The organism is Carboxylicivirga fragile, from assembly GCF_050589805.1.
Lineage (GTDB): Bacteria > Bacteroidota > Bacteroidia > Bacteroidales > Marinilabiliaceae > Carboxylicivirga > Carboxylicivirga fragile.
Genome location: NZ_JBNGOY010000011.1, coordinates 1 through 115,343, shown reverse-complemented (window position 1 = coordinate 115,343; position 115,343 = coordinate 1). Strand labels below are relative to the sequence as shown.

The following is a 115,343-nucleotide window of genomic DNA, read 5'->3' as shown; positions in this document are numbered from 1 at the left end:
TTATCTGATTTTAAAGAAAAAGGTGTAGTTATTACCAAGAACAATTTAGAAGCTTCGCAGAATGCTGACATCATTCTTCTTGCTGTTAAACCCTATCAGTTAGAAGCCATTGTACAAGAAATCAAACCAGCTTTAAAAGCAGATACGATTGTTGTTTCGCTCGCTACAGGTGTTGATTCAGAACAAATTCATTCATTCTGTGGAATTCAACTGCCTATATTCAGAGCAATGCCAAATACAGCTGTTGAAATTGGCGAATCAATGACATGTATTTCTTCATATAATGCCAAAGAAGAGCAAGACGAAATTGTATTGGAACTATTTCGTCAAATGGGGCAGGCACTCATTGTTCCTGAAGAATTAATGGCAGCCTCAACGGTACTAGCTGCTTGTGGAATAGCCTATGCCATGCGTTTCATTCGCGCGGCTACCCAAGGAGGTATCGAAATTGGCTTTGGCTCTAGATTAGCTCTTCAAATTGCGGCACAAACAGTTAAAGGTGCCGCCGATCTACTCATCCAGAAAGGCAATCATCCCGAAGATGAAATTGACAAAGTAACTACTCCACGAGGCGTTACCATTTCTGGATTAAATGAAATGGAGCACCAAGGTTTTAGTTCGTCCTTGATCAAAGGTTTATTAACCTCATTTAATAAAATAGAAAACGGCAAATAATACTATGTACAACAAATTGACCATAAAAATTGGTTCAAATGTGTTGGCTAACTCCGAAGGCGGATTAAATCGTCAACGGGTAAACCAGCTTGTTGAACAAATCGCTCAGTTGCATAACTCGGGTAAGAAAGTAGTATTGGTTTCATCCGGAGCTGTTGCTTCAGCGCGTGGATTAATATCTATTGATAAAAAGCTGGATCGCGTTTCGCAACGTCAACTATTAAGTTCCATTGGCCAGGTAAAACTTATTAACCTTTATGCCGAACTCTTTGCAAAACACAATATTCAAGTGGCGCAGGTGCTTGTAACAAAGGAAGATTTTAGAACGCGTGAGCATTACTTAAACATGAAGAATTGTGTAAATGCGCTGTGGCAGAACAATGTCATCCCAATTGTTAATGAAAACGATGCTGTTTCGGTTACCGCACTCATGTTCACCGATAATGATGAATTGAGTGGCATGATGGCTTCGATGATGGCCTGTCAGGGGCTAATTATTCTATCTAATATTAACGGCATTTACAATGGACATCCTGATTTAGCTGAATCAAAGGTCATTGAAAATATAAACCATAAGGATACAGATTTAGCCAAATATATCTCAACCAATAAATCAGACTTTGGGCGAGGTGGTATGCTAACCAAGTGCAACATAGCTAAGAAAACAGCCGCATCAGGAATTAATGTGCACATTGCCAATGGCACCATTGACAATATTCTATTGAGCCTATTGGATCAATCTGAAAAGGTTGTCCATACCCACTTCGAAGCAAGTGAGCCAAGCCCGGCCATAAAACAATGGATTGCCTATTCCGAAGGTTTTACCAAAGCTGAAATCACAATTAATGAGGGCGCACTACAAGCTCTGTATTCGCCCAAAGCTACCAGCCTACTTTTAGCAGGAATCACAGCCATTAATGGCGGTTTCAAAAAAGGTGATTTGGTACGCATATTAAATACAGAAAAACAAACCATTGGCATTGGAAAAGCTGCATACGACATCGACAAAGCAGAAAAACATAAACACGATAAAAAGTATAAACCCCTCGTTCATTACGACTACCTATACCTCTATCCTGAACTAATTACTGAGCCTTAATACAAACAATATGTACGACAATTATTTTCAAAAAGTAAAACAGGCTTCACGTAGCATGCCAAAACTTGACGCAGAGCAAACCGAAATGATTCTTAAATCGTTGAGTAAGGCTATCCTGGTTGAGAAGTCCAAAATACTTGAGGCTAATCTGCTTGATTTAAATAAAATGGATAAAAGCGATCCACGATATGATCGTTTAAAGCTATCGCGCGAGCGCTTGGAATTAATATCACACGACCTAGTTTCTATTTCAGAATTGCCCGTACCTGTTGGCGAGAGCCTTGAAAAAAGAACTCTCGCAAATGGTCTCAATCTCGAAAAAGTACGCGTACCTCTTGGCGTAATTGGTATCATATACGAAGCTCGCCCTAATGTTACCATTGATGTATTTGCCTTGTGCCTGCGCTCAGGTAATGCCTGTGTACTAAAGGGTGGAAGCGATGCAGAAAACAGTAACACAGAACTGGTTCGAATCATCAAAAACGTTCTTAAAAGCCTTGGCGTTGATCCTGATATCATTCAACTTCTACCAAGCGATCGACTTGCAAGCACAGAGTTGATGAATGCAGTTGGCAAAGTTGATGTACTCATTCCAAGAGGTTCACAAAGTCTAATTAATTCAGTTCGCGATAACGCGAAAATTCCTGTAATTGAAACTGGTGCAGGGATTGTGCACACTTATTTCGATAAATCTGCCGATCTGGATACGGGAAAAAAAATCGTACTCAATGCCAAGACAAGGCGCGTGAGCGTTTGTAATGCGCTTGACTGTTTACTTATACACAGCAACAGAATTAACGATCTGCCAATTTTGGTTCACGAGTTGGCAAAAAAACAAGTCCAAATCTATGCAGACGAGAGAGCCTATAATAAACTTGATTCTCTGTACCCGAAAAATCTCTTAGAAAAAGCTAAACCTGAAGATTTTGGCACTGAATTTTTGGATTACAAAATGTCGATTAAAACCATTGATACCTTAACCGAAGCTCTCGATCATATATACAAATATAGCTCAAAACATAGCGAGGCTATTATTGCCACTGACGCAGATAGAATTGAACGCTACTTAAATGAAGTAGATGCAGCGGCCTTGTATGTCAACTCCAGCACAGCCTTTACCGATGGGGCTCAGTTTGGTCTTGGGGCTGAAATAGGCATTAGCACCCAAAAATTGCACGCTCGCGGTCCAATGGGATTAAACGAACTTTGCAGTTATAAATGGATCGTTCGTGGAGAGGGACAAATTAGAGATTAAACCACAAAAGTAAAACATACCATCATGAAGAGATATTTAACCGTTGACGATATAGGCGATTTAAGTCAAGCTTTACAAGAGGCCAAAGAAGTTAAACGCACACCATATGCCTGGGACACTCTTGGTAAGAATAAAACCATTATTCTGATCTTTTTTAATTCAAGCCTGCGTACCAGATTAAGCACTCAAAAAGCAGCTATGAACCTTGGCATGAATGTCATCGTTCTGGATGTCAATAAGGATGGTTGGAAGTTGGAAAGTGAGTTCGGCGTGATAATGGATGGCGACAAACCTGAGCATTTGCGTGAAGCTGTACCAGTCATTGGTCGTTATTGCGATATCATTGCGGTTCGCTCATTTGCAACATTCGAAGATAAAAAAGCTGATTATGAAGAAAACATTCTAAACCAGTTTATCGAATTTGCAGGTGTACCGGTTATCAGCATGGAAAGTGCTACACGCCATCCTTTGCAAGCCTTTGCCGATTTATTTACCATTGAAGAATACAAAACCAAGGCACGCCCAAAAGTCGTACTAACCTGGGCACCACACCCACGAGCACTGCCACAGGCTGTACCAAATTCATTTGCTGAGTGGATGAAGAAAGCCGATGTTGAGTTCGTAATTACGCACCCCAAGGGTTATGAGTTGGCTCCTGAATTTAGCAATGGTGCTACAATCGAGTATGATCAGAATAAAGCTTTTGAAAATGCAGACTTCATCTATGCTAAAAACTGGGCATCCTATTCCGAATATGGACAGATTTTAAGCAAAGATCGCTCCTGGACAGTTGATGAAGAAAAAATGAAATTAACAAACAATGCCAAATTCATGCACTGCCTGCCTGTTCGACGAAACATGATTGTAAGCGACGAAGTGATTGATAGTGAAAACAGCATTGTAATTGATGAAGCAGCTAACAGAGAAGTATCAGCTCAGGTTGTGATTAAACGAATGCTCGAAAATTTAAATCAAGACTAATGCAAGAACGTCTTACGATAATCAAAGTTGGAGGTAAAGTGGTTGAAAACGCCGAAAGCCTCGAAACCTTCATCCAGGACTTTTCAAAAATAGCCGGGCACAAAATTCTTGTACATGGAGGTGGGCGCTCAGCAACCGCCATAGCCGAAAAATTAGGCATTGAGACTAAGATGGTAGATGGCCGACGCATTACAGATACCGACACTCTTAACGTAGTGGTAATGGTTTATGGCGGCTTAGTAAATAAAAATATTGTGGCTCAACTACAGACCCTTAACAAATCGGCCATTGGCCTTTGCGGAGCTGATCTTGATTTAATTAGAGCCAAGAAACGCGAAGTTAAAGATGTGGATTATGGTTATGTGGGTGATGTTACATCAGTTAACACAGAACAGCTTAACGACTTAATCAAAAATGAGGTAATTCCAGTAATTGCACCACTCACCCATGATGGCAAGGGCCAACTATTAAATACCAATGCTGACACCATAGCCGCCGAATTGGCAAAAGCATTTGCCATGGACTTTAGTGTTCAGTTGGCCTATTGTTTTGAGAAAAGTGGCGTACTAACTGATCCGAACAATGATAACTCAGTCATTACAAATTTGAATACAGAACTTTACCAAACTTATAAAGATGACGGCACTATTTCTGATGGCATGATTCCGAAACTCGACAATGGGTTTTCAGCTTTGAAACATGGTGTTAAGCAAGTTCTGATTTCCAATTCTGAAGGCCTCAAGAATGGCTTTTCTAAAGGCACACAACTCGAATTATAATTACCACAACCAATAAGAATGCTAAATATAGAGCAATATACAGATGAAGCCATTGAGCTTCTAAAGCAACTCATCACAACCGAATCATTCAGTAGAAATGAAGATAAGGTGCTTGAATTAATGTCAAGGTATTTAAGCTCTAAAGGCCTAAATGTAAATCGCAGCAATAATAACATCTGGTGCTGGGCTAAAAAACCAAACCCTGAATTACCAAGCATACTACTCAATTCTCACCTCGATACAGTTAAACCCTCTTCAAAGTGGACCTACGACCCTTTTGCTGCAACTCTTGAAGGTGATAAACTTACAGGACTTGGGAGCAATGATGCAGGTGGGCCATTAGTTGCATTAATGGCTACTTTTTTGTGCCTCAAAGACACTGAACAGGATTACAATCTGGTTTTTGCAGCAACTGCTGAGGAAGAAATTTCAGGTGTCAACGGCGTAGCTTCCATTCTTGACCAACTAGGCAAAATTGACCTGGGCATTGTAGGCGAACCCACACAAATGGAAATGGCTGTTGCCGAAAAGGGCTTACTCGTACTTGATTGTGAAGCACATGGCAAAACTGGCCATGCCGCTCGCGATGAAGGTGAAAACGCGCTTTACAAAGCAATGTCAGATATCGCTTGGTTTCAAACCTATGAATTCCCAAAAGTATCGCCTCATCTTGGTAAAGTAAAAATGACCGTCACCCAAATATCGGCTGGTAATCAACACAATGTTGTACCTGATAGCTGCAAATTTGTCGTAGATGTTCGCCTAAACGAATGTTACTCCAACAAGGAGTTACATCAATTAATAGCTAAGGAAGTTGATTGTGATGTTAAAGCTCGTTCCTATCGTATCAATAGTTCGTCCATTCCCATTGACCACCCTCTTGTAGAAAGAGGTATTGAGCTTGGGCGTAATCATTACGGATCTCCTACCACATCCGATCAGGCAGTGATGGACTTCACAACTTTAAAAATGGGTCCCGGCGACTCGGCTCGTTCGCACACGCCTGATGAATACATTTATTTAAATGAGATAAGAGAAGGCGTGGCTATCTATGTAAAAATGTTAGACAAACTAGAAATAAAGTAGTTTATAAACATTACAAATTAATGACATAAGTCATAAATATACATCAGTAAATTTTAATTTATTACTAAAAGTGAATATATTTGTCGAATTGAAATAAATACCCTTTAAATATTTACAATTAGGAATATTTATTCAATCATCTTCACTTTTTATCTACTCTATAAAGTAATTCGTTATGAAATTATGGGATAAAGGAACATCGGTAAATAAAAAGATTGAAGAATTCACGGTGGGACGCGATCGTGAATTGGATGTTTATCTGGCACCCTTCGATATTATGGGTACCATGGCACACATCACAATGCTTGAAAATGTTGGCCTCTTAAATAAAGCAGATTTAGATGCTCTATTAAAAGAACTAAAGGATTTATATAAAAAAGCACAGGCTGGCGATTTCACCATTGAGGATGGAGTGGAAGATGTGCATTCGCAAGTTGAACTTTTATTGACACAAAAACTTGGTGACACTGGTAAAAAGGTACACAGTGGGCGATCACGAAACGATCAGGTATTACTCGATTTAAAACTTTTTTCTCGCCATCGCATTCATGATGTGGTTGAAGCAGTAAACAAGTTGTTTAAGGTATTGCAACAAAAGAGCGAACAACACAAAGATGTGCTCATTCCGGGCTATACGCATTTGCAAGTTGCTATGCCATCGTCCTTTGGTTTGTGGTTTGGTGCTTTTGCTGAAAGTTTGGTTGATGACTTACACATGGTATTGGCAGCCTGGAAAACGGCTAATCAAAATCCTTTGGGAGCTGCGGCTGGTTATGGATCATCCTTTCCGCTTGATCGTACGCTAACTACAAAGTTGCTTGGTTTCGACGATTTAAACTACAATGTGGTTTATGCCCAAATGGGTCGTGGGAAAATGGAACGAACTATTGCCTATGCTTTATCATCCATTGCACAAACGGTTGGAAAACTAGCCATTGATGGATGCTTGTACACGAGTCAGAATTTTGCTTTTCTGAAGTTACCAGATGAGTTAACAACTGGTTCGAGCATAATGCCGCACAAAAAGAATCCGGATGTATTTGAATTGCTACGCGCACGATGCAACCGAATTCAGGCTTTGCCCGAAAGCATTAGCATGATTACTGCCAACTTGCCAACTGGCTACTTTCGTGATTTGCAATTGATAAAGGAGCAGTTTATACCAGCTTTTGAAGAAATCATTAGTTGTTTGGAGATTGCCACCTTTGCCATCGAAAACATCGAAGTGAAGGATGAGATAATGAACGATGAACGCTATCGCCTGGCATTTAGTGTAGAGGAAGTGAATAAATTAGTTTTACAAGGTGTACCATTCAGAGATGCCTATAAACAGATTGGTGAACAGATTAATAATGATCTCTTCAAGACGGATTGCCAGGTAAAGCATACACACGAAGGATCGATAGGTAATTTGTGCACCAAAGAGATTAGTAAAAAGAAAGACAAAGTAATTAACGAATTCAGTTTTAACCAAGTGGCCGATGCCATTGACAAACTAATTCGATAACCATAAAACTTAAATTGAATGACATTATTTGAAAAATTAGCACAAAACGCAGAAACATCAAGCAACATCGATAAAACCTTATTTGACACCTATAGTGTAAAACGAGGCTTGCGTAATGCCGATTTTTCAGGAGTGCTTGTTGGTTTAACCACCATTGGCGACGTTGAAGGTTACGATAAAGCAGATGGAAAGATAACTCCAAAAGAAGGAAAACTATTCTACAGAGGAGTTGAGCTAAAGGATTTAGTACAAGGTTTTCAAGACAATAAGCGTCATGGTTTCGAAGAAACAGCTTACCTCTTACTATCGGGACAACTTCCTGACGATACAGAGCTAAAAGAATTTGATGACATATTATCAGCAGAGCGCGAACTACCACCATTCTTTTCCAAAAACATGATTCTATCCTTACGAGGTCGCGATATCATGAATATGCTGGCTCGTTCTGTTCTTGGTTTATACACAGCCGACGATAAAGCGGAGGATCTTTCTCCTGAAAACCTCATTAAGCAGTCAATCAGTTTAATTGCGAAATTCCCAGTAATTGTAGCCTACTCCTATTTTGGAATGCGTCACTCCTACCAACGTAAGTCATTGGTAATACGCCACCCACAACCGGGATTAAGTGCAGCAGAGAACTTTCTTTACATGCTTAAGGGCGATAACTACACCAAGTTAGAAGCTGATTTACTTGATTTATCATTGGTAATACATGCCGAACATGGTGGTGGGAATAACTCATCCTTTACAACAAGGGTTGTAAGCTCAGCACAAACCGACACTTATTCAGCTATTGCGGCTGCATTGGGTTCACTAAAAGGTGGCCTACACGGTGGCGCCAATCTAAAGGTAATGGACATGATTGAAAACATTAAAACAAATGTTTCCGATTGGTCTGACGAGAAAGAAGTAAGTGACTATTTATTGAAGATATTGAATAAAAAGGCTTTTGATAATACCGGTAAGATATACGGTATTGGCCATGCCATCTACACATACTCCGATCCTCGCGCTGTATTATTAAAGGAAAAAGCGAAGGCATTGGCCATCGAAAAGGGGCGATTGGATGAGTTTAATCTTTATGCTTCCATTGAGAAGTTGGCACCAGAAGTATTTTATCAATTTAAGGGTGAAAATGCCAAGGTAATTTGTCCGAATGTCGATTTCTACAGCGGCTTTGTTTACGATTGTTTACAAATACCTAAGGAGATTTACACACCAATTTTTGCAGTTTCACGCATTGCGGGATGGTGTGCTCACCGCATCGAAGAAGTGTGTGGTTCGAGCAAACGAATTATCAGACCAGCATATAAAAACGTACACGACCATATTCCATACATGGAAATGGAGAATAGATAAGAATTTTGTTGATTGGGTATGAGGGGCTGTTTCAAGGGGGAGATTGAACGGCCCCTCATTTTTTATTGCATATATATTCATAAATATTTCATTTAAATTATAAATATGCGCTTATTCATGAAAAATTAGCCAATTAAGCAAATAATTATTACCTTTGAAGCGCATAATAAAAGTCGATATGCATGCATTTATCCGCAAATTAGATAAATGCATTTTTTCTGTTTAATTGAATACGAAAGACTTAATTATCAGTAGGTATGCCAGATTTACAAAAGATTAAATTAGTGTTGGAAGACGGTACGGTCTTCGAGGGAAAATCATTCGGATATCACAAATCCATTGCAGGTGAAGTTGTTTTCAATACAGCCATGACGGGATATCCTGAGAGTTTAACAGATCCATCGTACGAAGGACAAATATTGGTAGCTACCTATCCTTTGATTGGAAACTACGGTGTTCCAAAAGATGAAAAGGAGAATGGCATCCCTAAGTTTTATGAATCAGATCGCATTCATATTTCAGGATTAATTATATCGGATTATTCTTTTGAATACAGCCATTGGAATGCAGAAAACAGCCTTCGCGAATGGTTAATTCAAAATAAAGTTCCAGGTATTTTTGACATCGACACACGCGCCCTAACCAAAGTACTTCGTGAGAAAGGTTCGATGTTAGGCAAGATCGAGATTGAAGGAGAAAGTATTGACTTTGATGATCCTAATAAGGAAAACCTTGTTGCTAAGGTAAGTGTGAAAGAAAAGCAAGTTTATGGCAATGGGAAACACAAAGTCGTTTTAGTGGATACAGGTGCCAAGAACAACATCCTACGCTGCTTACTTAAGCGCGATACAACCGTTATTCGTGTACCTTGGGATTACGACTTCACTCAGGAAGATTACGATGGCATCATGCTTTCGAATGGCCCTGGCGATCCGCAAATGTGTGCTGCTACAGTTAAACACATTCAGAAAGCAATGGAGATTGGCAAACCAATATTTGGTATTTGCCTGGGTAATCAACTTTTAGGTATTGCATCAGGTGCGAGCACGTACAAACTAAAGTATGGTCACAGAGCTCACAATCACCCTGTAATAAAAGTTGGTACTGACACTTGCTATATTACGAGCCAGAATCATGGTTTTGCCATTGATAATGATAGCCTAAGTGATGATTGGGAACCATTGTACCTCAATGTGAATGACAAAACCAACGAAGGTATAAAACACAAGAGCAAACCATTTTTCTCAACACAATTTCACCCCGAAGCCTCTAGTGGACCAACGGACACTGAATTCTTGTTCGATGAATTTATTGGCTTGATCGAAAAAAGTAAGTAATTAACTCAACATATTTTTTTTTCAAGGAGCAATCATAACTGGTTGCTCCTTTTTAATTACAAACAATACGGGGGCGCGACTTGTAATACCGCTTACAAACCAAAACGATTGATAAAAAAATCAACCTGTGCTTTTGTATCGGCATTAACTCCCGATAATTATCGGGATAATTAGCAAAATGATTTATCAATCATTTTGGAATACAATTGGTATAACCTGATGTCAATTGTCGCATCCCGAATTATTTCTTTCTCGGTTAATTTGACTATATTGTAAGAACACAAACCTTTTAATCTATATAGTTATGAACGACAATAGCAGCATATTACATGTATTCTCAGGGACAGAAATAACGGTTAATCACCTCAAAAACATTCTTGAAGAAAACAATGTTCCTTCCTTGATCAAAAACGATTATGCAGCCGGACAATCAGCAGGTTTTATGGGCGGAACACCTTTTGCAATTGATTTATATATTCAGGAAGTTGATAAGGATAAGGCTGAACCTATCATCGAAAAATTTAAAGCAACCATTCAAGATTAACACATGCTGAAATTACCATGTGCACAAGATATTATCGAAGCACACAATCGAATTAATACGCAGATTCATAAAACACCTGTTTTAACATCTGAGTCAATCAATTCAATTTGTGGGACTAATATCTTCTTCAAGTGTGAAAATTTTCAGAAAGTGGGCGCCTTTAAATACAGAGGTGCTTGCAATGCTATCCTATCTCTTTCTGATGCAGAAAAGCAAATTGGCGTTGCCACACACTCATCCGGAAATCATGCAGCGGCATTGGCTTTGGCCGCTGCTAAAAACGGTGTTAAGGCGCACATTGTAATGCCTGAGAATGCACCAGAAATTAAAAAGAAAGCAGTAGCTGGTTACGGCGCCGAAATTACGTTTTGCGAGGGAACGTTATCAGCCAGAGAAAGCACATTGGAACAAGTCATTTCAAAAACCGGTGCTAAACTCATACATCCCTACAATCAATTTGAAGTCATCTGCGGACAAGGTACAGCAAGCCTCGAATTGGTAAAACAAGTGCCACAGTTATCCACCATAATGACTCCTGTTGGCGGTGGTGGTTTATTGAGTGGTACAGCAAGCTACACTAAGGAAATACACCCTCATATCAAAGTAATTGCAGGCGAACCAGCCATGGCCGATGATGCCTATCGCTCATTCAAGAGTGGTCATCTTATTCCGGTTTCGAATCCACAAACCATTGCCGATGGACTACGAACCTCACTTGGTGAATTAACCTATAGTATCATCAGAGATAAAGTTGACGACATTATTTGTGTATCGGAAAAATCAATAATAGATGCAATGCGCCTGATTTGGGAACGCATGAAAATTATAATTGAACCATCGTCAGCCGTTCCATTGGCTGCCATATTAGAAAATCCAACTTTATTTAAAGATCAAAATATTGGCATTATTCTGTCCGGTGGAAATGTAGATTTAGGGAAATTACCGTTTTAATAAATAAAATGGTTTGCCTAGCGACAAACCATTTCTTGGGGGGGGGGATAATAAGCAAAGTAATTAGATTGCTTTGCATACTTTATCTAAAAAAGATTTCACTGAATAAAAGCAATACGCATGCCACATGCTCCTTTGGATCTATTACTTAAGGAAATTTAAAAATCATGAACAACTTTTAAGCATTAAAAAAAAGAACAAACTAGATAGCTCTATTACATAGACTTATTGCGATAGAGTCTTTCCCTTATCTATTAAGTATTTCAAGTGCTTTCTCCAATTGCGGATCTTCTCCCGTCTGCCAATGTTCATTTTTCCAAAACTCATACGGACGCGTTACTTCTATATCAGGCTCTATGCCATCTTCAATCCATTTCTTATTAACATCTAAACTTCTTGAAAAGGTATAATTTAATACCCAACCTCCTGTTAAATGCACAGCCAAAACAGAACCACCCCCACCGCCTGTATTTTCACCTAATAGCTGACAGTCTCTTAAATCATTTAAAGCTGAGACTATATGATTACCCATGCTATAGGCATTACGATTTATAATAACGACCATCTTAATATCTTCATTCACTATTTGATCTCCTATTGAATATACGGGATAGAAGTCTGTAAAGTCACAATGACCAGTACCATTTTTAAATTGTCTATAACACAATACTTTTTTACCCTTATGAAAATACTTGCAAAACTCTAATCCATCAAAACTTCCACCCATACAATCGCGCATATCAACTATAAGCCCTTTGCTCATATTGTATTCGCTCATTACTGACTTAAAATAATCAGCATTAACAAAGTCAGTTGAAATTCTAAGATAAGTAATCTCATCTGTTGCCTGAGCAAAAGTAATGTTGGGTTCAAATCGTATATCCGCAAATTGATAATGAAATTGCATTAAATTATAATGCAGTGTAATAATGCTTGTATCAGAAAAGTTAGAAATTACTTCTTTACCTTTATAACTTAACCATACATGTCCATCATTGATCTTATAAATCAATTCTTGAAATAAAGTAGCAACTTCATTGTGACTCTGAGCAGATGCAAATTTAGGACTGTACTCTTTTCGAATTTGACTCCAATCAAGCTCTTTCAATTCAAAGTACACATAATTCTTGTCCATTATATCCCAGAAAGCTTCAAATACACCAAGGTTTGAATCATCTTCATTTACCAACTTAGTGCAACTACTAATTAGTACAGCCAAACTAAAAATCAGAAAAATTAAGTTGCCAAGAAAGTGTCTTTTTGTCATAATATAAGGCCTAGATGAAAGGTATTTTGAATATACTGCTGTTTATAATGGATCACATTCTGTTTCTGATATTGTATACCATAGGATAGTAAAAATGGCACTTTCTTTATTTTTAAAAAAACACTAAACCTGTTATTAAGATGAACAATATTAAAAAGATGTGAAACAGTATTGGGTTTAGTGTAATAACTATTGGACGTATCAGATAAATCAAGTGAATAGTATGGTGGTTTAGGGTAATAGCCAAAACCAATGAGGTGGTAACTAAACACATTGGCTAACTTGATTTTGCCTATTTGAGAATTAAAAGAAATAAAATTACGAATACCAATATCGTACCTCCCATACATAGACGGATTGATAGCAACTGATATATTATAAGTACTTGGGTCAATGTATTCACCTGTTAACAGCCCTTCAAAACCAATGGACAAATCGGTTTTAGCTTTATCCAGCACATACCACCTATAACCCCCACCCAGTTCAGCTTGCCAAAATCGATATAGCGTTTGATTGTTAAACCAAGAAGAATAGAGATTGGACTGTCTGGCTTCTATGCGATAATGTGTTCTGATCTTATCGTTTTTGCCTCTTTGATATTGAAAGCCAAACAAAATAGTTTTACCCTTCATCCCCATGGGGATGATCATGTCATTTTTCAATTGGAGAACACCAGTTCCAATGTATGGTATATATTCATGCTTTTGGGCAGTCAGCTTCTGTGAAATAAATATGAACAAAAACTGAAATAGGCCTATGTAAAATATAAGGCGCCATGATTTTATAATTGTTAGGAACATGGTAACGGATAAGGTTAAATTGGCATTATCGCTAAACTAGCGGTTTGCACTTTCCACAATCAGCTTACAGTTGTTAAGCTCAAAATCTTTTTTTGTGGGATTATGTTGGTTGTTGTAAATGATAACCTTATCATAGTCAATAGTGCTGATAGCTTGATATAGGCCACATAAATCACTTAAAGTAACATTATTTACCACCATTAATCGATTCTTGATTTCAATTATACTAGCAAGACCGTCAAGAGAAGTGAGAAGAGGATTATTGTTTATACTAAGACCTTCCATATTCTTCAATGCAGCATTGATGATTATTTCTTCCAAATGATTCAAATCAGCAATCGCTAAGTGTTGTATTCGATTAATAGACGACGGAACACTCAATGTTTTAAAAGATTTAAGAGAGGTTAAACTTAAATAATTCAAATGTGATGTTTTACCAAGATCAGGTAGGTCGGTCTGTTTATCATTATGAGATAGGCTAATACTGCTTCGATCCAATATTCCATTGAAAGATATAGATTCAAGTTCAGGATTTAAGAAAATTATAATATCCCCTTCATATGTAAAATTAGTACTGCTAAAATTAATCTCAACAAGGTTATCATTATGACTTATATGAATTGACTTATCGATAAAACATAGAGCGTCAAGATCATCAACACTTTGCAAAGCATAGTTTTCATATATTAGCAAACTACTATCAATTTTTCCCAGGTTTTTTAACCCCTCAAGCTTAGTTAATTGGTAGGTATTTCGAATATAAAAATGTCCTTTAATGTGTTTTAAGCTTTTTAGCGCATCAAGGTTGGTAATTTCAGGTCCGGTAATGGTTAAATCGCCATCAACAGTTGATGCAGTAAATTGATCAACTTGCTCCTGGGTTGACAAGGTGATATCAGTTGGAAGAATTTCATCTTCAGAGCAAGCTACCACACAAAGTAGCATTAGAAAGGTTCCAATAATTTTCATACAGTTAGGTTTAGTAATGCAAATATAAACCTAAAGTTTACAACTATAACACTTCATCCTAACTATTTATAATAATTTCTATGAAACCTAGAAACGCCAACCTTAAACAGCTCGCTTACTGCAACAAAACACCAGATACTTCCTAACTAACTTGAATAAATACTCATATATAGTAATATTCTATTCAATACTCAAATGCTCCAACTTAGCCCTAACATTATCTTTATATAAACGACCAAGGGGAATAATTTGCTTGTTAATTTTAAAACTTCCTGAAGTGTAACTATCGATTTTATCAATAGCAATAACAAACGATCGGTGCACCCTCAAAAACTGGGTTTCAGGTAACTTTTCTTCAATATTAGTAATGGTATTCATGGTCTTGATAACCTTACCATCTTTCAAGAATATGGATACATAATTTCGAAGGCTCTCGATGTAGCATATTTCACTCAAGACAACTTTCACCATCATCTTTTCTGATTTCACAAAAATGAAGGCATCGCTTGTCGATTTATTGGTTTCCGCTTCGGGTAATTGAATTTGCGATTGTCGTATCTTAAAAAAACGATTAATAGCTTTAATGAAACGTTCAAAAGAAATTGGTTTAATTAAATAATCCAGAGCCTGCAGTTCGTATCCTTCCAGTGCATACTCTGAATAGGCCGTTGTTAAGATCACTTCAGGGCGATCGCTTAGGTTTCGCAACATTTGTAAACCGGTTAATCCGGGCATTTGTATATCTAAAAAAAGAAGATCAACCTTATGCTGATTCAACAATGCCATCGCATCTACAGCATTATTACTTGAACCTACCAATTCAAGATAATCTATTCGTTTCACATATTCGGCTATCACATCAATGGCCAACTCCTCATCATCTACTATCAAACATTTTATCTTCATCATAAAATTCTATTGATCGTTTCCGTCCTTTAAATTGATCTTTAATATAACTAAAAACGAATCATCATTTGATTCAATTTTCAACTGATGCTCATTCGCATACAAAAGATCCAAGCGTCGTTTCACATTCTGAAGGCCTAAACCACCAACAATATCCACATCATTAGGCAAGGATAATGGAATACTATTCTCCACTTTCAAAATTAGCTTATCTTCCTTAGCTCCCATTTCAATCGAAATCATAGCAGTTTCATTTAAGCCCTTGGTACTGTGCTTAAAACTATTTTCGATAAAGGGAAGTATTAACATTGGAGCAATTCGTTTGCCCTCAAAATCGCCCCATGCATTAAAACTAAGCTCTACCCGGCTACCATAACGTATCTTCTCTAAATCCAGATAACTCCGAATACTTCCAAGCTCCTTGCTTAAATCCACTTGTGGCGCATTGGTTTCATAGAGCATGTAGCGTAACAAGTCCGATAATTTCAGAATTACTTCTAGAGATCTTTCTGATTTAGTTAATATGAGCGAATACAAGCTATTTAAGGTATTAAATAAAAAATGAGGCTGCACCTGATTCTTTAAAAACATCAACTCAGCTTCCAACTTATCTTTAGCCAAATTTTGCTGGCGCTGTTTCACATCATTCAGATGCTCCATTATTTTAACGGTCATAGGAACGGCCAAGACAGCGCCAAAATTAACACTGGCTCGAACCAATTGAACAATGCTTAAACTGGATTCCTTATTCCACTCAGGAAAGAAATTATCAATTATTAAATAGTTATCCGTCAGTCGTTGAAGGATAGAAGCAAAGAGCAAACTATGAAGGAGTAAAAAAATAAACAACCATACGTTTCCCTTATACAAAAACCTCGGAAATAATAAATAGATAACCGTGTAAACCAAAATGATTTTGGCAGGTAAGTTAATTAACTCTATCCAAATGGTTTTTTTATAATTATCATCGTGCGTGCCCCACGCAAATGCAAAGAAAAACACAAAAACCACCCAGTAAGTCAGATGCTGGAATAAGCGGTTATTAAGAATCCTGTTGAGAAATGTCTTATCCGTTTTAAAAATCTGCATGGCATTATCAATAGTAAGAAGGCAAATTACAAAGATAAAAGTAATCCCCCATTTAATAGGGGACGAAAGTTTAATTCATCAGGACAAAAAGCATAAAGCCATAAGGTATCGGTCTTTAGCCAACATTTTGCTGTTGATGCATCAATATTGGTCATTTGTCCTACTAACTTGCAATCAAGTAAATACTTCATTTTATTTGACTTTATCAAATATCAGTCAGAAATTAAACTTAGCAAATCAAATATTAGTGCTATGAAAAACCTAAGCCTATTAATTTTCAGCCTCATCGCATTCAACTCAATAAATGCACAACTTCCACAAGTAGCAAGCGGGGAACTTATACGTCATGCTAATTTTGAATCAACATTTGTTGATAACCGAAACATTGATGTCTGGCTTCCAAACAATTACTCTGACGAGAAGCAATACGCAGTCGTCTACATGCACGATGGACAAATGCTTTTTGACGCCAATACCACCTGGAATAAACAAGAATGGGGTGTTGACGAAGTATTTGGTAAATTAATTAGTGAAAATAGAATCAAAGATTGCATCGTTATAGGCATCTGGAATAACGATCAATATCGATTTGCGGAATATTTCCCTCAACGAGCATGGGATAATATCAGTCCTCAAAAACAGAAAGAAATTATTAATGGTGATGCTTATACCAAGCAATCGTTCTCATCTAAAGAACTGCTTGCCGATAATTATCTACGTTTTATTGTTCAAGAACTCAAGCCTTTTATTGATAAAACATACAGTACCCTACCGTGTAAGGCAAATACATTCATTATGGGTTCAAGCATGGGCGGACTGATCAGTTATTATGCCATATCGGAATATCCTGGAGTTTTCGGAGGGGCGGCTTGCCTTTCAACCCATTGGCCAGCTGCATCGGGTATTACGCTTAGCTATGTGGATAAGAACTATCCGAATCCTGAAACACACAAAATTTACTTTGACTACGGAACAGCAACACTCGATTCCTTGTACGAACCATATCAATTAAAAGTAGATGCCATGATGATTCGTAACGAATTTATAAAAGGTAAACATTTCGAAACTCACAAGTTTGAAGGAGAAGCACACACTGAGATTGCGTGGAATAAAAGACTCCACATCCCTATAGAATTTCTACTAAAAAAATAAACATACAAACACATTCAATATGAAGAAGATAATAAGTATTCTCATTATGACACTGGCATTAAATGCAACGATTGATGCCAAATACAAAATTGATCGATTGGAACCCGCTTTTTGGTGGGCAGGAATGGAGAATTCAGAACTTCAAATCATGGCTTATGGCCCAAATATCTCTGACCTTCGCCCGAGCATAGATTACCCAGGTGTTAGTATCGAAAGAAGCACTCTGGTTGAATCGCCAAACTACCTTTTCCTTTATTTAAACATTGATAAATCTGTAAAACCTGGCACTTTCGACATTACTTTTAACAGAAAAGGAAAAAAGGTACTTTCATACACCTATGAACTAAAAGCACGTAAAGAAGGATCGGCGGCCCGTCAAGGTTATGATGCTTCGGATGTGATGTGCCTTATTACACCTGATCGTTTTGCCAATGGCAACCCTGATAACGACAACGTAGCTGGCATGACCGAGCAGTCTAATAGAGCTGATCTTAATGGGCGACACGGTGGCGATTTAGATGGAATTATCAACAATCTGGATTATTTGGATGACATGGGCTACACAGCACTTTGGCTCAATCCTGTTATGGAAAATAACATGACAAGCACATCGTATCACGGATATGCCATTACTGACTTTTACGAAACTGATGCTCGCTACGGGAGCAACGAAGATTATCTGAGATTATCAGAAAAAGCAGAGGAACGAGGCATCAAATTAATCATCGACATGATTTTGAATCATTGTGGTTCAGAACATTGGTGGATGGAAGATTTGCCTTGCAACGACTGGTTGAATTTTCAGGATGGATGGCAGCCCACAACACATGTTCGTGAAACAAATATGGATCCTTACGCATCTGACTACGATAAAAAAATGCACAGCGATGGTTGGTTCGTCGAAACCATGCCTGACTTAAATCAACGCAATCCATTATTAGCCGACTATTTAATTTACAATACTATTTGGTGGGTTGAATACGCCAATCTGGGCGGAATAAGAATGGATACCTATCCTTATCCTGATAAAGAATTTATGTCGGAATGGACGCGTCGTGTAATGAAGGAGTATCCTAATTTCAATATTGTTGGAGAAGAGTGGTCAACAAATCCATCCATCGTATCATATTGGCAAAAAGGGAAAATTAACCATGATGGATACATCTCGTACATGCCAGGCATTTTTGATTTCCCACTTCAGGAAGCATTGATTAAAGGGCTTAATGAAGATGATAGTCATTGGGGACAAGGTCTTATAAAACTATACGGAACTCTGGCCAACGATCATTTGTATGCTGACCCGATGCAACTGGTTACCTTTCCCGACAATCACGACATGAGTCGCTTCTATACTCAAATAAATGAGGATTTTGACTTATTTAAAATGGGAATGGCCTACCTAACAGTTACCCGTGGAATACCTCAAATATACTATGGTACCGAGATTCTAATGACTAACCCTAATAGTGATTCTCATGGTGAAATACGTGGTGATTTTCCTGGAGGCTGGGAAGGTGATGAAATAAATGCCTTTACTGGTGAGGGCTTAAGTGCTGATCAAAAAGAAGCACAAGCTTTGCTTAAGAAGTTATTCAACTGGCGCAAAAGCAATACAGCCATTCACAATGGTGAACTAAAACATTTTGCACCAGCAAAACAATCAGGCATCTACACTTTGTTTAGATATAACGACGACAGCATTGTAATGTTGGTAATGAATAAGAATTCTGAGGCAAAAAATCTGTCATTAAGCAATTTTAAAAATGAAGTACTTGGTGATGCTACAGAAGCCATAAATGTAATGACCGACAAAACTATTAATCTTAAACAAGATGAACTTAGCATTGATGCACGTTCATTCCTTTTACTTGAGATAAAGAAATAATAGTATGATATCGATACACAACCATTGTAATTAATAAAATGATTTAACAATCATTTGGGAATACAATTGGTATTATATGGTATTAATGGTGAAGTAGTATGCAGTGTTGACAGAGCTGTATGTTTCAATGTCGGTTCGCAATGTAAGGTAGGAAGCTAAGTATGTAAGGCGGATAGAAGGGTATGTAAAGGTGTGTGCGGTGTATGTTTCAATGTCAGCCGACTAAGTAAGGCAGTCAGCATGGTATGTAATCGTAACAGAGGAGTATGCAAAAGTGCCAGCATTGTATGTATTAATACCAGCAGGCTATGTAAGTCAGGCAGCATTATATGTAAGTCTGACAGACGCGTTTGTAAGATGGTTGCCGTTGTATGTAATTAGCAAAATACTTTATCAATCATTTTGGAATACAAATGGTATAAACACAAAAATCCCGATTGGATACTTGCCCTCGATCCAATCGGGATTTCTTCATTCAAATATAAGAATTACTAACTTTTTAATACCTACTAACTAACCAAACAACTGAAATTAACAAGACGATCAACTGATAGGTAAGTATAATCAATGGAAATTCAACTCGTCTTATCCGGTTCCAGATAAAAGTCATTCGCTTACTTTCCATTAAATACTTTCTCATTACAATTTAGTTTTAGGTAGTTGGTATAAAGCAAAAGTGATGCCAAAATAAAAGTCAAGCACAAAAAAACAGACATCTAAATCCTTTCAGGATTCCTTCATAAAAAACCACGAATGTGGTTTAATTTGAATAGCCTCGAATGAAATTCGGGGTTCATTAATGATGTGGATAATGAATCCTAAAGGGATTCAACTTTTTATTAAAAACCAATTTCCCCGGCCATTCACTATCTAATTGGTATTACTTACTCCTTTTTCCTATTTTTGTTGAAAATTAAAAGGTGAAGGTTCATTCAGATTTATCAACATTCAAAGCTCATAACCCTGCTGTAACAATAGGCATGTTTGATGGTGTGCATTCAGGTCATCGCGAATTGTTAAAACAACTTATTGGTAAAGCTCAGCAACTCAATGGCGAATCTGTTGTCATCACCTTTTGGCCACATCCTCGCATGGTGCTGAATCAAGATAAGGAAGCACTACGTTTTCTGACGTCACCCGAAGAACGCACCATTTTGTTCAGCCAATTGGGCATCGACCATTTACTACTCATTCCTTTCACTAAAGAATTAGCCAACCTTACATCCGAAGAGTTTATCACTGACTTCTTGGTCAAACAAATAAATATCAAACACCTACTAGTCGGATTTAATCATCGCTTTGGGAAAGGTCGTCAACACAGTTTCAGCGAATATGAAGATTTCGCAAAAACATACAACTTTTCCATTTCACAAGTTGAAGCAGTTCTAACCAATGGGCTTAAAACTAGTTCTTCCGACATCCGTAATTATTTAAGTAATGGAGATATTACAAACGCAAACACCATTCTTGGTTATCATTTTTTGGTAAGCGGAAGAGTTGTAGGCGGGCAGCAATTGGGGAGGCGAATAGGTTACCCAACAGCTAATATCGAAGTAAATGAATCGCATAAATTAATCCCTCCTGATGGTGTATATGCCTGTTTAGTTCGGGTTGAAGGCAAACTTTTTGGAGGCATGTTAAACATTGGTTATCGCCCCACTGTTAATCACAATGTAGATCACCGCTCACTCGAAGTGCATATTTTTGACTTCAACCGCGATATATACTCCGAAGAAGTACAAGTGGAATTCATTGAGAGAGTGAGAGAAGAAATGAAATTTGAAAACGTAGACGCTTTAATGCAACAATTGCAAAAAGATGAGCGTATGATACGGTCGGTTGTTTGTAATTATTTGCCTAAGGGTGAATAGTTTCATCCTTCATAATAATTAACTATTTTTGCAGTCCAAAATAAAAAATAACAATGGCAGATTTATTGAATAATACAGCAGACTACAAGGTTGCAGACCTTAGTCAGGCCGATTACGGTAGAAAAGAGATTGATATTGCGGAAAAAGAGATGCCAGGTTTAATGGCGCTTCGTGAAAAGCATGGACAGAATAAGCCATTGAAAGGTGCTCGCGTTATGGGATCGCTTCACATGACTATTCAAACCGCTGTTTTGATCGAGACATTAGTTGACCTGGGCGCTGATGTGCGTTGGTGTAGTTGTAATATTTACAGTACGCAAGATCATGCTGCTGCTGCCATTGCAAAAGCCGGAGTTCCTGTATTTGCATGGAAAGGTGAAACACTGGCTGAATACTGGTGGTGTACCGAACGCGCACTTGACTTTGGTAATGGTTTAGGACCTGATTTGATTGTAGATGATGGTGGCGACGCTACCTTAATGATACATAAAGGAGCAGAGGCTCTAAAAGATGCATCTTTTCTGGATGATGATTACAGTGCTGAGGGCGAAGATTTCCGCGAATTAATTGCTTTGGTTAAGCGTACTTTCGAAGCAGACCCAAACCGCTGGGCAAATGTTGCCAAAGGAATTAAAGGGGTTAGTGAAGAGACGACAACCGGTGTTCACCGTTTATACCAAATGATGGAAAAGGGTGAATTATTATTCCCTGCTATCAATGTTAACGACTCCGTAACAAAATCGAAATTTGATAACTTATACGGATGCCGCGAAAGTTTGGCCGATGGTATCAAGCGTGGCACTGACGTAATGGTTGCTGGTAAAACAGCGCTTATCTGTGGTTATGGTGATGTGGGTAAAGGATGTGCGCAAAGTATGCGTGGTTTTGGTGCTCGTGTTATCGTTACCGAAATTGATCCTATCTGTGCACTTCAAGCGGCTATGGAAGGTTATGAAGTTAGCACCGTGGAAGATGCTTTGTGTGAAGCTGATATTGTGGTTACCACTACAGGTAATAAAGATGTGATCACTATTGAACACATGGAAGCCATGAAAGATCAAACCATTGTTTGTAACATTGGTCATTTCGACAATGAAATTCAAGTTGAGAAACTAGAAACATTCCCTGGCATACAGGAAATCAACATTAAACCACAAGTTGATCAATTCCGTTTTCCTAATGGCAACAGCATTATTTTATTATCAAGAGGTCGTTTAGTTAACCTTGGAAATGCAACTGGTCACCCAAGTTTTGTAATGAGTAACTCATTTACTAACCAAACTTTGGCTCAACTTGAGTTATGGAACAACGATTACAAAGTTGGGGTATATACACTTCCTAAGCATTTAGATGAAGAAGTAGCTCGCTTGCATTTGGGTAAGCTAGGTGTGAAATTGACACGCTTAACTGACGAACAAGCTGAATACATTGGCATTAATGCCGATGGTCCATATAAGCCAGAACATTATAGGTACTAACAGTAAAAATAAATAAGAAAGAGCCGTTCAAAAAAAATGAACGGCTCTTATTTTTTGTATCAAATTGATTCTTTTAAAAACACCAACCAACTCTTACCCCCCCTGAAATGGCCAGAGGAAAATCATCTACTCCACCCAGAAAGGCTTTATGGGAAGTAAAGTCATCATTACTATTTCCAAAACCATAACCCACACCAACGAAAGTATCAACAACAAATCCATTATCAATCACCCATTGCTTACCAAAGTTTAACAGGATACCAAACATTGCATTGGTCTTTCGTTCCTTTGAATAGGAGTAGCTATAGTAATAATAAGATTCGTAATCATATGAATAATACGAAAATGCAAGCTCTGGCCTAATATAAGCACCTTTAAGAATGTGTGCGTAACGTTGACCACGCAAATAATAATCAGGACTCTTGATGAACTTGTAGCCAAGCTTAATAAAAGCTCCTTGTTCGTCCGCATCATAAGCGTCATTACCTACACCTATTATTCCTACAGTTGCTTCTATACTTCCCCCAGGTTTAATACTCCGTTCATAGGTAAACTTCACGCTATTAAATAACGGCGATAAGAAATTGGTTTTAATAATGTTTTTGTGATTATCCACATAATTCTCCGGATTAAGTATGGCCTTTGAAAATGTCAATATATTTCCATTGGCAAGTATTACCTCAGAAACATCAGCCTTATCAATGCCGAAAATAATGGTATCACTAATCTTTGGGTCACTGTACTTAATCTCTAAATCGCCAATCTCTTTAATTAAACACTGAATAGTGTCATTATTACTTTTTATTAATTTGTCTTGTGCTGAGACAATAGAAGTAAAGAATGATAATGCTATAACGGTGAATAGACAAAAATTAAAATATTTCATAAGTTAGGTTTGTGTTGGTTAATCTACAACACTAAGACAATTAAATATATATTAACACTTACAAGTGTAATGTTTTTTCAATGAATCAAATAATCTTATGAAAAGAATTTTAGTTTTTCCACCTATAGTCTTTCTAACAAAGATACGCTCCTTACTAGCACTCTAAGCTTAAACTGTAACCGTTCTAATTCCAGATTCGCAAAGTAGATCCTCGCACATCCGTCTGATAACGTTTCAAAGCCCATTTAGCTGGCCCTTGTATCACACTTCCATATTCAGCTGCAACACTAAATTCCGATTCGCACTCAGGACATTTCATAACGATACTACCAGGTTCAGTCATCTCAACATAAAAAAATCCAGCTTTTTCATGTTCATGAGTACATAGAAGGTCAAAAGCATAAAATTCAGAGTTTGTTACACCAAAAACAACAACGCCATTGATTCCAACAATTCTGTTCAAACCACCCGGTCGAACAATAAAGGGATTTTTGCCATTGTATTGCGGATTATCCAAATCAACTTCCGCACTAAAACGAACCTCAGGAATAATCTCATCATTATCCTTATTGCACGCAAAGCTAATAAACACAAGGAAAGCAAACCCTATTATTCTTCTCATACCTACTCCTATTTATCTTTACCTAATGGATATATAACGGCCAAAGATATTTTTTATGCGCATAATGAAGAAATAATTACTGTTAATCCTCAAAAAAACCGCAATTAATTTTGAGTTTCATTTCTCCTCCACTAAATTTAGAAACTGAAATAAAAACACCATGGAAGACATAGGAGATATTATATACGTTGTGGCAATGATAATCGCAGTTGCATATAGTGCTTTTCGAAAAGCGCAAAAGAACAAGCGTACATCACCATTGCCAAACGAAAATATGCACCCTTTGGATGATCCAATGGATGAAGAAGAGCCCTTTATTGATGACTTGAGGGAACTTTTTAAACCACAGGCTCCAAAACCTGTACCAGAGCCAGTTAAAGAAAAACCCAAGACTCAGCCTCTATTTCAACAGGCTCAACGAGAAAAAGTGGTTCGTCAACCAATTAAAGTGGTTGACATAGAAACAAAGGAAGAAGAAGAACAGGAATTCGATCAAGATCAAATAGACTTACGACAAGCGGTTATTTATTCAGAAATTCTAAATCGACCGTACCAATAAGTAATAGACTTAATAACAAACACTTAAAATCATTTCACGATTAACGTAGTTTGCAGTTGATGTAATCTTTCGTATATTTGCACGAAAGAGTTCTGAGTTAATCGGGATTCTTTTATTTTTTTAGGTGATACTAGAAATATAAAATTAGGAGGAAAAATAAAATGTCAGACATTCAATATATAACCGAATCAGGTTTAAAGAAATTAAAAGAAGAAATTCACCAGTTGGAAACTTTCGAACGTCCATCAATTTCAAAACAAATTGCGGAGGCAAGAGACAAAGGTGATTTATCGGAAAATGCAGAATATGATGCTGCAAAAGAAGCACAGGGATTGTTAGAGATGCGTATTTCTAAACTTAAAAACACCCTTGCCAATAGTCGAATCCTTGACGAGTCAAAAATTGACACATCTAAGGTACAGTTATTAAACAAGGTGCAAATCAAAAACCTCAACAATGGAGCTTCAATGACTTACACCATTGTACCTGAAAGCGAAGCTAACTTAAAAGAAATGAAGCTTTCGGTATCAACGCCTATTGCCAAAGGTTTACTTGGCAAGAAAGTTGGTGAAAAGGTTGAGATTAATGTACCAAATGGTGTAATGACATTTGAAATAATCGATATTTCAATTTAATACATTCAATTATGCCTAGCATTTTTACACGTATCATCAATGGTGAAATCCCTTGTTACAAAATAGCCGAAGACGATCGTTTTTTCGCTTTTTTGGATATCAATCCATTGTCAGAAGGCCATACATTGGTTATTCCTAAATTAGAAGAAGATTATCTTTTTGATTTAGAAGATACATTATTGGCTGATATGATGGTTTTTTCTAAGAAAATTGCGGTAGCTCAAAAAAAGGTAATTGATTGCAAAAGAGTAGGCATAGCAGTATTAGGACTTGAAGTACCTCATGCACACATTCATTTAATCCCGCTTCAAAACGAAACCGACATCAACTTTTCAAAACCGAAGTTGAAGTTTTCGCAAGAGGAATTTATTGCAATTGCGGATAAGATTAAGGTTCAGCTATAAGTTGGTGATTACATAATATACAAAAGGCAAACTCACTTGAGTTTGCCTTTTTTGCTTTATAAATTTCAATATTAGTAATCCTTTGAGTATGGCATTGACTTAACATCAATAGCCCATTTTTTATTCGGACGACTACTCATTATAAATACTAATTCGCCTCCTTCAGCAATATCCTTGTGATTGATAAAGTTCTTATCCCAAGGCTGCCCGTTTAAGGTTACAGACTTGATGTAGATATTTTTCTTAGAAGCATTTTTAGCTAGGATAGAAAATTTCTTGCCATTTTCAAGATTGATTACAGCTTGATTTACTGATGGTGACCCTATTACATATTGGCCCGACCCAGGACAAACAGGATAAAATCCCATCGATGAGAAAATATACCATGCCGACATTTGCCCACAATCGTCATTTCCACAAAGTCCATCAGGTTTATTCAAATATTTAGTTTCCATAATCTCATGGATTCGTTCAGCCGTTTTCCATGGTTTACCAGCCCAATTATACATGTACGCTACATGATGACTTGGCTCATTTCCATGAACATATCCACCCATAATACCTTCACGGGTAATATCCTCGGTATGTGCAAAATATTCATCCGGTATGTGCATCGTAAATAGTGAATCTAAATGCATGGAAAAACGTTCTTTTCCTCCCATCTCAGAAATTAATCCGCCAACATTTTGAGGTACATACAAGGAGTAATTCCATGAGTTCCCTTCAATAAAACCAGCTCCATGCGTATCTAAAGGATCAAAATTTGCAAGCATCTTGCCATCCTTTGTCTTCGCTCGAACATAAGCTGTGTTGGCATCAAACAAATTTCGCCAGTTTTCAGAACGTGATAAATATAGATTAACTAAGGACTCCTTACCCATAGCCCTTGCTAGCTGAGCAATGGTATAATCATCATAGGCATATTCCAATGTGATGGATGCACCATAATGACTCGTTTCATGGGGAACGTAACCGTACTTTTTGTACTCACCAATACCTTCGTAACGGTCATAATTAGCACTTGCTACACAAGCTTCCAAAGCTTTATCCGCATCAAAACCTCTGACTCCATTTACGTAGGCATCTGCAATAACTGGTACCGCATGATAGCCAATCATACACCAATTTTCATTTCCAAAATGACTCCAAATTGGCAAGATATTGTGAACACTCTGCTCGTAATGTGCCAACATTGAATTAATCATATCAGACGAACGCGTGGGCTGAACCAATGTCAAAAAAGGATGTTGCGCACGATAAGTATCCCATAAGGAAAACACCGTATAATTGGTAAAGCCATCGGCCTGATGAATATTGTGATCTATGCCGCGATACTTTCCATCCACATCCATGTATTCGCTCGGATGAATAAACGAATGGTACATAGAAGTATAGAAAGTCACCTTTTTTTCTTCAGGTGCATCAATCCGAATTCGACTTAGTTCTTTTTGCCATTCAGCCTTAACTTCTTTTCGTGTACGTTCAAAATCAAAATGTGGCACTTCTGCCTCCAGATTCTTAAGAGCGCCTTCTGTACTAACCGCCGACAAAGCAAATTTAACCTTAATCTCCTCGCCTTCTTCTGTTGAAAAGTCAAAGTTGGCCGTTAAGGCTTTCCCTGCCATCTCCGGGAAATTATCCCCTTGGTCGAACTTGCGCCAAAAACCATTGTATTTCACTTCTTCATCATTACTACAACCGTAGTTTTTGATGGGCTTAGAAAAACTCATGGCAAAATACTGATAGTTGGTACGTGCCCAACCTCGAGTAATTCGATAACCTGTTACCAATGTGTCATTCTCAACACGAATAGTTGACCAAAGCACCTTACCATTGTAATTATAGATTCCATGTGTTAAGTCTAGAATTATATGGGCATCATCCGCTTCAGGAAAAGTATACTGATGAAAACCAACTCGTTGGGTAGCTGTTAACTCAGCCTTAATTTTATAATCGTCGAGCTCAACTGAGTAATAACCTGGTTCGGCATGCTCTGTCTCTTTCCGGAATAATGATCGATACCCCAAAGATGTATCATCGATAGTTCCAGGATTATGCTGTACTTGACCCACAGTCGGCATCACCAAAAAATCGCCTAAATCAGAATGACCGGTACCACTTAAATGGGTATGACTAAAACCAACAATCGACTTGTCGGTATATTGATAGCCGGCACAATAACGGTAAACATCCTTATTATATTTGCCATCGTTAAAAAACAGAACACTATCGGTATCCGGGCTTAACTGTACCATACCAAATGGTGAACAAGCTCCGGGAAACACATGTCCCATCTCTTGAGTACCAATAAAGGGATCGACATACTCTGTTAGATCTTCAGTTTGAGCAAGTGCTAAATGGAAATTCAGTAATATTAGACAGCTAATAAAAACGCCTTTGACTTTCATAAAATTGGGTTTAAGTTTAAATCTCACCCAAAAGCTAAGCCTATTTCAACTTTTCACAAAATCATCAAGTATTTAATATTAACAAATTGATAAGAATCAATATTTACGGTCTGCCTATATTAAGTATTGAAACAAATCAGGTCGTTCATTGAGGTACTCAACCACAAAACCATTCGCTTCCATTCGCTCAATAAGGCCATCGAAATCTTCTTTCTTCTGCAATTCAACGCCAATTAAAGCGGGTCCTTTTTCGCGACTTGTTTTTTTACGGTATTCAAAGTGGGTTATGTCATCCCCAGGCCCGAGTACTTGATCCACAAAATCGCGCAAAGCACCGGCACGTTGCGGAAATCGTACTATGAAATAATGTTTTAAACCTTCATAAAGAAGCGAGCGCTCCTTAATTTCTTCGGTTCGCGTAATGTCATTATTACTACCGCTAAGGATGCAAACTACATTCTTACCTTTTATCTCATCAGCATATAAATCCAAAGCTGCTATACTGAGTGCTCCGGCTGGCTCCACAACGATAGCGTCAAAATTATATAACTCTAATATTTTGGTACAAACCTTACCTTCTGGTACCAATAGCATTTTATCAATCACCTTTTGGCAAATATCAAAGGTATAAGAGCCAACTTTTTGCACCGAAGCACCATCCACAAATTTATCAATCTCTTCCAGTTCTATAACTTCACCAGCACGTAAAGACCAATCCATGGCCGGAGCTCCTTCCGGCTCTACTCCTATTATTTTTGTATCGGGGCTCATGTTTTTGAAATAACTTCCCAAACCTGAGATCAGTCCCCCACCTCCAATAGGTGCAAATATATAATCTATTTTTTCCTTACTCTGTTCTAATATTTCTAAACCTACTGTGGCTTGTCCCTCAATAATTTTGGGATCGTCAAAGGGATGAATAAAGGTACGTCCACGTTGCTGACAATCTTCCATTGCCGCATCATAGGCATCATCATAGGTATCGCCAATTAACACCACCTGAACATTATCCTGCCCGAACATCTTAACCTGATTCACCTTCTGTTTAGGCGTTGTACTGGGCATGTAAATAATACCATCAATTCCTAAGGTCTGACATGAATAAGCCACACCTTGAGCATGATTACCTGCACTTGCACACACAATACCTACATTCAACTCAGCCTCACTCAAGCTTTTAATTTTGTTGTAAGCTCCACGAATTTTATACGATCGTACATTCTGTAAATCTTCGCGCTTAAGCATAATATTAGCATTGTACTTATTCGAAAGATTTAAATTTCGATTGAGCGGAGTTGTCTCCAATATTTTATTGAGCGTTTGTTTTGCTGCAATAATATCTTCAACCTTGGGATAATACGATTGGGCATTATCTGCTTTTGTGGTCTTTGAGCGTGGTTTCATTAATTTGTTTTGTTGTTGGGATAAAAAACGCCGATCATCAGGAAGACTAATCGGCGTTACAATTCTTTATTTTATAGCATTAGCGAGCCAATCACCTACTTCCGATGTTTTGTAAGCTTTGCCATCTTTAACAATATCTTCGGTAACAATGCCTGCTTCAAGTGATTTATTAACCGCATCTCTTACCGCCTGAGCTTCGTCTAATAAATCTAATGATTCTAAAAGCATTGCTGCAGAAAGAACTGTTGCAATAGGGTTTGCAATATCTTTACCTGCTGCCTGTGGATACGATCCATGAATAGGCTCAAATACTGAAGTATGTACACCAACCGACGCGGAAGGCAATAAACCTAATGAACCTGTAATTACAGAAGCCTCATCGCTAATGATATCACCAAACATATTCTCGGTCACCATCACATCAAATTTCTTAGGCCATTGAATCAACTGCATTGCTGCATTATCCACAAACATATAGTCTACTTCAATATCCTTATGATCGGCTTCCATTGCCTGAGCAGTTTCTCTCCAAAGACGAGACGTTGCCAATACATTAGCTTTATCAATTACTGTTAATCGCTTATCGCGTTTACCTGCGTATGAGAATGCTAATTTCAGGATACGCTCAATTTCTTCCGTTGTATAAGTACAGGTATCAAAGGCCTTTTTCAGATCTTCCGAACGTCCTTTTTCACCAAAATAAATACCACCAGTTAACTCTCGTACTACAACAAAATCGGCACCTTCAACAATATCCAAACGCAATGGACTCTTGTCTAACAAAGATGGGAAAGTTGTAACCGGACGAATATTCGCATACAAGCCCAATTTTTTACGCATACCTAACAATCCTTGCTCAGGTCGCACCTTTGCTTTTGGATCATTATCGTACTTCGGATCTCCGATAGCACCAAATAAAACAGCATCAGAATTCATACATACTTCGTGCGTTTCGTCCGGATAAGGATTCCCAACCTGATCAATCGCTGTGGCTCCAACCAATGCATTTGTATAAACTACTTCGTGGTTAAACTTTACAGCAACTGCATCAATTACTTTCTGCGCTTGTTCAACTATTTCCGGTCCAATGCCATCTCCTGGCAAAACTCCAATATTCAATTTCATATAAAAAGCTTCTAGCTTCTAGCTGCTAGAGGCTAGCAGCTATTGACTTGTTTATAATTTTAAATTTCCGTTCTCAATCAAGTTAAGCATTTTTACGGTCGCTTTAATGGCAGCTTCCGTTTGATCGGCATCCAGCCCTCTGGTCTTAAATAACTTCCCATTGTAATCCCAGGATATAACCGTTTCTACCAAGGCATCTGTTTTTCCTCCAGGGGGAATGGTTACCCAGTAATCGGCCAATAATGGATGAGGCTTTTTCAACTCATCATATATTTTCCAAAGCGCCTTCATAAAAGCGTCGTACTGACCATCTCCCGTGGAAGACGCCTGATAGTCTATATCTTCAATCCGAATACTTACCGATGCTGTTGGTTTCATCCCACGAGTTAAGGATAAGCTATAGTTATTCATCTTAATATACTCGCCTATGGAAGCACTTTTTAGCACATCAGAAATAATATAAGGCAGATCTTCGGTCGTAACCATCTCCTTTTTATCACCTAACTCAATTACCTCTTGCGTTACGCGCTTCATTTCTTCTGGACTTAGACTAATACCCAGCTCTTCAAGGTTCTTTAGAATATTCGCCTTTCCTGATGTCTTACCTAATGCATATTTACGTACACGTCCAAAACGCTCAGGCATCAAATTATTGAAATACAAATTATCCTTGTTATCACCATCAGCGTGCACACCACTGCATTGGGTAAACACATATTCACCTGTCAATGGTTTATTTCCAGGAATACGAATTCCACTAAAACTCTCAACCATCTGACTCATGCGTGTTAGTTTTGACTCATCCAAGTTGGTGCTAACATTTAAGTGATCATTCAATATACCAGTAATACTTGCCAACGGTGCATTGCCTGCTCGTTCGCCTAATCCATTAATGGTGGTGTGTATTCCTTGTACACCAGCTTTCACTGCAGCAAATACGTTGGCAACCGCCAAATCGTAATCGTTATGCGCATGAAAATCGAAATGCAAATCTGGATAACGTGTTATGGTTGATGAGCAAAAGTCCAGCACCTGTTCAGGATTAAGCACCCCAAGCGTATCAGGCAACATATAGCGTTTTATCGATTCATCTTTTAACTGATCCAATAAATAGAATACATAATCAGGAGAATCCAACATGCCATTTGACCAATCTTCGAGATAGATATTAACATCAATATCCATAGAATCAGCCTGTGCTATTAGCTCTTTAATATCATTAACGTGTTGTTCAGGAGTTTTTCGCAACTGACTTGTGACATGCTTCAACGATCCTTTAGTTAATAAATTGACAACACGTCCTCCAGCATCTTTTATCCACTGTAAGGAAATGCCCTTATCAACAAAACCAAGCACTTCAACCTTATCGTGATAACCATTCTGAGAGGCCCATTCACATATTTTTTGTGCCGCCTTGAATTCACCTTCACTCACACGAGCGGATGCAACTTCAATTCGATCTACTTTTAATTCTTCGAGTAAAATACGCGCCATAGCGAGCTTTTCGGCGTCGTTGAACGACACGCCTGTGGTCTGCTCGCCATCCCTAAGGGTTGTATCCATTAGCTCAACTGTCATTCCTTTGTAATTTTAGGTTAATGTTAAAATACTTACATCATAAAGTGGTGCGATGTAAGTATTTTTTAAAACCTTACCAGCAATGAACTAAAACACCACTGGTAAGACACTATTAAAATTTTACAGCTTGCTTTTCGTAGGCTGCAATTTCTTTTTCAAGACTCAACAAATAATCAATATCATCGTAGCCATTCATCAAACAACTTTTCTTGTAGGAATTGATTTCAAAACCTTCTGATGCACTAGTAGCAACATTAGTGATTGTCTGATTCGCTAAATCAATTTTAACTTCAGTCTTATTATCTGCATCAACAGATGCAAACAAACCAGCTAAAAACTCCTCCGACACTTGCACCGGTAATACACCATTGTTCAACGAGTTTCCGCGAAATATATCGGCAAAGAAACTTGACACAACAGCTTTGAATCCATATCCTGCAATGGCCCAAGCAGCATGCTCGCGGCTTGATCCACTTCCAAAGTTTTTACCGGCAACTAAAACCGTTCCATCGTAAGATGGCTTATTCAATACAAAATCAGCCTTAGGCTGACCAGCCTTATCATATCTCCAGTCGAAGAATAAGTTATCTCCAAAACCTTCTTTAGTTGTGGCTTTTAAAAATCGAGCAGGAATAATTTGATCAGTATCCACATTTTCGATTGGCATTGGTACAAAGCTTGTTTGCACCGTTACAAATTTTTCTATTGGCATATTCTTTCCTCCTGATTTCTAATTAAAAATGGTACGTGGATCTGTAACAACACCAGTTACTGCAGCAGCAGCAGCCGTTAAGGGACTAGCTAGCAGCGTACGCGAACCTGGTCCCTGACGACCTTCGAAGTTTCGGTTTGATGTAGAAACAGCATACATGCCTTCAGGAATTTTATCATCATTCATTGCTAAACAAGCCGAACAACCCGGTTGACGCAACTCAAAACCTGCAGCTTCTAATTGCTCTTTCAAACCTTCTTCAATAGCCTGTTTTTCAACTTGCTTACTTCCGGGAACAATCCAGGCAGTCACACTATCTGCTTTCTTCCTTCCTTTTACAGCCTCGCAGAAAGAACGTAAGTCTTCGATACGTCCATTGGTACAACTACCAACAAAAACGTAATCTACTTTTTTACCTTCCAGCTTATCGCCAGCAGCAAAACCCATATACTCCATCGATTTCTGGAAAGAATTTTTTGAGCTATCTTCGATAGAATCAAGCGTTGGAATATTACCACAAACCTTAGCCCCCATACCTGGGTTAGTTCCATAAGTAATCATTGGCTCAATGTCAGCAGCCTCATAGTTTAATTCCTTATGAAACACAGCATCGGCATCGGTACAAAGTGATTTCCAATAAGCAACAGCCTCGTCCCATTTAGCACCTTTAGGTGCTTGCTCACGCCCTTTGATGTATTCAAAAGTTGTTTCGTCAGGTGCAATCATACCGCCACGAGCACCCATTTCGATACTCATGTTACAAATGGTCATACGTGCTTCCATTGACAAACTGCGGATAGCAGATCCTGCAAATTCAACAAAGTAACCAGTTCCTCCACCAGTTGTCAACTTCGAAATGATATAAAGGATAATATCTTTTGATGTCACTCCTTTATGAAGCTCACCCTCGATATTAATGCGCATGCTTTTAGGTTTTGGCTGCATAATACACTGTGTTGCCAAAGCCATTTCAACCTCACTGGTGCCAATTCCAAAGGCAATGCTACCAAAGGCTCCGTGTGTTGAAGTATGACTATCACCACAAACAATGGTCATTCCTGGCTGCGTTATTCCAAGCTCAGGCCCAACCACGTGAACAATACCATTGTAGGGATGATTTAAACCATACATGGTAATGCCATTTTCTTCACAATTTTGCTTTAAAGTCTCAACCTGTACGCGCGACAATTCGTCTTGTATGGTCAGGTGTTGATTTATTGTCGGAATATTGTGATCGGGTGTTGCAATAACCTGATCTGGTCGTGCTACTTTACCCCCACGTGCTTTTATTCCTCCGAATGCTTGCGGACTTGTCACCTCATGTATAAAATGACGATCGATATAAAGAACGTTTGGCCCGTCATCAATTGTCTTGACGACGTGGCTGTCCCATATTTTATCAAATAATGTTTTTCCCATTTTTAAAGCTATTAGCTGCTAGCCCCGATAGCTATCGGGGTTGCTAGCGTATTTTAAGGTTTCGGAGATATTTTCTGCCTACTGCCTTTTTTCTACTGACTACTATCTATTTATCCTATTTTCGAAATTGCATCTAAGAAAGCTTCCACTGATGCAGTTATAATATCTACGTTAGCAGCAAATCCATAATAAGTTTGCCCCTTATGTTCTACCTGAACATGCACCTTACCAAGATCATCGCTTCCGCGTGTGATTGCCTGAATCAAGAACTCTTCCAAATGAACCTTACGTTTTACCAAATTCTTAACAGCAGAAAAAGCAGCATCAATAGGGCCATTACCTGAAGCAGTGTCGGTAAACACATCACCATCGAAGCTTACAGCTACAGTAGCGGTTGGAATAGTTGAACTACCAGATATTACCTGTAAAGATTCTAACTTGATGGAGCGATCTTGCTTTTCTTTTTCAGTACCAGCTAATGCTTCCAAATCTTCATCAGCCACATCTTTTTTCTTATCGGCCAAATCAAGGAACTGATTGTAGATTTCATCCAACTCAGGCCCTTCAAATTCGTAACCCAATACATGTAAGCGGTGTTTCAAGGCAGCTCGTCCACTACGAGCTGTTAATACGATGCTTGATTCTTTTACACCAACATCAGCCGGGTCAATAATTTCATAATTCTCACGGTTCTTCAACACACCATCCTGATGAATTCCAGAAGAGTGAGCAAAGGCATTACGTCCAACAATGGCTTTATTAGCCTGAACTGGCATACGCATCAAGGTAGAAACCAACTTACTTGACTTCATTAACTGCTTTGAATCGATTCCGGTTTGGTAATCCAAATCGTGGTGCGATTTCATTGCCATTACTACCTCTTCTAATGAAGTATTACCAGCACGTTCGCCTAAACCATTAATAGTAACCTCAACCTGACGAGCTCCATTTACAACACCTGCTAAAGTATTGGCAGTTGCCATACCCAAATCGTTATGACAGTGTGTTGATAAGATAGCCTTATCTACATTCGGCACATTATTTACCAAATAGGCTATTTTCTCACCATACTCTTTTGGTAAACAATAGCCAGTAGTATCCGGTATATTAATAACTGTTGCACCAGCCTTAATAACCGCTTCGACTACACGAGCCAGGTACTCATTATCTGAACGACCTGCATCTTCAGCATAAAACTCCACATCTTCAACAAATCGTTTGGCGTATTTTACTGCTTCAACAGCACGCTCAACAATCTCGTCTTCGTTAGAGTTTAATTTATATTTTATATGGTATGGTGAAGTACCAATACCTGTATGTATACGACCGCGTTTTGCAAATTTCAAGGCATCGGCAGCTACTTCAATATCTTTTTTTACCGCACGCGTTAAAGCACAGATGGTTGGGTTCTGAACTGCTTTCGAAATTTCAACCACCGAATTAAAATCTCCGGGACTTGAAATAGGAAATCCAGCTTCGATCACATCCACGCCGAGCTTCTCGAGCTGACGGGCTACTTCTATCTTTTCAATAGTGTTTAACTGGCATCCCGGTACTTGCTCACCGTCTCTTAATGTTGTATCGAATATATGAACTTTGTTATCCATGGTTAATGTTTTAAGAATGAATATTCCGAATTTCAATCCCTTTAAAAAAGCTAATAGCTGATAGCTGTCAGCCAATAGCTAATTCATCGGATGACTTAATATTTCTTTCTAGTCATCCGATGAATTGTCAATTATTATTGGTTTTCTGGTCTCAATTTGCGAACAGCAGCACCTGCTTGCCACATTTCTGAATCATTCAGTTCCTTAAGCTCGGCATCTAACTTTACACGGTAATCGCTCTGACTGTTAGAGTCAATTGAACGTTGTGCTTCGTTTCCGGCAGCAACTTCTTTATAAAGCTTTTCAAAGACCGGTTTGGTAGCATCGCGGAAAGGCTTCCACCAATCTAATGCACCACGCTGAGCTGTAGTAGAGGTATTGGCATACATCCAATCCATACCGTTTTCAGCAACTAAAGGCATCAAACTCTGAGTTAATTCTTCAACTGTTTCGTTAAATGCTTCTGATGGTGAGTGACCATTTGCACGCAATACATCGTACTGAGCAGCAAATATTCCCTGGATACATCCCATAAGCGTTCCGCGCTCACCAGTTAAATCAGAGTATACTTCGCGTTTGAAGTCTGTTTCGAAAAGGTAACCCGAACCTACGCCAATACCCAAGGCAACAACACGATCAAATGCTTTTCCTGTTGCATCCTGGAAGATAGCGTATGAAGAATTCAATCCACGTCCTTCAAGAAACATACGACGAAGACTTGTACCTGAACCTTTTGGAGCCACCAAAATTACATCAACATCAGCTGGAGGTACAATACCTGTGCGCTCTTTGTAAGTAATTCCAAATCCGTGTGAGAAATAAAGTGCTTTCCCAGGAGTTAAGTGCTTCTTAACCGTATCCCACATTTGAATTTGTCCTGCATCTGACAATAAGTATTGAATAACAGTTGCTCTTTCAAGTGCTTCTTCAATTTCAAATAATGTTTCACCAGGAACCCATCCATCAGCAATAGCTTTGTCCCAAGTCTTTGACTCCTTACGCTGACCAATGATCACGTTGAATCCGTTGTCTTTAAGGTTGAGTGATTGTCCCGGACCTTGCACACCATAACCAATTACAGCAATGGTTTCATCTTTTAATACTTCGCGTGCTTTCTCCAATGGGAACTCTTCCCTTGTAACAACACTTTCTTCGGTTCCTCCGAAATTAATTCTAGCCATGATTTATTTAATTAATGTTTGTTTTTTAGCTTCTGGCTATTAGCCGATAGCTACTAGCTTTTTGTACTTCTTAATTATATTCTCATCTTCTGATTAATCCAGAAGCGACTTTTGTTTTTCGAGTTTCTTCAAATAATTAGAGAGCAACTCTTCTTTAAGTTTGGTTACCGCAATTCTACCAGAGCGAACAAACTGAGATACGCCAAAATTATCGAGCTTATCAAATAGTTCTTGGGTATCTGCCTTATGACCAGTCTTCTCTATAACTGTATAGTCCGATGTTACTTCCAAAATGCGAGCACCATACTGACGCACCAAACGCTCAATCTCGTTACTGTTTAACAACGATTCGGTTTTTACCTTATATAAAGCAACTTCTTCATGAATGATTTCATCTGTTGTAAAAACATAAGCTTTAATCACGTCGATGATCTTTTCAATTTGCCCCAACAATTTATTTACCTGATCGCGTGATGTGAACACCACAATGGTAAATTTATGAATACCCGGGATGGCCGACTCAGAAGTATTTAAACTTTCGATGTTAATGTGTCGACGAGTGAAAACCGTTGTGATTTGATTTAACAAACCAACATGGTTCTCGGAATATATTGATAATGTGAATTCTTGTTTCATGTGTTGTTTTTTAGATGTTGAGATTTGTAGACAATAGACTTTTAGAAATTCCTCTTTTCTTATAGTCTATCGTCTCTAAGTCTAGGTTTCTAATATTTTACTCAAGTCGAATTTCAGATACCGAAGCGCCAGTTGGTACCATAGGAAATACATTACCTTCTTTCTCAACTTTCACTTCTAATAAGAATGGCCCGTCGTGACTCACCATTTGTTGAACAGCAGCATCTAAGTTATCACGGTCATCAACTATTGCGCCTGCAACTCCATATCCTTTTGCTATCATTTGGAAATCAGGATTAACCAATTCAGTTGATGCATAGCGCTTATCGAAAAACATTTCTTGCCATTGGCGAACCATACCCAAGAAATTATTATTTAACAAGATAATTTTAACAGGTGCATTGGTTTGGAAAATGGTTCCTAACTCTTGTATTGTCATCTGAAAACCACCATCACCAACAAATAAACATACCGGACGCTCTGGCTGCCCCATTTGAGCTCCTAAAGCGGCAGGTAAACCGAACCCCATGGTTCCCAATCCACCAGAAGTTACAACGCTTCGTGTATTCTTAAACTTAAAATAACGCGAAGCCATCATCTGATGCTGTCCTACATCGGTTACCATAATCGCATCATCACCATATGAATCTGTTACTCTTCGAATCACCTCACCCATGGTCATTCCTTTTTTAGAAGGAAATAACTCTTCGTTGATTATTTTTTGATTCTCAACCTTATCACACACTCTGAATTCGTTCAACCAATCGGTATGCTCATTCTCCGAAACCATTGCTGTTAGCATTGGTAAAGATTCTTTCACATTACCAACCACTGGCACATCAGCGTATATAATTTTATTTATCTCAGCCGGATCAATCTCTAAATGAACCACCTTGGCATTAGTCGCATATTTCTGAACATTACCCGTTACACGATCATCGAAACGCATACCGATGGCAATGATCAAATCACTCTCATTTGTCTTAACGTTAGGTCCATAATTTCCATGCATACCTAACATACCAACGTTCAACTCATGTTCAGTTGGTAAAGCGGATAATCCTAACAAAGTCCAAGCAGCTGGTATTCCTGATTTCTCAAGAAACGTTTTTAACTCCTTTTCAGCATTACCTAGTACTACACCTTGCCCAACTAAAGCTAAAGGTTTCTTAGCCAAATTTATTAATCGTGCAGCTTCTGCTACCTTATCCTTCTTGGTTGGTGTTGCCGGTGTATAGGACCTAACCTTTTCTACTGGTTTATATTCATAATCAATCTGAGCGAACTGAGCATCTTTAGTTATATCGATTAACACAGGCCCAGGACGACCGCTACGTGCAATATAAAATGCTTTTGCTATGGCTTCAGGAATTTCCTCAGCACGTTTCACCTGATAATTCCACTTTGTTATTGGTTGCGTAATACCTACTACATCCGTTTCCTGAAAGGCATCGGTACCTAATAATGGAGAAGCCACCTGACCGCTTATTACAACCATTGGCGTGGAATCAACCATGGCATCAGCAATACCGGTAACAGCATTGGTGGCACCTGGTCCGCTTGTCACCATACATACACCTACTTTACCCGTAACACGTGCAAAACCTTGAGCTGCATGAACAGCCCCCTGCTCGTGACGAACCAAAACATGATTCAATTTATCTTGATAATGGTAAAGCGCATCATAAATCGGCATAATGGCGCCACCCGGATAGCCAAATAATAAATCAACACCTTCGTGTAATAATGATTGCATTACAGCCTCGGAGCCTGTCATTCTTTGCTTTTTCATCGGATTAGCCTCCTTTGTTTGTGGTTGTGTTTTTGTTTCCATGTTAATGGACTTTTTATAGTTGTTTAGATATTAGACTAATAGATTATAGATTTTTTCAGCTTGTTACAGATAAATTGCATAAACCTCTATTATCTTATTGTCTATTATCTATATATCTCATGTTTAATCAATTAATCTAACTGCGCCTTTATCAGCTGAACTTACAATGCTGGCGTAGGCTTTTAATGCTTTGGACACATTCCTGACTCGATCACCAGGTTGAAAAGCAAATTTACCCTTGGCTACTTCTGCACTTCGTCTTTCAGCTAGCTCATCTGCAGATATCTGAAGTTCTATTTTACGATTTGGAATATCAATTAAGATCGGGTCGCCATTCTGAACCAAAGCAATATTACCTCCTGCTCCTGCTTCGGGTGAGGCATGACCAATGGATAAGCCAGAAGTTCCTCCAGAGAAACGGCCATCGGTTAACAAGGCACATTCTTTACCCAAATGTTTCGACTTAAGATAAGAGGTTGGGTATAACATTTCTTGCATACCTGGTCCGCCTTTAGGTCCTTCGTAACGAATAATAACCACATCACCAGCTTTTACCTCATCGGACAAAATACCATCACAAGCATCATCTTGCGATTCGTAAACACGGGCTGTTCCATTAAACACCCAGATAGATTCGTCAACACCAGCCGTTTTTACAATGCAACCTTTCTCGGCCAAATTGCCAAACAACACAGCCAATCCACCATCCTTCGAATAAGCGCCTTCAATGCTACGAACACATCCCTTTTCACGATCCAAATCCAACTCAGCATAAGTGGTTTTCTGCGAACCCATTGTCAAATTGAATAAACCTGCAGGTGCACTTTTATATATCTCTTTTGCAGCATCAATGGCCGTTCCGCCAGCTACATCATAATCTTTCAAGGCCGCTTCCAAAGTTGAATAGTCAACACGACTTACATCGGCATGCAACAAACCACCTCGGTTTAATTCTGCCAAAATACCCATGATACCTCCGGCACGATTTACATCTTCGATGTGATAATGTGAGTTTGGTGCTACTTTTGATAAAACAGGCGTACGTCGCGAAATCTGATCGATGTCATCCATAGTGAAATCAACACCAGCCTCGTGGGCAATTGCCAAAATATGCAATACTGTGTTGGTAGAACCTCCCATAGCCACATCTAAAGTCATGGCATTTTCAAAAGCTTTTTTACTGGCTATTGAACGTGGTAAAACCGACGCATCACCATCGCGGTAATACCTCTCGGTCATTTCAACAATCAAATCGGCCGCTCTTTCAAACAACTTAAAACGATTTTGATGTGTTGCTACAATCGTTCCATTACCCGGCAAAGCCAAACCGATAGCTTCATTCAAACAGTTCATTGAGTTAGCCGTGAACATACCCGAACACGATCCACATGTAGGGCAGGCATTACGTTCCACCTCATTTACTTCTTCATCCGATACGGTATCATCAGCAGCCATTACCATGGCATCAACTAAGTCTAACGCTTTGCCTCCGGCCTTTCCAGCTTCCATTGGTCCACCTGACACAAACACTGCAGGAATATTCAAACGCATGGCAGCCATCAACATACCTGGGGTAATTTTATCACAATTGCTAATGCAAACTAAAGCATCAACCTTGTGTGCATTAGCCATATACTCAACACTATCAGCGATTATATCGCGCGATGGCAAGGAATATAACATACCATCGTGCCCCATGGCTATTCCATCATCGATGGCAATGGTGTTGAATTCGGCAGCAAAACAGCCATTAGCTTCAATCTGCTTCTTTACCTTTTGACCTATGTCGTGTAAATGAACATGACCAGGAACAAATTGTGTAAATGAATTGACCACTGCAATAACAGGTTTGCCAAAATGATTCTCCTTCATTCCATTGGCGCGCCAAAGACTTCTGGCTCCTGCCATTCGTCTCCCTTCTGTTGTTGTTGCACTTCTTAATTTAAATTTCATCGAATATGGTTGTTTTGCTAAAAAAAAAGCCTTTCTCATGTTTGTGAGAAAGGCTCTATATATTTTGTTAGTATCTTAACTATACAGCATTCTCACTTCCCTCAGGTAATAATGACCACGAGAATAATAATAATATCGAGAATGAGTGATAGATTGAATTTCATCTTTTATCTGCTTTTTACGTGAGCAAATGTAGGATTGATTTTTAAAACACCAAAGGAATAGTCAAAAAAATATTGAAAAAATTTACCATTTGTTAGTTTAGAGCCTTTATATCTTACTATTTAAACCCGCTTTTACACTTATATAGTATATTCGAAATACACAGAGCTTATTTAAGATATCAGCATCCGAATAATCAAGGCTGATTTATAACACATTATAGTAGTCATGTTAAAATTATAACAACAAGCTCTGTCGCGTTAAAACTGTAAGTTCAGAAATTTTTCTTTAATGGTGCTTCTCTGGAAATATTGAGCTATGCAATTAAACTCATAAAACAGCTCATTTAAACACTCGGGAAACTATAGTAATTCAAATCTAAAAAACTGTTAAACTTTAATTTACACAAGCATCACCCCCATTCGCATGAGGCACAAAACCATTAGCGAATAAATTCTCTAATTGAATATTATTAACCGAATTTAAAAAAATATTAACAAGCCTGCTAATTTGCTATGGTATCAGTCTGAAGAGCGAGAAATTCCTCATAAACTAAATTAATGGCTTCCATCATTTCGTAATCAGGCAACTTAGGATCAATATTATGTTTCGATCGCAAAAAGACGATGAACGAATCTAACTTACCACCTTGGAACTTTGTAAAAACCTGAAGGTTTTCACGGCTAGCCAAACGGTTGAAATTACTGTACAAACTTTCGTAAGCTAATAATTTGGCATATTGTTTTTCTTCTTTCGTTCTATAAGTTCCCATTGAAATTCCTCCGCCAAACATACCACTTTCGGCCTTCGCAATTGCATTCAACTCCTTCATATCAATATGAATGGGCATATGCATTTTTGTGGGCATCATATCCATATTGGCAATTTTATGTCGGAAGGTAGCATACGATCTGAACCACAATACATCAACTGCCTCAAGCGCATATTGCTTGGGCTGAACTTCTAAGATGATGATGGTTTGATCTAAATCCAATTCAGCCACAGGCCAAACGCCATCTTCATAACCCATACATCGAAACAGAATGGTATCACTTAAACAAACCTGTATTTTAAAAAGGCCTTTATCGTTCGTCTCTTTTCCTATTCCTGTTGCACTATTGGCTATAAATGCAAAGGGTACCTCCTCTTCAGTATTACTAACTTCGACCTTACCGTAAATATGAATGGTTTCGTTCTCCTGAGCTTGAACGTTTCCAAACATCAAAATTAATAACACTACACTGTATATCTTTTTCTTCATAGAATTTCCTCTTGCAGCCTACAAGCTAACTATTCATTTATATATTGCGCAAATAAATCCATTACTTTAACCCTTACGGTCTCAGTTGTATCGTATTTGTTGAGCTCAACGTTTACATTACAATAGACGATAAAACTTTCCAATTCCTTCCCTTCTAAACTAGAAACTTCACGCATCATTTCAACCGTCAACAATTCTCTAATAATGGTTTCTTCCATTAATTTCAGCACCTTAATTTTTGACTTTTCGAGCTTACTTGTATGATAATAAATGTAATTAATGGGCTGAAAAAAAGCGGCTAAAACTGGAGGTTTACTTCGATACAATGGTCGCAAATCGGGCGGAACATCACTGCCTTTTCCCAGCTTAATTTCGGGAGGCAAAAACAAGTCTAATTCAGCTTGTTTGGCTCGCATCTTTTTTAAATAATCCTGGTACTCGCTAAATTTTTTATAATAATTAATATCAACCTGACCAATCATGTATGACGTTCTCCTAAGAGCTATGGTTGTTTTACCCGCAATGCTATCGATTAAGTCATCAACCAACACACTTTTTGCCTCGAAGCCCAATGCCATAAATTTTAGACTATCACCCTTTGGCACTTGAATAAAAAATTCACCTAAGGAATCGGCTGCAAAAATCTGAACCAACTTATAACTCGCAATCTGAGTCAGAGGCAGACGTGAGCTATCGGCTTGATTAATCACTAGACCATCAAGCCATACGTGATCCACACCTTGTGCCACAGTTCGCTTAGACACAGAGCACAAACTAACAATTAGTAAAACTGAAAAATATATACGCATGCAAGCCAGGCTTAAGTATGATCAAGATAGTTTCTTTTCAATCTGATAACTATATTTTTAACATCATTTAATACAATTAACAGGAATTAACGGAATCAATCACTGCAATGAGACAAAGCACGTGCCATTACTATTATTTAAATAAATGATCTTTCTTGGTAAAAGGTTGCCTGGGGCGAGTAAAAAATCTAGTCTTTGAATAGCGGCATAACACTTTAAAAATTTAACACCACTGAACTAAATAGTTAAAATAAGAGTAAGTCGTCTTTTTAATGCTTGAAAACTTATTAATTACATATATTTTTGCAGCAAACAAAAAAATCATCACAAATGAGCGATTTAAAAATTCAAATTGAAAAAGCTTGGGACGATAGAAGCTTATTAAAAAATGCCGACACGGTTGAGGCCATTAAAACAGTAGTTAAAAAACTGGATAAAGGCGAATTACGAGTAGCAGAACCACAGGGTGACGAATGGATTGTCAACGAATGGGTAAAAAAAGCTGTTATCATGTATTTCCCTACTCAAAAAATGGAAACCATTGAGGTAGGCCCTTTTGAATTTCATGATAAAATTGCTTTGAAAACCAATTACAAAGAATTGGGTGTACGTGTTGTTCCGCACGCTGTTGCTCGCTATGGCGCCTTCATCGAAAGTGGTGTTGTTATGATGCCATCATACGTTAATATTGGTGCGTATGTTGAAAGTGGAACCATGGTAGACACATGGGCTACAGTGGGAAGCTGTGCACAAATTGGTAAAAACGTTCACTTAAGTGGTGGTGTTGGTATTGGTGGCGTATTGGAACCAATTCAGGCTGCTCCGGTAATTATTGAAGACGATGCTTTTATCGGTTCACGTTGCATTGTTGTAGAAGGGTGTCGCGTTGGTAAAGAAGCTGTTCTGGGTGCTAATGTGGTATTAACCGGATCAACTAAAATTATTGATGTGACCGGTTTTGAACCAGTAATTTACAATGGTTATGTACCTCCTCGTTCAGTTGTAATTCCAGGGTCTTATACTAAATCGTTCCCTGCCGGAGAATATCAGGTACCTGCTGCCTTAATTATAGGTAAACGTAAAGAATCGACAGATAAGAAAACATCGCTTAACGATGCTTTGCGTGAAAATAATGTGGCTGTTTAATGAGATAAGAGATTATTAGATATTAGACTGTGAGACTACTTGCAGAATAAATAAACGAAAGCCCTTGAATTAATTTTCAAGGGCTTTTATTGTATGTCGAGTTTATTTATTAAAAGCATAACCCAAAGTAAAATTAACCGAGCTAACATTAATATACTCTAAAATATACCGAGTATTAACAAGTGGTTGACGATACTCATACTCGCAATTCAGATAAAAGTAGTTTTTATTAGCCAGGGCTTTCCGAACTCCTCCTCCAATTACAATTCCACCATGATATGGTTGAAATTTTGTTTCCATGGCTGGCCCAACCATTGGTGGTTCATTCCAAACTTTCCTAGCTTCATATTCAGAACCTAGTAAAAAAGTATTGGTATATCCTATCGACAAGTACGGTTGAAATGACTCTATCGGTAAATAATACTCTACTTTTAATGGAATACTAATAACTGCATATTTTGCATCTATGCGATAGGTCGTTAGCTTTTCGTTATAGATTGCAGCCTTGAAATCCCCACTAAAATTGTTGGTTGACAATTTTAAACCGGTTACAAAATTCCACAAATAATGTACTCTTGATGAAGCAAATCTGAAGTTAACTCCAACCAGCGGATCAACACTTTGTGCTTTATCACTTGAATTCTCCAGACCTAACCACGATAAGGAAACGCCACCATAAGGCTCAATGAACCAATTTGATTTCATCGACTTTGTGTAATCATAACACTCTTCCCCTTCACAAACCTCATAGTGATACTTTTTTGCAACCTCAATCAAAGGTTTATGATCCAGTTTAATGGTCTGAACATCCTTTACCAAATCCGGATATTCCTTAAATAAATAGGCAAGCACATTCCGATGCCTGTTAGAATCGTAAGCATACTTTCCTCCATATTCATCGTAACCTATAATCTCCTCATTGCTTAATGCAATCATCCTACCATCCGTTTCCAAAAAGTAGCGATCAACATTAGGTTCCTTTAAATAATATAGGTTAATAATACCACTCAAGAGAAACTCCAAAAAAACAGTTTGCTTTATACTGTCAATGCTAACTTCCTTACTTATATAAAGCTTAGAGTTCTCAATACGAAAAGCTGTAATTTCTCCAGGATGAAAAACCTCTGCTGATCCATCCGCTGATTGATAAAACCGACACGCTTTTGAATTTTTGAAGTTTGACCCCAAATCAATAAAACCATTTATGGTATCAACATGATTCTTAATAATAAAACCAGGCTTTAAATCTTTTTGGGCCATAGAAGGTAAAGCACCCAAATACAATAACGACATTGCAAGCAGCAATCGAAATTTAATCATACTAATAAGGTTATCACAAACGCCACAGAGCAACATTTGCTTCGGTTAAAGTTATTTCTCAGTGATACAAAGATATTATTTAACAAGAAACCTCCAAAGTGACATAAATATCTAATTGATTAAAAAGGAGCTTCTTCATCAGTTGTGAAATCACTATCTTGCAGGCGCAAATTATAGAATACAATTACCATGCACGACGATTTAAAGAAAGCACTTGAAGTACTGCGCGATGGCGGTATTATATTATACCCTACCGATACCATATGGGGACTTGGCTGCGACGCCACTAATGCGGATGCTGTAAAACGCATTTATGATTTGAAACAACGTGCTGACTCGAAAAGCATGTTGGTACTACTAGATAACACAGCTAAGTTGGCTGGTTATGTCAATGATATTCCTGAAGTAGCTTTTGACATGGCTGAATTGACTAACAAACCGCTAACAATTATATACGATGATGCCAAAAACATAGCTTCAAACCTAATTGCAGAGGATGGCAGTGTGGGCATTCGTATTACAGAAGAAGAATTCTCGAATCAATTATGCGCTCGCTTTAAAAAAGCCATTGTTTCAACATCAGCGAATGTGAGTGGCCAACCATCGCCCCAGCACTTTGGCGAAATTAGTGATGTTATAAAAGAAGGGGTTGATTACATTGTTGGACACCGACAAGAAGAAACCAAAAATCCCGCCCCATCGAGCATTGTAAAAATTGGCAAAGGTGGCGAAGTGGTTATTATTAGGGAATAGATCAGAGATTATTAGATAAGAGACAAATAGACTATTAGATCATAGACCTAGCAAATAATGGAAATTCAAGATATATTATTTCATAACGAGAGTCCTGTTCAGATACGTTTTAACGACATAGACTTACTGGGGCACGTTAACAATGCCACGTTGCAAGAATACTTCGACCTTGGCCGAATGCATTACATTCAAAAAGCCTTTGGAGATGATTTATTCAAAGGCACTAAGGCATTGATCATCGCTTCGGTTCATACCGATTTTATGATGCCCACCTTCTTACAAGAAGATATTGTTGTGAAAACGGCTATTTTAAGTATTGGTGGTAAAAGTCTTCAGATGGAACAACACATTATTGAAACCAATAAAAATCAAGTGAAGGTTGTCTGTAAATCAGTAATGGTAGGCATAGATACATCTTTGCACCAAAGTATTGAGATACCACAAGAATGGCGAGATATAATTGGTAAAATGGAAAACAGAGAATTCTAATCCAAATCAACCAAACCTTCAGGCAGTTTAAAGACAATTATTTGCTTTTCATCATCAATCTTCACAATAAAATCTTCTACTATTGGGATTAATAATTCACGCCCTTGATAGTCTATTTCGAAAAGTGGATTTTTGGCGATGTCTTTAATGGCAACTATTTCACCTAACTGCCCCAAGCCAACAGCCTCGGTTTGATAACCCACCAACTGATAAGCCGAAAAAGGTTCTTCAACTTCTTCTTCATCATTTGATGTATCCTTCATTTTAACATACACAGGCATATCGATGAGTTGTTCGGTTGATTTATCGTTGTCAACCAAGGCAAGCTTAATTAAAACATCAGCTTGCTTTTTCTCACGCGCTTCTTCCAGGTAGTAGGGAACCAATCCCCCATCCATATCAATGAATAGAAACTCCACATCAACGTGATCGATACTAAACTCTTCGAATAAACGCAAAACTAATTCCCCATTTACGCCATGTGCTTTTACCAATACACCTACCTGACGACACTCGTGTTTTTCAATCATTGCTATTCAATTTTTCAAAGCTCAAAGATAGCAATAGTTAATTAGTCCCGATAAAAATCGGGAATAGTCAGAAGGCAGTAGTCTAAAATAAATTGAATCAAAAAGAATATTAAACCTATTTTTCCTCGCGGTTATATAAAAAGGCTTTCCAACGCTCTTCAGGCATGTTAGCTTCTTCTAAGGCTGCTCGCGACAAACTGAAAAACAAATCGGATAAACGATTAATAAAAAACAGTATACTGCGCTCAACTGGATACTCTCTGTGAAGAGCAATTAATTTTCGCTCACCACGTCGAAGCTGACTACGCACCACATGACATAAAGCTGAAACTTCATTTCCTCCTGGCAGTATAAAATAATCTGATTTACTACTCAAACCTGCTTCAACTTCATCAATCCACTTCTCACAAAACTCAGCCATAGTCTCAGGCAAAGGCATGGTGTTTTTGTCTTTTTGATCAGCAGGTGTTGCCAAATGCGACATGGTATTCATCAACTCCACCTGTATTAAATGTAATTTATCTTGCCATGCATGATCAGGATCAAGCTTCGTTCTTAATAATCCAAGAAAAGAATTGACTTCGTCGAATGTGCCGTAACAATCTACACGTATGTCATCTTTGTTAACGCGGCTTCCACCCAATAATCCGGTTTGACCTCTATCGCCTGTTTTTGTATATATCTTCATCTGTTGTTTTTTATCGTATTTAACCAAAACAAGAAGTTGACATAAAGGTTGAGTTATATCCCAATTTTGTTCAACAAAAAATTGAAATCCTTGTTATGCTATCAACAAAACATGGACAATGAAGAAACTATCTGACATAAGAGAACACTACAATAAAGGTAATTTATTACGCAGTGAATTACTAGACGACCCCTATTTGCAATTTGATCTTTGGATGAAACAAGCCATCGATTCAGAATGTCTTCACCCAACGGCAGTCAATTTGGCAACCGTTGACTCACAACTTCGCCCTAGTACTCGCATTGTATTACTTAAAGAAGTGAGCGATGAAGGTTTTGTGTATTTCACCAATTACAAGAGCCAGAAAGGTAGCGAGCTGGAGCAAAGTAGTTTTGCTTGTTTAAATTTTTTCTGGGCAGAGCTAGAACGTCAAGTTCGAATTAGCGGCGAAGTTAAAAAAGTAGAGCCTGCAAAATCAGATGAATATTTTCAATCGCGTCCCCGTGAAAGTCAATTGGGCGCCTGGGCCTCAGAACAAAGTAGTTTGGTTAAAACAAGTGAGGATCTTCAGGCCAGATACAATGAGCTGGAAAAACAATACGAAGGCAAAAACATTCCTCGCCCCGAACACTGGGGAGGATATGTACTTATGCCTAATAAAATCGAATTCTGGCAAGGCCGTAGCAATCGCATGCACGACCGATACCTATATACTTTAGAGGCTAACACATGGAAGATTGAACAACTGGCTCCCTAATTGTTAGACTTGGTTAATTCATGGAATAAGCCCTCTAAACCAAGTTCAACTTGCGACAGAGCCAATATGATTAATTGCTGATCAACTGCTAATTTAAACAATAATGGTCGGATATCTTTTGAAGACTCCGACTTTACTCGGTAACTGGCTTTTCCATTTTTCTCACAGCTCAACACGCCATCTAGCTCGTTTATCAAGTTTATATCAATGGCCTTATCAAATTCAATGTTGACGATTGTTTCTTTTTCACCTTTGAGTTGATTCAAGTTATTAGATGGGGAATCAGCTATTAACTCACCTTGATTTAAAATAATAACACGCTCACAAATGGCCTCCACCTCCTGCATAATGTGCGTACTCAACATCACTGTCTTTTCTTTCCCCACGGTTCTTATCAAATCACGAATCTCTATAATCTGATTGGGATCCAAACCTGTTGTTGGCTCATCTAAAATCAAAACCTCTGGATCGTGAATTAAAGCTTGCGCCAAGCCAACACGCTGACGATAGCCTTTGGAAAGCATGCCTATTTGCTTGTGTTGCTCCAACTGCAAACCGGTTAATTCGATCACCTCTTGTACCTTATCTTTTGGCTTGGGTAACTTATAAATTCCAACTACCATCTCAAGGTACTCCTTTATATACATATCGAGATAAAGCGGATTATGCTCTGGCAAGTAGCCAATCTTTCGTCGATAATGGTTGCTTACTAGTTCGTTATTTAAACCACACACTTCAACGCTGCCTTCCGTTTGGCTTAATAAACCGGATATAATTTTCATCATGGTTGATTTACCAGCCCCATTTGGCCCTAAAAAACCAACAACTTCACCACTTGAAATTGAGAAGCTAACATCATCAAGCGCTTTCTGATTTCCAAATTTCTTCTGAATTCCTTTAACTACTATCGACATACTTTGTTATTCTTAATGGCAATAAAGTTATTAAAAAAGTAACAAGCATCTCAAAGTAAAGATGAATGCTTTGTATTACATTTGTCAATTGCCACATTTAAAATGTTGTAAACAAATAAAAGTCATGCAAGAACAAGCACTATACTGCGAAGATTTATTCAATTATCATCGCAACCCAACACGTAAGGTAAAAGTAGGTAACACAAGTATTGGCGGTGATGCTGAGATACAAATACAGTCGATGACCACCACCAACACAATGGATACGGATGCAACCTGCAATCAGGTTAAATCCATTGTTGATGCTGGGGCTGATATTGTTCGCATTACAACACAAGGTAGAAGCGAAGCCAAAAATCTGGTAAACATTAAATCAATTCTGAGCAAAGATAATTATACCACACCTATTGTAGCTGACATCCATTTCAACCCTAATGCTGCGGAGATTGCTGCAGCCAATGTGGAAAAAGTTCGTATCAACCCAGGTAACTTTGCTGGTGGCGCTAAAAAATTTAAGCTCATCGATTATACCGATGAAGCTTATGCCGAAGAATTGGAAGTGGCCAAAAGTAAGTTGAAACCATTTATACAGATATGTAAGGACAATAACACCGCCATCCGTATTGGTACAAATCACGGTTCTCTTTCTGATCGAATTATGAGTCGCTATGGCGATACGCCCCAAGGTATGGTTGAATCGTGCCTCGAATATTTGCGCCTATGTGAAGAACTCGAATTTCGCGACATCGTATTAAGTATCAAAGCGAGTAATACACGCATCATGGTGCACACCGTTCGTTTGTTGGTTGCATCGATGAAAAAAGAAAACATGAACTACCCGCTTCACCTAGGTGTTACCGAAGCTGGTAGCGAAGATGAAGGGCGCATCAAATCGGCCGTTGGCTCAGGTGCACTTTTAGCCGACGGGCTGGGCGATACCATTCGTGTTTCACTAACAGAAGATCCTGAGAAAGAAGTACCTGTTGCCACTAAACTGGTTGACTATATTAATAAACGTGCAAATCACGAGTCCATAGATCCAATTCCTGTAAAATCATTTACTCCTTTTGAATATAACCGACGTAAAACTAAAGCTGTATTAAATATTGGAGGTGATAATGTTCCTGTTGTCTTAAGCAAATTTATTGAAAGTGCTCAACAAGCCGATTACAATGTGGTTCATTCCATTCAGGAAATGACTAATCCTGAACTAAAATACATTATCCCTTATTCACTTTGGGATAATGAACGAGAGAATGTTTACCCATGTTTTTCTTCCGATCAGTTTTTAAGCGAACCCAAATTACCAAAGGTCATCTTTCTTAGTTTATCCCTACCTGAGCTTAATGAGGATGTTATTAAGAAGTTAAAGGAAAACACCAATGTGGTAATCGTTTTGAGTTCCAATCATATAAATAAACCAATTGAGCAACGTGCTTTCATCTTTAAGATGGATGAACTTGGTTTAGAACATCCTGTTGTTTTAAATAACACTTACAAAGAGGATAATACAGAAGATCTGCAAATTAAAGCGGCTGCAGATGCCGGTATATTATTTCTGGATGGATTAGTTGATGGCTTGTTGTTAAAGAACGAAGGTTCAATAAGTCTGGAAACCATAAACGAGACGAACTTTGGTATTTTACAAGCATCAAGAGTTCGATTTACAAAAACAGAATTCATTTCTTGTCCGGGGTGTGGACGAACCTTATTCGATCTGCAAGACACAACTAAACAAATTAAAGCTAAAACATCGCATCTTAAAGGTTTAAAAGTTGGCGTGATGGGTTGTATCGTAAATGGTGTTGGCGAAATGGCCGATGCCGACTATGGTTACATTGGATCAGGGCCTGGAACTGTCAGCTTATTTAAGAATAGGGAGATGGTAAAACGCAATCTTCCTAAAGCAGAAGCTGTAAATGAGTTGATAAATTTGATAAAAGAACACGGCGATTGGTTCGATCCCGAAGGGTAAAACGGGCTGTTTATCAAGAAAAGTTACTTAATCGTGGATTTTTTAGCTGTCAGGTAATTAAAATTTTGCAATGGTGCGGATGTTTTTTTAAATTGCATCACCCAAAAAATAACATTGAATCAGGCCTACATGAAAAAAATATTATTTGCATGTCTTGTTGCAGTTGTTTCTTTTAGCAGTTTAAGTGCTGGAGAGATGACCTTAAAGGGTTCCTTTCAAGGGGAAAACCTCTATGTTAAAAATCCTTTTGCAGCATCTGGTGTTGGTTTTTGCGTGTACGAAGTTACCGTGAACGGGCAAACAACTACAGACGAAATAAACTCAAGTGCATTTGAAGTGGATCTTTCCGTTTTTCAATTTGCCATTGGACAAGCCATTAGTGTTGGCATTAAATACAAAGATGATTGTGCTCCTAAGGTACTTAATCCTGAAGTATTAAATGCTCGCGCCACATTTGAAATTACTAATATGAATGTGACGGATGGTGAATTAACTTGGTCATCAAAAGGTGAATCAGGTGAGTTACCATACATCATAGAGCAGTTCAGATGGAATAAGTGGGTGCGTGTAGGTGAAATTAATGGTACAGGAAATAGTGCTGGCAGTGATTACAAAGCATCTGTTCGTCAGCATGTAGGTGAAAACAGATTCCGCCTTAAGCAAGTTGATTACCGAAAAAAACCACGTTATTCAGAAGAAGTTAAATTTATTTCGACCAAGGCTGAAGTAACTTTCTCACCAACTAGAGTTGATGACATCATTAACTTTTCAGCACCTACATTGTATGAGATTTACGACGAATACGGTGGCATTGTATTTAAGGGTTATGCTGAAGAAGTAAAAGTAGGTTCTCTCGAAAAGGGAAAATACTACATTAATTACGATAATAAAATGGAGATGTTCTCTAAAAAATAAACTGATTCAATCAGTCTGAAAAGGTGACCATTTTACATGAGTCACCTTTTTTTATGCAAAATTATCAGATATTACCACTATTAAGCTTGCATTTAATAATCAAATTAAGCTACAATAAAAACAAATCATTAATTTTGCAGTCCTGAAAATATATAAGATTTACAATTATGGAACAGAAACGTCGGACGAGAATTGTTGATTTACTTAAAACAAGTGAAATTGGTCAACAAACAAATGTTAAAGGTTGGGTTAGAACCAAACGTGGGAATAAACATGTTAATTTTATAGCATTAAATGACGGCTCATGCATCCATAATCTTCAAATAGTTGTTGACGTACCTAATTTTGACGAGGAACTATTGAAACGTATCACGACTGGTGCTTCGGTTTCCATCATCGGTGAAATTTGCGAATCGACAGGAAGCGGGCAGAAAGTTGAAATACAAGCTAAAGAAATAGAAATACTTGGCGATTGTGATGTTGACAAGTATCCTTTGCAGCCTAAAAAGCATAGTTTAGAATTCTTACGCGAGATTGCTCACCTTCGTTTTCGCACGAATACCTTTGGAGCGATTGCACGCGTTCGTCACTCAATGATTTTTGCCGTGCATGAATTCTTCACTAAAAAAGGCTTCCTAAACATTCACACACCAATCATTACCGCATCGGATGCTGAAGGAGCTGGTGAGATGTTTAAGGTAACAACCTTGGATCTTGATAACACGCCTAAAACAGAGGAAGGTCAGATTGATTATTCTAAAGATTTCTTTGGTAAGGCCACAAACCTAACGGTATCAGGTCAGTTAGAAGGCGAGTTAGCAGCCTTGGCAATGGGTGAGATTTACACCTTTGGCCCTACTTTCCGTGCCGAGAATTCAAATACAACACGTCACTTATCTGAGTTTTGGATGATTGAGCCTGAGATGGCTTTCTACAACCTGGACGATAACATGGATTTGGCTGAGGAATTCCTGAAATACCTCATCAAATATGCGCTAGACAATTGCTCGGATGATCTTAAATTCTTGAGCCAACGCTTACAAGAAGAAGAGAAAAACAAAAAAGCAGATGAACGCTCGATGGAATTGATCGAGAAGTTGGAGTTTGTTTTAGCTCACGACTTTATACGTTTGACATATAGCGAAGCCATTGATATTTTGAAGAATTCAAAACCTAATAAGAAAGGTAAATTTAAATATCCTATCACTGGTTTTGGAAGTGATCTTCAATCGGAACACGAACGCTTCTTAGTTGAGAAGCACTTTAAGAAACCAGTTATCTTAACTGATTATCCGAAAGATATTAAGGCATTCTACATGAAACTTAATGACGATGGAAATACAGTTAGAGCAATGGATGTTCTTTTCCCTCAAATTGGTGAAATCATTGGCGGATCGCAACGTGAGGATAGCCTCGAAAAGCTTACTGGCCGAATGAAAGAGATGGATATTCCAGAAGAAGAAATGTGGTGGTATTTAGATACGCGTCGTTTTGGATCGGTTGAGCACAGTGGCTTTGGTTTAGGATTTGAACGCATGATGTTATTTGTAACTGGTATGGGTAACATCCGCGACGTGATACCATTCCCTAGAGCACCTAAAACAGCTGAATTTTAGAATATTATTCACAATTGATATACAAGGGAATCCAACAATGGGTTCCCTTTTTTTTGTTGAATAAAATAAAAAAGTGATATTGTAATAAAATAAGGATGCTTGAATGACCGAACTTAAAGGCATACATCATACATACAAGCTAGATTTATCAGAAAAAAATAAACGAGATTTTATCGCTTATCGCGCACATGATGAGCATAAAGTATTACTTTATAAATGCAGCGATACCTTTTCCAAGCCATCAGCCTACAATACACTACTTTCTATAGTTCACCCTAATATTAATAATCCCATTGATATTATTCGTATTGGAGGTGTTACTTATATGGTTAGTGAATTGCTTGAAGGAACGAGCTTAAAAACAATACTTGAAACTCGTAAACTCTACCATAAGCTCCCTGAATCCTTTTTTATTTCGCTTGCAATTAAAATACTTGAAGCACTGGCGGAACTTCATAAGCATAAGGTGCTTCATCTCGACATTAAACCATCCAATATCCTAATCAGAGACACTATTGACCTTCATCCTTCAAAATGGAATGCTGACAAAGTACTTATCACTAAGCTTGAAAAAGCAGCGCATTACCCAATAAGCAATAATCACAATCGCTTTTCGTTAGCCTATAGCCCACCCGAACAGTTAACAAACAAGATGCAATTGGTATCACCATCAAGCGACCTCTATGCGCTTGCAATAATGCTATATGAGATGATCGCAGGAAGTCCGCCTTTTGTCGATTGTGAGGTCGACATGTTGCTTCAACTACAACTATCTTACCCCATTAAAAAACGTCCTTCAATGCGACAAGAGTTTTTTGATATTATAAATAAGGCAACGCAAAAACCAGCATCGGTAAAAGTAAGAGATAACACCTATGATCAGGTACTTGGTAAAGATTTAATTGACAATATCAACCATCGCTATCAGCTTGCAGAGGAAATGATTGCTGACTTAGAACAATACAAGCACCTCATTAAAGAGAAAAGAAACATTTCATTGTGGAATCGATTCCTAAGGCTAATTGGGCAATAGGTTATAGCAGAATGCCGTAAAAAACGATGATGGCGCCTAAAAAATAACCAGCGTGGACTTGCAATGGCGAATGCGCTTTTAAATAGAGTCGAGCGGAACCAAGCAGACCTGAAAAGATGACAATCAGTGAAAAAACAATCCATACATCCAAACCAAAACGCATTGAAAGAGCTAATATAGCACCTGTCAGCCCACCAATTCCGATCATGTGCATGCTTATTTTCCAAAATAAATTAATGAGCATAGCCACCGAAATAGCAATGATTGTTGCCAACATAAATCCCTTAATAAATGATGGGACTACAGAAATGCGCAGTAGGAAAAAGTAACCAAGTAAGTAGAACAAACCCGTAAAAATTAGAGGCAGTATACGTTCCTTCCGCTCCTTCATATACATACTTTTTATTACACCAAGCAAAAGAAAGAGTGGCATAATGCTAAGTGGCAATATGCATGTGCTTAAAAACACAATCAGATAAACAATGCGTTGATGATCGGCTGGCATGTATGAGAAATGACCTCCCACATTAAATATTAGAAATAAACCTAATATTGGAATAACCAAAGGGTGAAGGATGGTTGAGATGATTTTTGAGAAATAACTCATAAATAATGAAAGGGCTTTATAATTCTTTACGCAAACGCGCCACAGGAATTCCTAATTGTTCACGGTATTTAGCTACTGTTCGTCGAGCAATATTATAAGATTTTTCCTTCAGAATACTAGCCAACTTATCATCTGTAAGCGGTTTTCGCTTGTTTTCATTACTAATACATTCCTCCAATATTTTCTTGATCTCTCTCGTACTAACTTCCTCTCCCGTGTCTGTCTGCATTCCTTCAGAGAAGAAATATTTTAGAGAAAAAATACCAAAATGTGTTTGAATGTATTTACTGTTCGATACGCGTGATATTGTTGAAATATCCAGATTGGTAATTTCGGCAATATCTTTCAAAATCATGGGCCTTAATTTTGTTTCGTCGCCCTCGGCAAAATAAGCCTTCTGATAATCGATAATAGCTTCCATAACTACCATTAAAGTATTCTGACGTTGTTTAATGGCATCAATAAACCATTTCGCAGAATCCAACTTCTGCTTAACAAACATCACCGCATCTTTCTTATCCTTCGTTTGATTTTTCTTATTGGCACTGTAATCCTCCAACATATCAGCATAAGTATTGCTAATACGTAGTTCTGGCACATTCCGATTGTTTAAGCTTAGCTGGAATTTCTCATCCTCAATCTCTAAGATAAAATCAGGAATAATGTGCTGAACCGTTTTTGCCATGGTATTACTGTACGAACTACCAGGTTTAGGATTCAGTTTTAATACCTCAGCTAAAGCATCTTTTAACTCATCTTCGTCGATGTGTAAGCGCTTAGTTATTTTATCGTAGTGCTTGCGAGTGAATTCATCAAAATGATACTTCAGCACTTGAAAAGCATTTTCCACATCCGGGAAAGTACGATCCTTGCGTTGAATCTGAAGCAACAAACACTCTTGTAAATCACGAGCAGCCACACCAGCCGGATCAAAATCCTGAATAACTTCAAGTACATCTAGGGTTTCACGCTCATCCACTTCAATATTTTGCGCAAATGCCAAATCATCTATAATCTCATCAATTTCACGACGCAGGTAGCCATCTTCATCAATGTTACCAATGATGTATTCAGCTATGTCTCTTTGTCTGTCGTTTAATCTACGTAAGCCCAATTGCGCCACAAGGTGCTCATGAAAAGTAGCTCCTGTTGAAAAAGGAATATCTTCATGTTTATCATCCTTCGAAAAATTACGCGATTGCAACTTGTATGCAGGAATATCTTCATTGTTGATGTATTCATCAATCGACAACTCATCCTTTTCTGATTCTTTTTCACGAACTTCAGGCTCATCCTTATCCGGATCAGATTGCTCTCGTTCCAATTCTAAAATCGGATTTTCTTCAATTTCTTTTTTAATACGTTGCTCTAATTGAGCTGTTGGTATCTCAAGTAATTTTATCACCTGAATTTGAAGAGGTGATAATTTTTGAAGAAGCTTTTGTTGTAAATTCTGTTTTAACATCCCTAATAATCTTTTCTCATAACATACCGTCCACCGACAGAATCAGATTTTATTTCTTCATTCGCAAGACAAGCGGTTTGCCTTTCAACAAAATTAAGATTAATTCGTCAAAACCGACAATTTAGGTACAGTTTTTGATGAATGACAATAAAAAAGGCAGTCAATTTTGACTGCCTTTTTACATATAATGCTTGTATTCTACTATTTCTTAACAAAACGGTAGTGCGATCCAAAGCGCTCAAATGCTGCTTTGTCAAGCATTTCCTGGTGATCAGGATGAGCAACCGAAATAATTGCTTTGGCTCTCTCTTGCATTGTTTTAGCATACAAGTTAACCGCTCCATACTCAGTTACAAACCAGTGCATATTGGCACGAGTTGTTACTACACCTGAACCTTCAAGTAATGTTGGGGCGATTTTTGACATGCCTTTAGCCGTTACAGAAGGCATTGCAATAATTGGTAAACCACCTTTTGAATAACCCGCTCCACGAATAAAGTCAATCTGACCACCAACACCTGAATAGTGAGTTGTACCAATTGAATCGGCACATACCTGACCAGTAATATCAACCGCTAATGCAGAGTTAATTGCTGTTACTTTATCGTTCTGACGAATTACATTCACACTGTTTGTGTGACGAACATCCATCATGGCAACCATTGGGTTGTCATCAATAAAGTCATAAAGCTCCTGCGATCCCATTAGAAAAGATGCTACCATCTTACCTGGATCAATTTGTTTACGACGTCCATTAACAACTCCTGATTCAACCAAAGGAAGAATTCCATCAGCAAACATCTCAGTGTGTACACCTAAATCTTTGTGATTTCCAAGCTGAGCTAAAACGGCATTTGGAATACCACCAATACCCATTTGCAAACAAGCTCCATCCTCAATTAATTCTGCAACATTCTTACCAATGGCAATGTCTGTTTCAGTTAAGTTACCCATGTCATGTGTGTACAATGGGCTATCATCTTCAACAAAATAATCAATCTCACTTTTGTGAAAAATAGCATCACCCCATGCACGCGGCACATTTGGATTAACAGCAGCAATTACAACATCAGCGCACTCGATAGCAGCTTTTGTAGCATCTACCGAAGTTCCCAACGAAACAAATCCATGCTTATCAGGCTTCGAACACATGATCATCGCCACATTAACCTTTAGGTATCCTTCGCGCATTAACTTCTGTGTTTCACTCAAGAATACCGGAATATAATCGGCATAACCAGCTTGTGTTTGCTTACGAAGGTTGCCTCCCACAAAAAATTGCTCCGACACAAAGATTCCTTCAAACTCAGGATCAGCGAAATCAACTTTATCTTCAATATGAATATGTTGAATTTTTACATCCACAAATTCCTTATTGCGGCCACGATCAACCATGGCTTGAATAAGTTTATGAGGTGTAACAGCGACACTACTCAAATGAATTCTATCTCCAGACTTAATTACTTTAACAGCTTCCGCTGCTGACACGGCTTTATAACTCATGTATTTATATTTATAGAATTATTTCTTTAATTGGAGGTGCAAAAATATAAAAATATGATCGGATGCTACGATTTATTTACAATTTTTAGCATTAAAGTCCATATTTAAAACAATTCTGAAATGAAACACTTTTTAAGATTTTGAATTGTAAGACAAACCATAAGGAGCTGTTAATTAATCTTTACAAATGAATGAGAATTTACTACCTTTAATTAAGCTTTAAACAACCGACTTATGAAGTATTTATTCCAAATATTATTTCTATTACTTTTGTTTGTTTCGTGTCAGAGTGCAAAGCACAGTAGTAATAGTGAAAATGACAAACATGAAATTAGTATTGCTCAGAATGACTCAGTTGAGTACGAACTCATTGTTTTTGACTCACGTTTTGAAACCTATTTAGTAACTCAACCACATCCTCAATGGTTTTATTCGGATGAGTATTACAAACAATGGAATAACAGATACACCATAGAGTGGAACATCAGGCATGGTAATCCTCTTCACTATGGCGACTTTTACGAAACTCACATACCGTATGATTTAAATACGGATTACGGTATTGAATTTAACTTTCGACTGTATCATTATTTTCAATTCATTGAAAAAGAATATAACATTGTATTAATAAGCCGGCGAGGAACTACTTAGCTTTCCCCTTTATTCCAACCGCTAGAATTGCTCCAACTAAAACTAGTGCTGCCCCAACATAGGCCATAAAAGGTACTTCTTTGATAGGGAACCATTGCGTATCCATCAATAAAAGCACCTCGAGCAATAAGAATGTAATAATTGGGTTCATGGTAATAACAATGCTAATCCGGTTTGCTTCAGCATATTTAAAAGAGGCGGACAATGTGCCATAAGCAACAACAGTATTAAGCCCTAGTGCAACCATCAACAACCAAACCCAAGGTTCATGGGGCATAGCAAACTGTGAAAAATTCACCAACGGTAAAAACAACAAAACAGGTAAGCCAAAAACAATAAGGTTGATTTGGTGTGGAGGCCATTTAGTGACCAAACGTTTATTGACAACCGCATACCCTGTCCATGAGCAAGCAGCAAATAGTATCCAAGCTACACCTTTTATAAGTTCATCTTTATCAGCAATAGCTGCGTTTAATTGATAAACATAGAATAGGATGAAACCAATAGCTGCAATTCCAAAACCCAATGCGCGCAAAGCATTTATTGATTCCTTAAAAAATAAGAAACCAATTAAACCTAATAGTACCGGCCCAGCTTGAATCACCACTTGGGTTACCGCAGGGCCAGCATAATTGACGCCTTGCATGTAACCAATATAATTACCACCAAGTAGCACTGCTGCTAATAGCATCATCCAAGGTGGTTTCTTATAAATCTTTAAAAGTTCAGGTTGTTTAATCGCAAAATATCCTGCTAAAATTATACTTGCAACAAAAAAACGAAACCATACCACGGTATAGGCATCGAAATGTTTTAAAGATACTTTTAAAGCAATGGCCAATACTCCCCATAAAATAGCTGTTGTTCCAGCTAATAAAACTCCTTTGGTTTGATTTTGCATTTTCTAAAACGAATTAAGTCCTCCCAATTAACAACAAATAGTGAAAAAAGATGTGGAAATTACAGAAATATGATAAAATGATAAGAAATTGAAATAAAAATAAAACCTCACGAAACAAATTATTTTCAAATTCAGTTATATTTGTGGAAATTAAAAAGACCTAAAGAAATGAGACGTACTTTTTCAATCGCATCAATAATAATTGCAACAATAGTCGTATTGGCTTCTTGCAACATGGGTAATAAAAAATCGTCAGAACAAAAAGCCCCAGAAATTAAAAAGGAAATCGTAGAGAAAGAAGTGAGAGAATTTGTTTATCCGCTTCCTACTTCATTTGAAGTAACTGAAATGTTAAATCGCATTGAAGCATCTTACATACTTTCTTTATCCAACCCGGTAAGTAATGTTGATAAGTATTTCACTGAAAAAAATCAAGCCTTGAACCTGGGTATTTATAGTGCTGATTTAAGTTATGCCAGCACCTACAACCAAAAGCAAGAAACAGTTGACTTTATGAATGCTTCAAAAAAGCTAATTGACAAACTGGATATTTCTGCTGCTTTGGATAAAGACTTATTAACTACCATTGAAAACAACCTTGACAACAAGGATCAAATGGTAGATGTTATCACCAATTCATTCTACGATACCTATGAGTATTTAAATAAGAATGATCGTAGCTCTGTTTCAATGTTGGTAATTGCAGGTAGTTGGGTTGAAGCTTTGTACATTTCAACACACATATCAGAGGATACATTCAACAATCGTGAAATGGTTTCAATAATTATGGAACAAAAAGAGCCGTTGAATAAGTTGATGACAATCTTAAAAGAACATGCAACAAACGAAGATGTAAAAGCTACCATTGAGGATCTAAAAATCTTAAACGAGATTTATAACAGCATCGACAGTGGAAGTATAACGCAAGATCAACTAAAAGCCATTGAAGACAACGTAGCTGTAGTGCGCGAGAAGTTTGTATCGTAATTTATAGCACATATGACAATATACTAGGGAAACCGTATGGTTTCCCTTTTTTATTTCAGCAAGTCAATGAAAAATTATTATCTTGACTGACCAAAGTAAAACCCGATTGCATGAGTGAATTGCTACTAGAGGCCTTAATGCAAATTTTCGCCTTACTAACCGACCAAAGAGAAGAACAGGAAACTGGTCAGGGGGTAGTAGAGGTGAAAAATTTCCTTTCGCGTAACCTAAATAGTGAGTTTGTTGACCAAGCCATAGAACGCTACGATTTTTATGTTGAGAAATATCATGAGAACTCGTACAGTAAGGATCAGGCCAAGCGCGAAAAGCAGGTATCATCTAACATGCATCTGCTTAAAACCATTTGCGATCAATTAAATCAAGAACTAGAGCAAAGCACCAAATTCCTATTGGTTACCAACATGCTTAATTTCATCATGCGCGACGAACACGTATCTGATGAAGAGGGGCTGTTTACCGATGCACTAGCAGTACATTTAAAACTCGAAGAAGATGAATATAAAAACCTTCGAGATTTTATTGTGGGTTATCCTTTAGACGTAGAATCAAAAGATCGACTTCTTTTAATTAGTGGTCAGCAAGAAAAGCCTGAAGAAGATATAAAGCACATCTACAATCCTAAACAGCAAATTTTTGTTTGGGTTCTACACATTAAAGCCACCAATCAATTTGTGTTCCGTTATTCAGGTAGCCGAAATTTATATCTGAATGGTCATATTATTGAGCAAAATCGAGCAGCAGCTTTATCGCCTGGATCAGTAATTAAAACATCGCGTATTTCGCCGGTATATTACGGAACCATTTCAGAAAAATTTATTGCTCGCCCCGATCGGGCACGTATTGTTTATCGAGCCATCGACATTGAATACAAATTTAATTCAAGTACCATTGGCATTCATCCATTTAGCTTTACCGGAAGGTCGGGACAACTGGTGAGTATCATGGGAGGTAGTGGAACAGGTAAATCAACCTTGCTCAATGTTCTGAATGGTAATTTAAAATTAGATAATGGACAAATAACCATAAATGGTTACGATGTCAATAGTGAAGATGAATCTCTTCAAGGTGTTATCGGATATGTACCTCAGGATGATTTATTAAAGGAAGAGTTAACGGTATTTGAGAATTTATACTACAATGCCCGCTTGTGCTTCAGTCATTTATCCAAAGAAGAAATTAATGAGTTGGTTGAAAAAGGACTTCACGATTTTGATTTGGTTGAAGCTCGTGATTTAGTTGTAGGTTCTCCTTTGAATAAAATTTTAAGCGGAGGCCAACGTAAACGACTTAATATTGCCCTTGAACTAATTCGCGAACCTTCTATACTATTTGTTGATGAACCAACATCGGGTTTATCCTCAATGGATTCGGAAAAAGTTATGGTATTATTGAAACGTCAAACTTTAAAAGGGCGTTTGGTTATCATTAATATACATCAACCAAGTAGCGATTTATACAAACTCATTGACAAACTACTGATCATTGATAAAGGCGGGCGCATCATTTATAACGGGAATCCTACCGATGCCATCACTTACTTTAAAAAGATGGCTAATTACGTCAACCCTGATGAGAGCGAGTGTTACATCTGTGGTAATGTGCAAACCGAACAACCACTTCGTATTATTGAGTCGCGTATGGTAAATCCGTACGGAAAGTTTATTCGTCAACGGAAAGTTTCACCAGAAGAGTGGTATGATCACTACATTGAAAAGTTTGAAAGCAAATTTGAGTGGAAGCAAAAAGGCCAAAATCAGAAGAAAGAAAGACTTCCGCATAACCTTTATAATATCCCAGGGCGTTTAGAGCAGTTCAAAATTTATTTTCAACGTGATTTTTTATCGAAAATAAAGAACAAGCAATACATTCTGATTAACATGCTTGAAGCGCCTATTTTGGCATTAATACTTGGCTTTTTTACAAAGTTTATTAGTGGCGATGGCGGCAATGAATCAACTTACGTTTTCAGCAATAACGTTAATTTACCAGCCTATTTATTTATGTCGGTTGTGGTTTCTCTTTTTCTTGGACTAACAGTGAGTGCCGAAGAGATATTTAAAGACAAAAGACTGCTACAACGTGAATCCTTTCTGAACCTGAGCCGATCTAGTTTTCTTAATGCCAAGGTGGTTATCATGTTCATCATCTCAGCTATACAGACATTAAGTTTTGTTTTAATCGGCAATTACATACTTGAGGTACAGGGGCTAACACTAAGCTATTGGTTGATCTTATTAAGTACCGCTTGTTTTGCCAATATGATTGGTTTAAATATTAGTAGTGGTTTAAATTCAGTCGTAACAATTTACATACTAATACCTCTGATACTAGTTCCTCAACTCTTGTTTAGTGGTGTAATTGTTGGGTTTGACAAACTGCATCGTACCATTGCATCCGAAGAGTATGTTCCTCGCATTGGTGATTGCATGACCTCAAGATGGTCGTACGAAGCACTGGCTGTTAACCAATTCTGCAACAATAAATACGAACGATTATTTTTTGATGTTGAGAAAAGGATAAGTACATCATCGTATAAAAGCACTTTACTTATTCCGGAATTAATAACCCTAAATAAGGTCTGTAAAAAATTACGTAGCCAGGGTGAAACTGAGGAATTACAATCTCAATCCCAATTGCTAATCAATGAGATCCAGAAGTTACTGGATGTAAAAACAACACATTACCCTGCTTTATCATTCTTTTTAAGTGGTCGAGCTAATTTTTCGGAAGATACTTATAACAGACTTGATAAATTCTTGAAAACAGAAAGGGTTGTTCAACAGACAGAATATAGAGAAGCCAAGAAAGAGAAGGATCAATTATTTAGTCAACTAATTAATGAGTTTGGCTCAAAAGAAGCATTTCTTGAATTCAAAAAGACTTATCAGAATGAAGCTATTGAGGAACTGGTATTAAACAAACGGGAACTTCAACAAATAGAAACTAGCTCCAACTCCATCATCCAAAAGAAACATCCTATTTTTAAAGATCCAGTTTCTCATTTGGGAAGAGCACATTTTTATTCACCATCAAAAAACGTACTCGGTCTATCCATACCAACAGCCTTGTTTAATACTTTAATCATTTGGCTCTGGATTGCTTTCTTTTACATCACTCTTTATTTTGATGTGCTAAGGAAAATAATTAGATACTTCGAGACCTTTAAATTGAGACGATTAAACAAGCGACTTCAATCAATACGACCATAAAACAAAAGGATGCTCACAAAGCATCCTTTCTTAGTTTAAATAACTACAAAGGTTTTACTGGCACACAAATATCAACAGTAAAAATACCATTCTTAGGTTCTTCATTGTACATTTCAAAACATGGTTTGTCATCGGGTTGGTAACCACTGGCTGGCATCCAACTAGAATAAACCCATTGCCATGCTTCGGCAAACTGTGTTGCATCAACTTCGAATCGGGCTACCATGTACTGACCACCTTCGATTCTCATTTTACCAACCTCACCATCGACTTTGGTATCTTCTGGGGCACTGATACAAATGCTGGTGCGCAATTTCATTTCCTCTGTAATGTTAGGGTCATCGTGATAAACAGCCATGGAAACCATATTAGGATTGCCAACCAAACCTCTTGGGCCTGCCCATGCAAAAAGCTTGTTCCATAAACCTTTAAATAATTCTTCGTTACCTTTGTATGGTCCAATGTGACGCACATAAACAACTGTTCTTTCCGGAAGTGTTTTCACTTCAACTCCTTTGTTTAATTCCATATTAGTCTTCCATTTAATAGTGTTAGTACTTGCACAAATGTACATGGAAAGACTATCATCAGCTTGTTGGAGCTTGCTATTGACTTGACTGATCTTGCTATTTTCTTTAGCTGTTCGAAATTGCGTTGCACTTTGCTTAAACTGTTGCTTAAACTTACGTGAGAAAACGGATGCATCGGAGTAACCACAGCGAAAAGCAACTTCGGTAATGGGCAAATCAACATTACTTTTCAGCAAATTAGCAGCTCGTTCAAGGCGTACTCTGGTAATAAAATTAAAAGGTGTTTCGCCAACAACACCCTGGAAAATACGATGGAAATGAAACTTAGAAAAATTAGCAACCGCGGCTAATTCGTCAAGCGTAAATTGCTTTGAGAAATTGGCATCGATATAGTCGATGGTTTTATTTATACGATGTCTGTATTCATTTTTTATTTGAACATTTTCGAATTTCATGCGGTCTAGGCTTTCTTTATCTATATTTTACGAGCTACAATTATATCCCTTTTTATAGATTTATCAACCATGTGTTCAAAATTTGCATATGGGTCTTCCGAAAGAACTTCAAAACCATGGCTTGATAAAATCTGTTCCAGTTTCACCTTCGCTGCCACAAATACATTCCAGGCTAGCACAATAACACCACCTTTTTTCAAAACCTTAAACCAACCATCAGCACATTGCTCTATCATTTCGGATGGGTTACGTGTAATTGAAGCAGATCGATGTGTTGAACTGTTGCCATGGGCAATACCATAGGGTAAATCACCAACTATCAAATGAAAGGTATTCGCCTTGAAATAGCTCTCTACATTTTGTGAAGATCCGTTTACGTAGGCTAGCTTTCGTTTTAACTCCTCTATTTTAAACATTTCTTTTGTGGGCGCAAACTCAAATTCCTGAACGTAAATTGCTTCCTTCTTGTTGTTTCCCGAAATTTGCCTTTTATCATTTTGGTGTTTATATCGTTCAGTTTGAATAAACTTCTTAAAGAAAACAGTGGCTTCATGCACCGATTTACTTTCAATCTCTATTCCCGTAGCATTAAAACCATAAACACTCGCTTCGAATAAAGTTGTGCCACGTCCAGCTACAGGATCGAGTAATTGAATATTTGTATCATAGTTGAAGTTACTTGATAACAAAGCCACATTCACCATCATTTTTGTAAACAGTTCATTTGTTTTACCGGGATACTTTAATAAAGAGCTTATTTTAGCATCAACATAAGCATAATCTTTTATTGCTATAGGCTTCAAACATTCTTCGCCATCAATATTAAGTACTTTATAAATTGCGAATACAAATGATAGGCGAGACAGTACACCTATATCATTCGAGGATAGTTCACTTTCAACTTCAAATGATAAATATCGAATCTCAGCTATTTCAATAAGCCTAACAGCTCTGCATGGTGTTTCAAATTTAGAGCCAGCAATTTGAAGTTCAGCCAAAGCCAACTCGCCTGCTACATTATAATAAACTCGATTATGCCCTGGGTGTTGAAGTATTAAGTATTGAGTCATTTTTATCATATATTCGAAGTACTAACGATCTCTAGTATCTCTAATTAATGGTATAAAGTTATGGATATATTTTTACAGATTGTAATTGGAATGATTTTTGTTAAATTAAAAACCCTATAACTTAAATCAAAAATTATGAAAATTAAATCAACTGTACTATTAATGATTTTGGTATTCGGCTCATTTTTCAACAATGGTATAATCGGTCAACACACAGGAGGTCTACCTGCGCTATTCGATGAATATGATAAACTTCAAATAATTGAAGGCGAAACTGAGGAACAATATGAAGGCTCACCATATCTTACGAACGATCAGTATGATCACCAATTGACGTTTGATGATCAGATATATACAGATCTACACTTACGCTTTAATATTTACAGTGAAGACATGGAAATCGAGATCGACGAGAAATATCGAGTAATTCCCAAAAATAAGCTGTTTACCCACTTTTCAATAGGTAATCATGATTTTCTCTATATTGACAATTTTAAAAACAAAAAACAAAAAAGATGCTATCTCGAGCGTCTTGCAACTACAGATCATATTTCCTTCTATAAAAAACATCGAATTAATTTGATAAAAGCAAAAAGCCCAGAACCATATCAAGAAGCTAAAAAGGCAAAATTTGTATCTATCAGTCCTATTTACTTCATTTCAATTGATAATAATACTCTGCAATCATTTACTTCTAAAAAAGACCTTCTTGACTTATTTCCAAATATAAAACCAGAAATAAAATCCTATATCAAAAAAAACAAAGTGAAATTTAATAATGAAGATGATCTTATTGAAACCTTAGCGTTTACGGATACATTATTAAACTAATCTTTTCGAGACAAAATAAGTTCTTTGGTCTTGAATGAATCAAGACCAAAGAACTCAATATAGATTAAAACGGAAAATCATCCTCAACAGGAACCGATAAACTTTCTTCCTCTTTGGGTTTATCAGCCACTTGATGAACAGCATTACCATTTACGTAGATAGCTTTATAAGGAGCATCTACCGGGCAAGGATATTCACAAGCGCCACAACCAATACAAATATCCTGATCAACCTCTGGAATTAACAATTTTCCTTCATAAGGAATCATATTAACTGCCTTTGTCGGACAATGTTCTGAACATGCTCCGCAGTCAGTTCCATCGGTGTAAACCACACAGTTTTCTTTGACAAACACAGCTTTACCCAATTGCGTCTGCTGTTTCTCTTCAATGGGAATACTTAAAATAGCACCTGTTGGACAAACATTTCCACAACCACGACAATCAAAATTACAATAACCAGAAAGGTAATCCATATGCGGTTGCATAAATCCTTTTAAGCCATACTGCATCGTAGCTGACTGAAGAACTTGAGTAGGACAAGCTGCCACACACAGGCCGCATCCTGTACAAATTTCATTAAACCGGTTAATTCCAATTGCTCCTGGAGGTGCCACGGGGTAGTCCTTTTCATTTATCAGAAGTTTAGAAGTATCAATTGGTTTCTTAAGCTCTGCTAATACTTTTGAACCAACTAACAAACTAAGACCCGTAGCTATTGCAACCCTTCTTCCCTTATCCTCACTTGTTGAATTGATGGTGTTTTTCTTCTCTTTTTTTGATGTTAAATCTAAAGCCAATTCAGGACATACATCTAAACAATTAAAACAATCGACACAGCGAGAATGATCAACCTTCATGTTTTTTACATCAATGCATTCACTTTTACAAACACCAATGCAACTGCCACATTTAGTGCATTTGTCGGTATCAAACTTAATTTTCAGGAAGGATACCTTAGACATTAAACCTAGGAGTGAACCAACAGGACAAAGGGTATTACAAAATAATCGCCCCCGCTTATACGACATGTATGCTATTGTAATAAGTAAGGCCAATGATAAGGTAATTACGAACCAGGGAGCTGCTACTAATTTCACCGGATTGAGGTTATATACTTCAAATTTGTGCAGAGCCAATGCTGATAAATTATTTATACCAACAATTATAGGCCGAATTAAATAGGTAACAATCCGCCCAAAGTTACTATAAGGATCAAGAAGAGTTATAAACAAATTGAAGCCGGCAAACATACTAACAACAGTAATTCCAAGAATAGAATAGCGAAGTGCGGGATAACCCTTTTTCTTTTTATAAAATAGCTTACGACTTGAACGTTTTCGAGCAATGTAACTAAATATATCTTGCAAAATCCCAAGAGGACAGACCGTACTACAGTACGCTCGACCAATCAGCAAAGTGATTAATAGAACTATAAAAAATCCAATAGCTCCCCAAGCTAAGGTTTGGATAAATTTCAGCAAAGAAGGAACCATCTGCAGAAATAATATCTCCTCAACCGTTTCATTTGCATACTTCTCATAGATATCCAAAAACAGGGACAGAGTCAAAATAAAAAACAAGAGTGAAAGCACCACTCTTGTTCTTTTTAAAGTCTTATAAGTCATTATTGCGATTTTAAAAACGACACTATGGTTACGCCATCTTTTGCTTACTAATACTTAGTTCTTCCAAATTCATATTACCCAAGTTCATGTCATGAGCAATTTGAATATGTCCTATATCGGCAGGTTCTAAGCTAAACATTTTTGCAGCAGCAGCGTCGGCAGCTACAATATCAGTTGATGCAATTAATGCCTTTAGGTTCGTAACATCAGCAACAGATACACCACGTGGCCCATTCTTGGTCATCATGTTATAACCATCAATGATATTTAAATCAGGTTTAACCGCCGTATAAAAATCAGCTATACACTGGTGTAAATCGTTTGAATGATAGAATTTACGATCCCATACTACGCCCATCAGATTCTTAAGAGCTAAAGAAATACGTGTGCTACTATGATGCTTCATCACGGGAACATTAATGAAAACATCCGATTCGAGAATCAATTTGTGCACCTTGGCTTTTTTCAGCTTAACGCCATTGGGTATATCTATCTCCTTATAAAATGTCTCCGTATTACCTGGCACCATTTTACCTCCTGCAGCTTCCACTTCTGCTTTAATGCCGCTATTTCGATAACATCTATCCCACTTATTACAAGTATTATCAAACACATACACTTCGGAAGCACCTGCCTCAACACAACGTTTAACAATGTGCCCAACAAGCTCAGGGTTAGTGTTAGCAGCTCTTTCGGGTGGCGCGTCCCAACCAATATTAGGTTTAACTACCACTTTCTGACCCGATTTTACATAGTTCGAAATTCCACCAATCGCCTCAATAGCTCTGTCGAACATATCTGGTCCATTTCCACCTCGCACAGCTGCTAAGTCGTAATTAGCCGTTGCTGGCTTACCATAAACCTGATCTAAACCTCCAAATAAAGGGAATGCTCCGCTTAATAAACCTGCTCCAACACCTGTTCTTATAAAATCTCTTCGCTTCATGATGTATTTTTTAAGTACTGAAATTTACTAAAAAATGTGCTAGGTCGGTTTGAGCATCAACTATTTGAATTGGATATAAATAAAAAAGGCGGACCCCAACGATCCGCCAATTCTATTATATTACGAGAGTTTAATAATCTTTTTGTGCAATCAATTCACCGGTTTCGTTCCAAATTTTCCACGATCCTACCTTCTCTCCCTTAGCATATAACATCTCATAACGCATAATGCCTTTCTCATCCCAGATAAACCACTTTCCATCTTTTAAGCCATCTTTATAGTTAGCTTCACCGGTTTTGGTTCCATTTTCATCATAGGTAAACCAAGTTCCATCCATCTTATTATTTTTGAATGAACGTACTTCATTTACTTGTTTGTTATCAAAGTAAAGAGTTGTAACTCCATTTTTTTCACCATTGACAACATTCATCTCAACTTTCTTATTTCCTGATTCGAAATATTCGATATAAACGCCTGTGTAAAGCTTATTATCTTGATCATAAAACATACCCTCCTTTTCGATTAATTGAGCATTAACCAAAGAAGATATTCCAACTAGAAGTGCGAATAAAATAACTAACTTATTCATATGATTTCATTTTATAGTTAATATTAATCTCCCAAAAGCCCTGTGTGTATTAGCTCTATGCGTATCAATAATACGTAATGAAATCCATAAAGATTAACACAAAGTTAACATTAAATTTACAATTGCTAAAGATTGTACTGATTTTTCAATGTTAAGTTTTACTTCTTACTGATTTACTGACAAATACAAGCAAAAAAAATAGCGACCCAAACTGAGTCGCTATTTTTTATTAAAATATTTTTGCTTACAAACTAGCCTTTAGTTTTATCGCCACATCACTAGTTTTCTTAGTATCTATCGATTGTGCTTTATCTTTGTATGACACATAATCAACTGACATGGTATAAACACCGTTTGAAATTCCTTCAAATTTAAACATGCCATCAAAATCAGTATAAGCAACTTTGTCAGTTCCTTCAAGAACGATTTTAACGCCCACTAAACTTTCTCCGCTTACTTCATCAGTAATTGTACCCGAAATAGATGTGATGGCATTAGCGGCACTTACTTTTTCTTTTACATCGTTCTTGTCATTTGCAAGTGTACTTGATGCGAATAAAAATAATGCGGCTATTAATAATATCTGTGCTTTCATAATTGTCTTGTTTTATTTGATGACAAACATATAGCTCTAATGTTACCTGATTATTAACACCAATTTACGAGATGGTTAATTGATTGTTAAGAAAGCTAAAGGCACATCGTTCTTGATTATACACGAAGCTTTTTGTAAATTACGTATAAAGCTAATAAACATGGTATTAAACACTAAACTTAGGCATGTCGTCAATTGCTTTAGCGAATTATTTTACCCTAAGATATGTATTAACTGCGGACAGCATTTATTTGAAAACGAAGTTGAAATATGTCAACTATGCATGCAGCGGCTTCCGAAAACCTACTTTGAAATGAAACCAGATGATAATGCCATTTCGGCTATGATGTGGGGACGATGTCAAATAAAACATGCCTATTCATTGTACTTTTATCGTAAAGGGGAGCGTGTGCAGCAATTGCTACATGGCATCAAATACCGTGGCAATAAGGTATTGGGAACGGAACTTGGAAAGCAAGTAGGGCATACAATTAAAAACAATGCACCAATAGCATACGACCTAATAATACCTATTCCCCTTCATCCAAATAAAAAGGCCAAACGTGGCTTTAACCAAAGTGAGGTAATAGCCAACGGCATAAGTGAAGTGTTGCAAATCCCCGTTGATTCTGAATGTATTTACCGAAATACCTTTACTTCTTCACAAACTAAGAAAACCAGATTTGAGCGTTGGCAGAATGTGGAAAATATTTTCTCTCTATCAAATACAACCAAGTTAGATCAACTAAACCTACTAATTATTGACGATGTAATTACTACAGGTTCAACCATGGAGGCATGTGTCAATACCTTATCTCAATCCTCGTGTGCAAGCATAAGCATTGCCACAATAGCCTGCGCCGCCATATAATTAAATGGCATAATACATCGAGAACACAATGTTATTATTGTACTGCCCTGGTTTACGACTTAACCAATGGGGCTTTGGATCATAAATTGGAATCTCACCATTATAAGGTATACGTATACGATTTAGGGAATACAACATCCGTGCATTTACCCACAAACGCTCCGAGAAATGATAATTAACTCCAAATACCGTTGAATATTCTATGGTTTGAAAAGGAGGTACTCCATCGTTTCCCTTAATGGATTGTCCATTCTGAATTTCATCATCAGCGAATAACACAGCAATAGCTAATCCCCCCTCGAAAGAAAACTGCTTATACTGATATCGAGCCACCAACGGAAAATTAATATAATGCAAATCAATTTCATATTCATCGTATTTGCCTTTTTCTACATCAGGTGTAACCTTACTTCCCTTTTGAATATAGGCAATGTCAAGTTGCAGATCCCAATCTTTAGCAATTGATCGACTAACAAAGCCTCCAATGTTTAAGCCAATTTTCTGATAGCCTGCAAAAGCGTCACCATCAACTTGAGAGAAACCAATTCCAGCTAAAGGCCCAGCTCTAAATTCTTGTGCTTCGCATGTAATTACGGTAATCAACAAAGAAGCTATAATTACTAATAGTTTATTCATAGTTTATTGGCTAAGTAGATTAATCAATTTTTGCACCCCCGTAGATGCCTTTTCATTTATAAACGTAATATTTGGTGCCGGAGTATATAAAGGTTGTCCAGGATCAATTAAATAAATTGGTGTGCGTTTCGAAACGTAGTTTATTAGACCTGCCGCAGGGTACACGTTTAAAGAGGTTCCTACTACCACCAAAATATCTGCAGCTCGTGTTAATTCAATGGCCGGTTCAATGGCCGGAACTGCTTCACCAAACCATACAATATGCGGACGCAACTGTGCTCCTTTCTCACACTTATCGCCCCACTTCAATTCCCATCCGTCCAGGTCATAAACCAAATTCTTATCCTTGGTGCTTTCAACCTTTGTTAATTCGCCATGTAAATGTAGTATCTTAGAACTTCCAGCGCGTTCGTGCAGGTTGTCTACATTCTGAGTTATTACATGCACATCAAAATTCTTTTCTAATTCAACAATACCCTTATGTCCGGCGTTAGGTTCGCACTCGAGTAATTGCTTTCGTCGCTGATTATAGAAATCCAAAACTAAATGCGGATCGCGCTCCCATCCCTCAGGACTAGCAACATCAGTCACCTCATGATTCTCCCATAAACCATTACTCTCGCGAAAGGTTTTAATACCACTTTCGGCACTAATACCTGCTCCACTTAGCACCACCAACTTCTTCATTTCTTTATTGAATTAAGTTTTCAGATTAAAAGTAAGTAATTGTTTTCATTTCATGCTAATTTTTATTTGCCTATGCACGTTTTCACCCAAGGCATGAACCTATTTTTTCTATCTTTGCATTCGGCTTAAAAAATTCCGACGAATGATTGATCAGATTACCGTAGATAAAGTACTAGAAACTGCCAATAGCCAGATTATTGAGGTGGTATCTGACTATGTTACCCTACGTCGTCGGGGCATTAACTACTTGGGTAATTGCCCTTTTCACAACGAGAAAACACCCTCGTTTACAGTATCGCCACACAAAGGCATATTTAAGTGTTTTGGATGTGGTGAAGGTGGCAATGCGCTCAACTTCATTATGAAGCACGATCAATTATCGTTTGTTGAAGCCATTAAAGCGCTTGGGAGTAAATTCAATATTCATATTGAAGAGGAAGAATATTCGCCAGAACAGCTGAAGCAAAAGAATGAGCGCGAAAGCATGATGGTAATCAGCGATTTTGCTGGTAAATACTTTGCGCGCAATCTTAACGAAACGGACGAAGGTAAATCTGTTGGTTTAAGTTATTTCCGTGAGCGTGGTTTCCGTGATGATATTATTAGCAAATTTGAATTGGGTTATTCACCCGAAAAACGTGATGCGCTCACTAGCGAAGCTGTTAAACAGGGTTACAAACTTGAATACCTCGAAAAGACAGGTCTGTCCATTGTTCGCGACGATTATAAGGCGGATCGCTTCAGGGGACGAGTTATCTTTCCCATCCACAGTTTGGCCGGTAAGGTCATTGCCTTTGGTGGACGTATCCTGAAAACGGATAAAAAAACAGCCAAATACCTCAATTCGCCCGAATCAGAAATATACCATAAAAGTAGGGTGCTCTATGGTATTTATCAGGCCAAGCAGGAAATTACACGGCAAGATCGTTGTTACCTGGTGGAAGGTTATACCGATGTACTGTCTTTTCATCAAGCTGGCATTAGTAATGTGGTTGCTTCATCCGGAACAGCATTAACACCTGATCAGATCAGGTTGATCGCTCGTTTTACCAAAGACATCACCATTATTTATGACGGTGACCCTGCGGGTATAAAAGCATCGCTTCGAGGAATTGATTTGATTTTGGCAGAAGCCATGAATGTTAAAGTTCTGCTATTGCCCGATGGTGAAGATCCGGATACTTTTGCCAAGGAACGAAACGCGGAACAACTTAAAGAATACATCGAAGCTAATCAAAAGGATTTTATCAAATTTAAAACATCCTTGTTGCTAGAGGATGCGAAGAATGATCCTATCAAAAAGGCTCAACTCATTCAAGATATTGTACGCAGTATTTCTACCATACCTGATTCGATTGTACGCTCAGTATACGTCAAGGAGTGTAGTACACTTTTGAAGGTTGATGAGAAAATATTGGTTCAGGAAACGGGTAAACTACAGCGAAAGAAAATAGAAGAAAATTTCCGTAGAAGTACCACAAGTAATGAACGTCCGGTAAACTATCCGCAGAATAATAGTGCACCTAAGACAGCAACAGTAAACAATCCCTTTGAGTTAGAAGAACGAGCTGTTCTCTTATTCTTATTAAAATATGGTGAAAAACCATTACATGGTCTTTTGGAAAATGATGAAGAAATTGCAGTTGGTGCCTACATCATTCATGAATTAAAGCAAGATGATTTGCTAAGCGTAAATCCCATCTACAATAAGATGATGGAAGCCTATGAAACTGCCAGCAACGATAAAAAGATTGTGGCGCAAAAGTTCTTTGTTAATAATTCAGATACCGACCTAAGCAAGTTGGCTTCTGACTTAATTGGAAAAGAACACATCCTTAGTCGCATTCACGAAAAATTTGGCATTGTGACCAAAGAGGAGGAAATATACCAGGATTTGGTATTGCGTGTAGTTGCCGAGTTAAAGTGGAAAAAAGTGAAGATGGTTCTGAAAGAAAAACGTGTTCAATTGCAACAAATGGAAGCATCGGGCAACGTTGATGGCTTAATGGAATTATTACAAGACATAAATAACTGGCAGCAGGTACTATCGATTATTTCCAAGGAACTGGGCGGACGAACCATTGTATAACTAATAAACAACACACATAAAAACAGATTATCATGCAAACAATAAACCATACCGATATTGAAGTTATTGAAGGCATCATTCGCAAATGTGATTTATGCTTTGTTGGCGTTGTCGATCAAAATAACATGCCCTATGTGTTACCAATGAATTTTGGATATCAGGATAAAGTTATTTACCTGCACTCTGCTCCGGAAGGTAGAGTCATCGATATCCTCAATAACAACAATAATATCTGTGTGACCTTTTCTGCCGATAATGAATTGGTGTTTCAACACCCTGAAGTTGCTTGTAGCTACCGCATGAAATCGAAAAGTGTAATTGCCATGGGTAAGGTTGAATTTGTTGAAGACATGGATGCCAAGCGCGATGCGTTAAACATACTTATGGGAACTTATATTGAAAAGGAATTTAAATACAGTGATCCAGCCGTGAGAAATGTAAAAATCTGGAAAATACCTGTCGATAGTATTTCATGTAAGGAATTTGGCGCGCCTCACGATGAGTATAAAATTAAACGCTCCAACGATGAGTTAAGAAATAACAAATAATCGAATCGAACACACATATTTGCAAAGCAATAGCCTACAAAGTATATTTGAAGGAAATCTAATCTATTTGAAGATCAATCGTAAATGAAAAGTACGCACTTCTTAATCATTCTTTTTGCCATTATTAGCCATTCGCTAGTATCGCAAACGACCCTATCAAAAGACTACAAGACAGTTTATTCACAAAGCTTCAGCAGCAATAAATCACCAAGGGAATTCGAATTCTCCGACGCATCAAAATGGCTGATAAGTAAAAATGGAGAAAGTGGGAAAGCACTTAAATGTTTGGGTGAAGGCAGCTATAAAAATGCGCATGGAGGCCCAAGGGTTGTTGCAATAGTAAAAAACTATGAGCTGGAAGATTTTGTGATGGAAATGGATGTGATGCAACAAGGTAAAAACTTTGAGTTACTCGACTTTTGTATCTTTTTCGGAATTGAAGATCAGGAGCATTACAGCTACGCACAATTAGCATCCAAGGCCGACAAGAATACGCACAATGTATTTACCATCAATGGCGACCAACCGCAACGTATCGGTAAAAAGCAAGAAAAAGGAATATGGTGGGGCTTGAATAAATGGAACCACGTTAAGATAGAACGATTTGAAGCTGATAAAATTTTAAAGGTTTATTTCAACGACGAGTTGGTTTTAGACATTAAGGACAACGATGAGTTGTTTAATAATGGTCTGGTTGGCTTTGGTTCTTCGAGCAGTGCACTCAAAATTGACAATCTCAAAATTATTGCTTCTGAATACAAGGAATCGGACAAAGCAATTTTTCCAAAAACTGAATAAATGGCACTCAATTATCTCTGGATAGCATTTTTTCTAATTGCCTTTGTGGTAGGCTTGGTACGCCTAATCTTCTTTGGCGACTTAGATGTTTTTCCGGAAATGATGAATGCCACTTTCGACAGTGCAAAAACAGGCTTTAACATCTCGCTAGGTTTAACTGGAGCACTAACCCTTTGGATGGGTTTAATGCGGGTTGGCGAAAAAGGAGGAATGGTCAACCTGATGTCTCGTGCCATCGGGCCTTTTTTTAGTCGCCTCTTTCCTGAATTGCCAAAGAACCATCCTGCCTACGGTAGCATGATGATGAATATTGCGGCCAATATGTTGGGGCTCGACAATGCTGCTACACCGGTTGGCCTCAAGGCGATGAAAGAGTTGCAAGCTTCCAACCCAGATAAGGAAAGAGCTTCGAATGCTCAAATCATGTTTTTGGTGCTTAACACTAGCGGACTTACCATTATTCCCATCAGCGTAATGGTAATTCGTGCTGAACGCTTGGCAGCCAATCCATCTGATATTTTCCTGCCCATCTTATTAGCCACATTTTTCAGTACACTAGTTGGTATTGTTACGGTTTCCATTGTACAAGGCATCAAACTTTGGGATAAGGTAATCATGGCCTATTTAGGAGGCTTCACGGCATTCATCGGAGGTTTTATCTATTGGTTAACATGCATTCCAAAAGAGCAAGTTAATACGGTTTCTTTGGTAGGCGCAAACGTCTTACTTTTCTCAGTCATCATTTCTTTTATACTAATGGCATTGCGCAAAAAAGTAAATGTGTACGATGCCTTTATTGATGGAGCCAAGGAAGGTTTTAACATTGCAGTAAAAATCATTCCATTTTTGGTAGCCATATTAGTAGCCATTGCCGTATTTCGCGTATCTGGCACAATGGATTTTTTAGTTGATGGCATAGGTGTATTTTTCTCAACTTTAGGGCTTGACACACGTTTTGTAGAAGCTTTACCTACTGCCTTTATGAAACCATTAAGTGGAGGAGCAGCTCGTGGCATGATGGTAGACGCCATTACCACCCATGGTGTAGATTCGTTTGTGGGGCAAATGGCCAGCACCATACAAGGTTCAACGGATACAACTTTTTATGTATTGGCAGTTTATTTTGGTTCGGTAGGTATTAAACGCACTCGCCATGCTGTTGCCTGTGGTTTAATTGCTGATTTTGCTGGAATTGTTGCTTCCATTTTATTGGCCTATTTGTTTTTTGGGTAAGCACATTAGTCGATTTTTTACCACTTATTGCATAACCGTTGTTAATTAATCCCTTAAAATGTCATCTTACATTACTATCTTTAAATTCAAGTTGAATTAAAAAAACGTAATGTATAGATTAGTACTGTTTTTATTTCTACCCTTCTTAATAGCATGTAATCAATTTAAATTGCCAAAATCGTATCACAATGACGTGCTACCTAAACGCAAACATATAGAATACATTAAACTGAAAATCACAGATAAGGATATCTATCTGAACAAGGAAAGAATATCTAATCTATCCGTCATTCCTGATTTCATATCAAAGACACGGGATGAGGCAAAAGAAGATATTCATTTAGATGCAATCATTTACGTTGATAAAAATTGCATATATTCAAAAGTGGACACCATTATTCAGAAATTTAGAGAAGCATCTATCCATAGGTTTTATTTTAAAACAAATTCTTTAAAAGAATCATCATATGTGCGCTTTTTCTTCGCTTCTGTTGGCGAATATCAAGATAGTTTGGATAATGACATTCTTAACAAAACAAAAATGCAGGGCGATTCTCTTAATATTTTAGTGGTTAATAAACATTCTTTTAATTCTTACATTGTGAATGACTCTTTACTAAATAAAAAAGAACTATCACAAAAGCTAGAAAATACAATAAGAGATACCATAAAATGTATTTATATAATTAATCCTGGAGTTGAAAGTAGTATAGCTGATGTTATCGAAATGGCAGACCTATATAATATCGCATTAAGCGAAAAAAGAGAACATTCCGCAAAGGTTAATTACGGACAAACGTATTCTGAATTAGATGATTCATTAAAGTGGGAAATTAATAGAATTAGATTCCGAAAAATCCTAAATGTTATCCCTGAAAATTAAGATAAACCATATAATATCTATCCAATGAGAAATTTACTATTCATTGTTATTGCATCGTTACTAAGTCATTTTAGCATGGCACAAACTGGCAAAGTATACGACGACTTAAGTATGACCAGCGAAATACTAAAGGGAGAAAGAAAATACGCCATCTACCTACCGCCGGACTATGAAACATCCGAACGTAGTTATCCAGTTTTATATTTACTACATGGATCAGGTGATGATCAAACAGGTTGGGTGCAGTTTGGTGAGGTTTTACATATAACTGATAAGGCGATAAAAGCAGGCAAATGCACACCCATGATTATTGTTATGCCCGATGCGAACACTGGTCAAAAAGGTTATTTTAACGATATAAATGGCAAGTGGGATTATGAAGATTTCTTTTTCGAGGAGTTAATGCCACATGTTGAAAGCACATACCGCATAAAAGGTGAAAAACGTTTTCGTGCCATCGCCGGTTTATCGATGGGTGGCGGCGGATCATTTATGTATGCACTGCATCGTCCTGAACTATTCTCATCGGCTTGCCCGCTTAGTGCCTATGTAGGTCCATTAAGTATAGAGGAATTTAAAGATCGTTTTGTTAATGCCTACGAAAAACATAGTGAAGCTCAAATCAAAAATTATTACGAGAAACACAATGCACTTTCGCTCATAGACCAACTTCCAGTTGATGATATTAAAAGTGTACGCTGGTTTATCGACTGTGGCGATGATGATTTCTTATTTGAAGGTAATAGCCTGGCACATATTGCCATGACAAAAAAGAAAATACCCCACGAATACCGTGTACGCGATGGAGCCCACAATTGGACCTATTGGCGGGAGTCATTACCTGTAGTGCTGCATTTTGTATCTCAGGCTTTTCATCAGTATTAAAAGTAGTTTTAGCCCAGCTGAGTTAGATGAATTGAACCATTTTAATAGGGTTTTACTTGATGTCCATCGTAAGTTAAATGGGAAATATCCTCCCTTATCCGAATTTATGATAACTGAATATTGGAGTAGAATACAGGATATAGCAGGAGCAATAAGTAGAGAAATGGAGAACTAAATACACAGATATTTTGGATTATCTTTTGGTTTCTTAGACGAGAAAATCATTTCATCGATTCAAATTCATGTATGATACTCCGAATCGAAACAACGTTTCGAAGCTCGGCTTTTCAGGAATAACTAATCTGTGTCTTTGCATTGAAAAAACACACATCTTAAAAACAATAAGATTATCGATTTTTTCATCATTCAGATAGGGGTAAAAACGATTAAACCTGTCCTTAGCATGAGATATAAAACCCGAACCAATGAATAAGTTACTTCTTGTCCTTTTATCGATTACCATTTCAAGCCATACTGCTAGCGCTCAATTTTCTAAAATATGGTCGTTTAAAACCGAAGGTCAGATATTTGCAAGTGTAATCACCGACGATACTAATGCCTATGCAGGTAGTGCTGATGGCGATTTTTATGCCTTGGATAAAAACAATGGCAAGTTGCAATGGAAACAAACTTTGGGAGGATCTAAATTCTCAACAGCAAGCTTGCACAAGCAAAACTTGTTTGTAGGCTCAAATTTGGGCAAACTTTATAGCCTCTCAACAAAAACAGGAGATATCAATTGGGAGTTTGCCTCAAAGGGAGAGCAAGACAAGGATATTTGGGACTATTACTTATCACAGCCAAGTATAAACAAGAACACAATCTATTGGGGAAGTGGCGACTCGTGCCTGTATGCCATTGATGCCCTGTCGGGTAAAGAACTTTGGCACTTCAGAAGCAAAGGTATTATCCATGCCAATCCATTGATTGCAGAAGGTATTATTTACATTTCTGGTTTCGATGGTCACCTTTATGCCTTAAATGCTGAAGACGGTACGCTCATCTGGAAATTTAAAACACTAGGTGCGCAGTACTTCCCCCATGGAGCCATCCCAAAGGCTCCAATCTTGCATAACAACATATTATATTTCGGCACCCGAGATTACAATCTCTATGCTTTAAATGCCGAAACGGGTCAATGCTTATGGAACTATCGCGAACCACACGGCTGGATTATTGCGAGTCCTCTCTTTTATAAGCATCATTTATACTTTGGCCTTTCCGATGGTCATAAAATGATATGCATGAATGCCCAAAGCGGAATTATTAAGTGGGAACATGCTATCAATATGCGCGTGTTTGGCGAGGCAATTATTCACAAAGGAGCTTTGGTATTTGGTTCACACAATGGCAAATTGTATGCACTAAATCCAGATAATGGTGAGCTAATATCTGAATTCAGCACTGAGGGCAGCAAGGCTAATTATCACAAAATATTTGATGCCAAAGGTAACTTTCAACCCGGCTTTACTTTATACGGTGCCGACTATGAGGCTAGCGAGAAAAAGATACTTGAAATGGGCTCCATCCTTTCCACACCTCATGTTGATGGCAATATCATTTATTTTGGAAGTGCCGATGGTCACATTTACGCAATCGAATTAAAAATCCTTAAATCAATTGAGTAACAACGGTTACTTAACTTTCCTAACAGATAAAAACCCGCTTCCTTGGCGGGTTTTTTATTGCTTCATCATTACGATCATCGCGCAAGGCCCAAACTGTTCTTGTACAATACTTGCCCATATGCAATGTATTATACACCTTTAACCAAGAATAAGGCTAAAAAAATTGTACCAAGCCAGAATTGACAACTTCAATATATGCAAGCAAACCAATATGTATATACCTTTACTTATGATGATTCAGAGTTTGAATTATGCCAACTCGAATCGAGGCATATATTTAAAAAGAAAGTAAAGCATAAACTGCTTTTTAGTGATGTAAAAATAGAACCTTCGAGCAGTGCTTTTATTAAAAATCGCTTAGACATTATTACGTATGCCACAGATTACTCGGAACTAATAGGTAAAGTAAAAGAAGAAAACATACATAGCGAGGGTTTCAAAGCTGAATACCTGGTTCTTGATGGAGATACGACAAACTATGCTGATCGACTTAGTAAATTAAAAGACGTCGGCTGGAGCATTGAAGGGGATCCCGATTATTACAATCCAAGCATCACTTATGGTTTATGTTATTATAAGGGTGTTTGGTACTTTGGTCTTTTAATCAAAGACACTTTTGATTGGTACAAACACAGTAAAAAGCCCTACTCATTCAGTAACTCAATTGGTGTAAACATAGCCAAAGCCCTCGTTAATATTGCTACCGGGGGTGATGAGGAGAAACGGTTAATAGATGCCTGTTGTGGTGTGGGCACAATTCTATTGGAAGCTTGCTTTGCCGGGATTGAAATTGATGGCTGCGATATTAACTGGAAGGCATGTAGGGATGCGCGCAAGAACCTAAGCCACTTCGATTATCCATCAACTGTATTTCGCTCAGACATAAAAGATATTAATAAGCAATATGATGCGGCCATTCTTGACCTGCCCTACAATTTGTACAGCCGCTCCAGCGATGAAGATGTACTGCACATTATTAAATCTTCGGCAGAACTCACCAATCGACTTGTGATTGTATCCACCTCAGATATTACTGACTTTATCGAAAGTATAGGATTTGAGATTGCAGATAGTTGCAGTGTAAGTAAAAAAGGCAAGAATAATTTTGCCAGAAAAATATGGGTTTGTGATAAGAGGCTAACTTGATTGAAACCCAAACATCAGTCCTTAAAAAAATGAAAATGGAAACATTCAACAAAGTAATTAAAGGGAAAGATAGAAAAGTAATTCTATCAACACTATGGATATTTGTGACTTTAAACTATCTGTATTGTGATGTTCTGAGTTTGATGGATATAAAACACCAATGGTGAAAACCATTAGGGCTTTTGTTAGTTATATTTATCTAAGTTAAAATAACCGAAACCTAAATAAGGTGCGACACCTCATTGCCATATCTCTACTATTGGTTTTTCTGCTACCCGAAATGGCTAGGGTATGGATTGTTGCGGATTTTAAAATCAATCAGGACTATATAGCAAAGGTCTTATGTATCAATAAAGATGAGCCAATTAAAAAATGTAATGGTAAATGCCATCTTAAAAAGCAGCTTAACAAGGTTAATACAGCGGACGAAAAAAACATACCTGCCAACAGAAGTAACAAGTTAGATTTCCAAACTCTTTTTGTTCAAGTCAATATCAAACTAAAAATGCCACTTGGCATACATCTTAATAAGATTGACCGTAGCAAAGCTGTTCTGCTCAGCTATAACCAACACTTAAATCAGATTTTCCGCCCTCCAAAGCTTATTATCATTTAATCACATTTTATTAATAAACTCTACCAATCTGCAAATGCTTTGGTTTGAGTTGGTGCGTGTATGCCTATGCATTATATTGTATAAATAGAATAAACATGGGTGCATAATATTCCTTTAAAAAGAACAGTAATGAGCTTAAAACACATACTAATAACATTGCTATGCTTAATCATGGCCAATAATGTTGTAGCACAAATAAACCCGACAGTGAACGGGTCAAGCATTATACTAATTGATGCGAACACTAAGCTTCCAATAATCGGGGTCAACTTTATTTATGGTGATCAGCATGGTGCTTCAGATAAAGATGGCCTAATCAGCTTCCAAATGAGCGACCAAGCAACCATGAAACTCTCACATCTTAATTATGGTAAGTGGGAATGGAATGCTGAAGAATTAAAACAAATTGTGGAACAAGGCAGCTACTCGCGCATGCCGATGAATCAACATTTATTCCCTGTAATGGTCATTGCCATGAAACCTGGTCAAAAACCTGACGCGGGCATCGGAATCGACTATCAAGAACGATTGGAACATGATGGAGCCAAAATTTTAAATCAAATGCCAGCTTTTAACAGTATCCGAAAAAGTGGAAACTATGGTTTCGATCCCGTGTTTCGAGGTTTTAAATACGATCAGTTAAATCTGGTTATAGATGGTGCACAAAGCGCAACAGCCGCCTGCCCTAACCGTATGGACCCACCTTCGAGTCAGATTTCAACTAACCTGATGGATCGGGTTGAAGTGTACAAGGGGCCACATGCCTTACGCTACGGAACGGGTTTTGGTGGAACCATCAATTTCATCCCGTCTCAACCGCGCTTTAGTGAGCAAGGCAATACCTATGGACGATTATCGACCGCCTACGAAACAAACGGCAACATTAAACGTGGTGAAGGGCAGCTTGGGTTTAGCGACAGCAAATACGATTTAAGTTTATTCGGAGCCTGGTCGCAAGGTAGGGATTACACAGCAGGCAATGGCGAGAAAGTTAAAGCCGGTTTTTTACGAAGTAGTTTTGGAACTAGGCTTGGACTAAAAATTAGCAAACTCCAACAACTAAGCATTTCAGCCACGTACAATAGGGCTCGCGACGTTGATTTCCCAGCATTGGCAATGGATTTACGTAACGACGACACCTGGCTATTTAATGCCAGACACGAGATTCAGATTCTGGATAAGGATTTAAAATCGTGGAACACAACATTATTTGCCTCCTTTGTCGACCATTTTATGGACAACCGCCTCAAACAACTTGACCCACGCATGCTCAATGCCGAAACAGCCGCTAGTACCTACAACTATGGTGGCCGAACCGAAGGTATTTGGGAGTTTAGCAGGTCCAAATTATTTGCTGGAGCCGATCTAAGAATTGAAGGAGCCGAAGGTACACGTGTAAGAACGTTTATAATGGGGCCTAATAATGGCAAGGTTTTTAACGATAATGCCTGGCAAGATGCGAACATCAGTAAGAGCGGCCTCTTTGCCGAGTACCAATTAAACACCAATGCCTTGAATTATGTTTTCTCGGGTAGACTGGAGCGTAACTATGCAAAAATAAATGATCCTAGCCCTGATTTTACAAGTGTATATCCCGAAACAGATATCACTCAAATAAACCCGAACCTCAGCATTGGTATCCAAAAGCATTTTGGACAAAATACATCATCAGGGTTGTATCTGGGAAGAGCGCAACGTAGCGGAAGTTTAACCGAGCGTTTCATCAATTATTTCCCTGTTGGGCAAGATCCTTACGAGATGTTGGGTAATCCTAAGCTTGATCCTGAAGTGAATAATCAGGTGGATCTTACATTTGAATGGAAGAATAAATCCACAGCCGTTAACATCGATCTGTTTGCTGCTTACTTGCAAGACTATATCTCATCCGTAATCGACCCAGAATTAAGGCAACGACTACCCAATAGTCCGGGTGTACGTCGCTACATCAATATTGATGACGCATTAAAAACTGGTTTCGAAATGAACTGGACACAAGCATTACCCATGGGTCTAAAGCATCAATTGGGCATTGCTTATACCTATGCCAAGGATTTGGAACGTAAACAGCCTCTTCCCGAAATCGCTCCCTTGGACTTTCGCTATGCGCTTATGGGAACTTATCTTAATGGGAAACTAATTCCTGAGCTTACTTTTCGTTATGTGACAAAGCAAGATCGTATTTCGGAGGAATATGGTGAGACTGCAACGCCTGATTTTTCCTTACTCGATTTAAAGTTAGGCTATGCCATCAGCGAGAAACTTAAAGTAAATGCCATGGTCAATAACTTATTGGACGAAACCTATTACGAACATCTCAACCGCTCGGTGCGTGGCACGGAAAACCCTATTTATGCACCCGGAAGAAATTTCTTCATCGGACTAACGCTGAACTTTTAGAGTATACATTTAAAAAGAAATCCAATCTCCGTATTACATGAGAGATTGGATTTTTTGTGATTATAAAGTAATTTGACTCAATCTAAATAATTTTATTTCTATGAATTTATTAGACTAATCATTATGTTAGTAATTTCAAATAAACTAACCAAACTCGATGAAAAAGCTAAACCTATTATTTTTATTCGCCTTCACATTTCTTATAGCTCATTCTCAAATTTCTTTTGAAAAAGGTTTTTTCATTAATAACGAAAATGATAAAATAGAATGTTTGATTAAGAATTTGGATTGGAAAAACAATCCAACAAATTTTGAATACAAAACATCCTTGGATGGTAATGCACAAGAAATAGATATAAATGCAGTACGAGAGTTTGGTGTTTATGATGTGTCTCGGTATATACGAAGTACGGTAGAAATTGATCAATCTAGCAATGATATCAATAGTTTTAGTGATGTTAGGAAACCTGTATTTAAAGAAGAAACAGTATTCTTAAAGGTGCTTATCGAAGGGAAAGCTAATCTGTATTTTTATGAAAATAACAAGGGACTAAAGCGCTTCTTTTACAAACTAGATAATTCAACAATAGAGCCTTTAGTATATAAACAATACTTTAATTCGGAACATCGGATTCGTGAAAACAATGCTTACAAGCAACAGCTAGTTAACCACCTAAGCCATCCATCACTTACCTCTGTTAAAGCCAAAAACATCAGATATAACAAAAAAGACTTAGTTGCTGTATTTGTTGACTACAATAAATACAATGGACAAGAAATAGCGAATTTTGAAACCAAAAAGAAGAAAGAATTATTCAACTTAAATATCCGACCAGGAATCAATTTTTCATCTCTAAGTATAAAAAATGATGAAGCGCCAACACGTAATGCAGACTTTGGGAGTGCTACCAACTTTAGGTTTGGACTAGAAGCGGAATTTATATTACCCTATAATAAAAACAAATGGGCGATTATACTTGAACCAACCTATCAATATTTTAAAAGTGATAAGGTTGAAACGGCCTATCAATATTCTTCATATACTACTCAATATGCCAAGGTTGATTACAAATCAATTGAGGTTCCTATAGGCCTTAGGTATTATTTCTTTTTAAATGAAACTTCAAAGATATTCATAAATGGAGCCATCGTAATTGACTTCAGTTTAAATTCAAAAGTTAATTTCGCATCTGGATCGGAATTAGAAATAAAAACTCTTGATAATTATGCATTTGGAGCCGGATATGTCTTTAAAAATAAATACTCCTTTGAGCTAAGAGGACACACCAAGCGCGATTTATTCCGCGATTACCTACTCTGGATATCTGATTACAAGACATTTTCTGTCATTTTTGGCTACACAATTTTTTAGATTTATAAAGCAATACCAAAACTAACTAACCCTTAATTCCACTTTGTAATCAGATTAATATTACACTTTTAAAGAATACAACTTTCTAGCACAAAGATCAGTTTTTTTTGTGATTGACTATTCTTAAATTCAATCAACCCTAAAAAATATCATTTTTTGGGTCTGAAGTAATCCGTATGTTTGCCATTAGATATAAACACGATATTTAAAAGTATGAAAAAAGTAAGTTCAATAATTGCACCATTGATTCTTATCTTATTATTCAGCTCATGCCATAAAGACTCAGGCGAGCAAAAAGAATCAAATACGATCATTGGAGAGTGGGAGTTAATTGATTTGATTAATAGCTCTGATGAGGATGAATACCTGGATAACATTACAGAATTTGGCTACCATGTTTATAGAACAATGGAATCAGATGGCGAAATTATTGTAGAGAGCAGATGGGGACTAGATGCAGAAGAGGCGATGCTTATCTTACACAATGGCATCTATGGCGGTGACGAAGCCATCGAGTACAGGATTATGGAATTAAGCGATAATTCCTTAAAGCTAGAACGAGGGTACACTGTGGATGATGAAGAAATCTATGTGGAATACCATTTTACACGCTTAAGATAGTTTGAAGAAGTTAGTTTTACTGTTCAACCACAAGGGTTGATTCGCTTAACGCACAATGCCCCGCACTGCGTACAGGGTTAATTTGTTTGTCTCTTCGAGACAGATTTTACGAATTCTTACTTATCAGGGTCAAGCTATCTTTTTTAAGAATACGAATATGGCGGCCATCGAGTTGAATAACGCCGTCTTTCTCAAACTCCTTTAAAAACTTAATGGCACTCTCGTTAGTGATAGAAGCAAAATCCGCAATATCCTGACGTGTCATATACTTGTAAACTTCCTCACCACTTTCTTCAAATCCGGATAAATAGATGAGTGTTGAAGCCAGTTTGCCGCGCATCTGCTTATAAGATATGTTGCTGATGATCTCTAGGTAGCGTTGCTCACTATTATAGTTTCGCGATGTAATTTGTAATCCAAACTGTGGATTTTTGATCAACAGTTGCTGCAAAGCCATTTTATCAACCATGCAAACAGTAGTATCAGTCAGGGCAATGGCCGAATAAGGGTATTCCTCTTCTCCAAAAACCGCAGAAAAAGCCATAAACTCGCCTTGTTTCATTAAACGCAGATTAATCTGTTTCTGAGTGGTGGTTTGCAGGTACACGCGAACCAAACCTTCGATGACATAAATAACATGGGTGGCAAATGCCCCTTGCTTCATTACATTCTCACCTTGCAGGTAAGTGATGCGCTTTTTTTTATCGAGTAATAGCTCAAGTTCATCGGCACTTAAATGCTTAAAACACTCCGAACTTGACTGCAAGCTTTTTTGCTCTTCCATAGTAAGCCTTGTTTAAAACCTTACAAAAATAACGCAAATTCTCATTATCCAATTAAGACGCCATCCAAAGAACCAATAGTATAACTATCGTATGATAGGAAATCAACTATAAATTTTCAGATTAAGAGCCCACATACACAAGCCGCATTCTATTGGGAGGCCCACTTCGCTAAAATACATTTGTGTCATCAAAATTGATGAAGACATGAAAAAGAATTATTACACATTATTAATCCTGCTAATGGGCTTTATTTCTAGCTCTTATGCCCAGTTATCCATCGAAGGCGAATTCAGGCCTCGCGCCATCGTTGAGAATGGCTTTAAGATACCTGCTTTAAAGAATGATGACCATCGTTTGTCTTTCGATCAGCGATCAAGGATTATTTTTAAATACAGTAGCGAGAAATACAGTACCAAGTTAAGTCTGCAAGACGCACGAATATGGGGGTCGGATGACATGGTTAATAAAACCGGACCTGAAGCTAACTCATACGGTTTAGGCGTGTATGAGGCATGGGTTGATCTTAAGCTGACTGTTAAATCAGGATTAAAAATTGGACGTCAGGAATGGAACTATGATGATATGCGAATTTTGTCGCCACGTAATTTCTGGACCTCAGGTCAAAGCTATGATGGTTTGTTGTATCACTTCTCAGAAGTAGATAAGAAGCTTAAAATCGATTTTGGTTTCTCATACAATAACAATGGCTCACCCATGGGAATTGTTGTGGATAATACGGAATGGGAATCGGATAAGTTAAAATCGATGAGCTTCGTTCACATAAATAAAGTTTTCAGCCCTAAGTTTAATGCTTCGCTAATGTTTACCCTGGCCGGCAAAACGGATGTGAGTAATGATGCAGTGCTAGGCACAGGAACACACGGCATTAATCTATCCTATAACAGAGGCAAGGGAGCCGATAATGGTTTGTTTGCCATGGCATCAGCCTATTATCAACACGGTACAGACATGAAGCGAGGAAGTGATGGAGCCTATAAATCCATTTCGGCTTATTTGCTTACTGCACAAGTGGGTTTAAGAACCAATGATAAGAAACTCGAGCTTTCTGCAGGAATGGAATTAATCTCAGGACATGATTATTCTGAGACTGATGAAGACTACAACAACACCCGTCATTCATTTGATTTATTACAAAGTGCACGTGTTCCCTATTATGGGGGATACATGAACCACTTCATTATTCAGGATAGTTATTTGGTAGGTACCAAAGGAGGCGGATATTTCGATCCTTATGTAAAGGCCAAATACATCATTAACAAAAAGAATAGTCTCGAAACAGCCTTTTATTTACCAAGCTTAACAACTAAAGTGGCGGCGCATACCGGTATAAATCCGGATACAAATAAGCCCATGGGCGCTGAAGTAGATGGCAATGGTAATCAGGTTTACTGGAAAGGTGGGCTAGGCCACTACCTTGATATCTTATACACCCATAAGGCAAGTAAGGAAATTATTCTTAAGGCTGGTTTGAGCTATGGCCAAATCTCTGATATTAAAAATCAAATGGCTCATGGGTATGAAGATGCTGCATCAAAAACACTACACGAGCTTGATCCAAATTATTTTGGCTGGGTAATGCTTATTGTCAAACCACAATTTTTTAGTTCATCGAAATAAATACATTAAAATATAAATCAATGAAAAATTTTAATCCACTTTCTTTTTTAGCCTCGGTAGGTTCCGGAGGAATTGCCGTCGCACCTTTTGTCTATTTTCAATACATACTGCCGCATGGCAAGGGTTTAATCACCTTCAATCAGGTGATGGAAATAGCAAATACCACAGGCAGCAAGTTTGCTTTTGGACTAATGATGGCCATCATGGTGGTATTTAGTCTACTTCACATTGTACTCACTGTTTCGTTGGTAAGTAAGCTTATTGGCTTTTCAAAAACCAAGGAGTACAAAAGTTACATTTCCGACCCACAACGCAATACCAGTATATTGGCCATGTACACCAGTCTGGGTATGACCTTTAATGTTTTTATCGGTGTCATTCGCTTCTTTACGCCTGCATTGCAAAGTAACTTCCAGGCTTTGATGTTGCCTGCACTTATCATGTGGTCCATCCTATGGTTATTCTTGATGAGAAGTGAAATCAGAATTCTTAAGAGTGCATTTGAGAAAGATTTCGATTTATCTAAATTGAGCTTTGGCTGGTTACTTCATCCCTTCGCATTAGGAATGGTAACCGTTGCTGGTACGGGTATTGCTGCGATGGCTAACGATCCTACTATTGCACATACAGCTGCTTTCATGACCTTTACTTCAGGTTCGATGGGGCTATTCCTACTGTTCGTTAAGCTGGTCTCAATTTTCAAGAGTCACTTTGGTATGAATGGAATGCCAGAGAGACAGTTTCTACCAAGTTTCTTAATTGTGATTCCAATAACAACTTTATATGCCATCACTTTTTTCAGATTAGGGCACTATTTTGAACATCAGTTCGGAGCACATTTCGATATTTACTTTAAACTGGTTGTAGCAGTTCCTTTTGCCTTTCAAACCTGGTACTTTGCCTTTGGAATAAGCATGCTTAAGAACTATTTCAAGAAAGACTTTTTTAGAAAAGAATACTATGTGACGCTTTGGGCTTTTATATGTCCTTTTGTTGGCTACGCCGTGTTAGGTTCATTTGTGCATAAGTTGTTTATCCCATCTGTTGGTCTGCAAGCCGTCATCATGACCTCAATTCTTACGGCTATTGCCTTTTTCGTATTTGTTGGCATGCGCTATTTTAAGTACACCTATCCTGTTTCAAAAACAGCAATCGCCAAATAATCACCACTATTAATTTAACCTTTAGTCAAGAGGCCATTTCGAAAGAATGGCCTCTTTTTAATTATAAAAACAACAAAGGCTGCTTAAACCCTGCGATACACTTAGCTCGTTTTTTCTAAAAGTTAATTTCGTTACTAACATATCAAAATAAATGCAACTGGTTGGTGCCAATTCCTTCTGTCGTTTATTATTCAACCGCAAGGATTGATTCCCTTGACGCTTAATGCCCCGCACTACGTACGGGTTATTTTTTTTGTCTCTTGAGACAGTTTTCGAGTAGGCGCCCTGTCCGCAAGGCCGAACTATATAAGTCTCAGAGGAACTGAGTTAGTTGAAATGTAGATAAAGCCGACAAACATCAACCCTTGTGGTTGAACTATTCTTAGCTAATAATAAAATCAGAAGCAATGAGTTACCGAAAGATATACTAATTGAAATTAATTATCTAAATTAGAATAATTGTTAACTGCCTGAATGCTTAGCTAGTTTAATGCATTTTCAAAAAGTAAATCTGGTAGTGAATTAAATGATTACAAATAAATTAATGACTAATGAAATTTTATATCCCGATAGGTAATTATAGTTTTTCCATTATCCATTATCAAAGCATTATTGATGGGTTGAATGCTGCGAGCTTGTTTACATTAATTGATGATAGGCGAAAGTGTTTTACTACTAAAATCCGTTTAAACTTTGCCTCAATTTCAATTTTAGTAAAATTAAATGTGGTCAAAGAGAATAATCATTCGGTGGTTAAGTGTTACGCGAATATATTCAAATTACTATTTCTTTTCGTCATTGCCACTGGTTTAGCCACCTATGTATTTGTGTCGATTTATAATATTAACAATGTGGTTACATTATTGGTATTTGCACCAATTGCATGTTATGGCCTAATTAGTTATATCATGAGTGTACGAAAACAAATGAAGAAGAAATTACTATCGGTACTACAATAACAAAGATTGATTGTTAATTGCAGAAAAATCTAATACAACTATTTAAAAGGTTATTGCCCACAGGGCATAACTACAATAACCCTCAGTGAACCTGTGGGTATCGTAATGTGAGATTAGACTGACAACAACCAACTCTTTTCGTATTCTAGATAAAAACACCTATTAGAACACTAGGCATAAAACACTTCATACACCATCGATTTAGTTACTATTAATCTTTGAATCTGTAGGGATTTTTAGTTTCTTGCGCCCTCAATTTTTTAACTGTTCACAGTAAAAAAAATTTATTGCACACACTAAGTTTTCCTCCCCCCAGCTTAATAACAAATTATACTCAGCTTGAGTTATAGCTGTTTGTGTAATCGTTTGTTGAAATCAACAATAAGTAATAAGAGATAACAATTATGAAAGTGAGATTTTTAGTCATTTTGAGCCTAGTGTTAGCTACAATAACAGTGCATGCGCAGGAAAGTGTATTTGTGGTGAATGGACAATACACTGTACCCGCTGGCGTAAGTAGTGTTTACATTGAGCTAGTCGGTGCTGGTGGTAACGGCAAAGGCAATGGATTATCTGGTGGTGGTGGCGGTGGATACGCTGCTGGAATTTATGCTGTAACGCCAGGTCAAGTCTTAGATGTTAGTGTGGCACAAGCAGGAACAAGCGAAATATCACAGGTAGATGCACTAATCCAGGCCACATCAGGTACAAATGCTACATACGATAGAGATAGCGATGGATATGGTGTAGTAGGCCTTGGCGGTATTGGAACGGGCGGTACAATCTGTAATTTTAGAGGTGGCAATGGGGGTAAAGGTTTTTGGACGTATTACGGCGGTGGCGGCGGTGGAGCAGCCGGTGCTAATGGAAATGGATTTTCAGGTGGCGACACTCATCCATACGATTCAAATGGATGTTCGCATCTAGGAGGCAGTGCTGGTAAATCGGGTGGTTTCCCTGGAGGAGAAGGAAGTAAAGGTGCCGGTTACCTGAACTGTGGCCATGGATCAGCCAATTGGAATCCTGCAACACCTGCTGTCAATTATGGTGGCGGCGGAGGTGGAGGCAATGGCTCCAGTTCACCAAGTACCAACGGAGCAAGTGGCTACGTTCGTATTTCACCAAATTTAATTCACGGTGGAGTTAATCAGATTGGCTTAACGCTTCACGCTATTGAATTGGCTGCTACTTACCAATGGATAGACGAAAATAGTCAGCCCATTACAGGTGCTACTGATAAAGCATATAAAGTAACACAGCCGGGTACATATGCCGTTATTATCACAAAGAATGGACAAGAGAGAACATCAAATTCTATAGAAATAAGCACATCTGATTTAGCAGATTATTCACGTGAGTTTGGTTCATTTACTTATGAGGCCAATTCTACTTTCTACCATGATCAACTAGTAACGAATACTGTTTTTATCGAAACGGTTGGTGCCGGCGGTAATGGGCGAAGCAATGGATTATCCGGCGGAGGAGGCGGTGGATACGCAGCTGGTGTTTATTCCCTATCACAAGCTCAAGCTTTAACTATTACTGTGGCACAAACAAGTGCCGACGATCTATCGAAAGTAGATGCGCTTATTCAGGCTACATCTGGAACGGATGCCTCTTATAGTAGAGATGCGGAAGGCTATGGCATTGTAGGTGTTGGCGGAATTGGTTCAGGAGGAACAATCAGCAATTACACTGGTGGTAATGGTGGTAAAGGCTTTTGGACGTATTACGGCGGTGGAGGTGGCGGTGCTGCTGGCCCAAAGGGGAATGGATCAAATGGTGGCGACACTCAGCCTTATGATTCAAATGGTTGTTCGCATCTAGGAGGTAGTCCTGGTGTATCTGGTGGTTTTCCTGGCGGAGATGGAAGTAAGGGAGCAGGTTACTTGAATTGCGGACATGGATCAGCTAACTGGAATCCTGCAACGCCTGCTATTAATTATGGTGGCGGTGGTGGCGGCGGCAATGGCTCAAGTTCTCCAAGTACAAACGGTGCTAGTGGGTTCGTTAAGGTGAGTTATTGCCAGATATATTTAGATATTACAAGGGACGGTAATAGTTTAACTCTTAATAATCCAACTGGAATCGATTTCCAATGGGTGCGCATTGATGAAAATAATGAAATTGAATTTCTTAGTGGAGAGCATAACCCAACTTTTGTAATGCCGACTAATACCGATCAGTATGCATTGTATGCCTACGATGATTTATGCTCAATCATTTCGGAACCTTATCAACCGAATGTGCCTACTAATATTGGTTTCACTAAACCATCCTCGTCAGTATTAGGAACGGTTAAGGTTTATCCAAACCCAGCCCAAGATGTTATTTTTTTGTGGAAGCGGATAAAGCTTTCGATAAAATACAACTCTTATCGTTGAATGGTAAGCTTATTCAAGAAGTAAAAGGTGAATCAATAAACGTTGGTAATGTACCAAGTGGTGTTTACTTAATCCAGTTGATTGGTCAATCGGGAAGTGCGATTCAAAAAGTGATTATCCAATAAGTAAGATATATAAACTGAATTAATAACAACAAAGGCTGCCCAATTGAGCAGCCTTTGAAATATATCAACAATACTACTTTCTAAAACAAAGAATAAATAACTGTTAATCCCGACATCACAACAGATACCATAGTCATTAACTTGATTAAGATATTTAGTGATGGGCCTGAAGTATCCTTAAATGGATCACCAACCGTATCACCCACTACACCTGCGTGATGCGCTTCACTACCTTTTCCACCATGGTGTCCTTTCTCGATGTACTTCTTGGCATTATCCCAAGCACCACCTGAGTTGTTTAACATTACGGCTAATGTAAATCCTGTTACCAAACCACCCATCAATAAACCGATAACACCGGCTACACCAAGCAATAAACCAACAATAATAGGTACTGCGATGGCTAAAATTGATGGCACTAACATTTCGCGCTGAGCACCCTTGGTTGAGATAGCAACACATTTAGCATATTCTGGTGTTCCTGTTCCTTCTAGTATACCAGGTATTTCGCGGAACTGACGACGAACCTCATCTACCATTGCACCAGCGGCACGTCCAACAGCTTTCATTGTCATGGCACAAAATACAAAGGCCATCATGGCACCTATGAATAAACCAGCCAGCAACATTGGGTTAAATACATTAAGGTTGTAGTAATCGATGAAGTGATCCATGGTTGCTTTAGTTAAGCTTTCAGCTCCAGTAACTTCAATAAACTTCGCGCCTAATTCAGGTACTTTCTTCAACCATATACGCACTTCTTCCATGTAAGCAACCATCAGTGCCATAGCAGTTAAAGCAGCCGAACCAATGGCAAAGCCTTTTCCTGTTGCAGCTGTTGTATTTCCTAACATATCTAAAGCATCGGTACGCTCACGTACTTCTTCAGGTAAATTTGCCATTTCAGCATTACCACCAGCATTATCAGCAATAGGACCAAAGGCATCAGTTGCCAATGTAATACCTAAAGTAGATAACATACCCACAGCAGCAAATCCAATACCGTAAACACCTTCACCAAAATTGGTGAAACCGCCAGCAAAACCGAAAGCAGCAATAATACCTGCTACGATTGTTACAACTGGAATCCATGTTGAATACATACCAACTGCGATACCATCAATAATTGTAGTTGCTGGCCCTTGCATGGCTTGCTTAGCAATGCCTTGTGTTGGTTTGTATCCATCAGATGTATAGTACTCAGTACCCTGACCGATGATGATACCTGCTAATAAACCAGCCACTACCGAACCAAAGATTCCCCAGCCAAACCAGCCTAAATACGCCATAACAGCAATAGCAATTAATATAAACACCGAACTACCTGCTGTTCCAACAAGTAAGGAATTTAATAAACTCTTCGCATTCGCATCCTCTTTGGTACGTACCATATAGATACCTAGAATAGAGAAAATGATACCAATGGCTGCAACAATCATAGGTGCGATAATCGCTTTTTCATTAAATGATCCACCATTCATAGAGATGGCAGCACCAAGCGCCGCGGTAGCTAATATGGAACCACAATACGACTCATAAAGGTCAGCACCCATTCCAGCGACATCACCCACATTATCACCTACATTATCAGCAATAGTTGCCGGATTACGAGGATCATCCTCAGGAATACCAGCTTCAACTTTACCAACAAGGTCAGCCCCTACATCGGCAGCTTTTGTATAGATACCGCCACCAACACGTGCAAATAAGGCTTGAGTTGAAGCACCCATACCGAAGGTTAACATTGTAGTTGTAATATGTACCATCTTAGCATGTGTCCACTCGCCATTAAATATCATATCGGGTGACCATGCTCCACTAAGACCTACCTCTTGAGCAACTGACATACCTAAGCCCCAAACATTATTATCGTAAATATAGTTAAGCAACCAATACCACAAAGCAATATCAATCAATCCAAAACCTACAACGATAAGACCCATTACAGCACCGCTTCGAAACGCAACTTTCAAACCTTGGTTAAGCGATTTGGAAGCACCATGAGCTGTTCTCGCCGAAGCGAATGTGGCTGTTTTCATTCCAAGAAAACCACATAAGCCAGAGAAGAAACCTCCCGTAAGGAAAGCGATAGGAACAAACGGATTTTGAACACCTATAATTGCTAAAATGGTCAAAATCACAAATAAAACTGCAAACACGATTCCAACCACTTTATATTGGCGGGTTAAGTATGCCATCGCACCATCACGAACGTGTTGTGCTATTTCTTTCATTTTATCGGTCCCTTCGGACTCCTTCATCATGGATTTAAAAAATATCCAGGCAAAAACCAAGGCCAAAACAGATGCCAATGGGATAAACCAGAAAACTGAACTCATCATAGATATGGTATTTAAGTTAATAAATGAAAATTCTTAATTGCTAAAAAAGGACGATAATAAAAGCATGTTAACAGCCAACAAGAAGGAGGAGCTTCTTGAAAATTCAATAGTAAATAAGTCGGCAAAATCCGGCCTTGATGCATTGTGATGATTGTTAAAAAATGACCTATCCAATCACATATTTATCTGCCCCGCAAAGACAAGATAGTAATTTTGAAAGCAAGAACAACGACATGAGCTCTATTTGTAGTTGGTTTAAATTATTGACCTTAGAGCAAATATCATCTTTTTACAAGATGGAATAATATATAGGTATGGAAAATACTTTTTACCAGCCAGCAAATATATTTAAGCCAAAATGACCTTTTTTAAACTGGTTCTGATGAAAAGGGAAAGAGTAAAATGGTTCAATTACCATTGCTCCAAATAGGTTTATTCGATAAGCTAATCCTCCGCTGAACACGGGTATTCGTTTCTCTCGACTATTCGTTCTTAAGCTAAACACGGGTTGACTTTGCTTGTTCCAGCTCAAACCACCGTCGACAAATAGAGCCAACTCACTAAATAAAAATCCAGATTGAAATACGGCGATTTCGCGAGGGCCTGTAAATGGAATTCGCCACTCCAGGTTAGTCACTACCATACGCGAACCAATTAACTGATTCATACTAATCGTGTTCCCATTTTCCGTTTCGTCACCATACACCTCTCCACCATCATATCCACGCACATACCAAGGCGACCCTAAAAACAGCTCTGTCATACGGTCATTATCAGCATCAGACCCATATCGTCCATAGTGATATATTCTGAAAGCAAAACTGTAGGGCTTAACAAAGAAGTAACGTCTAAAGTCAATCAATAAAGTCTGCATCTTAAGGTGATGCAAATAATGCTCAAACTGAATTCTAAGACGTTTACCTTCTACGGGTGAGGCCAGACCCATTTTAGCATTATCAATTACGAATGATGCGTCTAGTATACCCGTTCCAAATCCGGAAGGAGCTGCCATTCGCTCCCGATCGCGCGAATAAACCTGATTGTAGGAGTTAATATTCCGAACTTTCTCGATGCGATAGTTGTAGATAGCATAAGCTGCTCCTAGCTCAAAACGTTTGGTTTTACTAATTGGGATAAATGTAAACAAGGATAGTTTATCCTCGTAGGTTCGACGAAACAAATAACTCATCGACTCTTCTGTTGAGCCATCTTCGAGCGTCTCAGTATCGTACACATAACTTCCGGTTCGATAAGGAATGTGCGACAGGCCAACGCCCACTTTCACACGTTTTTGCTGACTCAAGTATGCAACCTGACCACCAAAATCATAAATCTCACCATTTACGCTTAAAGCTGTGTACAACATGTTACGGCCCAATATATCACTAAACATTGCCTCCACACTTCCAGCCATGCCTGCACCAAAGCGACCAGCCATAACACCTGCCTGAACATTTCCCAGATAGTCGAGTTTAAATTTACGTTCGATCTTATCGTTGAAAAAACTATCCGGCTTTAAGGCATAAGGCTGCCGATTAAAATACAGGTTTGTCTCTACCTGAGAGGGAATGTGGGAGTAGGGCACAATGCGCGAAGCCGATAAATTAACCAAACGCTCATCAACCGTTTCCAAGTGCTTGGCCATGTAATCCAAAGTAGTTCGATACACCGAAAATTCACCGTCCCACAGCATGGTGTAGCACAAAGTATCGCCAGTTATGGTTAATGCCGGAGAATACTCGGTCATGCCAATGATGCCCGTTGGATAATCGGTAGCTCGTTGAATACTTGCGTCGTCCCGATTATAGACATATAAATTTCGTCGCCCATCATAATCCGACAAAAATAAAACACCATTTTGATGACCCGCATCAATTGGATTAAGGTTTTTTGCCCCTTCAAATGTTTCGAACACCTCGTTTTCTTGAGTGTTTTTATCTATTTGAGCAATGTTATAATAGGCTCGATGTAATTGCTTATGAAGGTTAGCCTGCTCATCGGTTACGTAAAGAATATGCTTGCCATCGTTTGTCCAAGCTGGCTGCATGCAAGCATATTTACTATTAGTAAGATTCCTTAACTGATCAGTCTCAATATGGTAAAGATAAATATCTGACTGCCCTTCTTTGAGTCCGGCAAAGGCTAACTCTTGACCACCAGGTGACCATGCAGGCCAACTTATTTCATCTACATCTTCAAAAACCACTTCCTTTACAATTTGTCGCTTTTGAATATCAAACACCATACAGGCCGACTTGCCCTGCAGAAAAGCAATAAAAGCAAAGTATCGACTATCTGGCGACCAGGAACCAGCCGTTTCCAGATAATTAAGTGCATCAATCTCATCATGACTAGTGGCGGTATACAGACGAGAAACCAAATCTCCAGTATGCGCATCTGCTAAAAACAAGTCAATGCCGTATAAGTCGCGCTCTGAGAGATAAACCAAATGTTTTCCATCGGGACTAATGGATGGATTTAGGTTGTAGCGGCCACTATTCTTTTTTGACAATATGCGTTCTCCAATAATATTAAAAGTAGAATCGGTGGATGAACTCAATAAATGATCACGAAGTGTTTGCTCCCACATAACAGATAGTGAATCGGTCGACAACATAAGCACATCGCCAATGGCTTGCTCATAACCCGTTCGAGCGGCAGCTTTAAACAAACGAAGAATATATTGCTCTCCATACTTATGCGCAATGAAGGCCCAAAAGGCATGCCCAAAGCGATATGGTGAATAGCGATAATTGTAGGTCATGTCCTTGAGCGTAGGAAAATGATCGTTAATTAAAGCATCGCGCATCCACAGGTTTGTATTACTATTAATACTGCCGATTGATAAGTACTCCGCCATTCCTTCAATCATCCACAAGGGGATATTATTTATCGCCATCAGACTCACCTCTTCATCCATGGTAAGAATGTTGTATTGAAAGGCATGGACTAACTCGTGTCCTAATACATGATCTGTTTGGTGATGGCTAAAGGTAATTGGTAAGATCACACGTTTTTTGAGGCCTTCGGTCACACCACCCGTTCCCACATCAATTCTACTACTAACGGCTGTGGTTTGCTGAAAGTCCGCATGGTTTGAGTAGAAAATGATGGGATTACGAACGTAAAAAGTATCGTTTAGTACCTGTTGGTGATAGTAATACCACTTTTCGCTTAAGTCGGCCAATTCCTTGGCTAGTTCGGGATTTTTGAAATAATGGTATAATTCGAAGTGAGGTGTTTTGTATAGTTTAAAATCAATTTCTTTATAGGAGGGCTTATTTTGTCCAAAGTACTGCGCATTCAAGCATAATGTATTCCATAGTATCAGGGACATTATGATGATGAATCGTAGCATATAATTCGTATTCAAATGAGGATAACACCTTTGTCAAAATGGTATAACTCATAATATACGAACAAAATCAAAAAATAGTTCGTCAATCATCAATAATTCCGAAAGTTATAGATACAAAAAATCCCGCTTCAGCGGGATTTATATCTTGTAATTAAAAACTATAATCAACTTGCTTTTAAACGGGCAACATTCATGTGTTCAATCTTTTTACGCGCGTAATCCAAGGTAATTTCTAATTCCTTTTCTTCACCCGATGGCGCATTAAACATCGAATCAATCATGATGGTTTCACAGATTGAACGTAAACCACGTGCACCTAATTTAAATTCAACGGCCTTATCAACAATGTAATCAAGCACTTCGTCATTAAAGATTAACTTGATGTTATCAATTTCAAACAACTTCTCGTATTGCTTGATAATTGAGTTTTTAGGCTCTGTAAGTATACGGCGAAGAATCTCGCGATCAAGCGGCTGCAAATAGGTTAAGACTGGTAAACGTCCAATAATCTCTGGAATTAATCCAAACGATTTCAAATCCTGAGGAGCAATGTATTGTAACAAGTTCTCAACATCTAATTTCTCTTTAGATTTGCTAGCCATGTAACCAACTACCTTAGTATTTAAACGCTGTCCTATCTTGCGCTCAATGCCATCAAAGGCACCACCGCAAACAAATAGAATGTTTTTGGTATTAACCGGTATCATTTTCTGCTCTGGATGCTTACGTCCACCTTGAGGTGGTACATTAACGATTGAGCCTTCTAACAATTTCAATAAACCTTGCTGAACACCTTCACCAGAAACATCGCGTGTAATAGATGGGTTATCACTTTTACGAGCAATCTTATCTATTTCATCGATGAAAACAATTCCTTTCTCGGCTGCTTCCACATTGTAATCGGCTGACTGTAATAAACGCGTCAAGATACTTTCGATATCTTCTCCCACATAACCTGCTTCGGTCAAAACGGTAGCATCAACGATAGTAAAAGGTACATGTAACATCTTAGCGATGGTACGAGCCAATAATGTTTTACCAGTTCCTGTTTCGCCAACTAATATGATGTTTGATTTTTCAATCTCCACCTCATCGTTTGAGTTTTTCTGAAGCAAACGTTTGTAGTGATTATAAACAGCTACCGACAAGTATTTCTTTGCTTCATCCTGACCAATGACATATAGATCGAGAAACTTTTTAATTTCAAGAGGCTTTAAAAGCGTGATATCATCCACATCGAATGAATTCTTCTTTTTAAACTCTTCATCCAAAATAGAATGCGCCTGCTCAATACAGTTGTCACAAATATGACCTGAGATACCAGCTATTAAAAGGTTGGTATCTTTTCTTTCTCTACCACAAAAGGAACACTTATCCATAAACTATTTTCTATATAACACGAATGCAGAGCCAAGCTATAAGCTTGATTCTGCATCGCAATATTTTTATCAAAAATTATTTTGAATTACGCACTAATACCTCATCAATCATACCATAATCTTTGGCTTCTTGCGCGGTCATCCAATAATCACGATCAGAATCTTTCTCTACTTTTTTATATGTATTGCCCGAATGTTCAGCAATGATGTTATAAAGTTCTTTCTTCAACTTCATAATCTCACGTGCTGTAATTTCAATATCCGACGCTTGTCCTTGAGCACCACCCATTGGCTGGTGAATCATCACACGCGAATGTTTTAAGGCCGTACGTTTACCCTTTGTACCTGCTGTTAAAAGAACGGCTCCCATCGAAGCGGCCATACCTGTACAAATAGTTGCCACATCAGACGAAATATACTGCATGGTATCATAAATACCCAAACCTGCATGTACAGATCCACCTGGTGAATTAAAATAAATAGATATATCCTTTGATGGATCAGCTGACTCTAAATAAAGTAACTGTGCCTGTATAACATTGGCTACATAATCATCAATTGGCAAGCCTAAAAAGATGATACGGTCCATCATCAAACGTGAAAACACATCCATGCTTGCTACATTTAACTGACGCTCCTCAATAATTGTAGGCGATATATAGCTATTGGTAACGGATGTATATTGGTCAAGAACCAAGCTGTTTATGCCTAAATGTTTGGTTGCGTATTTTTGGAAATCCTTTGGATCAATCATTTTCAAAAATTTTAATTTGCCTTGCTAAATTAGTAATTAAACAGCCTGATCGGTGACTCTGTTCTAATTATTTTCGAATAATTTATTGAAATCATCTCTCGAGATTTCTTTTTCTTCGATTTTAACAGCACCTCTGATGTGTTCCATTACCTTGTCATTAATAGCTCCTTCAGCCATTTGACGACGTTGGTCTTCTTTCTGAACCATTTCTTTAGCGTAGTTCTCTAAATGCTCATCAGGAACATTGTTCAAACCATATTGCATGAACTGCATACGAGCTGCTTTTTTAGCATACTCAATAACATCAGTTTCTTCAATTTTAATTTCGTTGGCTTTAATTAAATTGTTTTTAATCAACTGCCATTTTAAATCTTCTAAGAAACGAGGCATTTCAGCATCAATGGTTGTTTCGTCTAACTTTTCGTTATCACGATTTGTAGCTAGTAACCATCTTTTCAAGAATGGCTCTGGGAAATCAACATTAACCTTACCCATCAACTTATCTTTAGCGTCGATAGTAAAACGGTAATCCGTTTCCATTGTTAAGCTATTAGCTAAGTCAGCCTTTACTTTTTCTTTAAATTCTTCTTCTGATTTAACTTCACCTTCGCCAAATGCTTTGTCGAAAAGCTCTTGGTTCATTTCAGGCTGTTTAAATTCAGTAATTTCTGCAATCGTAAATTGGAAATCGCTAGTTAATGTTTCAGCTACTTCCTTTTCGATTTTAAGCATATGTGTTAGCTCAGTCTCATTTGGGAAAGCTTTCTTAGGGTTGAATACAACCACGTCGCCAACTTTCGAATCCATCAACTTAGCTTTTTCAGCATCGTCTTTAACAACGTTAATCGAAATAAGAGCATCTTCTACAGCAATGCCATCTTCCAATAATTCAGCTTTATCGTTTAACTGAGCAAAATGACCTTTCACCATTGCTTTCTCACCAACTGCTTCAACTGGCTCAGTTGTTCCGAAACGACCAGCAATTGAATCAACTTGCTGAGAAGCCATTTCTTCGGTGATTTCAATAGAGTACACAGGTAATTTCTCACGTTTACTCAACTTAATCTCCAATTCAGGAGCAAGAGCTACGTCAAAAACAAAATCAAATGCTTCTGTTGTATCAAAGTCAATTACTTCTTGTGTTTCCGATGGAAGAGGCTCACCTAATAGGTCAAGCTCATTCTCGGTGATATATTGGTGGAGTTGCTCCGATACTATCTTGTTAATCTCTTCGGCCAACACCGCTTTACCATACATTTTTTTAACCACGCCAGTTGGTACTTTACCAGGGCGGAAACCAGGCATATTCACACGCTTACGATAATCATTCAAGACATCGTTCACTCTTTTTGTGTAGTCCTCTTTCTCAACAGTTAATTTGATAACCGCGTTTAACGCGTCAGTGTTTTCCTTTGAAATGTTCATCTGCTTAGATTTAAAGTGAACCTATCCTCTTCTATAAAGCGAATTTGTATCCGAGGGAAGAAATTAATATTTAACGTTACTATTTTATAAATTTAAAAAACCGCCTCAACAACGATATAAATCGAAAGTTGAGGCGGTTTTTGTGTGCGGATGAAGGGACTCGAACCCCCACGCCTCTCGGCACTAGATCCTAAGTCTAGCGCGGCTACCAATTACGCCACATCCGCATTTCCGTGTTTCGCGGTGCAAAGATAAAATCTTTTTTATTAGTGCGAAACTTTTTTTGAAAAAATTTTTATTGAGCGAAATCTCTTCGCTTTAATTCGAAATCATCGCCAAGGTATAGACGCTTCACATCTTCGTCCATAGCAAGCTCTTCGGCAGTTCCTGCCTTTAGTATTTTACCTTCAAACAAAAGGTATGCACGATCGCAAATAGCTAAAGTTTCGTGCACATTATGGTCGGTAATTAATATACCAATGTTTTTAAACTTCAATTTGGCCACAATTTCCTGAATATCTCTCACCGCAATCGGGTCAACACCAGCAAAGGGCTCATCCAATAAAATAAACTTTGGATTGATGGCCAAAGCTCTGGCAATTTCAGTTCGTCGACGCTCACCTCCCGACAGTTGAATTCCCAAACTTTTTCGAATGTGATTTAAACTAAACTCATTCAGCAGCTCTTCCAAGCGTTCTTTCTGATACTCTTTTGAAAACTTAGTCATTTCTAGCACCGAGCGAATATTATCCTCAACACTTAATTGGCGAAACACACTTGCTTCCTGAGCCAAGTAACCCACGCCCTTTTGTGCACGACGATATACCGGGTCATTGGTAATTTCCTCATCGTCCAGGAAAATGCGTCCACTATTAGGGGTTATTAAGCCTACAGTCATATAGAATGTAGTGGTTTTTCCTGCGCCATTAGGACCTAGCAAACCAACAATTTCGCCCTGTTGTACTCCTACCGAAACACCTTTAACAACCGTTCGGCTTTTATATTTCTTAATTAAATTGTCTGTATGTAGCCTTAATCGTTTCTCTTCCATAATAAACAAGTATTATTCTGCCATTTCTTTTTCACGCTTTGCTTCAATTCGTCTCGCTATCACAATTCCTGATTCGTATAAAATAACCAAAGGAAAGCACACCAGAAGCTGACTGATAACATCAGGAGGTGTAATTACGGCCGCCAATAACAAGGCAACAACGATTGAATGCTTTCGATATTTTCGTAAGAAACCGGAGGATACCAAGCCAACTTTAGCCAAAAAGTAGATGAATATTGGCAATTCAAATATGATACCACCCGCCAAAACGATTGATGTGATCGTACTTATATAGGATCCCAAATTAACAATGTTCTCAACTTCTTCACTCACCTGATAGGTGCCTAAAAAATGAATCGACAATGGACAAATGACATAATAAGCAAATAATATACCCACCGTAAATAAGGTTGATGCAAAAAAGATGGCTCCACGTGAATGATTGACCTCTTTAGAATACAAGGCCGGCTTTACAAAACGCCAGAATTCCCAGAATATATAGGGAAATGCCACAACAATTCCTGCCACAAACGAAACCCAAATGTGCGTAGTAAACTGCCCCGACATATTAATATTTTGAACACTCAAAGGAATTTGGTTAATGCAAAGCAGTGGCATATCCAAGCGACTTGCTAAATCGCACAAAAGTCGATTTGTGAAGAAATCCTTACCTGAAGGCCCCAATATAACAGTGTCAAACACAAATCCCTTAAATACAAAAGCCAGGATGGCAAACACAAAAACACTTGCAAAAGCCCGAACCAAATGCCACCTTAATATTTCGAGGTGATCTAAAAAAGACATTTCATTTGTTGTATCTTCTCCCATAAAATCAAAATCAATCTATGAACGAACAAAAGTAGAGTATTGGAAAAAAACTAAATGTTAAAAATAATTAAACCATGCTCCTCCAAGCTTTGCTCCCAGTATTATGCGAATATAACATACACAATCTGTTTTACAAACTTCTTGGTTATGACAAAGATATTGTATAACTTCATAAAGTAATGGATTGAGAAACTCATTTTTTGAGAATTATTTCAACCATTCGTAAACTAATTGCTGAATAGTTTTAATTTCACAATTAAGTAGCTGAATGGCGAATAAGTTGATTATTTAACACATTTGACTCAGCATACAGGCAATTAGTACTGTATACAAGCACGATTATTTAATAATGCTTGAATACAATTTTTAACATTGAAATTCGGTTGAATTTTTCATATACATGACAAGAGTCAGGTTTTTTCGTCAGATATGAATTATTTTTGTTGAATTCATGAATTGAGGATAACAACAGCTTTGATGCATTAAGAGATAAATGCATTAAATCTTGAAATTGGGAAATTGTTATGGCAAAGCAGGTTGATCTAAATGCTCATCTAAAAAAGCATTTTGGGTTTGATACCTTCAAGGGGAATCAAGAGGAAGTCATTAACAATGTATTAAACGGGAACGATACATTTGTTTTGATGCCAACAGGAGGAGGCAAATCTTTATGCTACCAGTTACCAGCACTAATACTGCCGGGGACTGCTATTGTAATATCTCCACTTATTGCATTAATGAAAAATCAAGTAGATGCCATGCGCAACTTTAGCGAAGATAATGGCATTGCTCATTTTTTAAATTCATCATTAACCAAAACAGCAATAGCTCAGGTTAAAGAGGATATACTGGCAGGTAAGACAAAGCTCTTATATGTGGCTCCTGAATCTTTGACTAAGGAAGAAAATATTGAGTTTCTTAAGCAAATCGAAGTTTCATTTTATGCAGTAGATGAAGCCCATTGTATATCGGAATGGGGGCATGATTTCAGACCTGAATATCGCCGCATAAGACCTATTATAAACGACATTGGCGAATCGCCATTGATTGCTTTGACTGCCACTGCAACTCCGAAAGTACAGCACGACATTCAGAAAAACCTTGGTATGTTGAACGCCATGGTATTTAAAGCCTCGTTTAACAGACCCAATCTATTCTACGAAATTCGTCCGAAGCAGAATCCTTCAAAAGAGATAATTAAGATATTAAAGAACTACGTAGGCAAATCGGCAATTATTTATTGTCTGAGTCGAAAAAAGGTTGAAGAGCTAGCTGAAACATTAGTGGTCAACGGCTTAAAAGCATTGCCTTATCATGCCGGCATGGATGCTAGTACACGAGCAAAAAATCAGGATGCATTCTTGATGGAAGAAACGGATGTTATTGTTGCTACCATTGCATTTGGAATGGGTATTGACAAGCCCGATGTACGTGTGGTGATGCATTATGATATACCAAAAAGCCTCGAAGGTTATTATCAGGAAACTGGCCGCGCTGGCCGTGATGGAGGAGAAGGAAGATGCATAGCATTCTATAGTTATAAAGACATACAGAAACTTGAAAAATTTATGCAGGGTAAACCCCTTGCCGAACAAGAAATAGGGAAACAACTATTGCTTGAGACAGTTTCGTATGCCGAATCTTCGGTTTGTCGACGAAAAACACTGCTTCATTACTTTGGTGAAAAGTATACCGTAAAAGATTGTGAAACATGTGATAACTGTGTCAATCCGAAAGAGGAATTTGAAGCCAAAGAAAGCGTATTAAAAATACTCAACACTATTCTTGAATTTAAGGAACGTTTTAAGTCTGATCACATTATTAATATTTTAATTGGCAATAAAAACACTGCCATTAAAGCCTACAAACATAACGATCATAAGTTATTCGGATCGGGCGATGAATATGATGAAAAACACTGGAATGCAGTTGTTCGTCAATCTTTGGTTCGAGGCCTTATTATTAAAGATATTGAAACCTATGGCTTGCTTCATATAAGTACCAAAGGTCACGAGTTCATAAAAAGTCCGGAATCAATCATGATGTCGAAAGATCATGATTTTGATACCATAGAGGAAGAAACCTCCAATGGAGGAACGGCAGCTGTTGATACGGCTCTTTTCTCAATGCTTAAGGATTTAAGAAAGAACATTTCAAAGAAACTTAACTTACCACCATTTGTTATTTTCCAGGATCCGTCTCTTGAAGCTATGTCGACCTACTACCCAATTACAATTGATGAATTACAAAACATACCGGGAGTAGGAACAGGTAAAGCAAATCGTTTTGGTAAGGATTTTATCAAGCTCATTAATCGTCATGTTGAAGAAAATGAGATTGATCGTCCGATGGACATGGTTGTTAAATCAATTGCTAATAAGTCAAAACTGAAAATTAGCATTATTCAGAGCATTGACAGACAGATGCCACTTAATGAGGTTGCCGATTCCAAAGGTATCGAGATGTTTGACCTAATTAAAGAACTTGAATCAATCGTTTATTCTGGCACACGTGTCAATATCGATTACTACATCGATCAGGTCATTGATGAAGATATTAGAGATGATATTTTCTACTATTTCAAAGAAGAGGCCGAAACAGATGATATATCGGCTGCATTGGAAGAGCTGGGTGAGGACACGTATTCTGAGGAAGACATCAGATTGGTTCGAATCAAGTTTATTTCTGAAGTAGGTAACTAATAACTGAGGAGTCGTCATTGGCTCCTTCAGTACCTCATTTTACTATTTGATTATCAAATCGACACTATTTAAGCCTTTATTTATTAAATCGTAAATAAAATACTTGTTTTTATATTAATTTGATTGTTGTGTTTTCTTCAATTAAGCTTCAATTAGATCTAAAGCAGTGAGGCATATCACTAATCTTCTTTTCACTATTCGCTTTCTAACAAGTATTTAGTTTTTATATTTTTAGAATCGATGCATTCACCTTTCCTCATATTCGAATTCGCAACTTGATTATTTCTGCCAATTATTATGTTATAATTTTGTTATTTATTGAAATAATTTAGAATTATTAACACACAAAAACTATTAAAATGTTATTAAATGGTGATGTAATTGTATAAATTTGTCGCTCATTCATAACTTAAATGTGTGCCAAAATGAAAAATGACATACTTAAAAAGCAAAAGCTTAAGAAGAAGGATCGAAAAGACATGATCCAGTACATCAACCTACAACTTGCGTCTATCGGCCAACCGTTGTATTATGATGCTAGTGATGCTGACACAAAATACTCTAACTCTAAATTTCTTTCTTTAACAGAAGGATTAATTAATAGTTTCAAAGAGAAGTCTCGTTTACTTTCCGATCACCTATCTCCAGCTGATACGCGAATCCAGAACTTTTTGAATGACTATCTAAGTGATGTTGACTATGACCAGTCCAACTTTCGCTTACCAAATAAAACATTTGTACTTAATCAAAAAGGTTTAGCTCGTGAGGTAAGTTTACCACCTGATGCTAATGAATTCAAGAGCGATCTTGTAAGTTCATACCGTTTGCAACAAGGTATATTAAACAACCCGCTTCATGATAAGCGTACAACAAAGGGAACATTTCATATTGTAGAAGGTGGATTACCTGTACCTCTTGATAAAAAAGAAGTACCGAAAATTGCCTTTGCTCACATGTTAAAAGCAGCTGTTAATCCAGCTGAGAGCATGAATATTTTGCCTTTCACTTCTACACAAGAAGAGAAAGCTAAAACAATGGTTTCTTTATTACTTCGCCCAGTTGTTTGCCCAGAAGTTCCTGGTGTAATCTCTGAGAAAAGCATGGAGATTCGTTTCTTTGCTCCAGGTAGCCTTGTAAGTAACCTTGATTTTGTTGAAAATATTTTTGGCAATGCAGGCGACCACAACTTAGCTAAAAATGATGCTGCTCTTGATATTGAGCATTGGACCGGAACAACTGGTTGTATCATTCTTGCTCCGCAATTAATACATCTTAAGAAAAAAGACATTGGCCTTCCTCATTATGATGATGCAACAGAGCGTCAACGTAAAGATGGCATGTGCTGGAAAGATGCTAACGAACTTTATAACGACGGAGGTGCTTTCAAAATCACTTGTCGTAACGAAAACGGAGTTGTTGTTACTTTAATTGGTGATAACTACTACGGTTACTCTAAGAAAGAGATCAAAACACAAATTAGCTACTCGGCTAACATGGTTGGTTTGGTTGAAGAAGAGCATGCAGGTGGCGCTATTGCATACCCACGTGGTATCATGAGTGACAATGTATTTGGTGAGATTTTCTCAGCAAAATTAGACCAAAAATATACTTTTGATGAGGCTGTTAGCTTATTAGGGGATAGAGTAACTGTGTATCCAGAAGGATATGCGATAGATAAAAAATATCCTAATATCACCTACATACAGGAGCACGCTGATATCGACATCGATAATAGTCGTGTAAAATGGACGATTGATGGTAAGGATCATGAATTGAAGTTATCTCCGGAAACAATTTATATTCATCCATCAGGTCACAAGTTCCAGTTGGCGAAACACCCAACTCAACCAATGTGGCGTATTGTAAATACACAACCTGAAGGAACATTCTGTCACAAACCATGTACTGTTTCGGGAGGTGGTAAGTCTGAGATTTCAAAATCAATGCAAAATGCCATTAACTATGGTACGTTCCAGATTGTGAATCTCGAAGAAGACTTCAAAGCTGCTGATGAAATCATTAACCATGATTTTTCGAATCGTTGGAAGCAAGTGCGCCCGGATGCTGAGCCATCTCGTCCGTTCCTAAGCCCACAACGTACGCTTGGTTCTGCGGTTAAGTTATTAACACCTTCTGAAACATATAGCGACGAGTACAATACTTTCCTAAAAGGTATTCCAGCTCATATCCGTTCTTTGGTTCTTTTCGTGAAGCGCTTATATCGCAACGAAAACGAAAAAGGAAACTGGAAAGACTACATGTCAGTTGAATTTATCAACGGTCGTGAAGGAACTACACTTCAATACAAAAACAATAAAGTAACTGCAAGTTACGTGCGTATTGGATTTAACGAAGATGGAAACTGGTTAATGCACAAGTTACGTTCTGATTTCCTTCCAAGTCAGAAGATTCAGATGGAAGATGATATTTCAGCTTCGATTGTATTGCCGGCAAGTCAGCTTAGTAATTTAAATACTGAGTACAAGAATAAGAGTTTCAAAGTAGTAACTAACTGCGAGAGTCACTTATTCCAACGCCCTGATGAAGCAATTATTCGTGGATATGATAAAGGTGCAGAGAAAGATCTTGTTACTGACGGTACTTTCTTAACAAACTATGAGCCTTTAACGAAGCAGGATGCAATTGAGTTATACGAAGATGCTATCAACTTCGATAAATACACGCAGCCAGTTAAGGATCTTATAAACAAGGTAATTAGTAGCGAAAACGATGGTTATTTTGCGGCTCCATCACACACTCGTGTTGTAGATGGTACTCCAACAAATAATCCACGTTACCTTGAGCGTAATATCTTCAAAGAAGAAATTCTTGAAAGTTACGTTGGTAAAATAGGAACACGCCTTCACCGTAAGATCAAGAGCGATGAGCCAGTAATTGATGTGGTAAATGCTGTATTGCCAGGACGTAGAAACAACCCTGCTGATCGCAAAGCTGGTATTCGTCCATTAGCTGTTTACAACCCAATTCATTACCAAGAGCTTCCTGAGTTATTCATGGACTTTATTTGTAGCTTAACAGGTAAATCGCCATCAACAACAGGTGCTGGTTCTGAGGGTGCATTAACAAAAGGGCCTTTTAACATGTTGGTTCCAACAACTGACTTAAACAATGCTCTTTTATCATATATCATTACCGAATACCAAGGCTTTAGTTCTGCTGCAGGTTATGTAGGTGGTGAGAATCGTTTCGACCACGATATCTCGATTCTTATTCCTGAAATTTGGTCACGTCTTGTTCCAGAAGATAGAGATCCTAAGTTATTGATCGAAAATGGATCGCTTGAGAAGTTAGAAGACTTTGAGCACAATGGAGAAAAAGTATTGGCTAGTCGTTTGGGTTACCGTATCACTGAAAACTTCGCATTCCGTTGTATGAATCGTTTATTTGATGAGCCTTTGGCTGTATTTAATGAGCGCATGTTGAAGCCTGAGCTTCAGAACATGGAAGACTACGTGGATGGTATTGCTAATATTGTTGAGGCGCAGAAGAAAGTGGCACTAAGCTATTTTGAAGATAATAGTGTGGATGGAGCTATTCCTCCATTGAAAATATTACTTCACATCATGGCTTACGGCCAATACGAAGGAAAAGACATTAGTCACCCTGATTTGCGTAAATATTTCGAGCGTGATTATGTAATCAATAGCGATTGGTACAAAGTACGTTTGAAGTTGAAGCAGCAGAAAGACGTGAAGTTCCACAGTGAGCAGATTGCTTATTTAGAAAACTTCATCTCTAACCCTGATAATGCTCAATTAATGGTTGAACTTGATATTCAAAAGCGTTTGGATAGAGCTAAAGAACTATTGAAATATGCTTCGTCAGATGCTTATCTTACTGATTTGGTAGGAACCATTGGTGCTGATGTTGTATATACAAAATAAGATTACAATTGTTGAAAGAAAGAGGGTTGCTGTTTGGCAACCCTTTTTTTGTATCTTAATTTCAGATTCGGATGATTAATCCAGTTCATGTTTAATTCCCGTATGACAATATTCAACTCTGTTGGGAAAGGCATTGATAAATACTTCCACCGCTTTTTCTCCTGTACAGTGATTAATGGCCCATTTCTCCACAGAAAAAGGTTTTAATTCGTCGATTACCTTCTGAATTGTCTCCTCGCTTTGCCCATTGAGATGCAAACCTCCTGCTATTAACTGGTAATGATCAAAACCTAATTGTGCTTTTACTTCATTGAGAATATTAATAATACCGTGGTGCGCACAACCATTCAAAACAACGGGTAAATCCTTATCTTTTGCAACAATCACTATTTCATCTTCAAACTGATCGCACTCGTTTACATTGTTTTTTCTTACAATCAACTTTTTATTTGTTAATCGCATACCTTTGCTCTTTCCAATATTGGTTAATAGCCATAAACCTGGCACCAATTCCAATGGCTCATCAACAAATATGAATCGATTGCTATAAAGAGCAACATCATCTCGCCAGGCAATGTGATTGGGTTTAATCATTTGTGTCGACCATGAAAAACGCTCTTTTAAAGCTTCGCGATGCAAGTAAACCTTTGCCTTTATATTGATTTCAAAAAAAGCTGGTAGCCCACCGGTATGATCATAGTGTCCATGGCTTAAAACAACATAATCCACCTTTGTTAAATCAATACCCAACTGTTCAGCATTGGCAATAAACTTGCCTGACTGACCAAGGTCAAACAAAATTATAACATCCTTAAACTTTAAATAAAAAGAGAGTCCGTGCTCACATTTCAAATGATTAACGCTGGTTTTATTCTCTATTAAAGTTATTAGCTCCAAAATATTTGCGTTTAGTTCCTTACATTTACTACCAATAAAAAACCTAAATTATGAAGAAATTAGTACTATCCAGCTTTTTAATGCTTTTTATAAGCTTGAGTTTTGCACAAAACTCCTTATTGTGGAAAATCTCAGGGAATAGCCTCGAAACACCGTCTTATCTTTTTGGAACCATCCATGTAATTTGTCCCGATGATTTCTTCTTGCCAGAGACCCTACAGCCAAAGCTAGAGCATTGCCAACAAGTATTGCTAGAGATAGACATGACAGATCCTACTTTAATGCAGAAAATGCAGGCGGGTATGATGAATCCAAATATGAAAAATATTAAAGGTGATCTGTCAGTAGAAGACTTGAAAGCTGTTGATGAAGCATTAAAACAAACCATGGGAGTAGGCATTGATCAGATGGGCATACTAAAACCATGGGCGCTATCAACTATATTATCAATTCAATTATGCCTTGAGTGTAAGCAGCCAGCGCAATACGAAGCTAAAATAATGGAGCTGGCCAAAGCAAAACAATTGCCTATTGCTGGTTTGGAAACTGTAGAAGAGCAGTTGGCGATGTTTGACAATGTTAGCTATGAAGAACAGCTCGAACTATTAACAGAAACTATTAATAGTATTGAGAAGAATAAAGCTCTATTCACAAAAATGGTTGAGACCTATAAAGAACAAGACACAGATAAGCTTTACGAATTTATCATGCAGCAAGATGATATGGAAGAGTTTGCCGAATTCTTGTTGGATAACAGAAATATCAAATGGATTCCGGTTCTAGAATCACACATGACGAAGCAAGCTTGTTTTATCGCTGTTGGCGCAGGACATCTAGGTGGCGAAAAAGGACTAATCAAGCTTCTTAAGAAAGAAGGTTATACGGTTGAAGCAGTAAAATAAGAAGATATAAAGAAGGGAGGGGCGCCCC

98 protein-coding genes and 1 tRNA gene (1 of these 99 running past the window's edge) are annotated in these 115,343 nt (G+C 37.9%); 52 read left to right on the top strand and 47 right to left on the bottom strand.

What is annotated here, in order from left to right; genetic code table 11:
* From proC to ACRD7B_RS06645, 11 genes are all read left to right on the top strand, one after another.
* Window positions 1-675, top strand: partial view of a pyrroline-5-carboxylate reductase gene (proC, locus tag ACRD7B_RS06695; protein WP_430823717.1) — the 3' portion only. 126 nt of this gene lie to the left of the window's left edge; the window shows 675 of its 801 coding nt (coding positions 127-801); the start codon falls outside the window, past its left edge; it ends in the stop codon at window positions 673-675.
* Window positions 676-679: 4 nt separating this feature from the next.
* Window positions 680-1,774: a glutamate 5-kinase gene (gene proB / locus ACRD7B_RS06690; RefSeq protein WP_430823716.1), complete on the top strand. Its 1,095-nt coding sequence runs from the start codon at window positions 680-682 to the stop codon at window positions 1,772-1,774.
* Window positions 1,775-1,784: 10 nt separating this feature from the next.
* Window positions 1,785-3,029 (top strand): glutamate-5-semialdehyde dehydrogenase, encoded by a 1,245-nt coding sequence (locus ACRD7B_RS06685; protein WP_430823715.1) that lies wholly within the window; start codon window positions 1,785-1,787, stop codon window positions 3,027-3,029.
* Between the two features lie 24 nt (window positions 3,030-3,053).
* Window positions 3,054-4,010, top strand: coding sequence for an N-acetylornithine carbamoyltransferase (locus ACRD7B_RS06680; protein ID WP_430823714.1), 957 nt, complete (start codon window positions 3,054-3,056; stop codon window positions 4,008-4,010).
* A complete protein-coding gene (gene argB / locus ACRD7B_RS06675) occupies window positions 4,010-4,789 on the top strand; it encodes an acetylglutamate kinase (protein ID WP_430823713.1) in 780 nt (259 codons plus the stop codon). The genes ACRD7B_RS06680 and argB overlap by 1 nt, the downstream gene beginning before the upstream one ends.
* An 18-nt stretch (window positions 4,790-4,807) precedes the next feature.
* Window positions 4,808-5,875, top strand: a complete 1,068-nt coding sequence (locus ACRD7B_RS06670) for a M20 family metallo-hydrolase (RefSeq protein WP_430823712.1) — start codon at window positions 4,808-4,810, stop codon at window positions 5,873-5,875.
* Window positions 5,876-6,050: 175 nt separating this feature from the next.
* Window positions 6,051-7,382 (top strand): argininosuccinate lyase, encoded by a 1,332-nt coding sequence (gene argH / locus ACRD7B_RS06665; RefSeq protein WP_430823711.1) that lies wholly within the window; start codon window positions 6,051-6,053, stop codon window positions 7,380-7,382.
* A gap of 18 nt (window positions 7,383-7,400) precedes the next feature.
* Window positions 7,401-8,741, top strand: a complete 1,341-nt coding sequence (locus ACRD7B_RS06660) for a citrate/2-methylcitrate synthase (protein ID WP_430823710.1) — start codon at window positions 7,401-7,403, stop codon at window positions 8,739-8,741.
* 257 nt (window positions 8,742-8,998) lie between these two features.
* Window positions 8,999-10,078: a glutamine-hydrolyzing carbamoyl-phosphate synthase small subunit gene (gene carA / locus ACRD7B_RS06655; RefSeq protein ID WP_430823709.1), complete on the top strand. Its 1,080-nt coding sequence runs from the start codon at window positions 8,999-9,001 to the stop codon at window positions 10,076-10,078.
* 304 nt (window positions 10,079-10,382) lie between these two features.
* A complete protein-coding gene (locus ACRD7B_RS06650) occupies window positions 10,383-10,622 on the top strand; it encodes a putative signal transducing protein (protein WP_430823708.1) in 240 nt (79 codons plus the stop codon).
* Window positions 10,623-10,625: 3 nt separating this feature from the next.
* Window positions 10,626-11,573: a pyridoxal-phosphate dependent enzyme gene (locus ACRD7B_RS06645; RefSeq protein WP_430823707.1), complete on the top strand. Its 948-nt coding sequence runs from the start codon at window positions 10,626-10,628 to the stop codon at window positions 11,571-11,573.
* A 247-nt stretch (window positions 11,574-11,820) separates the two neighbouring features.
* Here ACRD7B_RS06645 and ACRD7B_RS06640 read toward each other — a convergent pair whose 3' ends face one another.
* From ACRD7B_RS06640 to ACRD7B_RS06620, 5 genes are all read right to left on the bottom strand, one after another.
* The gene (locus ACRD7B_RS06640; protein ID WP_430823706.1) at window positions 11,821-12,840 is read right to left on the bottom strand and encodes a S41 family peptidase; all 1,020 of its coding nucleotides are present in this window, start codon (window positions 12,838-12,840) and stop codon (window positions 11,821-11,823) included.
* Window positions 12,837-13,640: a hypothetical protein gene (locus tag ACRD7B_RS06635; protein ID WP_430823705.1), complete on the bottom strand. Its 804-nt coding sequence runs from the start codon at window positions 13,638-13,640 to the stop codon at window positions 12,837-12,839. The genes ACRD7B_RS06640 and ACRD7B_RS06635 overlap by 4 nt, the downstream gene beginning before the upstream one ends.
* A gap of 36 nt (window positions 13,641-13,676) precedes the next feature.
* Window positions 13,677-14,609 (bottom strand): hypothetical protein, encoded by a 933-nt coding sequence (locus ACRD7B_RS06630; protein WP_430823704.1) that lies wholly within the window; start codon window positions 14,607-14,609, stop codon window positions 13,677-13,679.
* A gap of 180 nt (window positions 14,610-14,789) precedes the next feature.
* Entirely contained in the window at window positions 14,790-15,518 is a 729-nt protein-coding gene (locus tag ACRD7B_RS06625) for a LytR/AlgR family response regulator transcription factor (protein ID WP_430823703.1), read from the bottom strand.
* A gap of 6 nt (window positions 15,519-15,524) precedes the next feature.
* Window positions 15,525-16,604 (bottom strand): sensor histidine kinase, encoded by a 1,080-nt coding sequence (locus ACRD7B_RS06620; RefSeq protein WP_430823702.1) that lies wholly within the window; start codon window positions 16,602-16,604, stop codon window positions 15,525-15,527.
* A 252-nt stretch (window positions 16,605-16,856) separates the two neighbouring features.
* On the opposite strand from ACRD7B_RS06620, the gene ACRD7B_RS06615 reads away from it, so the two are divergent.
* Both ACRD7B_RS06615 and ACRD7B_RS06610 read left to right on the top strand, forming a co-directional pair.
* On the top strand, window positions 16,857-17,756 hold the full coding sequence (locus tag ACRD7B_RS06615; protein WP_430823701.1) for an alpha/beta hydrolase: 900 nt from the start codon (window positions 16,857-16,859) through the stop codon (window positions 17,754-17,756).
* Between the two features lie 19 nt (window positions 17,757-17,775).
* Complete coding sequence (locus ACRD7B_RS06610) at window positions 17,776-19,641, top strand: glycoside hydrolase family 13 protein (protein WP_430823700.1); 1,866 nt, start codon at window positions 17,776-17,778, stop codon at window positions 19,639-19,641.
* Between the two features lie 499 nt (window positions 19,642-20,140).
* On the opposite strand, the gene ACRD7B_RS06605 is transcribed toward ACRD7B_RS06610, so the two are convergent.
* Window positions 20,141-20,281, bottom strand: a complete 141-nt coding sequence (locus ACRD7B_RS06605) for a hypothetical protein (RefSeq protein ID WP_430823699.1) — start codon at window positions 20,279-20,281, stop codon at window positions 20,141-20,143.
* Between the two features lie 280 nt (window positions 20,282-20,561).
* Here ACRD7B_RS06605 and ACRD7B_RS06600 point away from each other — a divergent pair, with 280 nt between their 5' ends.
* Entirely contained in the window at window positions 20,562-21,512 is a 951-nt protein-coding gene (locus ACRD7B_RS06600; protein ID WP_430823698.1) for a bifunctional riboflavin kinase/FAD synthetase, read from the top strand.
* A gap of 53 nt (window positions 21,513-21,565) precedes the next feature.
* Window positions 21,566-22,990, top strand: coding sequence for an adenosylhomocysteinase (gene ahcY / locus ACRD7B_RS06595; protein WP_430823697.1), 1,425 nt, complete (start codon window positions 21,566-21,568; stop codon window positions 22,988-22,990).
* Window positions 22,991-23,063: 73 nt separating this feature from the next.
* Here the strand turns inward: ahcY and ACRD7B_RS06590 are convergent, their stop codons facing one another.
* Together ACRD7B_RS06590 and ACRD7B_RS06585 are read right to left on the bottom strand one after the other, a co-directional pair.
* The gene (locus tag ACRD7B_RS06590) at window positions 23,064-23,876 is read right to left on the bottom strand and encodes a hypothetical protein (protein WP_430823696.1); all 813 of its coding nucleotides are present in this window, start codon (window positions 23,874-23,876) and stop codon (window positions 23,064-23,066) included.
* A 184-nt stretch (window positions 23,877-24,060) separates the two neighbouring features.
* Window positions 24,061-24,498, bottom strand: a complete 438-nt coding sequence (locus ACRD7B_RS06585; protein WP_430823695.1) for a Rieske (2Fe-2S) protein — start codon at window positions 24,496-24,498, stop codon at window positions 24,061-24,063.
* A 160-nt stretch (window positions 24,499-24,658) separates the two neighbouring features.
* On the opposite strand from ACRD7B_RS06585, the gene ACRD7B_RS06580 reads away from it, so the two are divergent.
* From ACRD7B_RS06580 to ACRD7B_RS06570, 3 genes are all read left to right on the top strand, one after another.
* A complete protein-coding gene (locus tag ACRD7B_RS06580; protein WP_430823694.1) occupies window positions 24,659-25,057 on the top strand; it encodes a hypothetical protein in 399 nt (132 codons plus the stop codon).
* A gap of 161 nt (window positions 25,058-25,218) precedes the next feature.
* Window positions 25,219-25,692 (top strand): transcription elongation factor GreA, encoded by a 474-nt coding sequence (gene greA / locus ACRD7B_RS06575; RefSeq protein ID WP_430823693.1) that lies wholly within the window; start codon window positions 25,219-25,221, stop codon window positions 25,690-25,692.
* Between the two features lie 11 nt (window positions 25,693-25,703).
* Window positions 25,704-26,096: an HIT family protein gene (locus tag ACRD7B_RS06570; protein WP_430823692.1), complete on the top strand. Its 393-nt coding sequence runs from the start codon at window positions 25,704-25,706 to the stop codon at window positions 26,094-26,096.
* 71 nt (window positions 26,097-26,167) lie between these two features.
* On the opposite strand, the gene ACRD7B_RS06565 is transcribed toward ACRD7B_RS06570, so the two are convergent.
* The 13 genes from ACRD7B_RS06565 to ACRD7B_RS06505 form a co-directional block, all read right to left on the bottom strand.
* Window positions 26,168-28,504, bottom strand: a complete 2,337-nt coding sequence (locus ACRD7B_RS06565; protein WP_430823691.1) for a GH92 family glycosyl hydrolase — start codon at window positions 28,502-28,504, stop codon at window positions 26,168-26,170.
* Window positions 28,505-28,618: 114 nt separating this feature from the next.
* The gene (ilvA, locus tag ACRD7B_RS06560; RefSeq protein WP_430823690.1) at window positions 28,619-29,908 is read right to left on the bottom strand and encodes a threonine ammonia-lyase; all 1,290 of its coding nucleotides are present in this window, start codon (window positions 29,906-29,908) and stop codon (window positions 28,619-28,621) included.
* Window positions 29,909-29,974: 66 nt separating this feature from the next.
* Window positions 29,975-31,033, bottom strand: a complete 1,059-nt coding sequence (gene leuB / locus ACRD7B_RS06555; protein WP_430823689.1) for a 3-isopropylmalate dehydrogenase — start codon at window positions 31,031-31,033, stop codon at window positions 29,975-29,977.
* 51 nt (window positions 31,034-31,084) lie between these two features.
* Window positions 31,085-32,611 carry an alpha-isopropylmalate synthase regulatory domain-containing protein gene (locus ACRD7B_RS06550; protein WP_430823688.1) on the bottom strand — a complete coding sequence of 509 codons (1,527 nt, stop codon included), beginning with the start codon at window positions 32,609-32,611 and terminating at the stop codon, window positions 31,085-31,087.
* 112 nt (window positions 32,612-32,723) lie between these two features.
* Complete coding sequence (gene leuD, locus ACRD7B_RS06545; protein ID WP_430823687.1) at window positions 32,724-33,323, bottom strand: 3-isopropylmalate dehydratase small subunit; 600 nt, start codon at window positions 33,321-33,323, stop codon at window positions 32,724-32,726.
* Window positions 33,324-33,341: 18 nt separating this feature from the next.
* Window positions 33,342-34,742: a 3-isopropylmalate dehydratase large subunit gene (gene leuC, locus ACRD7B_RS06540; RefSeq protein WP_430823686.1), complete on the bottom strand. Its 1,401-nt coding sequence runs from the start codon at window positions 34,740-34,742 to the stop codon at window positions 33,342-33,344.
* A 110-nt stretch (window positions 34,743-34,852) separates the two neighbouring features.
* Window positions 34,853-36,349 (bottom strand): 2-isopropylmalate synthase, encoded by a 1,497-nt coding sequence (locus ACRD7B_RS06535; RefSeq protein WP_430823685.1) that lies wholly within the window; start codon window positions 36,347-36,349, stop codon window positions 34,853-34,855.
* A 134-nt stretch (window positions 36,350-36,483) separates the two neighbouring features.
* The gene (gene ilvC / locus ACRD7B_RS06530; protein ID WP_430823684.1) at window positions 36,484-37,530 is read right to left on the bottom strand and encodes a ketol-acid reductoisomerase; all 1,047 of its coding nucleotides are present in this window, start codon (window positions 37,528-37,530) and stop codon (window positions 36,484-36,486) included.
* Window positions 37,531-37,623: 93 nt separating this feature from the next.
* Window positions 37,624-38,166 (bottom strand): acetolactate synthase small subunit, encoded by a 543-nt coding sequence (ilvN, locus tag ACRD7B_RS06525; protein ID WP_430823683.1) that lies wholly within the window; start codon window positions 38,164-38,166, stop codon window positions 37,624-37,626.
* A 97-nt stretch (window positions 38,167-38,263) separates the two neighbouring features.
* Window positions 38,264-40,000 (bottom strand): biosynthetic-type acetolactate synthase large subunit, encoded by a 1,737-nt coding sequence (gene ilvB / locus ACRD7B_RS06520; protein ID WP_430823682.1) that lies wholly within the window; start codon window positions 39,998-40,000, stop codon window positions 38,264-38,266.
* A 123-nt stretch (window positions 40,001-40,123) separates the two neighbouring features.
* Window positions 40,124-41,953, bottom strand: coding sequence for a dihydroxy-acid dehydratase (gene ilvD / locus ACRD7B_RS06515; protein ID WP_430823681.1), 1,830 nt, complete (start codon window positions 41,951-41,953; stop codon window positions 40,124-40,126).
* 667 nt (window positions 41,954-42,620) lie between these two features.
* Window positions 42,621-43,376, bottom strand: coding sequence for a peptidase associated/transthyretin-like domain-containing protein (locus tag ACRD7B_RS06510; RefSeq protein ID WP_430823680.1), 756 nt, complete (start codon window positions 43,374-43,376; stop codon window positions 42,621-42,623).
* Between the two features lie 29 nt (window positions 43,377-43,405).
* Window positions 43,406-44,140, bottom strand: coding sequence for a hypothetical protein (locus tag ACRD7B_RS06505; RefSeq protein WP_430823679.1), 735 nt, complete (start codon window positions 44,138-44,140; stop codon window positions 43,406-43,408).
* 375 nt (window positions 44,141-44,515) lie between these two features.
* Here ACRD7B_RS06505 and ACRD7B_RS06500 point away from each other — a divergent pair, with 375 nt between their 5' ends.
* Complete coding sequence (locus ACRD7B_RS06500; protein WP_430823678.1) at window positions 44,516-45,331, top strand: 2,3,4,5-tetrahydropyridine-2,6-dicarboxylate N-succinyltransferase; 816 nt, start codon at window positions 44,516-44,518, stop codon at window positions 45,329-45,331.
* Between the two features lie 102 nt (window positions 45,332-45,433).
* Here the strand turns inward: ACRD7B_RS06500 and ACRD7B_RS06495 are convergent, their stop codons facing one another.
* Window positions 45,434-46,651, bottom strand: coding sequence for a hypothetical protein (locus ACRD7B_RS06495; RefSeq protein WP_430823677.1), 1,218 nt, complete (start codon window positions 46,649-46,651; stop codon window positions 45,434-45,436).
* A 189-nt stretch (window positions 46,652-46,840) separates the two neighbouring features.
* Here ACRD7B_RS06495 and ACRD7B_RS06490 point away from each other — a divergent pair, with 189 nt between their 5' ends.
* Complete coding sequence (locus ACRD7B_RS06490) at window positions 46,841-47,404, top strand: L-threonylcarbamoyladenylate synthase (protein WP_430823676.1); 564 nt, start codon at window positions 46,841-46,843, stop codon at window positions 47,402-47,404.
* A 57-nt stretch (window positions 47,405-47,461) separates the two neighbouring features.
* Window positions 47,462-47,893 carry an acyl-CoA thioesterase gene (locus tag ACRD7B_RS06485; RefSeq protein WP_430823675.1) on the top strand — a complete coding sequence of 144 codons (432 nt, stop codon included), beginning with the start codon at window positions 47,462-47,464 and terminating at the stop codon, window positions 47,891-47,893.
* Here ACRD7B_RS06485 and rimM read toward each other — a convergent pair.
* Together rimM and ACRD7B_RS06475 are read right to left on the bottom strand one after the other, a co-directional pair.
* Window positions 47,890-48,423, bottom strand: coding sequence for a ribosome maturation factor RimM (rimM, locus tag ACRD7B_RS06480; RefSeq protein ID WP_430823674.1), 534 nt, complete (start codon window positions 48,421-48,423; stop codon window positions 47,890-47,892). The two genes, ACRD7B_RS06485 and rimM, sit on opposite strands and share 4 nt — an antisense overlap.
* 115 nt (window positions 48,424-48,538) lie before the next feature.
* On the bottom strand, window positions 48,539-49,111 hold the full coding sequence (locus ACRD7B_RS06475; protein WP_430823673.1) for a cob(I)yrinic acid a,c-diamide adenosyltransferase: 573 nt from the start codon (window positions 49,109-49,111) through the stop codon (window positions 48,539-48,541).
* 118 nt (window positions 49,112-49,229) lie between these two features.
* On the opposite strand from ACRD7B_RS06475, the gene pdxH reads away from it, so the two are divergent.
* Window positions 49,230-49,868 (top strand): pyridoxamine 5'-phosphate oxidase, encoded by a 639-nt coding sequence (pdxH, locus tag ACRD7B_RS06470; protein WP_430823672.1) that lies wholly within the window; start codon window positions 49,230-49,232, stop codon window positions 49,866-49,868.
* On the opposite strand, the gene gldA is transcribed toward pdxH, so the two are convergent.
* Window positions 49,865-50,782 (bottom strand): gliding motility-associated ABC transporter ATP-binding subunit GldA, encoded by a 918-nt coding sequence (gene gldA, locus ACRD7B_RS06465; RefSeq protein ID WP_430823671.1) that lies wholly within the window; start codon window positions 50,780-50,782, stop codon window positions 49,865-49,867. The two genes, pdxH and gldA, sit on opposite strands and share 4 nt — an antisense overlap.
* Before the next feature lie 124 nt (window positions 50,783-50,906).
* On the opposite strand from gldA, the gene ispG reads away from it, so the two are divergent.
* The 4 genes from ispG to ACRD7B_RS06445 all read left to right on the top strand — a co-directional run bounded on the left by ispG (window position 50,907) and on the right by ACRD7B_RS06445 (window position 56,321).
* A complete protein-coding gene (gene ispG / locus ACRD7B_RS06460) occupies window positions 50,907-52,757 on the top strand; it encodes a (E)-4-hydroxy-3-methylbut-2-enyl-diphosphate synthase (RefSeq protein WP_430823670.1) in 1,851 nt (616 codons plus the stop codon).
* Between the two features lie 129 nt (window positions 52,758-52,886).
* Complete coding sequence (locus ACRD7B_RS06455; RefSeq protein WP_430823669.1) at window positions 52,887-53,672, top strand: hypothetical protein; 786 nt, start codon at window positions 52,887-52,889, stop codon at window positions 53,670-53,672.
* Between the two features lie 167 nt (window positions 53,673-53,839).
* A complete protein-coding gene (asnS, locus tag ACRD7B_RS06450) occupies window positions 53,840-55,288 on the top strand; it encodes an asparagine--tRNA ligase (RefSeq protein ID WP_430823668.1) in 1,449 nt (482 codons plus the stop codon).
* Between the two features lie 103 nt (window positions 55,289-55,391).
* Window positions 55,392-56,321 carry a serine/threonine-protein kinase gene (locus ACRD7B_RS06445; protein ID WP_430823667.1) on the top strand — a complete coding sequence of 310 codons (930 nt, stop codon included), beginning with the start codon at window positions 55,392-55,394 and terminating at the stop codon, window positions 56,319-56,321.
* A gap of 1 nt (window position 56,322) precedes the next feature.
* Here the strand turns inward: ACRD7B_RS06445 and ACRD7B_RS06440 are convergent, their stop codons facing one another.
* From ACRD7B_RS06440 to ACRD7B_RS06430, 3 genes are all read right to left on the bottom strand, one after another.
* The gene (locus ACRD7B_RS06440; protein ID WP_430823666.1) at window positions 56,323-56,928 is read right to left on the bottom strand and encodes a PAP2 family protein; all 606 of its coding nucleotides are present in this window, start codon (window positions 56,926-56,928) and stop codon (window positions 56,323-56,325) included.
* A gap of 16 nt (window positions 56,929-56,944) precedes the next feature.
* Window positions 56,945-58,393, bottom strand: coding sequence for an RNA polymerase factor sigma-54 (rpoN, locus tag ACRD7B_RS06435; protein ID WP_430823665.1), 1,449 nt, complete (start codon window positions 58,391-58,393; stop codon window positions 56,945-56,947).
* A 201-nt stretch (window positions 58,394-58,594) separates the two neighbouring features.
* Window positions 58,595-59,896, bottom strand: coding sequence for an acetyl-CoA hydrolase/transferase family protein (locus ACRD7B_RS06430; RefSeq protein WP_430823664.1), 1,302 nt, complete (start codon window positions 59,894-59,896; stop codon window positions 58,595-58,597).
* Window positions 59,897-60,130: 234 nt separating this feature from the next.
* Between ACRD7B_RS06430 and ACRD7B_RS06425 the strand changes: the two genes are divergently transcribed.
* Window positions 60,131-60,547, top strand: a complete 417-nt coding sequence (locus ACRD7B_RS06425; RefSeq protein WP_430823663.1) for a DUF6146 family protein — start codon at window positions 60,131-60,133, stop codon at window positions 60,545-60,547.
* Here ACRD7B_RS06425 and ACRD7B_RS06420 read toward each other — a convergent pair.
* Window positions 60,540-61,448: a DMT family transporter gene (locus ACRD7B_RS06420; RefSeq protein ID WP_430823662.1), complete on the bottom strand. Its 909-nt coding sequence runs from the start codon at window positions 61,446-61,448 to the stop codon at window positions 60,540-60,542. The genes ACRD7B_RS06425 and ACRD7B_RS06420 overlap by 8 nt on opposite strands.
* A 168-nt stretch (window positions 61,449-61,616) precedes the next feature.
* Here ACRD7B_RS06420 and ACRD7B_RS06415 point away from each other — a divergent pair, with 168 nt between their 5' ends.
* The gene (locus ACRD7B_RS06415) at window positions 61,617-62,435 is read left to right on the top strand and encodes a hypothetical protein (RefSeq protein ID WP_430823661.1); all 819 of its coding nucleotides are present in this window, start codon (window positions 61,617-61,619) and stop codon (window positions 62,433-62,435) included.
* A 110-nt stretch (window positions 62,436-62,545) separates the two neighbouring features.
* Window positions 62,546-65,665 carry an ATP-binding cassette domain-containing protein gene (locus ACRD7B_RS06410; protein ID WP_430823660.1) on the top strand — a complete coding sequence of 1,040 codons (3,120 nt, stop codon included), beginning with the start codon at window positions 62,546-62,548 and terminating at the stop codon, window positions 65,663-65,665.
* A gap of 43 nt (window positions 65,666-65,708) precedes the next feature.
* Here the strand turns inward: ACRD7B_RS06410 and ACRD7B_RS06405 are convergent, their stop codons facing one another.
* Together ACRD7B_RS06405 and ACRD7B_RS06400 are read right to left on the bottom strand one after the other, a co-directional pair.
* The gene (locus tag ACRD7B_RS06405) at window positions 65,709-66,650 is read right to left on the bottom strand and encodes an AraC family transcriptional regulator (protein ID WP_430823659.1); all 942 of its coding nucleotides are present in this window, start codon (window positions 66,648-66,650) and stop codon (window positions 65,709-65,711) included.
* Window positions 66,651-66,670: 20 nt separating this feature from the next.
* On the bottom strand, window positions 66,671-67,720 hold the full coding sequence (locus ACRD7B_RS06400; RefSeq protein WP_430823658.1) for a TRM11 family SAM-dependent methyltransferase: 1,050 nt from the start codon (window positions 67,718-67,720) through the stop codon (window positions 66,671-66,673).
* A gap of 135 nt (window positions 67,721-67,855) precedes the next feature.
* Here ACRD7B_RS06400 and ACRD7B_RS06395 point away from each other — a divergent pair, with 135 nt between their 5' ends.
* A complete protein-coding gene (locus ACRD7B_RS06395) occupies window positions 67,856-68,551 on the top strand; it encodes a hypothetical protein (protein WP_430823657.1) in 696 nt (231 codons plus the stop codon).
* 64 nt (window positions 68,552-68,615) lie between these two features.
* Here ACRD7B_RS06395 and ACRD7B_RS06390 read toward each other — a convergent pair whose 3' ends face one another.
* The 4 genes from ACRD7B_RS06390 to ACRD7B_RS06375 all read right to left on the bottom strand — a co-directional run bounded on the left by ACRD7B_RS06390 (window position 68,616) and on the right by ACRD7B_RS06375 (window position 72,308).
* The gene (locus ACRD7B_RS06390; protein ID WP_430823656.1) at window positions 68,616-70,178 is read right to left on the bottom strand and encodes a 4Fe-4S dicluster domain-containing protein; all 1,563 of its coding nucleotides are present in this window, start codon (window positions 70,176-70,178) and stop codon (window positions 68,616-68,618) included.
* Between the two features lie 28 nt (window positions 70,179-70,206).
* The gene (locus tag ACRD7B_RS06385; RefSeq protein WP_430823655.1) at window positions 70,207-71,124 is read right to left on the bottom strand and encodes a DUF362 domain-containing protein; all 918 of its coding nucleotides are present in this window, start codon (window positions 71,122-71,124) and stop codon (window positions 70,207-70,209) included.
* Window positions 71,125-71,254: 130 nt separating this feature from the next.
* On the bottom strand, window positions 71,255-71,713 hold the full coding sequence (locus ACRD7B_RS06380) for a toxin-antitoxin system YwqK family antitoxin (protein WP_430823654.1): 459 nt from the start codon (window positions 71,711-71,713) through the stop codon (window positions 71,255-71,257).
* 244 nt (window positions 71,714-71,957) lie between these two features.
* The gene (locus ACRD7B_RS06375; RefSeq protein ID WP_430823653.1) at window positions 71,958-72,308 is read right to left on the bottom strand and encodes a carboxypeptidase-like regulatory domain-containing protein; all 351 of its coding nucleotides are present in this window, start codon (window positions 72,306-72,308) and stop codon (window positions 71,958-71,960) included.
* 313 nt (window positions 72,309-72,621) lie between these two features.
* On the opposite strand from ACRD7B_RS06375, the gene ACRD7B_RS06370 reads away from it, so the two are divergent.
* Complete coding sequence (locus tag ACRD7B_RS06370) at window positions 72,622-73,179, top strand: ComF family protein (protein ID WP_430823652.1); 558 nt, start codon at window positions 72,622-72,624, stop codon at window positions 73,177-73,179.
* Here the strand turns inward: ACRD7B_RS06370 and ACRD7B_RS06365 are convergent, their stop codons facing one another.
* On the bottom strand, window positions 73,180-73,815 hold the full coding sequence (locus tag ACRD7B_RS06365) for a porin family protein (protein ID WP_430823651.1): 636 nt from the start codon (window positions 73,813-73,815) through the stop codon (window positions 73,180-73,182). It lies immediately after the preceding gene.
* A gap of 3 nt (window positions 73,816-73,818) precedes the next feature.
* Window positions 73,819-74,502 (bottom strand): SIR2 family NAD-dependent protein deacylase, encoded by a 684-nt coding sequence (locus ACRD7B_RS06360; RefSeq protein WP_430823650.1) that lies wholly within the window; start codon window positions 74,500-74,502, stop codon window positions 73,819-73,821.
* Window positions 74,503-74,644: 142 nt separating this feature from the next.
* Here ACRD7B_RS06360 and dnaG point away from each other — a divergent pair, with 142 nt between their 5' ends.
* The 13 genes from dnaG (at window position 74,645) to ACRD7B_RS06295 (ending at window position 88,718) form a co-directional block, all read left to right on the top strand.
* The gene (gene dnaG, locus ACRD7B_RS06355; protein WP_430823649.1) at window positions 74,645-76,591 is read left to right on the top strand and encodes a DNA primase; all 1,947 of its coding nucleotides are present in this window, start codon (window positions 74,645-74,647) and stop codon (window positions 76,589-76,591) included.
* 32 nt (window positions 76,592-76,623) lie between these two features.
* Window positions 76,624-77,139 carry a pyridoxamine 5'-phosphate oxidase family protein gene (locus ACRD7B_RS06350; RefSeq protein WP_430823648.1) on the top strand — a complete coding sequence of 172 codons (516 nt, stop codon included), beginning with the start codon at window positions 76,624-76,626 and terminating at the stop codon, window positions 77,137-77,139.
* Between the two features lie 84 nt (window positions 77,140-77,223).
* Window positions 77,224-77,937: a hypothetical protein gene (locus ACRD7B_RS06345; RefSeq protein ID WP_430823647.1), complete on the top strand. Its 714-nt coding sequence runs from the start codon at window positions 77,224-77,226 to the stop codon at window positions 77,935-77,937.
* On the top strand, window positions 77,938-79,170 hold the full coding sequence (locus tag ACRD7B_RS06340; protein ID WP_430823646.1) for a nucleoside recognition domain-containing protein: 1,233 nt from the start codon (window positions 77,938-77,940) through the stop codon (window positions 79,168-79,170).
* Between the two features lie 109 nt (window positions 79,171-79,279).
* Window positions 79,280-80,053 carry a biopolymer transporter ExbD gene (locus tag ACRD7B_RS06335; protein WP_430823645.1) on the top strand — a complete coding sequence of 258 codons (774 nt, stop codon included), beginning with the start codon at window positions 79,280-79,282 and terminating at the stop codon, window positions 80,051-80,053.
* 24 nt (window positions 80,054-80,077) lie between these two features.
* Entirely contained in the window at window positions 80,078-80,938 is an 861-nt protein-coding gene (locus ACRD7B_RS06330) for an alpha/beta hydrolase (protein WP_430823644.1), read from the top strand.
* Between the two features lie 425 nt (window positions 80,939-81,363).
* A complete protein-coding gene (locus ACRD7B_RS06325; protein ID WP_430823643.1) occupies window positions 81,364-82,566 on the top strand; it encodes an outer membrane protein assembly factor BamB family protein in 1,203 nt (400 codons plus the stop codon).
* 195 nt (window positions 82,567-82,761) lie between these two features.
* Window positions 82,762-83,712, top strand: a complete 951-nt coding sequence (locus ACRD7B_RS06320) for a TRM11 family SAM-dependent methyltransferase (protein ID WP_430823642.1) — start codon at window positions 82,762-82,764, stop codon at window positions 83,710-83,712.
* Between the two features lie 29 nt (window positions 83,713-83,741).
* Complete coding sequence (locus tag ACRD7B_RS06315) at window positions 83,742-83,879, top strand: DUF6326 family protein (protein WP_430823641.1); 138 nt, start codon at window positions 83,742-83,744, stop codon at window positions 83,877-83,879.
* A gap of 62 nt (window positions 83,880-83,941) precedes the next feature.
* The gene (locus ACRD7B_RS06310) at window positions 83,942-84,328 is read left to right on the top strand and encodes a hypothetical protein (protein ID WP_430823640.1); all 387 of its coding nucleotides are present in this window, start codon (window positions 83,942-83,944) and stop codon (window positions 84,326-84,328) included.
* Between the two features lie 129 nt (window positions 84,329-84,457).
* The gene (locus ACRD7B_RS06305; protein ID WP_430823639.1) at window positions 84,458-86,725 is read left to right on the top strand and encodes a TonB-dependent receptor domain-containing protein; all 2,268 of its coding nucleotides are present in this window, start codon (window positions 84,458-84,460) and stop codon (window positions 86,723-86,725) included.
* 157 nt (window positions 86,726-86,882) lie between these two features.
* A complete protein-coding gene (locus tag ACRD7B_RS06300) occupies window positions 86,883-88,097 on the top strand; it encodes a porin family protein (RefSeq protein ID WP_430823638.1) in 1,215 nt (404 codons plus the stop codon).
* Window positions 88,098-88,310: 213 nt separating this feature from the next.
* Window positions 88,311-88,718, top strand: a complete 408-nt coding sequence (locus ACRD7B_RS06295) for a hypothetical protein (RefSeq protein ID WP_430823637.1) — start codon at window positions 88,311-88,313, stop codon at window positions 88,716-88,718.
* A 106-nt stretch (window positions 88,719-88,824) separates the two neighbouring features.
* Here the strand turns inward: ACRD7B_RS06295 and ACRD7B_RS06290 are convergent, their stop codons facing one another.
* On the bottom strand, window positions 88,825-89,502 hold the full coding sequence (locus ACRD7B_RS06290) for a Crp/Fnr family transcriptional regulator (protein WP_430823636.1): 678 nt from the start codon (window positions 89,500-89,502) through the stop codon (window positions 88,825-88,827).
* Between the two features lie 205 nt (window positions 89,503-89,707).
* Here ACRD7B_RS06290 and ACRD7B_RS06285 point away from each other — a divergent pair, with 205 nt between their 5' ends.
* From ACRD7B_RS06285 to ACRD7B_RS06265, 5 genes are all read left to right on the top strand, one after another.
* Complete coding sequence (locus ACRD7B_RS06285) at window positions 89,708-91,141, top strand: alginate export family protein (RefSeq protein ID WP_430823635.1); 1,434 nt, start codon at window positions 89,708-89,710, stop codon at window positions 91,139-91,141.
* A 20-nt stretch (window positions 91,142-91,161) separates the two neighbouring features.
* Window positions 91,162-92,304 carry a selenoprotein TsoY gene (gene tsoY / locus ACRD7B_RS06280; RefSeq protein WP_430823634.1) on the top strand — a complete coding sequence of 381 codons (1,143 nt, stop codon included), beginning with the start codon at window positions 91,162-91,164 and terminating at the stop codon, window positions 92,302-92,304.
* A 551-nt stretch (window positions 92,305-92,855) separates the two neighbouring features.
* Complete coding sequence (locus ACRD7B_RS06275; protein ID WP_430823633.1) at window positions 92,856-93,263, top strand: hypothetical protein; 408 nt, start codon at window positions 92,856-92,858, stop codon at window positions 93,261-93,263.
* Window positions 93,264-93,667: 404 nt separating this feature from the next.
* The gene (locus ACRD7B_RS06270) at window positions 93,668-95,647 is read left to right on the top strand and encodes a glycine-rich domain-containing protein (protein ID WP_430823632.1); all 1,980 of its coding nucleotides are present in this window, start codon (window positions 93,668-93,670) and stop codon (window positions 95,645-95,647) included.
* Window positions 95,602-95,772, top strand: coding sequence for a T9SS type A sorting domain-containing protein (locus tag ACRD7B_RS06265; protein ID WP_430823631.1), 171 nt, complete (start codon window positions 95,602-95,604; stop codon window positions 95,770-95,772). Before ACRD7B_RS06270 ends, ACRD7B_RS06265 begins: the two co-directional genes overlap by 46 nt.
* A gap of 80 nt (window positions 95,773-95,852) precedes the next feature.
* Here ACRD7B_RS06265 and ACRD7B_RS06260 read toward each other — a convergent pair whose 3' ends face one another.
* The 8 genes from ACRD7B_RS06260 to tatC all read right to left on the bottom strand — a co-directional run bounded on the left by ACRD7B_RS06260 (window position 95,853) and on the right by tatC (window position 106,909).
* A complete protein-coding gene (locus ACRD7B_RS06260) occupies window positions 95,853-98,114 on the bottom strand; it encodes a sodium-translocating pyrophosphatase (RefSeq protein WP_430823630.1) in 2,262 nt (753 codons plus the stop codon).
* 328 nt (window positions 98,115-98,442) lie between these two features.
* Window positions 98,443-101,472, bottom strand: coding sequence for a basic secretory protein-like protein (locus ACRD7B_RS06255; protein WP_430823629.1), 3,030 nt, complete (start codon window positions 101,470-101,472; stop codon window positions 98,443-98,445).
* Window positions 101,473-101,636: 164 nt separating this feature from the next.
* The gene (gene clpX / locus ACRD7B_RS06250; protein ID WP_430823628.1) at window positions 101,637-102,851 is read right to left on the bottom strand and encodes an ATP-dependent Clp protease ATP-binding subunit ClpX; all 1,215 of its coding nucleotides are present in this window, start codon (window positions 102,849-102,851) and stop codon (window positions 101,637-101,639) included.
* A gap of 76 nt (window positions 102,852-102,927) precedes the next feature.
* Window positions 102,928-103,605 (bottom strand): ATP-dependent Clp endopeptidase proteolytic subunit ClpP, encoded by a 678-nt coding sequence (gene clpP / locus ACRD7B_RS06245; protein WP_430823627.1) that lies wholly within the window; start codon window positions 103,603-103,605, stop codon window positions 102,928-102,930.
* Window positions 103,606-103,668: 63 nt separating this feature from the next.
* A complete protein-coding gene (tig, locus tag ACRD7B_RS06240; protein WP_430823626.1) occupies window positions 103,669-105,030 on the bottom strand; it encodes a trigger factor in 1,362 nt (453 codons plus the stop codon).
* Between the two features lie 145 nt (window positions 105,031-105,175).
* A tRNA-Leu gene (locus tag ACRD7B_RS06235) sits at window positions 105,176-105,257 on the bottom strand.
* 68 nt (window positions 105,258-105,325) lie between these two features.
* Window positions 105,326-106,081 (bottom strand): LPS export ABC transporter ATP-binding protein, encoded by a 756-nt coding sequence (gene lptB / locus ACRD7B_RS06230; RefSeq protein WP_430823625.1) that lies wholly within the window; start codon window positions 106,079-106,081, stop codon window positions 105,326-105,328.
* 12 nt (window positions 106,082-106,093) lie between these two features.
* Complete coding sequence (gene tatC, locus ACRD7B_RS06225) at window positions 106,094-106,909, bottom strand: twin-arginine translocase subunit TatC (protein ID WP_430823624.1); 816 nt, start codon at window positions 106,907-106,909, stop codon at window positions 106,094-106,096.
* Window positions 106,910-107,433: 524 nt separating this feature from the next.
* On the opposite strand from tatC, the gene recQ reads away from it, so the two are divergent.
* Window positions 107,434-109,611: a DNA helicase RecQ gene (recQ, locus tag ACRD7B_RS06220; RefSeq protein WP_430823623.1), complete on the top strand. Its 2,178-nt coding sequence runs from the start codon at window positions 107,434-107,436 to the stop codon at window positions 109,609-109,611.
* A gap of 425 nt (window positions 109,612-110,036) precedes the next feature.
* Entirely contained in the window at window positions 110,037-113,516 is a 3,480-nt protein-coding gene (locus tag ACRD7B_RS06215) for a PPi-type phosphoenolpyruvate carboxykinase family protein (RefSeq protein WP_430823622.1), read from the top strand.
* A gap of 75 nt (window positions 113,517-113,591) precedes the next feature.
* Here ACRD7B_RS06215 and ACRD7B_RS06210 read toward each other — a convergent pair whose 3' ends face one another.
* Complete coding sequence (locus ACRD7B_RS06210) at window positions 113,592-114,413, bottom strand: MBL fold metallo-hydrolase (RefSeq protein ID WP_430823621.1); 822 nt, start codon at window positions 114,411-114,413, stop codon at window positions 113,592-113,594.
* Between the two features lie 50 nt (window positions 114,414-114,463).
* Here ACRD7B_RS06210 and ACRD7B_RS06205 point away from each other — a divergent pair, with 50 nt between their 5' ends.
* Window positions 114,464-115,315, top strand: coding sequence for a TraB/GumN family protein (locus ACRD7B_RS06205; protein WP_430823620.1), 852 nt, complete (start codon window positions 114,464-114,466; stop codon window positions 115,313-115,315).
* The last annotated feature ends 28 nt before the right edge of the window (window positions 115,316-115,343 follow it).

What these genes read in the sequence shown, in the direction of transcription:
- proB (WP_430823716.1), top strand. Translation starts at nt 680, where the DNA reads ATGTACAACAAATTGACCATAAAAATTGGTTCAAATGTGTTGGCTAAC.
- ACRD7B_RS06685 (WP_430823715.1), top strand. Translation starts at nt 1,785, where the DNA reads ATGTACGACAATTATTTTCAAAAAGTAAAACAGGCTTCACGTAGCATG.
- ACRD7B_RS06680 (WP_430823714.1), top strand. Translation starts at nt 3,054, where the DNA reads ATGAAGAGATATTTAACCGTTGACGATATAGGCGATTTAAGTCAAGCT.
- argB (WP_430823713.1), top strand. Translation starts at nt 4,010, where the DNA reads ATGCAAGAACGTCTTACGATAATCAAAGTTGGAGGTAAAGTGGTTGAA.
- ACRD7B_RS06670 (WP_430823712.1), top strand. Translation starts at nt 4,808, where the DNA reads ATGCTAAATATAGAGCAATATACAGATGAAGCCATTGAGCTTCTAAAG.
- argH (WP_430823711.1), top strand. Translation starts at nt 6,051, where the DNA reads ATGAAATTATGGGATAAAGGAACATCGGTAAATAAAAAGATTGAAGAA.
- ACRD7B_RS06660 (WP_430823710.1), top strand. Translation starts at nt 7,401, where the DNA reads ATGACATTATTTGAAAAATTAGCACAAAACGCAGAAACATCAAGCAAC.
- carA (WP_430823709.1), top strand. Translation starts at nt 8,999, where the DNA reads ATGCCAGATTTACAAAAGATTAAATTAGTGTTGGAAGACGGTACGGTC.
- ACRD7B_RS06650 (WP_430823708.1), top strand. Translation starts at nt 10,383, where the DNA reads ATGAACGACAATAGCAGCATATTACATGTATTCTCAGGGACAGAAATA.
- ACRD7B_RS06645 (WP_430823707.1), top strand. Translation starts at nt 10,626, where the DNA reads ATGCTGAAATTACCATGTGCACAAGATATTATCGAAGCACACAATCGA.
- ACRD7B_RS06640 (WP_430823706.1), bottom strand. Translation starts at nt 12,840, where the DNA reads ATGACAAAAAGACACTTTCTTGGCAACTTAATTTTTCTGATTTTTAGT.
- ACRD7B_RS06635 (WP_430823705.1), bottom strand. Translation starts at nt 13,640, where the DNA reads ATGTTCCTAACAATTATAAAATCATGGCGCCTTATATTTTACATAGGC.
- ACRD7B_RS06630 (WP_430823704.1), bottom strand. Translation starts at nt 14,609, where the DNA reads ATGAAAATTATTGGAACCTTTCTAATGCTACTTTGTGTGGTAGCTTGC.
- ACRD7B_RS06625 (WP_430823703.1), bottom strand. Translation starts at nt 15,518, where the DNA reads ATGATGAAGATAAAATGTTTGATAGTAGATGATGAGGAGTTGGCCATT.
- ACRD7B_RS06620 (WP_430823702.1), bottom strand. Translation starts at nt 16,604, where the DNA reads ATGCAGATTTTTAAAACGGATAAGACATTTCTCAACAGGATTCTTAAT.
- ACRD7B_RS06615 (WP_430823701.1), top strand. Translation starts at nt 16,857, where the DNA reads ATGAAAAACCTAAGCCTATTAATTTTCAGCCTCATCGCATTCAACTCA.
- ACRD7B_RS06610 (WP_430823700.1), top strand. Translation starts at nt 17,776, where the DNA reads ATGAAGAAGATAATAAGTATTCTCATTATGACACTGGCATTAAATGCA.
- ACRD7B_RS06605 (WP_430823699.1), bottom strand. Translation starts at nt 20,281, where the DNA reads ATGAGAAAGTATTTAATGGAAAGTAAGCGAATGACTTTTATCTGGAAC.
- ahcY (WP_430823697.1), top strand. Translation starts at nt 21,566, where the DNA reads ATGGCAGATTTATTGAATAATACAGCAGACTACAAGGTTGCAGACCTT.
- ACRD7B_RS06590 (WP_430823696.1), bottom strand. Translation starts at nt 23,876, where the DNA reads ATGAAATATTTTAATTTTTGTCTATTCACCGTTATAGCATTATCATTC.
- ACRD7B_RS06585 (WP_430823695.1), bottom strand. Translation starts at nt 24,498, where the DNA reads ATGAGAAGAATAATAGGGTTTGCTTTCCTTGTGTTTATTAGCTTTGCG.
- ACRD7B_RS06580 (WP_430823694.1), top strand. Translation starts at nt 24,659, where the DNA reads ATGGAAGACATAGGAGATATTATATACGTTGTGGCAATGATAATCGCA.
- greA (WP_430823693.1), top strand. Translation starts at nt 25,219, where the DNA reads ATGTCAGACATTCAATATATAACCGAATCAGGTTTAAAGAAATTAAAA.
- ACRD7B_RS06570 (WP_430823692.1), top strand. Translation starts at nt 25,704, where the DNA reads ATGCCTAGCATTTTTACACGTATCATCAATGGTGAAATCCCTTGTTAC.
- ACRD7B_RS06565 (WP_430823691.1), bottom strand. Translation starts at nt 28,504, where the DNA reads ATGAAAGTCAAAGGCGTTTTTATTAGCTGTCTAATATTACTGAATTTC.
- ilvA (WP_430823690.1), bottom strand. Translation starts at nt 29,908, where the DNA reads ATGAAACCACGCTCAAAGACCACAAAAGCAGATAATGCCCAATCGTAT.
- leuB (WP_430823689.1), bottom strand. Translation starts at nt 31,033, where the DNA reads ATGAAATTGAATATTGGAGTTTTGCCAGGAGATGGCATTGGACCGGAA.
- ACRD7B_RS06550 (WP_430823688.1), bottom strand. Translation starts at nt 32,611, where the DNA reads ATGACAGTTGAGCTAATGGATACAACCCTTAGGGATGGCGAGCAGACC.
- leuD (WP_430823687.1), bottom strand. Translation starts at nt 33,323, where the DNA reads ATGCCAATAGAAAAATTTGTAACGGTGCAAACAAGCTTTGTACCAATG.
- leuC (WP_430823686.1), bottom strand. Translation starts at nt 34,742, where the DNA reads ATGGGAAAAACATTATTTGATAAAATATGGGACAGCCACGTCGTCAAG.
- ACRD7B_RS06535 (WP_430823685.1), bottom strand. Translation starts at nt 36,349, where the DNA reads ATGGATAACAAAGTTCATATATTCGATACAACATTAAGAGACGGTGAG.
- ilvC (WP_430823684.1), bottom strand. Translation starts at nt 37,530, where the DNA reads ATGGCTAGAATTAATTTCGGAGGAACCGAAGAAAGTGTTGTTACAAGG.
- ilvN (WP_430823683.1), bottom strand. Translation starts at nt 38,166, where the DNA reads ATGAAACAAGAATTCACATTATCAATATATTCCGAGAACCATGTTGGT.
- ilvB (WP_430823682.1), bottom strand. Translation starts at nt 40,000, where the DNA reads ATGGAAACAAAAACACAACCACAAACAAAGGAGGCTAATCCGATGAAA.
- ilvD (WP_430823681.1), bottom strand. Translation starts at nt 41,953, where the DNA reads ATGAAATTTAAATTAAGAAGTGCAACAACAACAGAAGGGAGACGAATG.
- ACRD7B_RS06510 (WP_430823680.1), bottom strand. Translation starts at nt 43,376, where the DNA reads ATGAAGAAAAAGATATACAGTGTAGTGTTATTAATTTTGATGTTTGGA.
- ACRD7B_RS06500 (WP_430823678.1), top strand. Translation starts at nt 44,516, where the DNA reads ATGAGCGATTTAAAAATTCAAATTGAAAAAGCTTGGGACGATAGAAGC.
- ACRD7B_RS06495 (WP_430823677.1), bottom strand. Translation starts at nt 46,651, where the DNA reads ATGATTAAATTTCGATTGCTGCTTGCAATGTCGTTATTGTATTTGGGT.
- ACRD7B_RS06490 (WP_430823676.1), top strand. Translation starts at nt 46,841, where the DNA reads ATGCACGACGATTTAAAGAAAGCACTTGAAGTACTGCGCGATGGCGGT.
- ACRD7B_RS06485 (WP_430823675.1), top strand. Translation starts at nt 47,462, where the DNA reads ATGGAAATTCAAGATATATTATTTCATAACGAGAGTCCTGTTCAGATA.
- rimM (WP_430823674.1), bottom strand. Translation starts at nt 48,423, where the DNA reads ATGATTGAAAAACACGAGTGTCGTCAGGTAGGTGTATTGGTAAAAGCA.
- ACRD7B_RS06475 (WP_430823673.1), bottom strand. Translation starts at nt 49,111, where the DNA reads ATGAAGATATATACAAAAACAGGCGATAGAGGTCAAACCGGATTATTG.
- pdxH (WP_430823672.1), top strand. Translation starts at nt 49,230, where the DNA reads ATGAAGAAACTATCTGACATAAGAGAACACTACAATAAAGGTAATTTA.
- gldA (WP_430823671.1), bottom strand. Translation starts at nt 50,782, where the DNA reads ATGTCGATAGTAGTTAAAGGAATTCAGAAGAAATTTGGAAATCAGAAA.
- ispG (WP_430823670.1), top strand. Translation starts at nt 50,907, where the DNA reads ATGCAAGAACAAGCACTATACTGCGAAGATTTATTCAATTATCATCGC.
- ACRD7B_RS06455 (WP_430823669.1), top strand. Translation starts at nt 52,887, where the DNA reads ATGAAAAAAATATTATTTGCATGTCTTGTTGCAGTTGTTTCTTTTAGC.
- asnS (WP_430823668.1), top strand. Translation starts at nt 53,840, where the DNA reads ATGGAACAGAAACGTCGGACGAGAATTGTTGATTTACTTAAAACAAGT.
- ACRD7B_RS06445 (WP_430823667.1), top strand. Translation starts at nt 55,392, where the DNA reads ATGACCGAACTTAAAGGCATACATCATACATACAAGCTAGATTTATCA.
- ACRD7B_RS06440 (WP_430823666.1), bottom strand. Translation starts at nt 56,928, where the DNA reads ATGAGTTATTTCTCAAAAATCATCTCAACCATCCTTCACCCTTTGGTT.
- rpoN (WP_430823665.1), bottom strand. Translation starts at nt 58,393, where the DNA reads ATGTTAAAACAGAATTTACAACAAAAGCTTCTTCAAAAATTATCACCT.
- ACRD7B_RS06430 (WP_430823664.1), bottom strand. Translation starts at nt 59,896, where the DNA reads ATGAGTTATAAAGCCGTGTCAGCAGCGGAAGCTGTTAAAGTAATTAAG.
- ACRD7B_RS06425 (WP_430823663.1), top strand. Translation starts at nt 60,131, where the DNA reads ATGAAGTATTTATTCCAAATATTATTTCTATTACTTTTGTTTGTTTCG.
- ACRD7B_RS06420 (WP_430823662.1), bottom strand. Translation starts at nt 61,448, where the DNA reads ATGCAAAATCAAACCAAAGGAGTTTTATTAGCTGGAACAACAGCTATT.
- ACRD7B_RS06415 (WP_430823661.1), top strand. Translation starts at nt 61,617, where the DNA reads ATGAGACGTACTTTTTCAATCGCATCAATAATAATTGCAACAATAGTC.
- ACRD7B_RS06410 (WP_430823660.1), top strand. Translation starts at nt 62,546, where the DNA reads ATGAGTGAATTGCTACTAGAGGCCTTAATGCAAATTTTCGCCTTACTA.
- ACRD7B_RS06405 (WP_430823659.1), bottom strand. Translation starts at nt 66,650, where the DNA reads ATGAAATTCGAAAATGTTCAAATAAAAAATGAATACAGACATCGTATA.
- ACRD7B_RS06400 (WP_430823658.1), bottom strand. Translation starts at nt 67,720, where the DNA reads ATGACTCAATACTTAATACTTCAACACCCAGGGCATAATCGAGTTTAT.
- ACRD7B_RS06395 (WP_430823657.1), top strand. Translation starts at nt 67,856, where the DNA reads ATGAAAATTAAATCAACTGTACTATTAATGATTTTGGTATTCGGCTCA.
- ACRD7B_RS06390 (WP_430823656.1), bottom strand. Translation starts at nt 70,178, where the DNA reads ATGACTTATAAGACTTTAAAAAGAACAAGAGTGGTGCTTTCACTCTTG.
- ACRD7B_RS06385 (WP_430823655.1), bottom strand. Translation starts at nt 71,124, where the DNA reads ATGAAGCGAAGAGATTTTATAAGAACAGGTGTTGGAGCAGGTTTATTA.
- ACRD7B_RS06380 (WP_430823654.1), bottom strand. Translation starts at nt 71,713, where the DNA reads ATGAATAAGTTAGTTATTTTATTCGCACTTCTAGTTGGAATATCTTCT.
- ACRD7B_RS06375 (WP_430823653.1), bottom strand. Translation starts at nt 72,308, where the DNA reads ATGAAAGCACAGATATTATTAATAGCCGCATTATTTTTATTCGCATCA.
- ACRD7B_RS06370 (WP_430823652.1), top strand. Translation starts at nt 72,622, where the DNA reads ATGAAACCAGATGATAATGCCATTTCGGCTATGATGTGGGGACGATGT.
- ACRD7B_RS06365 (WP_430823651.1), bottom strand. Translation starts at nt 73,815, where the DNA reads ATGAATAAACTATTAGTAATTATAGCTTCTTTGTTGATTACCGTAATT.
- ACRD7B_RS06360 (WP_430823650.1), bottom strand. Translation starts at nt 74,502, where the DNA reads ATGAAGAAGTTGGTGGTGCTAAGTGGAGCAGGTATTAGTGCCGAAAGT.
- dnaG (WP_430823649.1), top strand. Translation starts at nt 74,645, where the DNA reads ATGATTGATCAGATTACCGTAGATAAAGTACTAGAAACTGCCAATAGC.
- ACRD7B_RS06350 (WP_430823648.1), top strand. Translation starts at nt 76,624, where the DNA reads ATGCAAACAATAAACCATACCGATATTGAAGTTATTGAAGGCATCATT.
- ACRD7B_RS06345 (WP_430823647.1), top strand. Translation starts at nt 77,224, where the DNA reads ATGAAAAGTACGCACTTCTTAATCATTCTTTTTGCCATTATTAGCCAT.
- ACRD7B_RS06340 (WP_430823646.1), top strand. Translation starts at nt 77,938, where the DNA reads ATGGCACTCAATTATCTCTGGATAGCATTTTTTCTAATTGCCTTTGTG.
- ACRD7B_RS06335 (WP_430823645.1), top strand. Translation starts at nt 79,280, where the DNA reads ATGTATAGATTAGTACTGTTTTTATTTCTACCCTTCTTAATAGCATGT.
- ACRD7B_RS06330 (WP_430823644.1), top strand. Translation starts at nt 80,078, where the DNA reads ATGAGAAATTTACTATTCATTGTTATTGCATCGTTACTAAGTCATTTT.
- ACRD7B_RS06325 (WP_430823643.1), top strand. Translation starts at nt 81,364, where the DNA reads ATGAATAAGTTACTTCTTGTCCTTTTATCGATTACCATTTCAAGCCAT.
- ACRD7B_RS06320 (WP_430823642.1), top strand. Translation starts at nt 82,762, where the DNA reads ATGCAAGCAAACCAATATGTATATACCTTTACTTATGATGATTCAGAG.
- ACRD7B_RS06315 (WP_430823641.1), top strand. Translation starts at nt 83,742, where the DNA reads ATGAAAATGGAAACATTCAACAAAGTAATTAAAGGGAAAGATAGAAAA.
- ACRD7B_RS06305 (WP_430823639.1), top strand. Translation starts at nt 84,458, where the DNA reads ATGAGCTTAAAACACATACTAATAACATTGCTATGCTTAATCATGGCC.
- ACRD7B_RS06300 (WP_430823638.1), top strand. Translation starts at nt 86,883, where the DNA reads ATGAAAAAGCTAAACCTATTATTTTTATTCGCCTTCACATTTCTTATA.
- ACRD7B_RS06295 (WP_430823637.1), top strand. Translation starts at nt 88,311, where the DNA reads ATGAAAAAAGTAAGTTCAATAATTGCACCATTGATTCTTATCTTATTA.
- ACRD7B_RS06290 (WP_430823636.1), bottom strand. Translation starts at nt 89,502, where the DNA reads ATGGAAGAGCAAAAAAGCTTGCAGTCAAGTTCGGAGTGTTTTAAGCAT.
- ACRD7B_RS06285 (WP_430823635.1), top strand. Translation starts at nt 89,708, where the DNA reads ATGAAAAAGAATTATTACACATTATTAATCCTGCTAATGGGCTTTATT.
- tsoY (WP_430823634.1), top strand. Translation starts at nt 91,162, where the DNA reads ATGAAAAATTTTAATCCACTTTCTTTTTTAGCCTCGGTAGGTTCCGGA.
- ACRD7B_RS06275 (WP_430823633.1), top strand. Translation starts at nt 92,856, where the DNA reads ATGAAATTTTATATCCCGATAGGTAATTATAGTTTTTCCATTATCCAT.
- ACRD7B_RS06270 (WP_430823632.1), top strand. Translation starts at nt 93,668, where the DNA reads ATGAAAGTGAGATTTTTAGTCATTTTGAGCCTAGTGTTAGCTACAATA.
- ACRD7B_RS06260 (WP_430823630.1), bottom strand. Translation starts at nt 98,114, where the DNA reads ATGATGAGTTCAGTTTTCTGGTTTATCCCATTGGCATCTGTTTTGGCC.
- ACRD7B_RS06255 (WP_430823629.1), bottom strand. Translation starts at nt 101,472, where the DNA reads ATGCTACGATTCATCATCATAATGTCCCTGATACTATGGAATACATTA.
- clpX (WP_430823628.1), bottom strand. Translation starts at nt 102,851, where the DNA reads ATGGATAAGTGTTCCTTTTGTGGTAGAGAAAGAAAAGATACCAACCTT.
- clpP (WP_430823627.1), bottom strand. Translation starts at nt 103,605, where the DNA reads ATGATTGATCCAAAGGATTTCCAAAAATACGCAACCAAACATTTAGGC.
- tig (WP_430823626.1), bottom strand. Translation starts at nt 105,030, where the DNA reads ATGAACATTTCAAAGGAAAACACTGACGCGTTAAACGCGGTTATCAAA.
- lptB (WP_430823625.1), bottom strand. Translation starts at nt 106,081, where the DNA reads ATGGAAGAGAAACGATTAAGGCTACATACAGACAATTTAATTAAGAAA.
- tatC (WP_430823624.1), bottom strand. Translation starts at nt 106,909, where the DNA reads ATGGGAGAAGATACAACAAATGAAATGTCTTTTTTAGATCACCTCGAA.
- recQ (WP_430823623.1), top strand. Translation starts at nt 107,434, where the DNA reads ATGGCAAAGCAGGTTGATCTAAATGCTCATCTAAAAAAGCATTTTGGG.
- ACRD7B_RS06215 (WP_430823622.1), top strand. Translation starts at nt 110,037, where the DNA reads ATGAAAAATGACATACTTAAAAAGCAAAAGCTTAAGAAGAAGGATCGA.
- ACRD7B_RS06205 (WP_430823620.1), top strand. Translation starts at nt 114,464, where the DNA reads ATGAAGAAATTAGTACTATCCAGCTTTTTAATGCTTTTTATAAGCTTG.